The organism is Vibrio rubrogenes, from assembly GCF_059641415.1.
Genome location: NZ_JCARSY010000008.1, coordinates 1 through 115,343 on the forward strand (window position 1 = coordinate 1; position 115,343 = coordinate 115,343).

General features: G+C 45.0%; 86 protein-coding genes (1 of these 86 running past the window's edge). 42 read left to right on the forward strand and 44 right to left on the reverse strand.

All coding sequences use genetic code 11. The annotated features are described in order from the left end of the window. Positions 1-118: 118 nt before the first annotated feature. The 19 genes from AC55NX_RS07815 to dmeF all read right to left on the reverse strand — a co-directional run bounded on the left by AC55NX_RS07815 (position 119) and on the right by dmeF (position 23,983). A complete protein-coding gene (locus AC55NX_RS07815; RefSeq protein ID WP_496995209.1) occupies positions 119-829 on the reverse strand; it encodes a type VI secretion system ImpA family N-terminal domain-containing protein in 711 nt (236 codons plus the stop codon). A 62-nt stretch (positions 830-891) separates the two neighbouring features. Then, complete coding sequence (tssM, locus tag AC55NX_RS07820) at positions 892-4,440, reverse strand: type VI secretion system membrane subunit TssM (RefSeq protein WP_496995210.1); 3,549 nt, start codon at positions 4,438-4,440, stop codon at positions 892-894. A gap of 16 nt (positions 4,441-4,456) precedes the next feature. Further along, complete coding sequence (tssA, locus tag AC55NX_RS07825) at positions 4,457-5,860, reverse strand: type VI secretion system protein TssA (protein WP_496995211.1); 1,404 nt, start codon at positions 5,858-5,860, stop codon at positions 4,457-4,459. Between the two features lie 8 nt (positions 5,861-5,868). After that, positions 5,869-6,561 carry a type VI secretion system-associated protein VasI gene (gene vasI, locus AC55NX_RS07830; RefSeq protein ID WP_496995212.1) on the reverse strand — a complete coding sequence of 231 codons (693 nt, stop codon included), beginning with the start codon at positions 6,559-6,561 and terminating at the stop codon, positions 5,869-5,871. After that, entirely contained in the window at positions 6,558-8,093 is a 1,536-nt protein-coding gene (locus AC55NX_RS07835; RefSeq protein WP_496995213.1) for a sigma-54 interaction domain-containing protein, read from the reverse strand. The genes vasI and AC55NX_RS07835 overlap by 4 nt, the downstream gene beginning before the upstream one ends. A 2-nt stretch (positions 8,094-8,095) precedes the next feature. After that, positions 8,096-10,810, reverse strand: coding sequence for a type VI secretion system ATPase TssH (gene tssH, locus AC55NX_RS07840; RefSeq protein ID WP_496995214.1), 2,715 nt, complete (start codon positions 10,808-10,810; stop codon positions 8,096-8,098). A 22-nt stretch (positions 10,811-10,832) separates the two neighbouring features. Next, entirely contained in the window at positions 10,833-11,606 is a 774-nt protein-coding gene (gene icmH, locus AC55NX_RS07845) for a type IVB secretion system protein IcmH/DotU (protein WP_072963217.1), read from the reverse strand. Positions 11,607-11,608: 2 nt separating this feature from the next. After that, on the reverse strand, positions 11,609-12,943 hold the full coding sequence (gene tssK, locus AC55NX_RS07850; RefSeq protein WP_496995215.1) for a type VI secretion system baseplate subunit TssK: 1,335 nt from the start codon (positions 12,941-12,943) through the stop codon (positions 11,609-11,611). 5 nt (positions 12,944-12,948) lie between these two features. Next, a complete protein-coding gene (gene tssJ, locus AC55NX_RS07855; protein WP_443083482.1) occupies positions 12,949-13,449 on the reverse strand; it encodes a type VI secretion system lipoprotein TssJ in 501 nt (166 codons plus the stop codon). Further along, positions 13,446-14,996, reverse strand: a complete 1,551-nt coding sequence (gene tagH, locus AC55NX_RS07860) for a type VI secretion system-associated FHA domain protein TagH (protein ID WP_496995216.1) — start codon at positions 14,994-14,996, stop codon at positions 13,446-13,448. The genes tssJ and tagH overlap by 4 nt, the downstream gene beginning before the upstream one ends. Positions 14,997-14,998: 2 nt before the next feature. Continuing rightward, positions 14,999-16,015, reverse strand: coding sequence for a type VI secretion system baseplate subunit TssG (gene tssG, locus AC55NX_RS07865; protein ID WP_496995217.1), 1,017 nt, complete (start codon positions 16,013-16,015; stop codon positions 14,999-15,001). Continuing rightward, positions 15,979-17,751, reverse strand: coding sequence for a type VI secretion system baseplate subunit TssF (gene tssF / locus AC55NX_RS07870; RefSeq protein WP_496995218.1), 1,773 nt, complete (start codon positions 17,749-17,751; stop codon positions 15,979-15,981). Before tssF ends, tssG begins: the two co-directional genes overlap by 37 nt. Before the next feature lie 3 nt (positions 17,752-17,754). Then, positions 17,755-18,192, reverse strand: coding sequence for a type VI secretion system baseplate subunit TssE (gene tssE, locus AC55NX_RS07875; RefSeq protein ID WP_072963202.1), 438 nt, complete (start codon positions 18,190-18,192; stop codon positions 17,755-17,757). A 1-nt stretch (position 18,193) separates the two neighbouring features. After that, the gene (gene tssC, locus AC55NX_RS07880) at positions 18,194-19,669 is read right to left on the reverse strand and encodes a type VI secretion system contractile sheath large subunit (RefSeq protein WP_059122169.1); all 1,476 of its coding nucleotides are present in this window, start codon (positions 19,667-19,669) and stop codon (positions 18,194-18,196) included. A gap of 55 nt (positions 19,670-19,724) precedes the next feature. After that, a complete protein-coding gene (gene tssB, locus AC55NX_RS07885; protein WP_038184371.1) occupies positions 19,725-20,237 on the reverse strand; it encodes a type VI secretion system contractile sheath small subunit in 513 nt (170 codons plus the stop codon). Positions 20,238-20,486: 249 nt separating this feature from the next. After that, positions 20,487-21,596 carry an SEL1-like repeat protein gene (locus AC55NX_RS07890; protein WP_496995219.1) on the reverse strand — a complete coding sequence of 370 codons (1,110 nt, stop codon included), beginning with the start codon at positions 21,594-21,596 and terminating at the stop codon, positions 20,487-20,489. Further along, entirely contained in the window at positions 21,580-21,864 is a 285-nt protein-coding gene (locus AC55NX_RS07895) for a type VI secretion system PAAR protein (RefSeq protein ID WP_038184374.1), read from the reverse strand. Before AC55NX_RS07895 ends, AC55NX_RS07890 begins: the two co-directional genes overlap by 17 nt. Before the next feature lie 749 nt (positions 21,865-22,613). Further along, positions 22,614-23,030, reverse strand: a complete 417-nt coding sequence (locus tag AC55NX_RS07900) for a MarR family winged helix-turn-helix transcriptional regulator (RefSeq protein ID WP_496995220.1) — start codon at positions 23,028-23,030, stop codon at positions 22,614-22,616. A gap of 29 nt (positions 23,031-23,059) precedes the next feature. Beyond that, positions 23,060-23,983, reverse strand: coding sequence for a CDF family Co(II)/Ni(II) efflux transporter DmeF (gene dmeF, locus AC55NX_RS07905; protein ID WP_496995221.1), 924 nt, complete (start codon positions 23,981-23,983; stop codon positions 23,060-23,062). A 287-nt stretch (positions 23,984-24,270) separates the two neighbouring features. Between dmeF and AC55NX_RS07910 the strand changes: the two genes are divergently transcribed. From AC55NX_RS07910 to AC55NX_RS07920, 3 genes are all read left to right on the forward strand, one after another. After that, on the forward strand, positions 24,271-26,289 hold the full coding sequence (locus AC55NX_RS07910; RefSeq protein WP_496995222.1) for a methyl-accepting chemotaxis protein: 2,019 nt from the start codon (positions 24,271-24,273) through the stop codon (positions 26,287-26,289). A gap of 150 nt (positions 26,290-26,439) precedes the next feature. Further along, entirely contained in the window at positions 26,440-27,444 is a 1,005-nt protein-coding gene (locus tag AC55NX_RS07915; protein ID WP_496995223.1) for a LacI family DNA-binding transcriptional regulator, read from the forward strand. A gap of 358 nt (positions 27,445-27,802) precedes the next feature. Then, positions 27,803-28,129, forward strand: a complete 327-nt coding sequence (locus tag AC55NX_RS07920; RefSeq protein ID WP_139344093.1) for a hypothetical protein — start codon at positions 27,803-27,805, stop codon at positions 28,127-28,129. Positions 28,130-28,239: 110 nt separating this feature from the next. Here AC55NX_RS07920 and glpC read toward each other — a convergent pair whose 3' ends face one another. Genes glpC through glpA form a run of 3 tightly spaced genes read right to left on the reverse strand, consistent with a single transcriptional unit; the run spans position 28,240 to position 32,452 of the window. Then, positions 28,240-29,469: an anaerobic glycerol-3-phosphate dehydrogenase subunit GlpC gene (gene glpC, locus AC55NX_RS07925; RefSeq protein WP_496995224.1), complete on the reverse strand. Its 1,230-nt coding sequence runs from the start codon at positions 29,467-29,469 to the stop codon at positions 28,240-28,242. Continuing rightward, a complete protein-coding gene (glpB, locus tag AC55NX_RS07930) occupies positions 29,466-30,806 on the reverse strand; it encodes a glycerol-3-phosphate dehydrogenase subunit GlpB (protein WP_496995225.1) in 1,341 nt (446 codons plus the stop codon). Before glpB ends, glpC begins: the two co-directional genes overlap by 4 nt. Continuing rightward, positions 30,803-32,452, reverse strand: a complete 1,650-nt coding sequence (glpA, locus tag AC55NX_RS07935; RefSeq protein ID WP_496995226.1) for an anaerobic glycerol-3-phosphate dehydrogenase subunit A — start codon at positions 32,450-32,452, stop codon at positions 30,803-30,805. Before glpA ends, glpB begins: the two co-directional genes overlap by 4 nt. Positions 32,453-32,959: 507 nt before the next feature. Between glpA and AC55NX_RS07940 the strand changes: the two genes are divergently transcribed. Both AC55NX_RS07940 and glpK read left to right on the forward strand, forming a co-directional pair. Beyond that, positions 32,960-33,817, forward strand: coding sequence for an MIP/aquaporin family protein (locus tag AC55NX_RS07940; protein WP_059122155.1), 858 nt, complete (start codon positions 32,960-32,962; stop codon positions 33,815-33,817). Between the two features lie 93 nt (positions 33,818-33,910). Then, positions 33,911-35,425 (forward strand): glycerol kinase GlpK, encoded by a 1,515-nt coding sequence (gene glpK, locus AC55NX_RS07945; protein ID WP_496995227.1) that lies wholly within the window; start codon positions 33,911-33,913, stop codon positions 35,423-35,425. A gap of 152 nt (positions 35,426-35,577) precedes the next feature. Here glpK and AC55NX_RS07950 read toward each other — a convergent pair whose 3' ends face one another. From AC55NX_RS07950 to AC55NX_RS07980, 7 genes are all read right to left on the reverse strand, one after another. Beyond that, positions 35,578-37,137, reverse strand: coding sequence for a hypothetical protein (locus AC55NX_RS07950; protein ID WP_496995228.1), 1,560 nt, complete (start codon positions 37,135-37,137; stop codon positions 35,578-35,580). A 187-nt stretch (positions 37,138-37,324) separates the two neighbouring features. Further along, a complete protein-coding gene (fecE, locus tag AC55NX_RS07955; protein WP_496995229.1) occupies positions 37,325-38,092 on the reverse strand; it encodes a Fe(3+) dicitrate ABC transporter ATP-binding protein FecE in 768 nt (255 codons plus the stop codon). A 2-nt stretch (positions 38,093-38,094) separates the two neighbouring features. Then, positions 38,095-39,057, reverse strand: coding sequence for a Fe(3+) dicitrate ABC transporter permease subunit FecD (fecD, locus tag AC55NX_RS07960; protein WP_496995230.1), 963 nt, complete (start codon positions 39,055-39,057; stop codon positions 38,095-38,097). Then, positions 39,054-40,085: an iron chelate uptake ABC transporter family permease subunit gene (locus AC55NX_RS07965; protein ID WP_496995231.1), complete on the reverse strand. Its 1,032-nt coding sequence runs from the start codon at positions 40,083-40,085 to the stop codon at positions 39,054-39,056. Before AC55NX_RS07965 ends, fecD begins: the two co-directional genes overlap by 4 nt. Further along, positions 40,082-40,975, reverse strand: coding sequence for a Fe(3+) dicitrate ABC transporter substrate-binding protein (locus AC55NX_RS07970; protein ID WP_496995232.1), 894 nt, complete (start codon positions 40,973-40,975; stop codon positions 40,082-40,084). Before AC55NX_RS07970 ends, AC55NX_RS07965 begins: the two co-directional genes overlap by 4 nt. Before the next feature lie 202 nt (positions 40,976-41,177). Further along, a complete protein-coding gene (locus tag AC55NX_RS07975; RefSeq protein ID WP_496995233.1) occupies positions 41,178-43,364 on the reverse strand; it encodes a TonB-dependent siderophore receptor in 2,187 nt (728 codons plus the stop codon). 443 nt (positions 43,365-43,807) lie between these two features. After that, the gene (locus AC55NX_RS07980) at positions 43,808-44,689 is read right to left on the reverse strand and encodes a HEPN domain-containing protein (RefSeq protein ID WP_496995234.1); all 882 of its coding nucleotides are present in this window, start codon (positions 44,687-44,689) and stop codon (positions 43,808-43,810) included. 449 nt (positions 44,690-45,138) lie between these two features. Between AC55NX_RS07980 and AC55NX_RS07985 the strand changes: the two genes are divergently transcribed. The 8 genes from AC55NX_RS07985 (at position 45,139) to AC55NX_RS08020 (ending at position 52,599) form a co-directional block, all read left to right on the forward strand. Beyond that, positions 45,139-45,720: an NAD(P)H-dependent oxidoreductase gene (locus AC55NX_RS07985; RefSeq protein ID WP_496995235.1), complete on the forward strand. Its 582-nt coding sequence runs from the start codon at positions 45,139-45,141 to the stop codon at positions 45,718-45,720. Between the two features lie 646 nt (positions 45,721-46,366). Further along, positions 46,367-47,875 (forward strand): BglG family transcription antiterminator, encoded by a 1,509-nt coding sequence (locus AC55NX_RS07990; protein WP_496995236.1) that lies wholly within the window; start codon positions 46,367-46,369, stop codon positions 47,873-47,875. Between the two features lie 34 nt (positions 47,876-47,909). Next, positions 47,910-48,371 (forward strand): PTS sugar transporter subunit IIA, encoded by a 462-nt coding sequence (locus AC55NX_RS07995; RefSeq protein WP_496995237.1) that lies wholly within the window; start codon positions 47,910-47,912, stop codon positions 48,369-48,371. A 4-nt stretch (positions 48,372-48,375) separates the two neighbouring features. Then, positions 48,376-48,693, forward strand: coding sequence for a PTS fructose transporter subunit IIB (locus AC55NX_RS08000; RefSeq protein ID WP_059122137.1), 318 nt, complete (start codon positions 48,376-48,378; stop codon positions 48,691-48,693). A 22-nt stretch (positions 48,694-48,715) separates the two neighbouring features. Continuing rightward, positions 48,716-49,798, forward strand: a complete 1,083-nt coding sequence (locus AC55NX_RS08005; RefSeq protein ID WP_496995238.1) for a PTS fructose transporter subunit IIC — start codon at positions 48,716-48,718, stop codon at positions 49,796-49,798. Between the two features lie 29 nt (positions 49,799-49,827). After that, on the forward strand, positions 49,828-50,691 hold the full coding sequence (locus AC55NX_RS08010) for a class II fructose-bisphosphate aldolase (RefSeq protein WP_496995239.1): 864 nt from the start codon (positions 49,828-49,830) through the stop codon (positions 50,689-50,691). Positions 50,692-50,728: 37 nt separating this feature from the next. Then, on the forward strand, positions 50,729-51,583 hold the full coding sequence (locus tag AC55NX_RS08015; protein WP_496995240.1) for a ketose-bisphosphate aldolase: 855 nt from the start codon (positions 50,729-50,731) through the stop codon (positions 51,581-51,583). Between the two features lie 137 nt (positions 51,584-51,720). Continuing rightward, positions 51,721-52,599, forward strand: coding sequence for an ROK family protein (locus AC55NX_RS08020; protein ID WP_496995241.1), 879 nt, complete (start codon positions 51,721-51,723; stop codon positions 52,597-52,599). Positions 52,600-52,773: 174 nt separating this feature from the next. Here AC55NX_RS08020 and AC55NX_RS08025 read toward each other — a convergent pair whose 3' ends face one another. Then, complete coding sequence (locus tag AC55NX_RS08025) at positions 52,774-53,574, reverse strand: dioxygenase family protein (protein ID WP_496995242.1); 801 nt, start codon at positions 53,572-53,574, stop codon at positions 52,774-52,776. Positions 53,575-53,822: 248 nt separating this feature from the next. Next, positions 53,823-54,521 carry a GntR family transcriptional regulator gene (locus AC55NX_RS08030; protein WP_496995243.1) on the reverse strand — a complete coding sequence of 233 codons (699 nt, stop codon included), beginning with the start codon at positions 54,519-54,521 and terminating at the stop codon, positions 53,823-53,825. A 263-nt stretch (positions 54,522-54,784) separates the two neighbouring features. On the opposite strand from AC55NX_RS08030, the gene AC55NX_RS08035 reads away from it, so the two are divergent. The 3 genes from AC55NX_RS08035 to AC55NX_RS08045 all read left to right on the forward strand — a co-directional run bounded on the left by AC55NX_RS08035 (position 54,785) and on the right by AC55NX_RS08045 (position 59,725). Next, positions 54,785-56,182, forward strand: a complete 1,398-nt coding sequence (locus AC55NX_RS08035) for a sucrose-specific PTS transporter subunit IIBC (RefSeq protein ID WP_496995244.1) — start codon at positions 54,785-54,787, stop codon at positions 56,180-56,182. Positions 56,183-56,202: 20 nt separating this feature from the next. Next, positions 56,203-57,591, forward strand: coding sequence for a hypothetical protein (locus tag AC55NX_RS08040; protein ID WP_496995245.1), 1,389 nt, complete (start codon positions 56,203-56,205; stop codon positions 57,589-57,591). A 217-nt stretch (positions 57,592-57,808) separates the two neighbouring features. After that, complete coding sequence (locus AC55NX_RS08045) at positions 57,809-59,725, forward strand: methyl-accepting chemotaxis protein (RefSeq protein ID WP_496995246.1); 1,917 nt, start codon at positions 57,809-57,811, stop codon at positions 59,723-59,725. Between the two features lie 113 nt (positions 59,726-59,838). On the opposite strand, the gene AC55NX_RS08050 is transcribed toward AC55NX_RS08045, so the two are convergent. Then, a complete protein-coding gene (locus AC55NX_RS08050) occupies positions 59,839-61,434 on the reverse strand; it encodes a carboxylesterase/lipase family protein (RefSeq protein WP_496995247.1) in 1,596 nt (531 codons plus the stop codon). A gap of 443 nt (positions 61,435-61,877) precedes the next feature. Between AC55NX_RS08050 and AC55NX_RS08055 the strand changes: the two genes are divergently transcribed. The 3 genes from AC55NX_RS08055 to AC55NX_RS08065 are packed head-to-tail and all read left to right on the forward strand — an operon-like array spanning position 61,878 to position 64,464. Further along, entirely contained in the window at positions 61,878-62,339 is a 462-nt protein-coding gene (locus AC55NX_RS08055; RefSeq protein WP_496995248.1) for a MarR family transcriptional regulator, read from the forward strand. Positions 62,340-62,360: 21 nt separating this feature from the next. Continuing rightward, on the forward strand, positions 62,361-63,419 hold the full coding sequence (locus AC55NX_RS08060) for an HlyD family secretion protein (RefSeq protein WP_496995249.1): 1,059 nt from the start codon (positions 62,361-62,363) through the stop codon (positions 63,417-63,419). A 13-nt stretch (positions 63,420-63,432) separates the two neighbouring features. Continuing rightward, positions 63,433-64,464 carry a DUF2955 domain-containing protein gene (locus tag AC55NX_RS08065; protein WP_496995250.1) on the forward strand — a complete coding sequence of 344 codons (1,032 nt, stop codon included), beginning with the start codon at positions 63,433-63,435 and terminating at the stop codon, positions 64,462-64,464. A gap of 178 nt (positions 64,465-64,642) precedes the next feature. Here the strand turns inward: AC55NX_RS08065 and AC55NX_RS08070 are convergent, their stop codons facing one another. Next, on the reverse strand, positions 64,643-66,049 hold the full coding sequence (locus AC55NX_RS08070) for a glycoside hydrolase family 1 protein (protein ID WP_496995251.1): 1,407 nt from the start codon (positions 66,047-66,049) through the stop codon (positions 64,643-64,645). Between the two features lie 607 nt (positions 66,050-66,656). Here AC55NX_RS08070 and AC55NX_RS08075 point away from each other — a divergent pair. Continuing rightward, positions 66,657-68,306 (forward strand): methyl-accepting chemotaxis protein, encoded by a 1,650-nt coding sequence (locus AC55NX_RS08075; RefSeq protein ID WP_496995252.1) that lies wholly within the window; start codon positions 66,657-66,659, stop codon positions 68,304-68,306. Positions 68,307-68,405: 99 nt separating this feature from the next. Here the strand turns inward: AC55NX_RS08075 and AC55NX_RS08080 are convergent, their stop codons facing one another. Beyond that, a complete protein-coding gene (locus AC55NX_RS08080; protein ID WP_496995253.1) occupies positions 68,406-68,798 on the reverse strand; it encodes a hypothetical protein in 393 nt (130 codons plus the stop codon). A 277-nt stretch (positions 68,799-69,075) separates the two neighbouring features. On the opposite strand from AC55NX_RS08080, the gene AC55NX_RS08085 reads away from it, so the two are divergent. Next, positions 69,076-69,519, forward strand: a complete 444-nt coding sequence (locus AC55NX_RS08085; RefSeq protein WP_496995254.1) for a DoxX family protein — start codon at positions 69,076-69,078, stop codon at positions 69,517-69,519. A 10-nt stretch (positions 69,520-69,529) separates the two neighbouring features. On the opposite strand, the gene AC55NX_RS08090 is transcribed toward AC55NX_RS08085, so the two are convergent. Then, positions 69,530-70,420, reverse strand: coding sequence for a LysR family transcriptional regulator (locus AC55NX_RS08090; protein ID WP_496995255.1), 891 nt, complete (start codon positions 70,418-70,420; stop codon positions 69,530-69,532). 176 nt (positions 70,421-70,596) lie between these two features. On the opposite strand from AC55NX_RS08090, the gene AC55NX_RS08095 reads away from it, so the two are divergent. The 4 genes from AC55NX_RS08095 to AC55NX_RS08110 all read left to right on the forward strand — a co-directional run bounded on the left by AC55NX_RS08095 (position 70,597) and on the right by AC55NX_RS08110 (position 75,330). Then, positions 70,597-70,953 carry a MaoP family protein gene (locus AC55NX_RS08095; protein WP_496995256.1) on the forward strand — a complete coding sequence of 119 codons (357 nt, stop codon included), beginning with the start codon at positions 70,597-70,599 and terminating at the stop codon, positions 70,951-70,953. A 667-nt stretch (positions 70,954-71,620) separates the two neighbouring features. Further along, positions 71,621-73,510, forward strand: a complete 1,890-nt coding sequence (locus AC55NX_RS08100; RefSeq protein WP_496995257.1) for a PTS mannitol transporter subunit IICBA — start codon at positions 71,621-71,623, stop codon at positions 73,508-73,510. Positions 73,511-73,578: 68 nt separating this feature from the next. Then, on the forward strand, positions 73,579-74,724 hold the full coding sequence (locus AC55NX_RS08105) for a mannitol-1-phosphate 5-dehydrogenase (protein WP_496995258.1): 1,146 nt from the start codon (positions 73,579-73,581) through the stop codon (positions 74,722-74,724). A gap of 66 nt (positions 74,725-74,790) precedes the next feature. Continuing rightward, positions 74,791-75,330: an MltR family transcriptional regulator gene (locus tag AC55NX_RS08110; RefSeq protein ID WP_496995259.1), complete on the forward strand. Its 540-nt coding sequence runs from the start codon at positions 74,791-74,793 to the stop codon at positions 75,328-75,330. 721 nt (positions 75,331-76,051) lie between these two features. Here the strand turns inward: AC55NX_RS08110 and putP are convergent. The 4 genes from putP to AC55NX_RS08130 all read right to left on the reverse strand — a co-directional run bounded on the left by putP (position 76,052) and on the right by AC55NX_RS08130 (position 82,595). Next, positions 76,052-77,542, reverse strand: coding sequence for a sodium/proline symporter PutP (gene putP, locus AC55NX_RS08115; RefSeq protein ID WP_496995260.1), 1,491 nt, complete (start codon positions 77,540-77,542; stop codon positions 76,052-76,054). A gap of 90 nt (positions 77,543-77,632) precedes the next feature. After that, positions 77,633-78,331 (reverse strand): 1-pyrroline-5-carboxylate dehydrogenase, encoded by a 699-nt coding sequence (locus tag AC55NX_RS08120; RefSeq protein ID WP_496995261.1) that lies wholly within the window; start codon positions 78,329-78,331, stop codon positions 77,633-77,635. Beyond that, on the reverse strand, positions 78,321-81,476 hold the full coding sequence (gene putA / locus AC55NX_RS08125) for a bifunctional proline dehydrogenase/L-glutamate gamma-semialdehyde dehydrogenase PutA (RefSeq protein WP_496995262.1): 3,156 nt from the start codon (positions 81,474-81,476) through the stop codon (positions 78,321-78,323). The genes AC55NX_RS08120 and putA overlap by 11 nt, the downstream gene beginning before the upstream one ends. Before the next feature lie 303 nt (positions 81,477-81,779). Continuing rightward, complete coding sequence (locus AC55NX_RS08130) at positions 81,780-82,595, reverse strand: helix-turn-helix domain-containing protein (RefSeq protein ID WP_496995263.1); 816 nt, start codon at positions 82,593-82,595, stop codon at positions 81,780-81,782. 535 nt (positions 82,596-83,130) lie between these two features. Between AC55NX_RS08130 and AC55NX_RS08135 the strand changes: the two genes are divergently transcribed. Both AC55NX_RS08135 and AC55NX_RS08140 read left to right on the forward strand, forming a co-directional pair. Further along, positions 83,131-84,237: a PEGA domain-containing protein gene (locus AC55NX_RS08135; protein ID WP_496995264.1), complete on the forward strand. Its 1,107-nt coding sequence runs from the start codon at positions 83,131-83,133 to the stop codon at positions 84,235-84,237. Between the two features lie 157 nt (positions 84,238-84,394). Continuing rightward, positions 84,395-86,227, forward strand: coding sequence for an SUMF1/EgtB/PvdO family nonheme iron enzyme (locus tag AC55NX_RS08140; protein ID WP_496995265.1), 1,833 nt, complete (start codon positions 84,395-84,397; stop codon positions 86,225-86,227). Between the two features lie 107 nt (positions 86,228-86,334). Here the strand turns inward: AC55NX_RS08140 and pdxH are convergent, their stop codons facing one another. Continuing rightward, positions 86,335-86,985, reverse strand: a complete 651-nt coding sequence (gene pdxH, locus AC55NX_RS08145) for a pyridoxamine 5'-phosphate oxidase (protein ID WP_496995266.1) — start codon at positions 86,983-86,985, stop codon at positions 86,335-86,337. A 247-nt stretch (positions 86,986-87,232) separates the two neighbouring features. Between pdxH and AC55NX_RS08150 the strand changes: the two genes are divergently transcribed. From AC55NX_RS08150 to AC55NX_RS08165, 4 genes are read left to right on the forward strand one after another with little or no spacing between them, the layout of a single operon-like run. Next, positions 87,233-88,624: an HlyD family type I secretion periplasmic adaptor subunit gene (locus AC55NX_RS08150; RefSeq protein WP_496995267.1), complete on the forward strand. Its 1,392-nt coding sequence runs from the start codon at positions 87,233-87,235 to the stop codon at positions 88,622-88,624. Positions 88,625-88,675: 51 nt separating this feature from the next. Beyond that, positions 88,676-89,344, forward strand: a complete 669-nt coding sequence (locus AC55NX_RS08155) for a transglutaminase-like cysteine peptidase (RefSeq protein ID WP_496995268.1) — start codon at positions 88,676-88,678, stop codon at positions 89,342-89,344. 6 nt (positions 89,345-89,350) lie between these two features. Next, positions 89,351-91,264 (forward strand): bifunctional diguanylate cyclase/phosphodiesterase, encoded by a 1,914-nt coding sequence (locus AC55NX_RS08160; RefSeq protein WP_496995269.1) that lies wholly within the window; start codon positions 89,351-89,353, stop codon positions 91,262-91,264. 26 nt (positions 91,265-91,290) lie between these two features. After that, positions 91,291-93,402, forward strand: a complete 2,112-nt coding sequence (locus AC55NX_RS08165) for a type I secretion system permease/ATPase (protein ID WP_496995270.1) — start codon at positions 91,291-91,293, stop codon at positions 93,400-93,402. A 45-nt stretch (positions 93,403-93,447) separates the two neighbouring features. On the opposite strand, the gene AC55NX_RS08170 is transcribed toward AC55NX_RS08165, so the two are convergent. The 4 genes from AC55NX_RS08170 to AC55NX_RS08185 all read right to left on the reverse strand — a co-directional run bounded on the left by AC55NX_RS08170 (position 93,448) and on the right by AC55NX_RS08185 (position 99,651). Further along, entirely contained in the window at positions 93,448-95,127 is a 1,680-nt protein-coding gene (locus AC55NX_RS08170) for a flagellar assembly protein A (protein WP_496995271.1), read from the reverse strand. A gap of 152 nt (positions 95,128-95,279) precedes the next feature. Further along, the gene (locus tag AC55NX_RS08175) at positions 95,280-97,313 is read right to left on the reverse strand and encodes a GNAT family N-acetyltransferase (RefSeq protein ID WP_496995272.1); all 2,034 of its coding nucleotides are present in this window, start codon (positions 97,311-97,313) and stop codon (positions 95,280-95,282) included. A 142-nt stretch (positions 97,314-97,455) separates the two neighbouring features. After that, positions 97,456-98,427 (reverse strand): ParB/RepB/Spo0J family partition protein, encoded by a 972-nt coding sequence (locus tag AC55NX_RS08180; RefSeq protein ID WP_496995273.1) that lies wholly within the window; start codon positions 98,425-98,427, stop codon positions 97,456-97,458. 6 nt (positions 98,428-98,433) lie between these two features. Beyond that, positions 98,434-99,651, reverse strand: coding sequence for an AAA family ATPase (locus AC55NX_RS08185; RefSeq protein WP_496995274.1), 1,218 nt, complete (start codon positions 99,649-99,651; stop codon positions 98,434-98,436). Positions 99,652-101,139: 1,488 nt separating this feature from the next. Here AC55NX_RS08185 and AC55NX_RS08190 point away from each other — a divergent pair. From AC55NX_RS08190 to malQ, 11 genes are all read left to right on the forward strand, one after another. Further along, positions 101,140-103,116, forward strand: a complete 1,977-nt coding sequence (locus AC55NX_RS08190) for a replication initiator protein RctB domain-containing protein (protein ID WP_496995275.1) — start codon at positions 101,140-101,142, stop codon at positions 103,114-103,116. A 541-nt stretch (positions 103,117-103,657) separates the two neighbouring features. Beyond that, a complete protein-coding gene (locus AC55NX_RS08195) occupies positions 103,658-103,855 on the forward strand; it encodes a PA3496 family putative envelope integrity protein (protein WP_059122101.1) in 198 nt (65 codons plus the stop codon). A 141-nt stretch (positions 103,856-103,996) separates the two neighbouring features. Next, positions 103,997-104,206: a DUF3283 family protein gene (locus AC55NX_RS08200; protein ID WP_496995276.1), complete on the forward strand. Its 210-nt coding sequence runs from the start codon at positions 103,997-103,999 to the stop codon at positions 104,204-104,206. Positions 104,207-104,292: 86 nt separating this feature from the next. Next, positions 104,293-105,012 (forward strand): YebC/PmpR family DNA-binding transcriptional regulator, encoded by a 720-nt coding sequence (locus AC55NX_RS08205; protein WP_496995277.1) that lies wholly within the window; start codon positions 104,293-104,295, stop codon positions 105,010-105,012. Positions 105,013-105,602: 590 nt separating this feature from the next. Further along, the gene (cyoA, locus tag AC55NX_RS08210) at positions 105,603-106,532 is read left to right on the forward strand and encodes a ubiquinol oxidase subunit II (RefSeq protein WP_496995278.1); all 930 of its coding nucleotides are present in this window, start codon (positions 105,603-105,605) and stop codon (positions 106,530-106,532) included. Between the two features lie 7 nt (positions 106,533-106,539). Further along, complete coding sequence (gene cyoB, locus AC55NX_RS08215; RefSeq protein ID WP_496995279.1) at positions 106,540-108,564, forward strand: cytochrome o ubiquinol oxidase subunit I; 2,025 nt, start codon at positions 106,540-106,542, stop codon at positions 108,562-108,564. Beyond that, positions 108,554-109,159, forward strand: a complete 606-nt coding sequence (cyoC, locus tag AC55NX_RS08220; protein ID WP_496995280.1) for a cytochrome o ubiquinol oxidase subunit III — start codon at positions 108,554-108,556, stop codon at positions 109,157-109,159. The genes cyoB and cyoC overlap by 11 nt, the downstream gene beginning before the upstream one ends. Beyond that, entirely contained in the window at positions 109,156-109,470 is a 315-nt protein-coding gene (cyoD, locus tag AC55NX_RS08225) for a cytochrome o ubiquinol oxidase subunit IV (RefSeq protein WP_038184500.1), read from the forward strand. The genes cyoC and cyoD overlap by 4 nt, the downstream gene beginning before the upstream one ends. A 10-nt stretch (positions 109,471-109,480) precedes the next feature. Beyond that, positions 109,481-110,347, forward strand: a complete 867-nt coding sequence (cyoE, locus tag AC55NX_RS08230) for a heme o synthase (protein ID WP_496995281.1) — start codon at positions 109,481-109,483, stop codon at positions 110,345-110,347. A gap of 533 nt (positions 110,348-110,880) precedes the next feature. Continuing rightward, positions 110,881-113,334 (forward strand): glycogen/starch/alpha-glucan phosphorylase, encoded by a 2,454-nt coding sequence (locus tag AC55NX_RS08235; RefSeq protein WP_496995282.1) that lies wholly within the window; start codon positions 110,881-110,883, stop codon positions 113,332-113,334. 111 nt (positions 113,335-113,445) lie between these two features. Further along, positions 113,446-115,343 carry the 5' portion of a 4-alpha-glucanotransferase gene (gene malQ / locus AC55NX_RS08240; protein WP_496995327.1) on the forward strand. The gene runs 274 nt beyond the window's last position, so 1,898 of the gene's 2,172 nt are visible here — the first part of the coding sequence; it begins with the start codon at positions 113,446-113,448; its stop codon lies off the right edge, out of view.

The window sequence follows — 115,343 nt, forward strand, 5'->3', positions numbered from 1 at the left end:
GAGGCTACAACAATCAACAGCAATACAACAAATCTCCCACTATTTACACTGTAAAACGAAAAAAGCCCCTTTCATCAGGGGCTTTCAATCATTCTAACCTATACCGTTAAAAAGCCATTCAACTGCCAAGTGTCTGCAACAACCACCAGTACACACCACTGCCGACAATCGCACCGCCCAACACAAACATCAACATCAGCTTCCACCAGCGCGTGCCCGGTTGGGTGACCTTAACCACCGCCGCCGGACGGCCGCTTTCGGTGAACTCACGCCGTTTTAAGGCCACCTGATAACAGGTTTCCAGTCGATCAATCTGTTCAAAGATCAGATAACCAATCGACTCAAAATCAGCTTTCACACCCGGTCTTTCCGCTTGGAGTAAGTAGCTGATGCGATCACACAACTGTTCACAACGGTAAAGCTCACGCAGCATTTCATAACTGGCGCGGAGGTTTTGCAGTTCAATCAATGCTTGTGCATTGGCCCAATGGAATAAACGCTCGATATACTTATCGCTCTCTTTGATCTCCTCTTTCAGGCTCACCAGACAGCCATACATCAGCTCCAGCCCATTGGTATATCCCCGCAATCCATCCAGCTTGAGACAAGCAATGCTGTAATAGACACTCATCGCCAGATCAAGCCCGGTGACCTGCGCCAACTGTTCACTGTTCTGTTTGACCAGTTCCCAATCGGTGCCGCCCGCAAAGGGAGAACGCTCACGATAGATCTCTTTTTTAACCGCCTGATACAGGGCGTGATTGTGGAGTTCTTCTTGTTCTGCTGTCAGTATGAAAGGTGTGTTTTCAATCAATAGTCGTGGGGACATGGCGTTAAATTGCCCTAATCAATGCAGTGAGTGCCCGAAGGCACTCCGCAATTTGTTGAGTATTAATATAGATTACCTGAGAGTTTGAACGATTTAAACAAACGCTGGGTAAACGGATTTACATCGGCTTCAGAGTTAATGCGATACACCATGTCACCGCCATCAACCGTAAACTTATAGTCAACCGAGGTGGTACTTGCAGCCAGTACGTCACCCGCATCAAGTAAGCGGAAGAATGCCCATGGTCCCTGAATAATAATACTCCGTGGCGACAGATTCGACTTAGTCGGGATCAGCGTAATCTTAGAAATCGCAGAATCACGCAGCGTATTCGGCCAAATCAGTTCGACGTTTTCTCTTGAACCGTGGCTGTATGACAAGAACTGTCCGTCAACATTCAGTACACTGCGACGTTTGTTGCCCGTCAGGCGAATCGGCTCAATCGAGAAGCTCACATCCAGTACACCTTTACGGTTGAAGAATGCATCCTGAATTTGGCGTGCCCGTTCAATCTGCTCCAATACTTCAGATTTCACCACACTCTGACCGCTTTCTGCATCAGACAAGCCGACTTTCTCATCAATGAAGATCTTCAGCTGATTCTGATAGAAGCTGTCTAAGATACCGTTCGGTGCAAAGAACTCTTCAAAGTCGGTCAACGATGCGTCTTTGTTTGAGTTTGGATTGAACGGATAGCGATCCGCCAGTTTTTCACGGAAGACGCGATAAACGTCATCATGCCAGCGCACTTCCAGATACTTAACCGCTTCTTGCTTGATCACATACCAGCTTTCATCGGCCAGTTTGGTCAGGATGCGATCCAGTGGTGCCGGTAGTCCCGATGCGACCCGTCTGAGGGTATAAATCGGATCACCGTTCACCAGCTTCATTCTCGCTTTGGTCGCATTCAGCGCTGCCATTCCCATATCCGGTGAGGCCTGAATCCCTTTCAGATACAGCTTCAGCTCATCAATCGCGCCCATCACTTCGGTGATATAAGCAGGCTTGTCACCGACTGCGTCCAACATGCCGTTCAGATCGGCAAACGGGGTATCAATCATTGAAGCAACCCGGTATTTCGGTGACTTCAACAGCTCACTTTGCGCTGAAGAATCATCCGGAATGCCCGCAATCATTTTGGTGTTGGCTTCCAGCGTTCTCAACAGACGCTGGATCGGCTCGACACTACTGGTGATATTATCCAGTACGGTCACCGCATCGTTGATATCCTTGAAATATTTGATATCCACTTCTGCCAGTGCAGCACGCCAAGTCTTGGTATAGTCGGCCACATACAGTCCCCGGATTTTATCCCGCAGATCTTGTTTGTCCGCTTCACTGAACTCCGCAGAACGGTTTTGTCCCAGAACCCAGCCATCGATCAAGGCCAGTTTAGAAACCGATTCGACCTGTGGAATGAAGTAATCTTCAAAGCCACGTTTGGTCAGCATTTGCGGAATATATAGTCCGTCGCCGTTCATCACCCGCTCATCAAAGACGAGGTCAAATACCGGCCCCACCAGATTACGCAAGTTCAGTGACGGACCAAGCACGGTCGGTGCATTCAATTTCAGGTTACGATAGACACGCTGTTTGTTCGGCATCGCATTGAGCGCAGTCTGAACTTTAGCGATGGTCTGATCGTAGGCTCCCATAATCTTCTCAGCGTTCGGATCACCATTCTTCCGCGCCGTGGTTAGGTCAGTATGATCCATCGCATAATCCAAGTGTCCCATCAGCTCTTCCTGAACCGCACGGCGTGCCGGGAACTCTTTCTGCCAGTATTTACCGAAGTAATCCAGCACGATGTCTTTATAACGCCCTTCTTTGTCGGTCATCATGCGATAAACCCGCAGCGCATCCAGTTTTTCAACTTCGGTGTCGGCTTCATTCATTTTCACGATCACATCAGAGAGCAGGATCGGCAGAAAACGGGTTTCAAGCAGATTCAGGTAGGTCTTTTCAACCATCGGCCCGATGGTGTGACCTTGATACAGACCCATATCTGAAAAATATTTCGATTTATTACGGAAGAAACCAAACTCCAGTGTGGCCTGCCGAATTTTATTGAGCGAGTCGAGCATGTCGCGTTGCGATGCCTGATAGATATTTTTCGGCAACTCATTTTTAAACTCATTCACTTTGGTCAGTACCGCATCCGCATGGGCAACGTTGACGGCATAATAACGTTGCCACGCACCAAACAGTAATAATGATGCGATGGCGCAGGTAACGCCCGACAACATCATCAGACGCCGTTTGCGCTTGGCAACCCGGCGGTTGTCCGATGCCAGACCTGACTCGGCATAGATAATGTTGCTAAATAACTGCGACGTAAAATAGACCGTCGAATTTTTTGCGATTTGCGCACGATTGATCGCATGGTCTAAACCATAGCGACGCGAGGCCGCATCATCAAACGCATTGGTTGGCACACCTTGCTGATACACCGAGGTAAAGTAAGCCCCGCGAACCACAGCAGACAAGGAATATTGGTCATTGCCCAATGTTTCGCGGAAGAACTGCGTCAGAATATCTTTCAGCCCGGAAATTTGACGGCTGAAACTGTAAACACCATGGCGTTCTTCTGCTTCCATCGGCACGGAAACCGCTTTTGGCAGCATGTCATTAATGGTTGACATGAACTGTAGATAATCGTTTTCGAACTCTCCTAACCAAGCATCTTGGTCATCATTCGGATTGAGTTGAAAAGTAAATCCTAATGCTTCTTCTCGTTCTGCTTTGGAATAGTGTCTGAAAAAAGGTTCAAAGCCATAGAGCAGATCCAGTTTGGTCAGTGCAATATAGACCGGTAACTGAATTGACATGGTTTCCATCAACTCGCGCAGGCGGGCACGCAGAATACTGGCATAGGCTTTTCGTTCAGAGGCTTTAGCTGTCGCCAGATGCGACACGTCCAGCGCTAGTACAATCCCGTTCAACGGACGACGGCTACGGGTGCGCTCCAGCCATTCGACAAAGTGCTTCCACAAACGACGTTCCATTTCACCGTCATTGTCTTCATCACGATTACCTTGTGTCAGCAGCTCACCATCGGGGTCAATCACCACCGCTTTGTCACCGATCCACCAGTCAAATGAATATTGATTTTCGCTGCGCTGACCCGAAGCTCGCATCACTGAAGACAGGGTAAAGTTCTGTCCGGAGCGGTTAATCAGACTGGTTTTACCGGCATTTTCCAGACCGAGCACCAGATACCAAGGGGAAGAGTAGAGAAAATCGCGCTTATTCTTCAGACTCTTACGCATATTGGTAATCACCTGATTGAGCTCAACTTCTTGTCGCTCTTCCATCAGTTTAATCGGGTCTTGACGGAAAATTTCTTCTTTTTGTTGTTCAGCTTCGTAATTCTGTAGTTTCCGCCACTGCCAGAAACCCCATACAGCGGCCGCCAGCAAAAAGACGAGCAGACTGGCAAAAAGCCGCGCAGTAATACTCGCTAATGGTTTTGTGTCATAAATTGTGAGCCATGGACCAGCCCACCAAATGGCAATATTAATTAAAATAAAGCTAACTAACAGTAATGCCGGCACCAGTGCTACCATGCTTGGCATTAATTTTTTTAGCAGCCCGAAAATCTTTTTCAACATGGACGATATCCTTCGCTTACTCTGACGTTGAATATTTCTCTAATCGTTGCATGAGTGAGGGTTCCCACTCTGAAACACTTGCTGAACCCGCCTGACGATACAATGTCTGATATTGCTCTTCGGCCATGGCTGAAAAACCATGTTCATTGAGCAAATCAGCAGACATCATCCGCCAATAAAATTTATCCCGGGGTTCGACCGCCTTTTCAAGGCCGCCATTAATCATGGAAAGAGCGACAGCAATTCCGGCTTCTTTTGCCAAAGTAAATGCTTCCTTACGTTTTTCCTGCCAGCTTCCGATCACCGAAGCCTGCGTGGTCGCCTGCTCCTGCTCTCCCAGCCATACATTTACTTCTTCTGAAACAAACGGTTGCCCGCCTTTAAACTTCAGCTCTTTTAACTTGGGTAAACGCTCAAGAAAATAAGTCGTTTCTTCCCGGATAGCCCGACACCACTCTTTCTTATCCAAAGATTGGGCAATTTGATAGCTCATCATCTGCCCCTCAAACCAATAAGGCGCCATCGTCAGACTCTGTTCGATCTTGCGCCATAAGGACAAATCAGGGCTACGCATCAGATCTTGGTAGTCTTTGATGCGATCTTGCTGCATCGGCCGCAGCATGGTTTCTCCGTCCGGATTATGGTCAGGCTCAGAGAGAATGCCGGACCACACCGCATGACGACGCAAACGAATTGCCAGCCCGATGCCTTGCCCCTGTTCAGCAAGAAACTCAGACACTTTCAACAAGGTCTGTCTGGCTGCTTTATCACTGGAACTGTCAACTGATAAAGGACTGCTGGTTGTTGCGGTGTCCTGCTGCGGTTGTGACTTCGGCTTCTGTGCTTTCTGTTCAGCACGCTGGCGCTCTTCAGCCAAGCGCATTTTCGAACGAATGGTGTTTAAGAGTCCGGAAAAGTCCTCCGTTACCAATCCTTTGGTTTCCACCGCCTGATTGAGACTCTCCAACGCACTTTCCAGATCACTCATTAACTCGCCGGAAAAACGGTTGAAATCCTGTTTGTCGATGGCAATGCCAAAACGCTGGATGATCTGTCCAAAAAATTTACGCCGTGGTAATGCGCCTCGCGGACCCGGTGCCGGATAACTCTCTTCCCAGAACAGGGAGATAAAATCAGCCCAGATAAACAGAGACAAATTAAACCGCGCCGGTGTCACTTGATGATGCAAACACTGTAAGAGATAAACCAACAGTTTGATATCTTTTGATTTTTCTTTAAGTAGTTTTAAAACGCTGTGCTCAACTTCATCCCATTGCACACTGGCATGGGACAGCGAACCGACTTTCATCATCTGATCTTCGACAAAATCAAATAGTGAATCGTCGATCAACCGTTCACCGACAGGGTTCTCTCCCTCAATCGGTGTGGTAATGCACGGGCGATATTCAGATAATTCCATAATTTCAGCTACCAATCACAACGTGTTCTTAACGGCTTGAGTGCTTCGCTTAAACCCGAGGTATCGAAAGTCAGACCGTCAACCACCTTTGAATTAGAACGCAACACCGTGTTGTCTTGCCCGGCCATAATTTTCATCAGACTAATTGCTGGCATACCGCGTCCCGAGGAGAGTAACAGTCCTGCATCATCACTGCGCCAGTATTGTGTTTCCCGCTGGATCGTGACTTTAGCTCTTGCATCAGGGATTTCGCTCGGTAGTGCCAGTTCAACCCGGCTGATCCGGTGAATACAGCTCATCATTAACACCGGCTTTTGATCATCCGCGAACCGTGATGCTGGATTTGCTGCCAATAGGATCAACCAGGCATCATCCCCTTGTTCGGTCAGATGCATCATTTTGCCGTCACCAAGTTTCGCCAATGAATCCATCGCATGTAGCCACGACTCCGATGCCCCGACCGTCTGCTCTTTGACTGGCGTCAGATGCAGCGGCGTTTCAAACACCCGATCAAAACAACGTAATCTTTCCAGACGCTCCGAGACACTGCGACACTGATTTGCCTGTTCGACCAACTGCTCCGGTTTGGATAACGTCTCCGGTTTCGGCATTTGGGGATCGGTTGCCGCAATGGCTGCAACCGCGGGAAATAACATCAGTGTCGCCAAGCTCATGACTGAGCGAGAAATTCCTAATTTCATGGCGCTTTAATCTCCAGTTTCTGGCATTTGTAAGCCAGTGTCCGTTTGGGAATCCCCAAGCTTTCTGCTGCTTTGGCACGGTCACCGGAAAACAATCGCAGACGTTCTCTGATGATTTTTGATTCAAAATCCTGGATCGCCTGTTTGAGATCTTTAATCACAGTGCACGACTCCGGCTCTTCAACCTGAAACAGGTTGACCTCTTCACGAGGCAGAATCCGATGAATAAAACTACTCACCTGAACTTCATGGCCGTCTTGTGTTTGTGCACATCCAAACTCGATTAAATGCTTCAGCTCACGCACATTACCGTTGAAACTGTGCTGCTTCAGGCAATCAATCGCTTTATAGTTCAACCCGCGAATCTGAGTCCCGTGCGAGTCATTAAATAACTGAACAAAATGCTGACTCAATATCGCGATGTCATCGATTCGCTCAGTCAGACACGGCACCGTAATCGGATATTGAAACAGCCGGTAATAGAGATCTTGTCGAAACGCTTTCTGGCGAACTTGGCTCAATAGATTGACGTGCGTTGCAGAAACCAGCCGAAAATCGGAGGTCAGCTCTTCTTTACCGCCAACCGGACGAAATGTCCGCGTCTCAAGTACCCGTAACAGCTTGGCTTGCAGAACCAAAGGCATATCACCGATTTCATCGAGAAATAAGGTGCCGCCATTGGCCTGTGCGATCAGCCCTTGCTTATCGGCTTCAGCGCCGGAAAAAGCCCCTTTGCTATAGCCGAATAACTCACTCTCCAGTAAGTTTTCCGGAATCGCGGCGCAGTTAATGGCGATAAACGGCTGATTTGCCCGTTCAGACAGATCATGCACCGCCTGAGCCACCAGCTCTTTTCCTGTCCCGGTATCACCCTGAATCATGACCGATAACTGAGAGCCGGCTGCACTGACAATCTGCTCTCTGAGTTTGACCATCGGTGTACTTTGTCCGACCAGTGTCCGGGACAATGAGTCCGTCAGACGTTGCTGTTCACGGGCACGCTCAACATCGAATAGTGATTCGCGCAGATCACGCTGATGCTGCTCTTCACGTTCGATATCGGTCAACAAAGCCCACTGTTGGCTGAATACATCCACATAACGACGAAAATCGTCATCAGCAAATATCTGGTGAAGATGTTCCGTCTCACCAATCAGGAATAACAGTGTCTTGACAACATCCTGATTGAGGGGCAGCGGCACGATGCGGACAACATCAAACATACCGACCGATTCAGTCAACTGAACAAAGGCCCGATCAGACTGCCAGAAAACCAAACTCTCTAATGACAAGGCCATCGGTTTTGAGGACTGGAGAACATGGGCGAACGGACAATCAAAATCAGTCACCGACCAAACCATCTCCAGATCGGACCGATGGGGGACTAATGTCCGCCCATCGGCACTGGGTACAAGCAATAAGCAAGTATCAAGATTCAACTCACGTGAAACCGTGTCGATAAAAAGCGTCGCAAGTTGTTGCGGCTTTCTGATACCAACGAGATCGGTCGCGTAAGTTAACCAGCGGTTCATCGTTATTCAACCTCACCGATGAATTCACCATCAACCGCAGCCAGATAGACGCGATTAATCGGTTCACGCTGCGCAAGTTTGTTCAGCAATGCCAGCGAAACCGGTGGTAACAGTTGTCCTTCGATAATCGCTTCCAGCATCCGCGCGCCATTTTCAGAACGGGTCGCCCGCGTCAGGATTTCCTCAATCAGTGAGTCGGCAATCTCAACTTCTGCGGCATAACGCTCTTGGAACAGTTTTTCCAAGCGTGTCAGTTTCGCCTGAACGATTTCAGCCAAGACTTCTTTCTTCAGCGGTAAGTAAGGAATCACTTCCATCCGGGCCAGCAATGCTGGTTTAAAGAAGTCAGCCAGTTCAGGATACAACCGATCAGCAATGATTTTCGGTTCATCAGCATAATCAACGATGGTCTGATAACCGAGATTCGATGTCAGGAAGAACACCACGTTCTTACAATCGATCACCCGGCCTTCACCGTCAGCCAGCTCACCTTTATCAAACGCCTGATAGAAAATATTCAACACTTCAGGATGGGCTTTTTCAACTTCATCCAGCAGCACGACCGAATAAGGCATTTTGCGGATCGCTTCGGTCAAAACACCACCTTCACCGTAACCGACATAGCCCGGAGGTGAGCCGATCAGACGTGAAACGGTATGTTTCTCCTGATATTCAGACATGTTGATCGTGGTCAGAAATTGTTGTCCGCCATACAGTTGTTCTGCCAGCTGAATAACAGTTTCTGTTTTACCGACACCACTTGGCCCTACCAACAGGAACGCACCTTTCGGACGACCGGGGCGACGTAAGTCAGCACGGGCAGTCAGCAGATGACGGTGAACCCGTTCAATAGCCGTATCCTGACCTTTGATGGTTTCGCCTAAAATCGATGTCAGATGGGTAATTTTGTGCAATTCATCGGTGTTCATCTGATCGACAGGAACCCCGGTCCAGTCTGCAATGACTTCAGCGATCTGGTCAGCATCCACTTGTGGGTAAATCAGACGCTCACGATGAGGGATCGCTTCAAGTTCAGCATACTTCTCTTTCAGCTCGCTTTTCAGCGCTGCCATCAGTTCTTGTGGAGATTGCTCTTCGGCGACGTCCTGCCCTTCAACCAACTCATCTAAAACGTCAAATGACGCCGCTTCAACCGGTTGGGTTTCAAGCGCTTGAGCTGCAACCTCTTCTGCTTGCTGTAAAGACATTGCGATCAGCTGTGAACGGAGTTCAATAATTGACTCAACCAGCGCTTTCTGGCTTTCCCAGCTTTCAAGCAGTGTTAATTTTTCTGCCTCGTCCTGATCTTCCTGAGCACGCAGCTCATCGAGGCGTTTAACATCATTTTCACTGCCGAGGAACTGGGCTCTTTCCAACATATCGATTTCGAGCTGACGCTGGTAGCAATTGGTTTCCAATTGCGCGAGACGCTTCGGTGGCGTAGTCAGGTGAATCGCAATACGGGCACAAGCGGTATCTAACACATCAATCGCTTTATCCGGAAGCTGACGGCCTGAAATATAGCGAGCCGAGAGTTCTGCCGCTGCTTTCAACGCTTCATCGGTGATCAACACATGGTGTGCTTTCTCATACACACTATTGAGACCACGCAGGATATCAACGGCTTGGTTGATACTCGGCTCTTCCAGCTTAACCAGCTGGAAACGACGGGTCAGCGCCGGATCTTTTTCAAAATATTTTTTGTACTCTTTCCAGGTCGTCGCTGCGACCGTACTCAACTCACCACGCGCCAGTGCAGGTTTGAGCAAGTTCGCCGCATCAGCGCCGCCTTCCTGATTACCCGCACCGATCAAGGTATGCGCTTCGTCGATAAACAGAATAATTGGTGTCGGAGACGATTTGATCGCATCAATCACGCCTTTAAGACGTTTCTCGAATTCACCTTTTACCGATGCACCCGCCTGAAGCAGACCTAAATCGAGCGCCATGATATCAACATTTTTCAGTTGGTCAGGCACGTTGCCCGCTTCGATACGCAGTGCAAGGCCTTCAATCATGGCACTTTTACCCACCCCGGCATCACCGACTACAATCGGGTTGTTCTTGCGGCGACGACAGAGAATATCAATCATCAGATTGATTTCATTTTCACGGCATAAAACGGGATCAAGCTCGCCACGACGCGCTTGTTCACTAATATTCGAGCAATATTTTTGTAATGGTGTCGTTGCTTCCGTCAGCGGTGATTTTGCACCGCGTTTCTCAGCTGTTTTTTCGACAGCCGTTTCTGAAGAATCAGCCACAACCGCTGTGAAGTTTTTCTTCAGTGTTTCACGGTTGATGCTTTCTAATAGCGAAATCAAGCGCACGGGCAAGTAGCGGTCTACGCGAGTTAACGCAGCCAAAAAGATCGCACCGGAACGAAGTTCATTCTGGTCGAGCTCTGTGGTAGACAACAACCAAGCTTCCTGAAGCAATTCAACCAGTAAAGGAGAAAATGCCGGATAGGTGTCCAGTGCATGTTCACGGGTGTACGAGCTGGCAATCGCCTGTTTGACACTTTCAAAATCGATGTTGGCCTGCTTGAGGATGACTCGAATATCTGAAAGTGGATTTTCCAGCAGAACATCGAGATAGTGCTCTAATGTCACTTCAGGATGTTGGCGTTCGATACATAAAGAAGCTGCCTGCTCAAGCGCCAGCTTACTTTGTTGGTTTAACTTTGAAATAAGAGTGGGTAATTCAATTCGGATCACAGCGATCACCTAGCCTAAAAAATTAATTAAGAAGTTGACTTAACTGGTTCACAACGTCAGCAGATTTCTCGTGCAATAACCATGTGTAACCCAGAAAGATCCCGCTCCACAGCAGGAAGAATCCAAGAAAAACTGACCAAACCGGTAGTTGACGATTCAGACGGTACTTGGCATCGACGATATGTTGATTCGCTTGGTTGAGCGGTTGAATCTTTTTCTCTTCAAGCGCGGCCAGCATATCGTATAAATGACTGATCACTCTTTCGCGCTCGTTGTGACCATTTTCCATCACGCGATACTTGCCTTCGAAGCCAAGGATCAGACAGTGATAAATAAACTCCAGCAGCAGCTTATAGCGTTGTGGTTCACCTTCGAGACGCGCAAGAATGGTGTAGACCTTTTCGCCACCCCAGGTTTCATTATGAAAACGGGAAAGCATCGAATGTGATGCCCAGATACTGGACGATCCCCATTCAGTGCCCATCACGGCTTCATCGAGAAACGTACACAAGATGTATCGATAAGCCATCAATACGGCATTATCAAAACCTTTCTCGGTCAGTTCGATTTCAATCGCTTTGATCTCTTCAACCGTTTGATGATAGATCTGTTCGATATTCGGACAACTGGTCATGCTCCGGACCCGGAGTGACAGACCAAATAACGGGGTCGCTGCATCAATCAGGACATTGGGATTATCACCCCGTAACTGGAACCAATAGTCTTGGTCCCGGTTGATATTTTCCACATTATCAAACAGTAAATTGTCAATGTGTTCACCCGTATTCTGCACCACAATTAACTCCTTATCGCCCAGAATTGTAAGTCAAGGTCTTCAAATGCCGCTGCCACATGGAAAGCGAAGCCGCTGGCTTGTCTGATCATTGACCAAGCTGCACTGGATTTATCAAGCTGATAATAGGTATAACCCGCATGGTAAGGGAGCTGACGAGGCGCAACAGGCAGCGGCGTCAGTGGGATACCCGGTAGCTGGAGAGAAATCAACTCTCTGATCTTCTCGACGGAAGCGACTTTTGTCTGCTGAACAAACACACGACGCAACTCGTCCAGTGGCATTCTCGCTTTGACCGCAATAATAAAGTCGGCATCTTCCATGAGGTTGGTGTCATGGATTGGCGCCACCATAAGGCCGTATTTCCGTTTATCCAGCTGGATAGACACGGCACGCGGTTCAAGCACCACACTCAGACTTTGTCTCATATGACGAATCAACGTCATAAAACAGTCCGTCGGCATGTCATGGTTATAAACCGGAATAGTTGGCGGCAGACGACTTTCATCAGTAAACGTTGCCAGTTCACCACAAATCGAAGCCAGACATTCAAACAACCGTTCCGGATGAAGTGTCCGGAGCTTGGATAAATGCTCAATCAGCGGCTGCAAACGGTTCAGCGCCTGTAACAACATAAAGTCAGACACGTCAGCCACAGCGCCCTGACCGGGAGAACTGATCCGTTCAGCAATGCTTTTCGCCCGTTCATTCATCAACCCGGCGATTTCAGTCACCACCCGATGCAACGTCACGTTGACAGACGAATTGAGATGACACGGGATAAATTCAGGATCCAGTACCAGACTGCCATCCGGGCGTTTTTCCAGAATCCGGGCAATCGCAAATGATGCATAAGAACTGCGATCTTCTTTTTCCAGCATCAGATGCATGCGAACCGGAGAAACATCGATTGTGGTGGTGTCGCCTTTCATACTCTGAACATCGCGGACATCCATCCGGCGGCTTTCATAACGCCCGGTGCCCCGCTCTTCCGGCCAACTGACTTCGAGCAGCGATTCGGTCCGCAGTGGCAATGCCAGATAGACCAATTGCCCGGCCAATGAAGCGTCTTCGATTTCCAGCGGTTCAGGGAGCGAATCTTCCTGCGGCACGTTAAAGACTGTACCGTCGGGCATGACGCCCGATAAACGTTCAATTGCAATCCGGCCGAATGCCAGATATTCCGGATTTAATGCCAGCTCAGAGATGCCGTACAGATAGCCACTGACAGAATTCATCCGTGCATCAACATAGTATTCTGTATATCGTTGTTGTTGTTGGAAATGCTGAGGTTTGATAAACAATCCTTCGTTCCAGATAACACGGTTACGTGCAAACATCTCGATTATTCCACTTTTTCTAATTTAACATCGTAGTCTTTGAACAGCATCAGCAGGTGATACTCCCGGCCTTTATTCAGGACTTTGACCGCTTTCTTCCATTCACTCAGTTCCGGTTCGGCAAAATGCGCCATCACGCCGATATAATGCGTTTCCGGAGCAACTTTGAATGCATTGACAAACTTAAACTGGCCGGGCATTAGCATGTAGTCGTAATCTCTGACGAAATTACTGCGCAGTGCTTTTTTATAGTTGGCTTTGATCGTGTCATAGTCAGCTGACATGAACATAGAATCATCTTCCAATTCAAAGACCTGTACTTCAACCGGTGATGCTTCGCCCCAGATATTGGGGTTTACACCAGCATCCGTCACCATACTGAATGTCACTGTTGTCGGAGCTTCTGCCGGATTATATTCATCCGCCGGGGTGCTACTGCTACTACTGCTGCACGCAGTAAGCATTAGCAAAGCGAATAAAACACAAGCAAACTTTTTCACAATCAGAACTCCAGTTGCTTCTCACGGATTTTCTTGTCGTAAGCCTGTTCGAAAATTTCCCAAAACAGCTTTTCAAACCCTTTTTGACGGTTAGACGTCAGTTCTTGGTAGTAGCTGCTATACATATTCCAAGCCCACGCGTCCTCGGAATCACTGCGTTGCTCATTCGGACGCTTATAATTGTTAAAGCGACGGAGGAGAACCTGTGGTGAAAACGCCGCCAGTATCTGACTCAGTGCCTCTGTCGTCGCATACTGAACTGCTTCGTTGTGATCCTGAATGCTTTTCAAACTTTCAGTAATGGCGGCCGGTGCCGACAAATGAACCAGACTCTTTTGCGAGTCGTACATGGTTTTCATCGTCTCTTCATAAGACAAACCCAGTCGCAGCGGATTATCTTCAATTGGCTGAAGATTGCGGTTCATCATGTCGAAACGACCATGATTTACCTGCTTGTGCAGATCCAGTAATCCTTTGACACATGCCTGCAACGACAAGCCCAGTTCTTCGGAAAGGAAATGCATTTTTTCCATATCATGGCTATCGGTCAGATCCACACCCAGACCATCCAGCATCGGACCGGTCAGCAGATGTTTTCCATGATGATTTGTTTCAACAGACTGTTCTGATGTCGATGACATGCTTTTTGCGACTTCTTCTTCGAGTAGATCGAGTACGTTCTCATCCATCCCATAGCCCTCTGATTCGTTGTTCACTGATTGATAATCGACTGATCCATGACTCACAGATCGGTTGTGCACAGATTGATTGTCTGTCGCATTGGTGTGGTTACCGTGCGTATTGACAGGCGCTGCCTGCTGTACGTCTGATTTGGGCTTTCTGCCCAACTTTAATGCCCCGAACCTGAAGATTTTCTTCAGACTAATCGACGCGGTCATATCGTATTCACCGTTCTCTTGCTGCGTTTCCTGCAACGGGCGCTGGTAATATTCTTCAGCAGCAAGCAAAGGTTGTTCTTGGGTTTCATCTTCTGGCCGAACTTCATCGTCATCACCATCAATCAACACATAACTGTCATCTTTGTTCTGCGGAGAGAGTTCATCCAGTGCCATTAGTGGGTCAGTCACACTGTGATCGACTTCATCGCTACGGTTTAAAGTCGCGGCTTCACCGTCATCGTCCGCTAAAAGACTATGACGATCATCATCAAATAACTGCTCCAACACATTGCTGGAAGCTATATCATCGTCACCGGTGTTACCTAAATGGACACGGAGCGTGTACGGACCAACTTGAATTTCATCTTTGTTTTCCAATCGGGCTAACTTGTTGCGACCCAACGCCATCGATGAACCGTTCACATAGGTTTCACCGCAGTTATCACGCACGCAAAAAGCACCGTCAACAACCAGAATTTCACAATGATTCGGGTAAATCGCCCCATTCTTATCCGTCAGATGCCAAAAACTATCTGTTGCCGTTCCGATTGTTCCACCCGCAGGCGTCCAAGACGTCCGTGAGATCAAACCGGACTCCAACACCTGAACATTGGTGACAATTATGTTGAGGGAAGGCTGTTTACTCTGAACCATCACTATTGCCTCACCTGAATTAACACGTTTTTCTCATGCTCACCGGAGCCAAGAAACGAATACCACCCTAAGGCCACACTATCCTGAGAGTTCAATCGAAGTACGGGGACTTCTTTCTCATCCATCGAGAGCTCCAAGTCATAAGCCATCTGCTCTCGCAAGACAAATTCCACTAACTTACACAGAGGTTGAAATTCCTTACCGATCGGCAGAAAGTCTGCAAACCGCTGGCGTGACAACCCTTTAATACAAATCACAAATTTACCGTTGCAATCCATCACCGACTCACCGATGACAGTGTTCATTCCCAAGCTGCCATTTTGCTGACCAAGGCAGAATTGCTGAGACGGATCAATCATCACTCTGCGCTTTTCCCACTGCCGGATGCTGACATCTTCCAAATCAAAGCAGTGGGCAATAATCCCGGCAACAACTTGCGGGGAACGACTTCGTCCGGCCAGTACACCGGCGTAAGCCAGCATCTTGCACCAGTTGATCGGCGTATCGCCTCTTAAATCAGGATCAGCCAGTCCGACCAAAGCGAATAATTGTTGTGAAAACAGATCCTGCGCATCATCCTGAAAACGCACGTAATAACGATATTTACGCCAGATTCGATAGACCAAGTTGATCAGGCGGTTATTGAAAAAATCCAGAAAAGGACGTTTGAATCCGCCCGGGTCTTCTGTCACCAGCTGCTCAAGAATGAAGCCCGGCAACGGAGACTGCGATCCGGTCAAACCAAAAAAGTTGGTTTGTAAAATCAAATGCTCGTCATCGAACTGGGTCAAATCCGTCACGTCAGCAGGCGAAAACCCCAAACTGGGATTCGCACTAAATACCAGACGACAAACTCTTTCCCAATCTTCATCTTCCGGATTCGAGCGCTGAAGTTTTTGCAACAATTCCACCAGTTGGAAGAAATTGTACGACCTCACCTTATCCGGTATTGGTATGAGCGCTTGCTTTTCTTGAGCTGAATCTATATCAGCGGCTGCATCCCTGTCCGGGTTCCCCATGTGTATTTCTCGTTATTACTGACGTTGACCAATATCAGTTCATGAAATGAATTGATGTTGGCATACAAAGCAAAAAAGTGGCTCAGCACCCGACCGAACAGATAAAGATCACCTTCTGAGCCAAAACAGCTCTGATCAATATGAATCTCGGATTGCAGACCACGTACAGGAAGCCCTCTTAATAATTTATCTATGGGCTTCGATTCTATTTTGATAATGCCTTCCAGACGCTTTTTCGCCACGCGCTCGGCCTGACGGTCAACAAGGGCCCGAAAATCATAAGTTCTGAGTACACTGCTCAGTGCATCTTTCGAAAGCAGCGACAAGTAATTGAGGGATAAATTTGAAATTAACCCCCACAACAAGCTGCCATCCAAAACCGGACGCAACGGCTGAGTCGGTGCAATAATATTTTTGAACGTCACATAGTCGGGCGAGGTGTCCGTTGATTGACAGATATCCCCGACTCCCAGTTCAATCGGTAATAATCGGTTGGTACAGGTCAGTTGAATCGAGATCGCTTCATCAACATTGACCGATAATGTTTCATCCCCGCGGATAAACGAAATAAAAGTATCGAAGCCATCATTACGCTGACTATCTTTGACCCGTGAACGATAGTAGAGCACTTCACGCTGTCTGGCTCTTTCCACCTGATGCTGAAAGCTTTCAAATGGATGATAAACGCGTTTTTCACCGCGAATCCGTTGACTATCCTGCGTTTTATCCTGCCAGCCGAATACACCATCAATACTGAACACTTCATAGTGTGACGGATAACGACTCGACGGAATCACGCGGTATTCTGACTGCTTACCGGTCAAGTCAATCGGATCAGCATCATGCTCGAACAGGTTAATAATCGGCACGCAGTAGAGTTGGAAACTACTTTGATTAATCCGCACATCAGTCGGCAACGTTTTTGAAAAATGAATGCGAAGCGTCATTTTGCCGCGCACGGATTTCGGCAGCACTTTATCCAGTGCACCAATATCAAAGAAATGGAAAGCTTCCGGAAATGACAGATACTCTTGCAGAATCCGATACCCTTCATACACATTCTTCGGGTAAGGCAGCAGCGAGTCTTCGCCGGAAAAACCAACCGACTGAAGTGCATCCCGCGGGATACTGAATTCAGTCCCATTGACGTCGATCACCATCTTATCCAGATGATGATGAAGCCACAGGTACAGCATCTGCGCGCTATAAATTTCACCGCCCAGATAAAAGCGCAAACTGTCTACCAATGCTTCTCCGACCGACATTTCGCCTTTCATCGCCAGATTGATATCAACGGTACTCGATTCCCGGGTATGGTGGGAGGTAATATCCTCGATCACCAGAGGGTAAACCGCGACATCACGACATGTCCGGAAATGGCACACCGTGCCCAAAACTTTTTCTGAACTATCAAGTTGAATACCAGCGCGGACAATCTGCTTCTCACTGACTTTCGATTCCGGCTGAAACGCAACAATACTCATGCTAGGAACAGGCCGAAGGTAATTCGGCCATAGCATGTTAATAATCGAATGCGTCAGCTCAGGAAATTCATCTTCAACTTTTTCACGCAAGCGCGCTGTCAGGAATGCAAAACCTTCCAGTAGACGTTCGACATCCGGGTCGGTCACCTGACCGTGAAGAAAACGAGAAAGCTGGGGATGAATTTCAGTGAAACGCTTCCCCTGCTCTTTCAAAAATGAAAGTTCTTCTCGAAAGTACTTATCCTGTGCCATGTATCAATACACTCGATATTGACGATTTTGATCCAATAACAGATTCAGTTTTACTGTGTCATGAACAGCACTACTATTCACTTCGGCAGTGATCCGAAATCTCAATGATAATGGGTTCAAATCGTCTCTTTCTGACGTCACCACAATGTCTTTCAATCGTGGCTCATATTTTCTCAAACAGTCCTTAATCGCCATGCGGATTCTGACAGCCAGATCAAGTGTTTCCAGTGTTGCGTCGTTAAAATCAACGAGCCCCAGCTCGGGTGCGCTCTGCGCTTCTCCCAGCCGAGTATTCAGAACATTGGAAACGTTCCGCTTGATCGAATTAAGCACATCGTTTGCATCTGGGCCCTGAGTCAAAGATCGGGGTCTTTCGCCGGCTTCTAAGCGTTCAAAGAAGCCGACGCCAAATGCAACCTCTTCAGGCGCAATGTAAGACATATTACTGATCTAAACGGCCAACGAGTGACAGTTCGAAGTTCGCACCCATGTACTTGAAGTGTGGGCGAACTGCCAGCGATACCTGATACCAGCCTGGGTTACCATCCACATCAGACACTTCAATGCGTGCAGCACGAAGTGGACGACGGCTACGAACGTCTGCCGGCGGGTTTTCCTGATCAGCAACATACTGTTTGATCCAACCATTCAGTTCACGCTCAAGATCTTGTCTCTCTTTCCATGAACCAATCTGTTCGCGTTGCAATACTTTGATGTAGTGCGCGAGACGGTTGATGATCATCATGTAAGGGAGCTGAGTACCCAGCTTGTAGTTGGTTTCTGCTTCTTTACCTTCTTTCGTATTCGGGAAGATTTTTGGCTTCTGAATCGAGTTGGCAGAGAAGAACGCTGCATTGTCGCTGCCTTTACGCATCGTCAGTGCAATGAAACCTTCTTCGGCAAGTTCAAACTCTTTACGGTCAGTGATCAGCACTTCCGTTGGGATCTTCGCTTGCAAGGCACCCATGGTTTCAAAAACGTGGACTGGCAGATCTTCAACTGCACCACCGCTCTGAGGACCAATGATGTTCGGACACCATCTGTATTTTGCAAAGCTATCGGTCAAACGAGTTGCAAATGCAAAGGCGGTGTTACCCCACAGATAATGTTCATGAGATTCACGGACACTTTCCTGGTAGTTAAACGTTTTGATTGGGTTTTCGATTGGATCATAAGGCACACGCAACAAGAAACGTGGTGCAGTCAGACCCAGATAGCGTGCATCTTCAGACTCACGCAGCGAACGCCACTTGGTATATTTCGGACTTTCGAAGATCGATTTTACATCTTTGATATTAGGAAGTTCTTCAAAAGAGTCGATACCAAAGAATTCAGGACCTACACTCGAAATGAACGGTGCATGAGCCATTGCGCCCAGCGCACCCATATATTGCAGCAGTTTCATATCCGGTGTGGACGGTGTAAACGCATAGTTACCGATCATCGCACCTGTTGGTTCACCACCAAACTGACCATAACCCGAAGAGTAAACCTGCTTATACAGGCCTGATTGAGAGATTTCTGGTGCAAACTCAAAATCTTCCAACAGTTCTTCTTTGGTGACATGGATGATATCAACTTTGTTGTTTTCCCTGAAATCGGTACGGTCGATGAACAGCTTCAGTCCACGCCATGCAGATTCCATTTGCTGGAATTTTTCATGGTGAAGGATCTCATCCATTTGCGCACTGATTTTTTTATCCAGCTCAACCAGCATTTGGTCAACAAGCGATTTATTAACCGGTTCTGATTCTTGACTCGAACCAATCAGGTTTTCGATAAACGCGGCAACACCTTTTTTCGCGATATCATAACCTTCTTCATTCGGTGCAAGGCGTGTTTGAGCCATAATCTCATCTAACAGGCTGAGTTCACCAGCCTGGGGGCTTTCTAGTACCGTTTCTTCTGTAGCAGACATTAATCAAGTTCCTATGACAATAAGTTAAAAAACACCAAAAGTATTGCGTCTATCGTTACTCTTGAGGTTCTTTCTCTTCAGACCCGCCGACAATATCCAGTTCAGCAAGGAGCTTTTCACGAGACTCTTCAGATGCAATCAGCGCCTGTAAACGTTCTCTGAATGCTGGGATATTTCCTAAAGGACCTTTTAAAGCAACCAAGGCTTCGCGGAGTTCGATCAGCTTATTCAATTCCGGAACCTGAGCCGCAACTGAATCCGGAGCAAAATCTTGCAATGACTTAAAGCTCAGTTCGACTGGCAGCTCAGCATCAGGGTCATCACTTAATTTATTTTTCACAGTTGCGCTGATTGAGAGGTTACTCTCACGCATCACTGACTCGAAGTTGTTCTTGTCAACTGAAACAGATTGACGATCCTCAACTGGCGTTTCTTCCGTATGGCCTTTGAAATCACCAATCACTAATGTTTTGAGTGGTAATTCAATTTCGGCCTGTTGATCCCCTGTCGCAGGAACATATTTAATATTAATGCGCTCTTTCGGAGCGACACTACCTTCTTTAGACATATCAAGTCTCCAATACCTATGCCAATAGTCGTTGCTTGCGTATATTCATTTCACCAGCAAAATGGTATCTGAACAGAAATAATTCTGACTCAGACATGAGAACACGAATAACATTCGCATCAATTAAATAAATGAAAAAATTCACTTATTTAATAATGTTTTCAAATCGATAATATTACACTTGAATTCAACCAATTACTAAATTCCCTTATTTTTTTTAGGGGAATAAATAAAAACACTGCGCCTTATTTATAAATCCCAATAAGTGTCGTGATTATAAAAGGTTACCTTTTCTTTATAAGTGTCTGTAATATTTTGAGCACGCTCAATATCCGGAGGCGTCATCTCATTAGTAACGTCAACAAAAAATTGTTCCATTGATTTATGCAAGCTTGTCAGGCGATCACTGCCGGCATAATCCAGATAAAGCTCAGAATAAGCACGAGCTTTAATCAAGTCTTCATCCACAAACCGATAAGAGGATGCTTCGCCTGCATATATCTTCGCGACAACAGCCAGAGACGTCAGGTCACCGGCATCCAATGCCCGCAGACGCCATTCAAAAGCTTTCTTAAAATCACCGCGACCTTCATATAGTTCAACACATGCTTTCATCGCCGGGATAAAATTATGTTCTGCTGCATTACGGTAATTAGTATAGATCCCAGTCGAAAATCTTGTTTCTGTATACAACTGATTAATATCATTGAGTGATCTTCTGGAATTATCCATCCATGCCAGCGGATAACTGTAATGCATCGCCCGTTGTAAATAATACTCTGACTGGTCCGGATCCGTCTTTTCATAATAAAGCGACAGATAATAAGCTGCTTTTGCCGGTTGTGTTGCAGCGAGTCTGACCAAACCGTCATGATAGCGCTTCTGCCATGACTGTCGAATCGCGGTACGTAACCAAGTACCATGTTGGTACAGGTAGTTCATCGCGTGTAGATTGCCTAGATTTGCTGACTGCTCAACATACTTTCTGACAAGCCGCGGCGTACGAATGGTCGGGTTATATTCCGACAGCTCTATCGCATATAAATAAGCAGCATCCGCATCGCCTTTATCAGCAGCATATTTCAAATAACGTCGCGCTTCTTCATTTTTAAATTGCGCACGCAGCAAACGCCCTTTCTCATAAGCCTGAGTTGAGGTCAGAAAATTAATATCATAATCATATTTTTGCTGGTCAGCTTCCGGCATTTGAATCAACACAGGATTTAAGTCTTCACCGCTCGCCACGGCCGATTCGGCAGTGACAGCCGGTGCAACTTCGTCTGCCATGACAACATTGCTACAAGAACCGAACACAAAAGCACTGAGCAAAAATGTCTTATTTTTAGCCGATATTAACACTGCTACCACCTTGTAAAGCACCACCACAACTAATCGGGTCACCAGCGCGGGCTGCTGGCTTGCCATCAACCATTACCGTACCTGAACCTGCTGCAATAGAGCGTCCATGAGGTGGATGTTTCGGCTTATCATGTGGCGCAAGAGGATCACCTTGCCGAGCCGCAGGAATACCATCATATTTAACGGTTCCTGACCCTGCGGTGACAGGAGTAGGAGGAAAGCCATCATGATCAGAACCTGTATTACCAACGACGATTCCGTTTCCCATATTATGCCTCTGTTGTTAGCTGATAAAAGTATAAATTAATGCAAAATCAGTTTAATAATCATTCGATTTTGCCGGCAACTACTTAGAATCTATCTATTTTATTTATTCTTGCCGATTATTTTTTAATCACTCGGGCAATATCTTGCCTGACTCAAGCAATATATTGCCTAATTGGTGAAATAATTTTCTCTTATATTGACAAAATAATCTAGTGCAGGATATCTAAAAACATTTTTATTATTTAATAAATTTTCATTTACCGCAGAAGATCACAAAATGAACCAAGGCCACATGTCAAACAGATTACATTTATGATAGACACCAATAATTTGCATAAAATTTTCACAAAAAAAATTTCATTTTGTTAAGAACAATGTATAATGGTCTGTTTTTCTCAAAAAAATATAAGAATTTTATTAGATCAGGAAAACAAAATAAGTTATTCCACATATAACAAGATCATAGAAATATGATGTTGATTCCACTTTTACTACAAGTTGAATAAACCAAAAAATTATTTCACTCATATAAAAATATACAACATCCATATTTACATGTGTGATACTGAGGATTTTTAATCACCAATATATTTGAAATGCTCAAATTATATTCACTCAATCTATAAACTGGTCATATCAGTCCTATTGACATAGAAAAATAAATAGCACGACGGATGAAAAACGGGGAACGGGTGGATCAATCAGTCAAGCTTATCGATCCACGGAAAAATTAAGGATTAGAAGTCTCACTCAGAACTCTCGATTAACTTGTTTCAGAATCGATGTCAGCACATATCTGTCTTCCGAATCCAAATTTTTGGTCAGCTCTTCAGTCAGAGAGAGATGCAACTGATTATGCTGCCGAAAAATCTGCAGCCCGGATTCGGTCAGGTCAACGAGGATAGAACGGCGATCCGCTTCATGGAAATGCCGAGCAACAAGTCCAAGTTTGACCAGTTTATCGACCTGAACGGTTAAGGTTCCTGTCGTGATCCCGAGTCGATTTGCCAGATCTTTCATTTTCATTGCGCCGTGGCTGCCCAGCACTTCCAGCGTATGAATTTGTGCCAGCGAATAGCCTGTTCCTTTTACAACCGAGAGTTCCCAAGATGACATCTTGTCATAGAACTCCGTCAGAAGATTATTCAGCTCATTCAGCGATGACATTCTTACCTCACATGCAGTCAACATCAAAATCAAACATGATTTACTTCAATCGTCAGATGGTGAATTCTATCAAACTCTTCCAATTGACGTTTGAAAAAACTCGGACTTTTCATATCACGTACATTCAAACATATCGATGCAGCAAAATGATCGGCACTGACTCGCCAGATATGCATGTCCGTGACATCAGCATTGAGCGCTTCCAGCTTCTGCAACACTTTCGCTTCATAGTCATGATCAATATTTTCATCTAATAAAACGGGGGCGGTCTGTTTCATTAAGCGAATCGCCCAGCGGGTAATCACAACAGCACCAACAATTCCCATAACCGGATCCAACCAAACCCATCCTAAAAACTTTCCAATCAGCAATGCAGCAATCGCAAGTATTGAAGTCAATGCGTCCGCCAGAACATGCATATATGCCGCGTTAAGATTGTGATCATGGTGGTGGTAGTCGTGGTCGTGGTCGTGGTCGTGGTCGTGGTCGTGGTCGTGGTCGTGGTCGTGGTCGTGTAACAGAAAAACACTGACAACATTGACCAACAAGCCAATAAAAGCGACCACCATCGCTTCGGTAAAGTGGATTTGAACCGGGTCAATAAAACGATACAGTGATTCAAACAACATCACGATTGCGACTAATCCCAACCCAACAGCGCTGGAATAACCGCCCAACACACTCACTTTCCCGGTCCCATAGCTGTATTTGCGACTTGCTTTATGCTGACGGGCATAACGATAAGTGAACAGTGTGATACAAAAAGCAGCCGCATGTGTCCCCATATGCCATCCATCAGCCAGTAATGCCATCGAACCATAGATGCTTCCGGCCATAATCTCTATCAGCATCGTGACGGCGGTTAACAGTAAAACATAAAATGTTTTCCGCTCATTGTTGGGATTAAAACGAGAAAATACATTGATATAAGAACACTGTGGTGGTGTACGCATAACATACCTTGATAATCAAAATTTATTTAATTTATAATATTTGATTATCAAACTAATTACCAAATCTATTTAATTAAGTCCTCTTACCTCTCGAAATAAGTGATAATGTGCTTGTTTTCATATCACAATCTTATCCATACTGTTTATATTGTTTTTTATGCATCCTATTTATAATATTTCGGCTACTTACTCATGATAAAAACAAATCAAACTGAGCAGATATGTACCAATTAATTCAGACTTTTTAATTTAGACTTTTCCGGAATCCTAACAGGCGGAGTGGCTTTATGTTCAATCTATCTTGGCGAAATGCCTCAAAAAAACAATCCCTACATCACGAACCCCCAGTCAAGGTTAAGGCCATCACAAGCCATGAGATTGGTGTTAATCAATTAAAAGAAATGGGCTTTCATGCCAGTAAGACCACGCTTGTTCTCGCCTATGTGTCACCGCATCTTCCTTTCGAAGCGATTTCAAGAAAATTAAAAGAGGCAATGCCTTTTGCAAAACATGTGGTCTCGATCATGAGTGCGGGAGAGCTGGGAGGACGGGGTAACCAAGGGCTCTACCACGCAACGCCGGAAAGCTGGGATAACATTGTCATCCAAAGCTTCAGTGAACAGGCATTTCAAGCGATTTCTATCGCTCAGGTCCCACTGCACTGTGAAGATATCAAAAGTGGTCAAATCAAACTCAACCGTCAGGAGCGAATCGCACGTATTCAGAATGAAATCAAAAAAGTTAACCTTGATTTTCCCGTCAACTATCTCGATACCGTTGCCCTGACGTTTTTCGATGGTCTATCTTCTTCTGAAAATTTCTTTGTACAAGCCCTCTACCAGTCTGATTGTTTTCCCTGTTACCTCATTGGCAGTTCAGCCGGTGGCAAACTGGATTTCGGTCAGGCCGATGTTGCCCTGGACGGAAAAATTCTGACTAACAAAGTCTGTCTGGTATTCGTGAAACTAGCACCGGCAATTCGATATGGCATATTAAAAACACACAACTTTGAAGTAACTTCAACCCACTTTACGATTGCCGAAACAAACGCCGCCACACGCACCGTGAAAACATTCCTTGATGAAGGGAGTATGACACTCCAGTCACCACTATCGATGTTATGCCGACATTTTGGTTGCCCCCCATCCAAACTGGAATCGATGCTCGAGCAATATAGTTTCGGGGTCAAAATTGGTCATGAAACGTATATTCGCTCAATTGCCAATATTAACTATGAAGACGAAACCATCAATTTCTTCTGCGATTTTGCATTCGGTGACAAATTATATCTGATGAAGGCAAACGATTTTTCAGGCTCGATCCAGCGCGATTATGCAACATTTCAGCGCGGTAAACCGCGAGAACCGATTGCGATGCTTGCGAACGACTGTATTCTGCGTCGCTTACATAACGGCTCATCGCTCTCTGCCGTACATAATTTCGATCATATCCCTGCGGTTGCCGGGTTCAGTACATTCGGTGAATTTTTGGGACTGCATCAAAATGAGACCCTGACAGCGCTTTATCTGTATCAGGTTCATGATGGGGAATCGTTTCATGATGAATACACAGATAACTTCCCTATTTACTACAGTCACTTCAAAGCCTATTTCTTACAGAATGAATTGCATAGTTTGAAGAAAGTCGCCTCGCTGCAACAGACAACCATCCGCGACTTGTTCCGCTATAAGGAGTTATTGGGACGGATGCTCCAAAGCTTACAGAACGTTGCATCCTACGCCAGAGATACGTCAGACGTACTCCAAAAGGTTCAGACTCAGTTTGCCGGACTATCGAGTGAAGTCAAAAGACAAACCGAGCATAGTCAGGAACTCCAACAGTATGTAGAAACCTTAAAAACCAATTCAAACAAGATTCAGGATATTCTGGATGTCATCGATGGTATTGCAGAGAGAACCAATTTGCTGGCACTGAATGCTGCTATTGAGGCAGCCCGGGCCGGAGAACAGGGTCGAGGATTTGCCGTCGTTGCCGATGAAGTGAGAAACCTATCTAAAAATACCCAGGAAAGTCTTAGCTCTACCGGGGAGACGGTGAACAATCTTTATTCTTCAATCGACGCAATCAAAGATGTCATTGAAACAACCGTGGCACTGATGGAGCATGTCAATAACTCTTCACTCGGCCTGCATGAAGAAATGGGCAAGATGTTAACCCTATCCAGCGAAGCATCTTCCAGCATTGAAGAAAGTATCAATGATATCAATGAAGTTCAGTCTGAACTGGCACAAATTGATCAGAACGTTCTGACCATCACACGCTTGACCGAATCTCAGGCTCAGTAATTTCAGTGTATATAGCACCATTTCTCCTCTTACGGAGAAATGGTGTCTGTCTCATCAACCCGGAAAAATATCATTCCCCCACCCGAGAGAATTCGGTAAAATCGCGCTTTATGCATGAAAATGACCGATTGAGAAACATTGAGGGAATAGATGACGACAATCATTGATGTCTGTAAAGCGGCCGGTGTCTCAAAAGCGACCGTCTCCCGAGTGATCAACGGTAGCCCGCAAGTCAAAGAGAAAACCCGGATACGCGTTCTTGATGCGATGAAGTCATTGGGATATCAACCGAACGTTCTAGCCCAGGCATTGGCGACCAACACCTCAAACACCATCGGATTAATTCTGCCGCATTTTGATAGCTATTACTTCGGCTCAATCTTAAAACAAACCGCGCAAACGCTACAAAAATCCCAAAAAAAGCTGTTTGTCATGGAAAGTCATAACAGTGAAGCCGGAGAAATTGAAGCGATGAATACACTCGCGCTTCAGCGTTGTGATGCCATCATCATCTATAGTCGTTATCTCAGCGAAACCCAGTTGATCCATTATCAAGAGCAGACACAGAGACCCTTGGTTGTATTGAACCGCAGTCTATCGACACAGCAACTAGTCAGCTTCAGTTTTGATCAATACCAGCTCGGAGTACTTGCTGTAGAACATCTGCTGAAACTCGGCCATCGCAACATTGCCTGTCTGACCACACCGTTGAATCATCAAACCGGTCAGCTTCGATTACAGGCTTATCGCGATCAACTCACCCAAAATAATATTCCGGTGAATGAGGCCCTGATCGTCGAAGGGAAAAGTACCCATATCTGGGGATATACCGCCGTCATGCAGTTGTTGGATCAAGGGCAGGCATTCAGTGCTATCTTTTCTTGTAATGACGACATGGCACTCGGAGCAATCCGGGCGTTATATGAACGAGGGCTTTCTGTTCCTCAGGATATTTCAGTGATTGGTATCGATAATGAGCCGGCGGCATTTTATGCGATCCCAAGCCTGTCTACGGTCTCTCTTCCGATCGAGCAATTAACCATCGATGCGACGAATCTGGCGATTAACATGGCCAATAAGATAACCAGTACCCCGCAGCATTTTGAATATTTCGGCTCGCTGGAACTTCGCGAATCAACACACCCTCTCTCATAATCCGCCATTTGTGATCGGTAATTTGTAATCGGTAATTTGTAACCGGTAATTTGTAACCGATAGTATGCCGCCGTCTCGCCTGTCTGGCACATACGCACTAGCTGATTCCACAGGCCGGGCACCACAACGTGTGTTGATGGCGCTGACATGATCTTAACCTCAAATTAACCCATATATGATAAACAAATATAAGTCAATAGAATGATTCCTCTCATACATATTTTAAATGTGACTAAGTTCAAAAAATTAGAAAGCAACGAACAAATTTATGCTATCGAAGTCACAACAATTTCGGCTCATAATCTCTCTCGACATAACGAAATAATAAATACAACCAACAACGAATATGGGTGAGATTATGAAAAAACAACTATCACTAGCTGCCGTAACTGCAATTGCAACGCTACTTTCAGCCAATGTATTTGCATCTGAATCACAATACGACATGAGCATCTACACGCTACCAGATCAAGCGATTGTCAAAGTGACTGAAAACGGCCAACCTGTCAGTCAGGTTCCTGTTGAAGTTGATGGTGGCAGTCAGCATCAAACATTAATGACTTCAGAACACGGTACTGTCATTGTTGAAAACAATGAAAACCATGCTCGTAGCTTCAAAATTAGTGTCCATGAACCAAACGGTGAAAAACTCGTCACTCATCGCTTTATTTCAGTACAACACTAATCCAAATTGATTCTGTCCATAGGGCTTTCGGGCCCAACCTAAGTAACAGGGGAGCACTGCTCCCCTGTTTTATATTTAAAAGCGAGTGAATACCCGATTCGCTTCGTTGTTCACGACTGAATCGCCATCGCCAGCAAACTGATCGGATGGATCGCATTAAGCCGAGTGTTCTCCTCAATCTGCCATTTACAGGTTTCACAATCCGTGATCACCAGATCTGCACCGGATTGATCAATCGATTCAAACAAATGTGCACCGATCTTCATCGATACCGGATAGTTCTCGGCCTTAAAACCATATGTTCCGGCCAGGCCACAACATTCACTATCCAGCACCGTAACGGTAACCCCCGGGATCATTTTCAGTAACTCAATGGTAAATATCGCTTGTCCGCTGCGTTCCAAATGACAAGGCGTGTGATACACCACATTCAGATTCAATGGTTTCATCACCGGTTGCTGCCCGTTCATAAATGATCGCAGTAAAAAGCGCGTCACATATTCGATTTTGTCAGCAACCTGAGCATTATCGACCCCCAGCACATGTGGATATTCCTGCTGCAATGTAAACGAGCAGGTGGATGACGTGGCAAGAATCGGCGTTTGATAATCCCGCACAGCCGCGATCATCGATTGAACATTTGCCTCAGCATTCTGACGCGCTTTGTGATGAAATCCGTTCGCCATCAAAGGAACACCACAACATTTTTCACGCTCCAACAAGCGAACACCAATATTCATCGCATTCATGACTTTGATGAAGTCTTTCCCCAGTTGCGGATGGTTGTAATTCACATAACAGCCGTGAAAATAAGTCACCTGATGCTGATACAACGGCTGACGGGTGCAGTTTTGTCTGAACCAGCGTCTGAATGTCCCGTGTGAATACTTGGGTAATGATTTATGTTGATCAACACCGATGGTCCGATGCATGGCTTTTTTGACAATCGGTAAAGCGGTCGTCGCATTGATAATCGGTGCCAACGGTGATGCCAGTGTACCGAACAGATCGGTATGACTGAGTACATAATCACGGATTCGTTTCGGATTGAGCGGCTCCTGACCATATTTTCCCCGGGCCACGGCAATGATATCGCCAATTTTGACCCCGGAAGGACATGCGGTTTCACACCGTTTGCAATTGGTACAATATTTCAATGCTTCATCGTAATAAGCCGGATTTTTGATGCGTAAGCGCTCCCCATCAGGCCCGCACTGCTTGGGTCCCGGGTAGTCAGGATTTGCCTTCGAAACCGGACAGTAAGCGGTACATACCGTACACTTGATACACTGTTCAAACGAGGTACTCTGAGGGGCAAGCTGAGTAAAAGGACGATTCATGACAGAGCCTCCTGACAAGTCGCCGGGCAAACATGATGGCCCATACATTGTTTAATGGCATGATACGCAGTTGCAATGGCGACACCACCGCCACTGCCTTCAAACACCGGGTCATATCCGGCCAGCATGGCACCACAACAATAAAGGTTATCGATGTGCTGACCGCGATAACTCGGATGAAGATGGGCGTCAGTTGACACACCAAAGGTCATAAACGGATGTGGTTGATGCGCGACAAAATCAGGCCCGCCCCATTGCGTTCGCGGGGTAATTTGAGCAACATCCAAACCGAAAACGGGCTCTTGGATCGCCTGCCGTGATGCCTGAAGCCCCTGACTGAAATAACTACCGGTCGCCATGATATAGTGCCCGGCACGAACCGGAATATCGGTCAGATTACGGGTATACACTTCTGTCAGACGATGCCCTTCAAAATGTCCTCCGAGAACTTGATCTCCTTTGAGATGAATCCCTCCCGCCTGAATAAAAATCCGGTGTAACGCTGCTTCGAGACGGATGCCCATCAACGAAGGCGGCATGGTCGGGACTTCATGAAAATGGCGCTGCGTTGCCTGTTGTAATTGCGCCAGGGTTGTCATCCCATCACCATGGCCAACCACCGCAGGCAAAATCACCAAATCATCAGCGCAGGTCATCCGGGTCAGTTGCTCACAAAATGCCGACCAAACTGACGCCTGTTGCAGCATATGAGCAATATCCAGCGAACGCCGTTCACAAGGATGACGCTGATCGTGCGCAACACTGGGGAGATGAATCGTGGCAATCCGTATCGGCATCCCCGCAAAATCAGTAATGCGGGCTAAATTATCCTTGAGGATCTGAGGCTGAAAATCACGGTATCCTGCCAGCGCAACAATCACGATTTCACGAAAATGAGTGTTCGAGCGATGCTGATACACATATGGCTGAGATAACCAAGTCGCTTTCAGGGTGCCAAACGGTGTAATCCGCCAGTGGTTCGCATAATCCGGCTGATGAGAAAGCTGGATCTCCGCGGCCAGCATATCTTTAAACCACAGCAGGCTCTGCTCCACAACCGACCGGCCGACTTTCACATACGGATGTAAGTCCGTCTGTCCCGGTAATGCTGAGGAACCGAATTGGTGCTGTTGTAACTGAAGAATAGCGGCGAAAGGATCCTCAACCCACTCACCCGTTGGCAGACGCCCCAATACATCAATAGAACCTGAAGAAAAATGCAACGCACTCTGCCCCTGACTAATCAGCACGGTTTTCTTTCCCGCCTGTTGACTGCGGATTGCCGCACTATATCCGGCAATCCCACCGCCAATCACGGCAATATCATAATCCATCATTGGCGTTCCTCCTGCTGAATATCCGAATCCATCCGCGGTTGCTCTCCAACGCCAAGCAGCCCCTGATAAATCCAGTAACTAAACTCCGCTTCCCGCAGCGCATTGCCCCAGAAGATCGGCTTAATCCCTTTCCAGCGTTCTTCCAGAAAATCAGTCAACAAGGCGCCGGATTCACACCCATCCATATCGGCATATTCTGAAAATAGCGCTGCAGCCCGATAACTACACAACTCCCCCTGACATGGTCCCATTCCTAATCGGGTCCGACGCCTGAGATCTATGAGGTTTTTAACATCCAGCTGTTGAATCGCATACTCGATCTCACCGGTGGTGACCATCTCACACTCGCATATAACTGCCTGACTCTCAGGGCTATCCGTTAAAAATTTTTCGGCGCGTTCACCGTGACGATAAATGGCTGATTCATAAACGGGTTTGGCAAGGCTGGCTGTTTTTTTCGCCTTCTTCGGCATCCCGTTTGCTCCGGGCAGCGGTTTGAGATGTGTTTGACACGGGGCTGAATGACCCAGTTTTTGAGCGACCATATCCGTTGCCCATTCGGCCATGAGACGATAGGTCATCAGTTTACCCCCGGTAATCGTCGTCAACCCTTTCAGACCATCCCGCGCTTCATGATCCAGTAATACGATCCCCCGGCTGATATTACGTCCGCTGCCATCATCATCAACAGAGACTAATGGCCGCACACCGGCATATGCCCGTAATACCCGGGTATTAGCCATAATCGGGGCTAACTTTTCCCCTTCTTTCAGCAGCAAATCAACCTCTCGCTCCGTCACCTGTAAATTATCAATCTGGTCATAATCCACATGCTCAGAGGTTGTACCGATTAAAGAAATGGTATCACCGGGGACGAGAATATCGGCATCTGCCGGTTTGCGGCAGCGATTAATCACGAGGTTATTAATTCGGTAATCGAGGATCAGCAAAGACCCTTTGGCGGGAAACATGCGAATCTTCAGATCAGCATACTCACAAATATTCTGTCCCCAGATGCCCGCAGCATTGATCACTTGCTTGGCGTAGATTTCTAGGTGTTCACGGGTATCCGAACGCCAGGCCCGGACGCCAAGCACCGTATCTCCCTGACGAATCAAGCCTTGGACATGTGTCCGGTTCAAAACGCGCGCACCATGTTCTTTCGCATCCAGAACATTCGCACTACACAGGCGAAACGGGTCTAATGTACCATCAGGCACTTTGACGGCCCCAAGCAACTGTGGATTGACATGAGGTTCTAACGCCAGTGCCTCTCCGGGACTTAAACGCGTCGTCTCAATACCTGCAACGCCACACGCCTTGACGAACGTATCCTGATAAGCCAAATCATCTTCCGGTAAAGTGACAAATAAACCGTTGGTCGGTTCAACACAGTGTCTGGCTATCCGTCTGAGGATCTGATTTTCCTGAATGCATTCCTTTGCTGACTCGGGATCGGTCACTGCATAACGCGCCCCCGAATGTAATAAACCATGATTTCGCCCCGTCGTCCCGGAAGCAATGTCATCCCGTTCCAGTAAAATACAGTCGATGCCCCGCAACGCACAGTCACGCATGATCCCGGTGCCTGTTGCACCACCACCAATAATAACGACATCTGTTTCTAATCTTCGGGCAACCGCCATGAATATGAACCTTCTGATATCAATGCACTTACAAATAGTGTGTCATTTATTATCTTAAATGTTCGATATGTTGCTCACAAAAGCGCGAACGAACATTTTAATCATCATCTTGTAAAATTACAGATCGTCATATCACGAGGTTTATCACAATTATCACCTGCTCAGAAAACAGCAGTAGTCGGCTGATGAATGAACAAAGCACAACCCCACACATGCTCAATCATTTCAAGTAACTCATCAACTCAAAAACACAACATTTATCAAACATTTTTTTAAATAAATATTAAAATATGAGCCATTTCTCAGCTCAAAGCGATATTTGAACCGCATCATTGCCCCATTAAACAGAATGTCGTACTTTAAAATAATGCTCTAATTAACAAAAATAGAAATAAAAGAGACACAATTGTGCTCGAACACTCATTAATTATGTTTGTTTGTTTTCGCAAAAAGAATTCTATGCAGAATAAGCCCTGCATAATATGAGTAAAACAAGGACTCTTACCTATGGCTCGTACAAAACAACATACCCTATTAGGGGAATGCATCGCTGAATTTATCGGAACAGGGTTACTGATATTTTTCGGTGTTGGCTGTGTGGCAGCTCTGGTCCTCACCGGTGCTTCATATGGACAATGGGAAATCAGTATCATTTGGGGGTTCGGTGTGTCGATTGCGATCTATTGCACGGCAGGTGTCTCCGGAGCACATATTAATCCCGCAGTCACGATAGCTCTGGCAGCATTCCACGGTTTTAACAAAGCAAAAGTACTCCCTTACATCGCATCACAAATCCTCGGGGCATTTTGCTCTGCGGCATTGATTTACGCGTTGTATAGCAATCTATTCGTCAACTATGAAGTCACTCATGGCATACTGCGCAGCAGTCAGGAGGCACTCGCAACCGCCGGTATTTTTTCAACCTATCCGAATGCATCGTTATCCTTCTTTGGTGCCGTTGCCGTTGAGTTTACCATTACTGCAGTCCTGATGTTTGCGATTCTGGCGCTCGGCGATGAAAATAACGGGGCACACAGAAACGCAATGAACCCACTGTTGATCGGTGTTCTGATTGCCGTCATCGGCAGCTCATTAGGGCCATTGACCGGCTTTGCCATGAACCCAGCCCGGGACTTCGGCCCCAAACTTTTCGCTTATCTGGCAGGTTGGGACTTTGCCTTGACCGGTGGTAAGGATATCCCCTATTTTATTGTGCCGATCATCGGACCGATTGCCGGTGCGTGCTTCGGGGCCTGGGCCTATCCTAAGTTCATTGCAGCATACCTGCCGACAGTGGGTGTGGGTTGTACGATCCCGAATCAGTGTGATGTGACTGAAGAAGAGAATACCGAAGCGCATATTTAACTGCACTGAATCTCGTGACAAACAACAGCAACAAAAAGAAGTTAAGCAGCGACTTAATAAAACATGAAACAATAAAAGATGAAGGAATGAACCATGACTGAGCAAAAATATGTCGTTGCCCTTGATCAAGGGACCACAAGCTCAAGGGCCGTCGTACTCGACCATGACGCCAATATCGTCAGTGTATCTCAGCGTGAATTTACTCAAATTTATCCCGAAGCCGGCTGGGTCGAACATGACCCGATGGAAATCTATGCAACCCAGAGTTCAACATTAATCGAAGCGATTGGTAAGGCTGGGATTCGTAGTGACGAAGTGGCAGCCATCGGGATTACCAACCAACGTGAAACAACCATTGTCTGGAATAAAGAAACCGGTAAACCGGTCTACAATGCAATTGTCTGGCAATGTCGTCGTACCGCAGAGATCTGTGAAACCCTGAAAGCACGCGGACTAGAATCCTATATCCGGGAAAATACCGGGCTGTTATTAGACCCCTATTTTTCCGGGACAAAAATCAAATGGATTCTGGATAATGTTGAAGGTGCCCGTGAAGATGCTGAAGCCGGCAAATTGCTGTTTGGTACAGTGGATACTTGGCTGGTGTGGAAAATGACTCAAGGACGCGTCCATGTCACGGACTACACCAACGCATCCCGGACCATGCTGTTCAACATCAATACATTACAATGGGATGAGAAAATTCTCTCTGAATTTGCTATTCCACTCTCAATGATGCCGGAGGTCAAAAAATCCTCGGAAGTCTACGGTAAAACCAACATCGGTGGTAAAGGGGGAACCCGGATTCCAATCGCCGGGATTGCCGGAGACCAGCAAGCCGCACTGTACGGACAAATGTGTGTTCAGGCAGGACAAGCGAAGAACACCTATGGTACAGGTTGCTTCCTGTTAATGAATACCGGTCAGGAAAAAGTCATCTCCAGTAATGGCCTGCTGACCACACTGGCCTGTGGCCCGAATGGTGAACCCGCTTACGCACTTGAAGGTGCCGTGTTTATGGGTGGTGCTGCGATTCAATGGCTCAGAGATGAACTGAAACTCATCTCCGATGCCAGAGATTCCGAATACTTTGCCACCAAAGAAGACACGGCAAACGGTGTGTACGTGGTACCGGCATTCACCGGTCTAGGCGCTCCCTATTGGGATGCCTATGCGCGCGGTACGATTGTCGGCCTGACCCGGGGCGTCAATTCAAACCACATCATCCGAGCCACACTCGAAAGTATCGCCTATCAGACACGTGATGTGCTCGATGCCATGCAAGCAGACTCCGGTATTAAGCTGGCAGGGCTGAGAGTTGACGGCGGTGCGGTTGCCAATAACTTCCTGATGCAGTTCCAGGCCGATGTGCTTGATACTCAGGTACACCGTCCGAAAGTCACCGAAGTGACCGCCTTGGGAGCCGCCTATCTTGCCGGCCTTGCAGTCGGTTTCTGGGATAGTCTGGACGAACTGAAAAACAAAGCTGAGATTGATCGCACCTTCACCCCTCACCACGATGAAGAAAAGCGGCAACGTCGTTATAAAGGCTGGAAACGCGCCGTCAAGTGCGCCCAAAGCTGGGCAGAAATGCATAACGAAGAGTAGTAATCAGACGCACCGATTATGCAAAGCGCTAAGCCAATCTGGCTTAGCGCTTTTTATTGGCGTTCAGTAAAAAAGGGAGGTGATCAATCCTTTGTCCTGAGCCTGTTCCATTACGCTGGTTTGGCGGTAAAGTTGAGTGCTCAGTCGCTTTGTCAGTCTACCAACTTGTATAGTTTAACACCAAGATTACCCAGTGCTTTTGACACGAATTTTAACGAGTTTTCATCATGGATATGCTTGAACGGGTGGCTTTGAGTACCAGTCAATGTGTTGTAACTGAACTGTTCAACCGCTGTTGCCGCTGTTCGTAGTGCTGTGTCTTTGGCAATTGTCGACACTGGGTTACTACCGTTATTTGCTTTATTCAATGGGTTGAGCAGTAAGTCCTGTTGCGCCACTGTATGTAGTGGGTGCATTTTCAACACTCGGACGCCTTCAAGTAGCAGTTGCCTAGTATCATCGTGGATCATTACCGTGGCGTGGGCAAAGTCGGTTTCTGCTGTTAGCTCACCATTGCAGTAAGACAACACAACCTTTTCATCAGATCCGTAGCTGTCAATGTCCAAAGTTTTGGTCACTTTACCTGCTTGCGGATCTGTATTGGCCCCGGGATTCAATTGTGGATCATTGATTACGGTTTGATTGGGAAGTTCTTGTAATTGCGATTGGTCATTGTCTGTTAGACCATTGGTAAAGATGTACTTGTTCCATTTGACCATTTCACCGCCGACCAACAACCAACCGACATGGGCCCCCTGGCAAGAGCCGTAGACAGGTTTGCCTTGGTCCAGCGCCGCGACCAGCAGGGCAAAATCCACCAGGGTTTCTTTGAGTTCATTGAGGTTGATACGGACCCTCGTGGAATGAGAATGTCCGGTTTCGTCGACGATTAGACTGCGGCTGGCCAGTCCCACTTGCTCATCGTGATAAGGCTCCCAAGTCTGACGATCGATAAAAAACGGAGGTAAGTGGCCCATACCCGAAGGTGGGATAAATAGTGATTTATAGGCCGCCACGATGGTCATGGCATAGTCGTACATGCCCAGTTCATGAACCAGACCATATACATCGACTTGGTTCGTGTGCCCATAAACTTCTTGTGAAATTCCGTTTAGGTGGCCACACAAGTTAAGGTCATCTAATCCGGTGTTGAAATTATTCTGTACTAAAGTCGCCAATGCCGTCGCTGCTTGGGCAACGTCGGTAGGCACGCCCAACCGGTCCGCGTCCGCAATACCTGTTATCGGTATCATGATGACATTGGCGTTATGGGTAGAAAATACGCTAAAACCTTGTTTAGTACGGGTGGCCAAACCGCCGTTTTCCCCACCGGACAAACCGGTAAGATATCCGAAGCGGCTACCGTCACGTTGGGAAACCAATACATCACAAAGCAGCTCCCGGCTGATGGCGTTGCACAGTTGTTTCAGCTGTTGAGCAGTTTCGTAGCGCAATTGCAAAGCCAGCAATTTCGACTGTATGCTGTCGATTTGACGTTGTGAGCTTCTCAGGTCACACAGGTTTTGTTTACTGATCGCTTGTTGGCATAAGGTCAGCTTTTGCTTCAGCAGAGGTTTGAGCTGTCCGAGCAAATTGACAGCGCTGATTTCGGTGCGGTTAGGGCGACCATCTTTTCTTTTCCCCCCCATATGTTGCATTCTTACCTGATTGGCTAAATCTTCAATAATACGATCAATTACGGGTTTGCACATTTTATGTCCTCGCCAGAATCTTCAAGAACGGTTGGGCAAGATCTTATCTGTTGGGACCATGTAATACTGCTGTAGAGTCGGGAAAAAGCAGGGGGAATCGCGCATCCTTACGTCAACATGACGATTTTTTGGACGTGTCCCTCCCATTCGTGACTGTAGTGGACAAATAAAACGGGGCAGATCCCTCCTACTTCACCACACACATCGGCGTGCCGGCAATCGGATCCCGGTGAATTTCGGCATCCAGCGCAAAGACATCCGCCAGTAACCGGGTCGTTAATATCTCTGCCGGTGCTCCTTGCGCCACCACTTGCCCGGCTTTCATCACCACCAAATGATCACAATAGCGGCAGGCCTGATTAATATCGTGCAAAACCGTCACTAATGTTTTCCCTTCGTGATTCAAACGACGCATCAGTTTCATCAGTTCAACCTGATGGTTTAAATCGAGATAGGTGGTCGGCTCATCGAGAAAAACATAATCCGTATCCTGCGCCAGCGTCATCGCTAACCAGACCCGTTGACACTGCCCGCCGGAAAGTTCAGCAATTTTCCGCTCGGCAAATGCCGTTACACCGGTCAATTGCATTGCCTGTTCGACTTTGTGCTGATCGGTCTGGGTTAACTGTCCCCAGAAACCGGTATAAGGACTGCGGCCATAGCCAACCACATCCCGGACCAAAATCCCTTCCGGAACTTCCTGAGACTGAGGCAACAGCGACAACACTCTCGCCATCGTCTGTGATGAGTAATGACGGATATCTTTACCTTGCCATTGCACCGTTCCTGACTGCGGCGCGAGGATACGAACCAAGGCTTTCAACAGCGTCGATTTGCCACAGCCATTCGGCCCGAGCAAAGCGGTGATTTTGCCTTCTAAAATCTGCAAATTCACCTGCTGAACAATCGGTGTATCACCGTATCCGACATCAAGATTTTCGGTCTTCAGTCCCATATTTATCTCATTTTGACTAATAAATACAAAAAGTAAGGCGCACCGATTGCAGCGGTCAGAATCCCGGCCGGCAGTTCAATCGGTGGATCAATCACCCGGGAGGCGAAATCTGCAACCAGTAAGATCAATGCACCGACCAACATGCCTGTCGGCAACAAGATTTGATGCTTACCGCCGACCAGTTGGCGCGCCAAGTGCGGGGCAATCAGTCCCAAAAAGCTAATCGGCCCGCAAATCGCAACCGCTGCCGAAGTCCATCCCACCGCAATCGCCAACGCGATAAATCGCGTCAGGCTGACCGTCACACCGAGGCTGGTGGCCCGCTGTTCACCTAATACCAAAATATTGAGCGGATGGCTTAATCCCAGCACCACGGGCAGTAGTACGCACCACGGCAACAGTAATTGAATTTGTTCCCAACCCCGCCCCCATAAACTGCCGGTCAGCCAGAGTAAGGCATTGTTGATATCCAGAGGATGAATCAGCATGATGAAATCAATCGCACTGGCATAAAACGCCGCAAGTGCCACACCAGTTATCGCCAGTTTCACCGGTGCCAGATTGCCTCGCACCAACAACGCCAGAATAAACGCTGCAACGATCCCTCCGGCCAAAGCTGCCCATGGCAGCCACAAGACCGACACTGCCGGAAACAGCGTCATCATCACGACGGCCGCTAACCCTGCACCATGGCTGACGCCCAGAATGTCGGGAGACGCGAGCGGATTACGAATCACCCCCTGAATCAACACCCCGGCGGTGGCTAGCATCGCCCCGACCAAAATCGCCACAATCGCACGCGGAAAGCGGTATTCATAAACAGTAAAAGCAAAAGCACCCTGATTGTGTAATCCGTGCCATAACTGCGTCCAACTGAGATCAACGGCTCCGTATTTCAGACTCACCAAAAACCCGACTAAAATGAGTCCGCTCAGGAGTAACGACATCTTTAATCCACGATTCATCGCTCTTTCCTGACCAGATAGATAAAACAAGGCGCGCCCATCAATGCCAGCACCGCACCCGCCGGAGTTTCTGTCGGAAAGACCACCCAGCGACTAAAAATATCAGCGCTTAACGTCAGCGTAGCCCCGACCAAAGCCGTGCCCGGCATCAACCAGCGCAAATCATAGCCGAACAACTTCCGCGCCATATGCGGCACAATTAAACCGACAAACGCAATTGAACCCACGGCACTGACACACACGCCGACGATGATAAAAACCAATAGTCCGGTTAACCAACGAATCCATGTCAGACGGACACCGAGGCTTTGAACACGTTCATCCCCCAAGGCAAGTAAATTCAGCTTGGGTGCCAAAACCCACGCCATCAGCAAAGCGACCGATAGCGGCGGCCAGCTCAGCAACACATGCTGCCAGCTCACACTGGCAAAAGAGCCGGCAAGCCATGTCATCACACCGGTGGCTTGATCTTCCACCAAAATCACCATCGCTTTGGTCATGGCACCGCACAGCGCTGAGACTGCAATCCCGGCCAAAACCAGCTGTTTGCGCTCGGCCCCGACTCGCCACGCACCGCCAAGCACCACGACAATAGTCCACGCCAGCGCGCCTCCGATAATGGCGGCAATTGGCTGGCTGAGATAGGCTTGCTGTAAAAACAGGGTTGATGTCAGCGCAACCCCCAAAGCGGCCCCGGCATTGACCCCAAATAAACTGGGTGAGGCGAGCGGATTGCGGGTCAGCGTTTGCATCAGCAACCCGGCAACCGCCAATCCGGCTCCGACTAATATCGCTTCAATCACTCTGGGCAGACGGATTTCAACAATCACAGTTTCGGCAATCGTCGGGGAATGAGACGAGAAAAAAGCATCATAGGGGGTACTGAGTGACATCGGAATGGCAGAAAAAGCACATAGTCCCCACCATCCGAGTACCAAAATCAGGCCACTCAGACACAACAGCAGTGTGATACGAATCATATGGGTGTGAGCAGATCCGGGAAGTATGGCTCGATGAGTACGACTCATGACGATGACGGAACCAGCTGAAGCAAGTCTTTTGCCATATATTCAGCCGCCAGAATTCCCCGACATCGTGACCAGAGATTACCACTGACAGAAAGCACATGGTGAGCCCGTACAGCCCCTAACATCTGCCACAAGGGCTGCTTTTTCCACCGATTGATAATACTGTTCGGAGTATAGTCTCCGATAATTAAATAATCAGGATTCATCGCCAACAACTGTTCAAGCCCAATCTGGTGACTGGCCCGATCATCATATAAAGCCGGTGGCGACGTAAACCCTAATACCTGAGCCACGCCACCTGCGTAGGCATCATTGGCATGAGCATAAAAGCCATTTTCCCGCGCGACCCCAAACAGCAACGCTTTGCCTTGCAAAGCGTGCAGTTGCTGACGATACTTCGCCATCCGTTGTTGATGTAAATCTAATCGTTGCTGCATCGCCTGCGCTTTACCGACCACCTTACCGATGATCGCCGCGGCAGCGAGATTATCGGCATACGTCTCGCGGCGAGAGCGTAACATCAGCGTCGGGGCAATTTTCGCCAAATCATCATACACCGCAGCATGGCGATCCACATCGGCAATGATGAGATCCGGTTGCAGCGCAGCAATCATTTCAAGCGACGGCTGAGAACGCGTCCCTACCGAAACCCAGTCGGAAAATTGCGCACGAACAGCCGGTAACAGACGATCAGCATCTTTATCATCGGCAATTCCGACAGGGCTAACATGCACAGCCGCCAATGCGTCCGCAAAAGAGAACTCCAGTACCACAATTCGCTTCGGTATGTAATCGATTGAAAATGTGCCACGCTGATCCTGAACCGTCACCGCCAGAGCCGATGTAGCAAATCCACAAGAGAGTAAGAGTAGCAAAGCAATACGTCGCATAAAGCACTTCAGCATGTTCAAGACATCCAAAAAAATCAAAGCATTGAGCCATATAAATGAGAATTGTTCATATTACGAAAAACTCAGATATAACTCCAGCGGCAGGGAACGGTTTGTCTCAGTCATATCCGGCACTACCTTTACAAAAAGCCTATACAAAAACCGAGACAAAAAGGCCCGGAAGAGTCCGGGCCAAGACAGATCAGAATGAATAATCCGCTTGTAAGTAAACGCGACGCCGCTCACCGACAAACGAGCCGATCGCTTCTGTAAAGCCACTAACCGCATAAGATTTATCAAACAGATTCTTCATATTCAGCTGGAATTTCCAGTCATGCCACAGTGTCTGCCATGACATATCATACACCGTAAAAGACTTCACTTTTTGCGCATCTTGTGTGAGCTGTTCACTGACATAATCCGCCCCGAAGCCAATCGATGAATCAATCGCAGGGAAATGATAGCGCGTCCATAAACCCAGTTGGTTGTGTGGTGCGTTCGCAAAACGTTTCCCGACCGTCCGGTTAGAGAACTGCTCATCCCCCTGCTTGACCAGCGTATCGTTATACGCATAAGACAAGTTGGCGACCCAGTTTGCCGTTAAGTCAGCCAATACATCAACTTCGATGCCCTGACTACGAACTTTGCCGTACGCCACCTGTTTATCGCTGTCGTTCGGATCGGTCTGGAGTACGTTTTCTTTCGTAATGTGGTAAAGCGCCACATTCATATTAACCCGACTATCAAACAGGTAAGTTCTCACCCCTGTTTCATACATCAGGCTCTCTTCCGGATCGAACGGCCCGCCATTGTCGGAAGCCTGAGATGCCGCATCCTGAGGGACGAAACCGGTTGCAATCACCGCATAAGGGTGGAACTGCTCGTTAATTTTATACGTCGACCCAACCCGATAAGAGAACCCTGTTCCGGAGTACTGTTCCTTGGTATTGTTTTTCAAGTCAAGCACTTCATCGCGATAACCATCCAGCCGCACGCCCGATAGTACATTCCATGCATCGGTGATTTGCCATTGATCCTGAAGGTAAGTCCCGTAACGTTCCTCACGTGAGTCGGTATGCTTGGAGAGAGAGAGTTTATATGATGAGACATCGTCCGGCGTGTAATCCGGATTAGTCAAACTCCGGTCGGAAACACCATCTTTACGCTGCGCACGGTAATAGGTAAATTCACTGTCCAGTCGGTAATAATCCGCCCCGAACAGAATGGTATGTTGCTCTAGCTGAGCCACCAGATTTGCAGTCACTGAGCCCGCTTTATTAGTTCTCAGCTGATCCCGATACTCACGGGTTACCGTATCATTTTTGCCGTCGTTGTTAGTATCTTTCAAGGTTTTCGATTCATGATACTTTTGCGTATCTTCATTTTCGAAATAGCGGAATGTCACATCACCGGAGAGCCAGTCATTGAGATTATGATTGATACGCATCTGATAGACTTGTGCCTCCAGATCGTGATAATCACTGGCATCATTGGCATTCCATGACGCAGCGGCTAAAAAGTTACCGTCGTCATCAGTCGGAATGCCACGAATTCGGCCACCGCCAATATGCTGCGTGACATTGATATATTGCAGGCCAATCGTCGTATCTTCTCCGGTATCCCACTCATAACCTAAATCGATGATGCGGTTACGGGTATCGGTATTTTGACGATAAGGATTCTCATGATCCTGATAAATACCGAGACGATAACGCTGTGACTGATCGGTATTGGCAGAACCGGACAACTCAACCTGAGCACTGGTGAAATCCTGATTGCCACCGGTCACAGCCACATGGCGCTTGGTCGCATAAGTTGGCTTTTTGGTCGTATAGTTGATGGTGCCACCCGGCTCCCCACTACCCATCACGGCAGCTGCAGGGCCTTTCAACACTTCCACCCGCTCAATATTAAATAACTGTGGAATCGACAACCCTTCAAACGGATCGCCCCGCACACCATCATATAAAACATGATCCTGACGGAAACCACGGAACGTCACATAAGAGTAGTTGTATTGGCTGACACCGCTCATTGAACGGTACAAATCGGTAATCTGCCGCGCCGCCTGATCCTCGATCAACTGGCGGGGAAGCACTTGAATCGACTGCGGCGTATCATCAATCGCAGTCGGTGTCCGGGTTGCAAAAGCGGTTTCTTCTGCCCGGTAAAGTGACAGCGCCCGGCCATGGACGGTCATCGTTGCATCAGCTGGGGTTGTCTCGACTGGGGTTGTCTCGACTGGGGTTGTCTCGACTGGGGTTGTTTCAGTCTTGTCACTTGCCACTGCTGCGGCAGAAAAGCTTAGCGCGATCATCAATGCTAAGGGTGTTTTTTTACCCGGAGCAGCAGATGTCTGCGCTTGATTATTGTATTTAGCATGAATCATGAGATGGTTTGATCCGTCAATAAAATGAGAAGTACATCAAAGAGGCGAAAATCTAAATGAGTTTAATTCTTATTTCAAGCAATTGTTAAATTTATCGCTGAAATGGCGTTAAATTGCCGGGAAGTTAATGCATTTTGTTGTGTATTGTGGTGATGTGTGGTGGAACTGGTTTTATATTCTAAGCCTTTGGCTCCCATATATGACGCACAATATATTTTCCCGATTTCAGAAGCATGGGTGCTCTGTGCGTCAGTTCATCTTTCAAGAATGAAAGACGAACCAGAAAATTCTTTTTGTCTGGCAGAGTCGCACGCGGTCCAGAACCAGCTTTTACGGGCGTCCTGCCCGGAAAAGCTTCATCATTCTTCCTTGAATGATTTTCTTGATTGGGTGGCTGATTTGAATTGGGTGATACATTTATACAGCCAACTTGCTCGATGTTCTCAGGCAGAATCAAGCCGCGCTAAACAGACCCGTTCAACCACTGCTTTTAACTGCAATACTCTCCCCTCAAGGTAAGCCAGCTCCTCTGCGGTAATTTCATAATGCTCGGAATAACGGGCTTCGATATAGGCGCGTTGCAAACGGCGGAAGCTGCGACGGTGGAATTTATTGTCGAGCGGGAAAATCGTTTTAAACTCAGGCTCGATTTGCGCGCACAGTTTACTCAGCTTTTCGATATTGTGTGATTTGGGTAAGTAATTCGTACAGACAAGTAACGCGCAGGCGAAAAACTTTTCTGCGGATTGATGAAGTTCAAAAGCAGCTTGCTCAATACGTTTATCTTTCATGGCATAACCGAACATCGCGAAACTATCATGTGCACTTTTAACCCATCGCATAAAATACTTTTGCGCAATTTCCCGTTTTTCGGCTTCGGTTAAATCACCCGGCTCCATCAAAGGCTTCGGTGTCGCGGCAAACAGTTCAATTCCTTCTTCGCGGATATCCCGAAAAAAGTAGTGCCCCTGCTGCAATCGTTCATTCACTTCCTGTAAATCGTGAACAATCAAACCCAGCGGCGCGGATTTCACTTTGCGATCAATTTGCTCTTCAGCACGCTGCCAGACTACATAATCCTCCACCAAGGCAGCTTTATTGACGATCACCAGAATATCGTAATCGCTGATGTAACCATTGACCGAATCGCTGACCCAATTCCCTTTGGCGTGGCTACCGAACAGAATAATTTTCAGGATACGAAATTCACTTTTACTCCCCGTTTTTCCCTCAAGATAATCTTCCAGTGTATCGCGCAAAATAGTCGAGATCGTGGCAAGCTCTTGTTGTTTAAATTCAGGCAGGTGGTCGAGGGAGGTTTTCATAAAACGTGCTTCGCTTTGGTGGATGACATGGCTATAGCATAAAAGAAGCATTCAGCAAAAAACACTGTTTATCATAGTCTTAGCATTGCTCGGGGGTAAAATGCGACGCAGTTCTTTTTTATTTCTACACTCGATGAGTGTCTCAGGCTTTGGCTTCGAGGCATGACACACAATGCCTTTCTCTGGATTCAGCGCCCGTTATCAGGGCCGGATTGATTCACATCCTGCGCGTACGAAGCTTCTAACTTCTGCGACTCGCATAAAAATCTGCATCGCCTGAATGCGATCCATATTCTTTCTCCCTAGACAAGACAATGATTGCATTGTTCGAAAAATGTGAATAGTTTAAACGTTTTTATCATCTTTTTCATGATGATCGTGTGCTGTACCCTTCTCTGTATCGATTAAGAAAGAAACCACGCTATGATTCAGTTGGAGGTCGTCGTTTTATGAGTAACATTCTTATTATCAATGGAGCCAAGAGTTTTAACTTCGCTAAAGGAGAGTTAAACACGCTCTATGTCAATACAGCACAAGAGGTTTTAAGCAAGCTTGGGCATACAGTAACCGTTACGAATGCTGACAGTGAGTTCGATCCTCAAAACGAGATAGAGAAAATTCTTAACAGCGATGTATTGATCTATCAGATGCCAGGTTGGTGGATGGGTGAACCATGGACCGTTAAAAAATGGATCGATGAGGTATTTACTGCAGGTCATGGAACTCTGTACGAAAGTGATGGACGCACACGCGCAGATGCGTCTAAAAAATATGGTTCAGGTGGTCTTCTTCAAGGGAAAAAATACATGCTTTCTCTTACATGGAATGCACCTTTAGAAGCCTTTAATGATCCAGAACAATTCTTTGAGGGTCAGGGCGTAGACGGGGTCTACCTGCATTTTCATAAAGCCAATGAGTTTTTGGGGATGGAAGCACTGACGACCTTTATTACCACTGATGTGGTCAAAGAACCGAATGTAGAAAGTGAAATTAAGCGTTTTAACGATCATCTTACAACTCTCTTTTCTTAAGTTTTTATACTTTATAAAAGAAAGCCTTCATTAGGGCTTTCTTTATTTTCTTCGAAACCTTCTGTTTATCAGTCTTTATGGCATTTCCCTTTCCCATAGCTCCGCACCAAGGAGGGGGTAAACAGGCTGTCGGTAATATTGCCAACAGCAACATTAAACTCGCCTTTCAAATTAGCTGGTATAGCACTGTTAATGGATAAGGATTTAAATTTTCCTATATTGAATTTGCCACCAGACCGCTCAGCAAACTCTTTTTCGAGACGCAGTCCCCAACCACTAGTATCAAAGTTAGATTTTCCGAGTTTTTCATATTTTATTAAATATTCTCATAGTGTCATATCATGATATGCCCTTGAGGATGTTATTTGTTGTATTCAATTATCCAATCCCCATGCAACCTTATGGATAATCTATCCAATATTTCCCAGTAGTTGTCATAGAACACAAAAACTGAACCACAATTAGAATATGCTGTTTAATTGCATTTTTTATAATAAAAATCAAATAAGATCTAGATCAAATTTTTAACTTTAATCCTGTCCATTAAAAATGGACAGATTATGTTATTCATTATATGTGGTTTGTGTTGCTATGATAGAAATATTGTAGACAAGGATAAGTAAAAGACTACAGGCAGGAGGGTAATATGATTTTATCTAAAAGACAAAAAAATATTCTTGACCATTTAGTTCAAGAGGATAATTTCATTACTGCAAAAGAACTCTCTATAAAATTAAATGTATCTGAGAAAACAATATACCGTGAAATAAAAAGCATTAAAGAAAGCCAATCTAAATATATGGACATCATCATTAATCATATCGGTAAAGGGTTTAAAATAAATTACCAAGAATATATCAGCAAATTCTCCAACTCAAATAATAGTTCCTATAAAAAACATGCAATGTCTACAAGTGAACGGAGAGAGAAAATACTCATTTATTTATTGCTGAACTCTCCAGAAAAAACCTCAATTTCCAGATTATCAGAATTATATATGATCAGTTCGTCTTCTATCGCCCACGATCTTGATCATATAGATGAAATACTCAATGATACCAATGTTAAACTCATAAAAACAAGTCAGGGAACTTTTATTGATGGAGACGAGGCAAAAATAAGAGAATTACTAAAAAATTTCATCATTAATATAATCACCAACAATGATTATAGTTATGACCTTATTTTACTTCAAAATTATTTCTTATATGAAGAAATAATTTTCACTAAAAACATTTTAAAATATATCATATCAAAAAACATATCATTAGAAGAGCCTTATTATATAAACATACTAATTTATATAATTGTAACGATAAAAAGAATTAAAACAGGACAATATCTAGATAGATTAAATAATGTTAACAAAGAAAAAACAAAAAACCTATCTATCAAAAAAATCGCGATAGAATTAACCAAAAAAATCTCATCATATACCATGAGAAGGCTGAATGATTATGAAACGGAAAATCTATATTATCTTATTTATTCATCAAGATTTTCTGAAAACTGTAACAGAAATAAATTCGACAGTTCCCGTGAGGAAATGGAGTGTGTGAGTTTTACTGATTTTCTTATCGTTAACATGGTCGATGAATGTTCAGCTAAATTTTTTGATAACAATGAGCTACGTAGAAATCTTATGCCACATGTAAGGCTGTTGATCATGAGGTTAAAGCATCACATCAACATCCATAACCCGCTATTGAATGAAATTAGAAGTGAATGTGATCTTTTATTTAATTCTCTAACAAAAATCATTAAAAATTCAATCATATTTAGCAAATATAGAAACATTAGTTACGATGAAATCGGTTACCTCACCTTGTACTTTCAATATTACTATGAGCAACACTTACAATCTTTAAACATTGTCATTGTTTGCTCCACAGGCATAGGAACATCTCATCTTTTAAAAGGTCGAGTATTAAAATCTTTCCCCAAATGGAAAATTATCGACATTATTCCATTTTCGAAGATAAAAAACATTCAGGATATAGAAAATGTAGATTTAATCTTAACAACAATTAATATCGATAGTTTTGACTATAAAATTCCTTATGTTCACGTTAGTGCTTTTATTAATGAAAAAGATATCGATAATATATTAAAAATAACCAAAACACTAGAAGTGGATGAACACCCTATATTGTAAATAGAATTTTAATCAATTGAAATGGTAAGCTGAAATGAATATCAGAAATGTATTGAATGAAAAACTAATTAATTTAAACCTTCAGGCAAAAACGAAAAATGAAGTATTAAATGAACTTTGTCATATGCTTTACGACAATGGTTGTATTTCAGATGTTGATACCTTTTTAAAGGATGTTTATTTAAGAGAAAACGAAGGCGAAACAGGGTTGGGTTCCTACATCGCTATTCCTCATGGAAAATCAGATGCAGTGATGAAAACATCGATTGCTATTGGGAAAACACCCCATGATATCGCATGGGAATCTTTAGATGATCTTCCGGTTCGCTTCATTATTTTATTTGCCGTCAGAATGGTAGATAAATCTACAGTGCATATAAAATTATTAGCTCATGTATCTGAGCTTTTAGCAGATGATGATTTATTAGATCAACTATTAAACATCAAGTCAAAAAAAGAACTATTAAATTTATTTGAAAACATAGAAGAGGACTAAAACTATGAATATAGTCGCTATTACGGCTTGCACCTCTGGAATCGCCCACACGTATATCGCTAAAGAAAAACTGATAAAAGCTGCACAATCTTTAGGGCATAGTATTTACGTTGAAACTCAGGGAACCATCGGTGTAGAAAATGAATTAAGGAAAGAAAATATTGCCGAAGCGGATGTCGTTATTATTGCCGCCGATATAAAAATATCAGGAAAAGAGAGATTTGCGGGAAAACGTATCGTTGAAGTACCAACACAATTATTAATTAAATCTCCTAAGGCGTTAATAAATAAATTGCAGGAAGATATGATTCCTAAAGTATAACTTCATGATAGCGAGTTAAACGATGAAACTTGAACTGAAAAAACATGCATTAACAGCCATATCCTACATGTTACCTTTAGTTGTCACTGCCGGTTTATTAATTGCAATCGGTAATTTAACCGGAGGTAACGTTATTCATGACTATAAAGCTGCCTATAATATTCCTGATGCACTCGTCTCTCTGGGCGTGCTCGGTATGGGATTACTGGCCCCGGTAATCTCTGCGGCAATTGCCTATTCGATTGCCGATCGGCCGGGGATTGCGCCCGGATTGATGATGGGACTGATTGCCAATTCAATTGGTGCCGGATTCCTTGGCGGGATGTTAGGCGGCTATGTGGTTGGATTCTTTATCTTATTTTTAAAAGACAGAATCAAAGTCCCGAGCTGGGCTCAGGGCTTGATGCCGATGATGATCATCCCGTTGGTCTCCACCGTTTGTATTGGCATCCTGATGTATTTCGTCATTGGTGTTCCCATTGTCTGGGCAACCAATGTGATGACCACATTTCTGATGAGTATGCAGGGCGGAACCCGGTTCGTCTTTGGGATGATAATGGGTGGCATGGCGGCCTTTGATTTTGGCGGGCCAGTGAATAAAGTGGCTTCTCTGTTTGCTGACGGCCTATTACTTGAGGGGATTAAAGAACCGGAAGCGATCAAAATATTGGCGTCTATGGTGCCGCCTTTCGGAGTCACAATCTCTTTATTCATATCCAAAATCATCGGTAAAGAAATCTACTCTACCTCTGAAAAAAACAATATCAAAATTGCATTCCCAATGGGGATTTGCATGATCACCGAAGGCGTCATTCCCATTGCCGCTGTCGATCCAATCCGGGTCATCTTCTCATGTACCTTTGGTGCTGCGATTGGTGGTGGCATCTCGATGTATCTAGGAATCGGCTCTCCGGTACCATCCGGCGGCATGTTTATCGTCCCTGCTATGACCCACCCTATCTCATTTTGTATCGCCTTGCTGATCGGCTCGGTCATCACCGCATTACTGCTGGTGATCCTGAAGAAAAAACCGAGGGAAGATGCAGTGACAGAAGATGAGGATGAAGAAGAACTCGATCTCTCATCGATCAAAATTTCTCAATAAATAGAGGGTTAAATCACATGTATGTCTCTATGAAAAAGATGTTATCTCAGGCAAATCAGCAAAATTATGCGGTCATGGCAATAAACTGCTTCAACCTGGAAACTGTCAGGAGTGTAATATCAGCTGCGCAGGAACTCCGTGCTCCGATTATTATCGATATTGTTCAGGAACACCTATGTCATCACTGTGACAGTAAATTGATCACACCTCTGGTCATTGAACTGGCGAGTCGGGCCAATGTTGATGTCGCTTTAAATTTGGATCACGGAGAAGATATTGGCTTAATCAAAAAATGCATAGCTGACGGTTTTTCAAGTGTGATGGTCGATGCATCGAAATATTCATTTGATGAAAATATCCGTTACACCAAAGAAATTGTGGATTTTGCCAAAATATATGATGTCAGTGTCGAAGGCGAGCTGGGGAATATTGGCCTGACCATGTCTGGAGACTACACCAATGAAGCTATGTTTACTAATCCCGACCAAGCGAAAAAATTTATTGATCAGACAGGGATTGACGCTTTGGCAGTCTCATATGGGTCTTCACATGGACACTATCCACAAGGCGTGGTGCCGAAATTGGATTTCGATATTCTGGCAAGAATAAAACAAGCGACTCATTCGCCTTTGGTTTTACATGGCGGCTCTGGAGTAGGTGCTGAAAATATCAAACAATCCGTTACATTAGGCATTAATAAAATTAACGTGGGTAGTGATTTTATGAAAGCCAATGTGAATAGCATTCAAGACCAGCTCCATGAGAATCCAAATAAAAATTATTGGGAAGTTATTCGGCAAGCTGAAGAACAGAGCAAAGAAATAATCAAGCATTATATTTCTATTTCTGGATCCGAAGGCAAGTCCTTGCTGAGTAATTATTTATATCATTAAAGTTAAATTTATAAGGAATTTATCTATGTTAGTTTCAATGAATTATTTATTATCAGTTGCCAAGAAGAATAAATTCGCCATCGGTGCTTTTAATGTGGCAGACAGTAGCTTTGTACGTGCAGTGGTTGAAGAAGCAGAAGCTTGTCAGGCTCCGGCAATCATTTCTATCCATCCGACAGAATTATCATTTTTAACCGATGATTTTTTTGCATATGTGGTGAAGAGAACGTCAAATAGTCCGGTTCCTTTTGTCATTCACTTAGATCACGGTGGTTCGTTTGATGATGTCATGCGGGCGATCAGTTGTGGGTTTACTTCAGTGATGATCGATGGTTCGCTGCTCCCTTATGAAGATAATGTGGCGTTAACCCAAAAAGTGGTTGAAGCAGCGCATTCCATCGGGGTTTCTGTTGAAGCGGAGTTAGGCACCATCGGTTCTACAGGAACCTCAGTAGAAGGTGGTGTGAGCAAAGTCATATATACCGATCCGGCCGAGGCAGAAGACTTCGTAACCCGAACCGGTGTCGATACGCTAGCCGTAGCCATCGGAACCGCACATGGTATTTATCCGAAAAATATGGAACCCAAGCTAAAACTGGATATTTTGACAGATATTGCAAACCGAGTTGATATCCCTCTGGTATTACACGGCGGTTCAGCAAATCCCGATGAAGAGATTGCCAGTGCGATTGAAATCGGTATTCAGAAAGTGAATATTTCAAGTGATATGAAAGCGGCTTATTTTGATAAATGTAGAGAAATTCTTTCAGAACATAGTTGGTGGGATCCAAATGTTATTTATCCTGATTGTATTGATGCGGCCAAAGAAGTTATCCGAGCAAAAATGAAATTATTTAATTCGATAAATAAAGTCGAACTTTACATTCAATAGTTATTATTCTTAACGCAACTTATAAAGTTTATTTAAAGTTAATCACGGCTTAATATGCCAATCCATATGTTATATCACAAGTGATATTGCACAGGTGTATTATTGCCGTGTTTTATTGATAATTAAACGGGGCTTTTATGTTAGATACATTCATGTTAGGTGCAATAGAGGCTGGTGGAACGAAATTTATTGCGGCAGTTTCTGATCAGGATCTGAATCTGATTGATAAAATCAGCATCCCAACCACAGATCCGAGTGAGACACTGGGGAAAATAGCTGATTTTTTCTCGTCATATTCGATTGCTGCTATGGGGGTCGGATGTTTTGGTCCCCTCGATCTGAATTTGTCATCCTCGACTTACGGATATATTGAATCGACGCCTAAACTCGCATGGAAAGGTTTTAATATCCTCGGTGCACTACAAGCACAATATCGCATCCCGATCGCCCTGAATACTGATGTCAATATCGCGGCTTTGGGAGAGTTAAAATGCGGTGCTGCGGTTGGCGAACACAGCTGTATTTATATCACTGTCGGCACCGGAATCGGTGGCGGAGTCATTGTGGATCGGCAGATATTCAATGGGTATCATCATTCGGAGCTGGGACATATCGCCGTCAAACGTTTTCCGTCGGATACGTTCGCCGGAATATGTCCTTATCACACCGATTGTTTAGAAGGTCTGGCATCCGGACCGGCTCTGGCTGAACGAGCCTATCAGACACCGAATCAAATTGGCAAAGATGATCCTCTCTGGGAGGTTGAGGCCTATTACTTGGCGCAAGCTATTGTTACATATAGTCTGATTCTATCTCCGGCAAAAATCATACTGGGTGGCGGAGTCATGCAACAGGAACATGTATTGGAGATGGTCAAAGCTTCGGTTAATCAACAGTTAAATCATTATATTAAAATCCCCGACATTGATGATTATATCGTCAGACCTCAACTGAAAAACGAGGCGGCAATTATCGGTGGGTTTATCCTAGCAAGAGATGCGCTAACATTGGGATAAAACCCTCTTCACCTGATAAGATATCCACTCAATCGAGGCCCTTGTCGGGCCTGATTCATCAAGAGTAGCCAGTTTGATTATCATTCCGGCTGCTTGCTCTGCCATACATGAGCCACTATTTCCATTAAGATCGGTCACAGTGAATCCGGAATTAGCAGAAAATCACACTATATTCTACGCCGCAAACCCAAACCCGTATGCATCCAACGCCAGCAGCCCCATATCAACCGAACGATGCAACACTTGCCCGTTTTCGGATGTGTCACTGGTTCCCAGAATACAGGGAAGCGGTAAGAAATGATCCGGCGTCGGATGATTGAACAGCGCATGAGGTGCCGTTTGTAAATATTGATTAATTGCGTCAACATCCCGGAGCTCTACTTTCTCGGCGATCCAATCCGTGAACACTTGCATTTTATAAATGCTTTCCGGATCCTTGGATTCAGAGAATACCGCTCTCAGATTATGGCTGATACCACCGGAACCAATGAACAGAACACCTTCTCGTCGCAGAGAAGATAAAGCCTGCCCTAACTCATAGTGGGTCTGAGCACTCGCCTGACGATTAATAGAGATACTGACAATCGGAATATCCCGATGCGGAAACATATATTGCAGCGGAACCCATGCCCCATGATCCAGCCCCAAAGTATCATCCAGTTCGACGGAAAAACCACTATTGCGCAACAATTCACCGGCCTTTTGCGCTAAATCAGGTGCACCATGAGCCGGGTATTCAACCTCGTAAAGCGGTTGAGGAAAACCGTAAAAATCATGAATGGTTCCCAAGGTTTGCCCACTGGTAATCATGACCGGGCCATCCACATCAAAATGGGCAGAAAACATGACAATCGCCTTCGGCTTTGGGATGTTCTGACCCATTCGTTTAAAAAACTCTGTTGTTTCAGATTGTTCAACAATCATCATCGGTGAACCGTGGGAAACAAACAGTGTCGGCATTATCGTATGATTCATGATTGCCTCTCTTTACTCGCAACTTTTTAGATACTTGATCATACGACTCAACAGACTCGTGATAAAACCCTTATCTATTGAATAACTCCTTCGAAAACATGGAAGAATCATTCAGGTATGTGGACTAGAAAAAAGTAAGGAAGATGTACATATCAACCCCACCAGACGCCAAAAATTTTAAGTGTCTCATTTTAGCTTGGGAGAGTGACCCTTTTGAGATCACTCAGTTGACTGATTTCTTTTCTATATTAACGTTTTAAATAATGTTTATAGGTATAGGTTTCAGGATTTAAGCTTGTTCTCGTATACTCAAAAACTCGCCCATCTTTGAGTCTCCCGATTGAATGGATACGAATCAATGGTCTTTCCGGCGACACGTTCAATGTCTCACAGATATCCTTATCTGGCATGATCGCTTCAAAATCTTGAATTGCACCATCAATCTCAAACCCTAGCTCATTTTCCAGATAGCTGTATTTGGATCCTTCTAAGGAGAGCAGATTAATTTGAGGAAGTAGCGTAACCGGAATATAGGAGTCTTCGTATATCGAAGGCACCTCATTAATCAACTTGATTCGACGAATAAAGTAAATTTTTTCCGATGGCGAAACTTTTAAGAATTCTGCAATTTCTTTATCCGCTGACATTAACTGAAACTCGACAACTTTATACACCAAACTCTTATCTGAGTTCGCGAGCATTTCTTGGGTTGTAACCAAATTTGACATTGAATTTGCTAACGTTTTGCTAACAATACTCGACCCTGAGCCCTGTCTCTTCTCAACTAATCCTAGTTTCACCAATTCATCGATAGCTTTACGAATCGTACTCCGACTGACCGAGTAATGTTCTATCAGTGCTTTTTCCGTCGGTAACATATCACCGATGTTCAACTCATCCGAGTCAATCCGAGATTTCAGATCCAGCATCACTTTTTTATACAGCATTTTCTCTCCTTATCTCGGCTAAAACTAGCATACAGAATTCAAACAAATCAAGAACCTATTCAATTAACAGCATAACAAATGTGATCCACCAGATTATTTCACATTATTTGTTATCTATTTATATCTAATTGCGAATATTGATCATTATCTCATTTTTTATTTGTCCTATTTGTCATTTAAAAAATAGTGATATCTAATACAAATCGAATACAAATTAAAACAATCCATACATCCAATACAAAAACATGCAACAAGGTCACGCAATGAACATAGAAAAAATATCCCGTGAACTGATCCCATTGCTGGGAGGGAAAGACAATATCGCCAGTGCAGCACACTGCGCAACCAGACTCAGATTAGTTCTGGCTGACGAAAGCAAGTTGAATCAAGAGGCAATTGACAATGTCGATGGTGTAAAAGGGTGCTTCATCAACGCGGGGCAAATCCAGATCATCTTTGGGACGGGGTTAGTCAATAAAGTCTATGCTGAATTTGTCTCTCAAACCGGCATCAATGAAACATCAAAGGAAAATTTAACCAATATTGCAGCCCAAAAACTTAACCCTTTTCAGCGGATAGCCAGACTTTTATCGAATATTTTTGTCCCTATTATCCCTGCAATTGCTTCTGCCGGGTTGCTGATGGGATTACTCGGATTAGTCCGTTCCAATGGGTGGGTATCACCAGATAGTGCGCTGTTCATCATGCTTGATATGTGCAGTTCCGCTGCTTTTATCATTTTGCCCATTCTGATTGGTTTTACCGCCGCGAAAGAATTTGGAGGAAATCCATTTTTAGGTGCCGTACTTGGTGGCATTCTAACCCATCCAGCGTTAACGAATGCCTGGGGCGTCGCCTCCGGTTTTAATACCATGGATTTCTTTGGCATCGACGTCGCGATGATAGGTTATCAAGGTACGGTATTCCCGGTACTACTAGCTGCATGGTTCATGAGTTTTGTGGAAAAGAGATTACGTCAAGTCGTCCCAGATTCCCTCGATCTGATCGTGACGCCTTTCGTCACTATCATTCTGACAGGCTTCATTGCGCTGTTATTTATCGGTCCTGTTGGACGAGCTTTAGGTGATGGGATTACATTATCTCTGAATTTCATCTATCAACATATTGGGTGGCTTGCGGGATTGCTGTTTGGCGGGACGTACTCAATGATTGTCATTACAGGCATTCATCATAGCTTCCACGCCATTGAAGCAGGCCTGTTAACCAATCCCGAAGTCGGCGTTAACTTTCTGCTACCAATTTGGTCAATGGCTAACGTTGCTCAGGGCGGAGCGTGTCTCGCTGTTGCGTTTAAAGCAAAAGACGCAAAAGTTAAAGCAATTGCTGTCCCGGCGGGTATTTCGTGTTTGTTGGGCATTACTGAAGCCGCTATATTTGGGATCAACATCCGCTATGGCAAACCATTTCTGGCAGCACTTATCGGTGGTGCATTAGGTGGTGCTTTTGTTGTGTACACAAAAGTAGGGATGACCGCGGTGGGAATGACCGGTATTCCCGGCATGGTTATCGCTCAACCAGGCAGCCTGCTGAATTATATATTAGGTATGGTCATTGCGTTTGGTAGCGCTTTTGTCATTTCCTACTTCATTTCCGTTATTCATAGTAATGAACGTAAAACATTAACCGCAGATTCTCAGTGAGAATAAAAAGAGATTATTTTATGTATAAGATTTTTTATCAGCCTGACGGGCATTGGTTTGGTGACTGTATGCCTTATTGCAAAGATGGTGTTTTCTATTTGTACCATCAACGAGATACCCGAAATCCGGGCCCGATGGGTGAACCTTTTGGCTGGTCATTATGTACCACCAAGGATTTTCGCCATTATGAAGAACACGGCACCTCAATAGAACATGGTTCAAATGACGATCAGGATCAGTACATCTACGCTGGCAGCGTATATCAGACATCAGAGGATACTTACACTGCTTTTTATACTGGCGCGAATAAGATATTTAAGAAAAAGGGAATCCCCTCTCAGAAATTAATGCAGGCGACAAGCCAAGATTTAATTCACTGGGAAAAGAACGGGAATGCGGATCAAATTGTGCCTCAGGAAGGATACGACGTATTTGCCTGGAGAGATCCTTTTATTGTCTGGAATGACGAAAAAGAGGAATACTTGTTGGTTCTGGGGGCCAGAGCACCGGGGGACAACAGAAAACGTACGGGACGTTTGGTTTCCTTTACCAGTAAAGATATGACGGAATGGACATTTCAGGGGGACTTCTGGTATCCGGGCCTGTTCACTATGATTGAGATGCCAGAACTATTCAAAATTGGCGAGTGGTGGTATCTGATTGTTTCTGAATTCAGTGATCAGAATAAGATGATCTACCGTATGAGCCGGAGCTTAGACGGCCCTTGGCTAGCCCCGGCAGATGATGCATTTGATGGCCGGGCATATTATGCAGGCCGGACAGCAACCGATGGTGAAAGACGCGTGCTTTTTGGATGGGTGCCGACCAAAGAGAACAATGACGATTTAGGCAATTATGAATGGGGCGGTACGTTTGTTCCTCAGGAAGTCTATCAGCGAACCGATAATACTCTGGGGGTGAAACCTCTCAAATCTGTGCTGGATGCTTTTTGTATCAAAACGCCGTTGGCCGATGCGCAACTGCAAACCGTTGATTCACATCAGGTACAGGTTCTGGCAGAAGATACCTCAACTTGTTTTAGCATTGAAGCGACAGTGAACATCGCTCCGGGGACTCGCGGATTCTCTGTCTTCCTTTACGGAAACGAACTAGAAGAGGCTTATGAATACCGTTTTGCCCTCAATGAAAAGCGGCTGACTTTCGATAAAACACCGAACTGGCCGTGGTTCCAATATATGAATAAAGGGCTCGAAAGGCCAGTTGACTTACAAGAGAAGACTGAATATTTAATACAACTGGTTGTTGATGACGATATCGCAGTGCTATACATCAACGGCACGGCATTAAGTGTCAGAATGTATCAGAAACCCGGAACCAAACTGAGTGTCGGAGTCACTGATGGCGAGCTCTCACTGACCAATATCACCCTCTCTACATTGGCCCAGTAGATCACTCAATCTCGTATTAATAGCCACCCAAGATTTTGGATGGCTATTTTTATGCAATACGATTCATATTACACATTTCATATCAAACCATTCAAATTTAAATACTCTTTTATTGACACTTATAACAATAAAATTGTTTCGACTGTCAAAATAATACTAAACTTTTAATATTTCCTGACGACAATGTTATTAGGGTAATTATCTGAAAGGATTCAATATGAAAAAGTACGGACTTAAACAGATACTACTTATTTCCGTTATTTTGCTCGTTGGTGCCTCTGTATCAGTTTCCAATTACATTGCGTATATGAAACAAGCGGAAACAATATCTCAATTGATTATTGCTTCCGGAACAGATTACGCCACCAATAAAGCAGATTTGGTTGAGCAGTTTATCAGTGAAAAAATAGCTGGAATAAAGGGCATCGGTGACATGTATAAAGATACATCGCTTCCCGGCCAGTCCCCTCAGGATTATATAAACCAAGCAAAAATTTTTGCGACCACTCTCAATACCGGTAGTTCATTTATCGGTTTTGAAACAACCGGAGACGCATATTGGAATCAGGTCAGTGATGCCTGGCCCGATCATAAATTCAACGGGGATATCAGAACCATGAGCTATTATCAAGATGGTCGCAATGCCGTGAGTCCATCAATGACTGAACCCTATCCGGATGAGGCCAATCCTGACATCTACTGGGTCAGTATTGTTCAGAAAATTAAAGACGGAATGATCGGTGTTGATATGCAGCTTGACTTTCTGAGTCAGTTGGTTAAAAACGCAAACGACATTGAAGGTTCCGTTGCTTTAATTTTGAATCAAGATATGACCGTGTTGGCTTCGTCTTCTGATATCTTGAAACCCGGAGACAAAGGGACTGATTTTGACTGGTTCAAAGACGCTGTATCCAGAGCCGTCCAGCAAGATCAGACTGTGCAAGATTATGCTCTGAACGGGCAGGATAAAATTTTATTTACGCATCGGATTAAGGTTGCCAATAAAAACTGGTATTTTGTCATTGGTCTGAATAAAGCCGTTGCCTTTAAAGGGCTTACTTCGGCAAAACATACGGCCATTACTACAACGATCATTGCCACTCTCGTGAGTGTGATCATTGCCTTCTTTGTTATTCAAGTCTTATATCGTCCCATTATTTCTCTTAAAAATATGATTGCCGGTCTCTCTCGTGGTGATGGTGATCTGACCCAGCGCCTGAAAGTCCATTCCAGCGATGATCTGGGCCAGATCGCCGATGGTATTAATCAGTTCATTGGTAACTTGCAAGAGATGATGCGGGAAATCCAAAATGCATCGGGCCAGCTTCAAACCAGTATCGGCGACATGAAGCAACTTTCGGAACATAATTCTGCGATCCTCAAAAGCCATGTCATAGAAACGGAGCAAGTTGTTACCGCGATTGAAGAGATGAATGCAACAGCCGAATCGATGGCATCCGATGCCACCCATACGGCCAACCTGACACAACAGGCCAATGATACAAGCACTGAATCAAGGCACATCATGACGCAGTCTCAACATACCGTCTCTGCGTTAATGAATGATGTTGAGAACTCTTCAACTCATATTCAGAATATGAGTGATGAAACTCAGAGTATTCATTCCATTCTGACCGTGATCGGCAGCATTGCAGAACAAACCAATCTACTGGCACTGAATGCCGCAATAGAAGCAGCCCGTGCCGGCGAACAAGGACGGGGATTTGCCGTTGTTGCGGATGAAGTCAGAAATCTGGCCAGCAGAACCAAGAAAAGTACCGAAGAGATCGAAGAAGCTCTGTCTCGCCTGCTCAAGGGAACAGAAACTATTGTCGAATCGATGGATCATACCAGAGAGCGTTGTCAGGAGACCTCTGCAGGTTCTGACAATGTAGCGGTCAGCCTAGAAAAAATGACCGATTTCATCTATAAAATTAATGACTTAAGCTCACAAATCGCAACAGCGGCAGAAGAACAGAGCAGTGTCACCCATGAGATTAGCCGTAATATGTCCGCGCTGAATGATATCGTCAATGAATTAAACCTGAATGGAGAGAAATCGCTATCGGGCATGGAAGGCATCAACAGGGTCAACCATAACCTGATCGATATTGTCGGACGCTTTAAACTATAATGGTTGATTCAACGGTTTAAACAATAAAACACTCTCGTTTGTTGATCAAAAAGCGCACCCTCAGGTGCGCTTCTATTGTTGCTTGATTTATTGGTACATATAACAGCCGTCGCTCACAATGATGGCTGGATTGACTCAATCAGCGTCAGGCGGGTTTTCCAAGGGTCAAAGACCATACCGGATTGGTCAGCGCCGTCATTGGAGAACATCATCAGATTGTCGGCCCAACTCCGGTAACGAGACCAATGTGGTACACCTAAGCCATTCGGATTACCATAGCGAATAAAGTTAACCCAATATTGATGAACTCGCTCAGCCATTGCCTGATCAGCGGCAGTCACAGCATCATGATATTGAGCGTGTAAAGTATTGAATGCGTAAACAATATCACTGGCATGGTCAGCCCCTTCCGAGGTTGACTTCAAGGCGTCAGCCACATAACCAAAACGATAACCGTAGACCGGTTGCCCCTGCGACTCAGCAGCTTTCATCACAAAGCGGGCGGGCTCGACCATCCCCGTATCCCGGATAATATCCAGTACCAGCTTCGTTACCGACGTTTCTGGGATCACACCATAGGCATATTTTGCAATTTTAGACCCCACCGGACCAAAAATCGCTAATGCTTCGTCTACGGTTTCAGGCCATTTGGTAAACGGAGATGAGACCGGGATTTCTGAGGTTGTCGCCCCTAACAATAGCGGGACCGATAACCCACGCCCAGAGTTATATATATTCTGGGGATGTGCAGTGATCAATGTTTCATCAATCATCGGGCCGGTGTATGTTACACCGTTAAGATTCATCATGCTCAAACCATCGACAACATCTTCAGCCGGTAACGCCCGCAAAGCGTCCAATGCACTCTGTCCTTGCCCCTCGATATGAAACTTCTGTGCAAATAGTAATCCAGCGGTTTCAGCAGATGCTTCACCGGATGCATTTTCATGACTCAGATAACGGCCACTGAAATGGCGACGACCAGCTCCCGATTGAATAATTGCTCGCTCAAATAAGTTTTCAGCCATAGGTGACGTTAAAAGAGAGTGAATCGACAAACCACCGGCAGATTCACCGACAACCGTGACCTGATTCGGATCTCCGCCAAAATGAGCAATATTGTCTTTCACCCATTGCAATGCAGCAATCTGATCCATGAGTCCATAATTCCCCAGCGCAGGATCTTCGTGTGCTGCTGTCAAAGCCGGATGAGCAAAAAAGCCAAAACGTCCCAAGCGATAGTTGATACTCACCATCACAATTCCGTTTTTAGCAAAAGATGTCCCATCGTAATTTGCCGCAGAAGATCCACCGTTGACAAAACCGCCACCGTGAATCCATACCATCACAGGCCGTAATACCCGGCTTGGCTCTGCGGGTTGCCACACATTCAGAAACAGGCAATTTTCGGACAACTTGCCACTGAGAGGTGCAGAATCGCCCGGGAAAGGCTCTTGCATACAGTCACTCCCATAATCTTTCGCTGGTAAAACACCATCCCAAGCATTCACGGGTTGTGGCGCTCGCCAGCGTAAGTCGCCGACGGGGGGTTGTGCATAAGGGATACCTTTGTAGGAAATAACCGAGCCATCGAGCTCCCCCTGCATGAGACCAGCTTTGATTTCCACTATCGTATTCTCATGCGCAGACACATGACAGCTCAACCCCACAATTGCGAGTGCCAGCATATAAATGCGGTTCTTTTTCATTTGAAGTATTCTCCGTTTCATCGATTGGATATAAATTCATCCTCGGCTTCTGTACTCAATCATCAGACTAACCGAGTTCAGAGCGCATGCTTTTGATATCACACGTCCCTCATAAAACCGGGTATCCATAAAAAAACCTAGCTCCCGGAAGCAGTACTTCAGGAAAGCTAGGTTTTGCCTGCATTGTCCTCAGATAACCTCATTGATCGCAGGTTATTCAGCAGAACCACAGTAACAATCCGATTATGAAATTAATTTAGTGAGATACCAGCCCTAACTCAAATGTTCCCGCTCACCCTGTGAAGTTGATAACAGAACCCCTAATGAGTGCAGTTGCTTACCAACAGATTTAACATTAAATTTGTGATTTGAATCAAAATATTTACTTAGCTTGCTAACTACTATATGTTACTAAGCACGCTTAGTAATTGAGATAATCCATCATGGTCGATGATCTGAATATTCTGAAGAATTTATCGCTTGCCGAGCAACTTGCCCGGGCTGCTCGCCTGTGGAACAGCGTTGCAAATCAGGAACTTACACCGCTTGGCTTAACCCAAAGTCGTTGGGTTGCCCTTTGGAAACTCCAACGTCTCGGTGACAAGGTCAGCCAGAAAGCGCTGGCTGACGCACTTGAAATCGAACTTGGTTCACTAATGAGAACCTTGAAACTGCTTGAAGACCAAAACTTCATCGAGCGCCATTGTTGCCCATACGACAAACGAGCCCGAATAGTCCATTTAACTGACAGTGGCAAAGAACTTTTAAAGCAGATTGAAGAAAAAGTGCTGCATGTCAGACACTGTATGCTTATCAATATTGACGAGGCCGAGCTAAACCAACTGAGCAAGACATTAGAAAAAATTGCACATAATGCTCAGGAAAACCTGCACCAGCCAGAATAACAACGAAGGAAGTTTCACAAGATGACCCCCGATCAAAAATTTGCACGCTGGGTGAAATACGCCAGTGCGATTTTCATCGTTCTTTTTGCCTATTTTTTACTGGCCGATACCGTGATGCCACTGACACCACAGGCGATGGCAACCCGTGTCATTACCAGAGTTGCACCCCGAGTCAGCGGACAAATCAATCAGGTTTATGTCCATAACAACCAACAGGTTCAGCAAGGTGATATCTTGTTTGAGATTGATCCGGCTCCCTATCAGCTTGCGGTCGAGCAAGCCAAAATCGATTTGGAAAAAGCCATTCAGGACAATCAACAATTAGATGCATCGATTGCTGCCGCGCAAGCAGAGACCGAAGCGAATCAAATTGTATTCAACCAAAAAGTCCGCGAGGCCAAACGGTTGGATAAACTCTTCGCCCGCAATGGTGTTTCCCAGCAACAGCGTGATGATGCATTGAGTAATGCGACTGCGGCAAAAGCAAACCTGATGGCCGCACAAGCCCGGCTGAAAGAACTACAGGTTCGTCGCGGTACGACGACACATGAGAATGTCACGGTGAAGACGGCACAAAACCGTCTTCAGCAAGCAGCGCTCAATCTCTCTTATACCCAAATCAAAGCAGAACATGCTGGCATTATCACCAACCTGCAACTGATGGTCGGAACTTACGCCAATAAAGGCACACCGCTGATTGCTCTGGTCGATAACAAACTCGATATCATTGCGGATTTCAGAGAGAAAAGTCTGCGTAATTTTAGCCACAATAACCCGGCACTGATTACTTTCGATCGCGATCCGGGCCGCTTGTATACTGCCAGAGTGAGTACTATCGATGCAGGTGTCAGTAATGGTCAGTTTGATGCTAACGGTTCCCTTGCATCTCCGACAAGTTCTAATCGTTGGGTCAGAGATGCACAACGGATTCGACTCCATCTCGTTCTCAATCAGCCGCTGCCTAAGTGCCTGCCAGCCGGTGCCAGAGCAACGGTGCAACTGATCCCCCAACAACCCGTGTTTGCTTGGTTTGCGCGGATGCAAATTCATGCACTGAGCCTATTGCATTACATTTACTGATCCGGAGAACAAGATGCGCTTATGGACTCATCCTCTCAATGAAAACGATCTCCGGCAGTGCTTACGAATTGCCACTGGCGCGACCCTTGGTTTTACCTTTAGTAAATACTTTGGCTGGGACTTCGGGGTCTTTTTTACCGTCGTTCCGATGTTATTGCTGGGAATGATCCCGGTACTCAACGGGCATATTGCCCGACAAGTGATTGCATCTGCGGTGATCTGCACTCTGGAAGTCGGCCTACTCGGAGGCTTATTCGGCGCGCATCCGGGGATGATGACATCCATTGCGTTGCTACTGTTTCTCTCCAAATTTGCCTGTATGGCTCGCGGACCGTTATTCCTGTTTGGTGCAAACAGTGTGTTGAATCTGAGTATCATGCTGCATTTCGCCAGTTATTCAACCACCGATATTAATAACATGATCAGCTGTAACATGGTTGCGAATATCCTTGCGATTGGGATTGCCTATCTGATGCATTATCTCATCCCTGATGTGACGCCCAGACAATTGCCACCGCCGTCGGAACCCAAGCAATCTCATCGTTTCCGCCATGAGACTCTGTTAGGAACCGGGGTCGCGACCTGCTCGTTTCTCGTGTTTCAGGTCTTCAATCTCAGTGATTCGATGTCAGCACAGTCCACCAGCCTGTTACTACTGTTTCCGATGAACTGGAATGGTGCTTTAGGCTATGCCAGAAAAAGAGCGATGGGGACAATTTTAGGCGTAGTTTTTGGTCTGAGCTGCCAAATTCTTTTATACGATCGCTCTAACCAGTTGGTGCTCGTCATCCCACTACTGTGGATCGGAACCATGTTATTCGGCTATCTGCACATGAAAGAAGCGAGTGGATCAGGGGTTGGATTCGGAGGATTAACCACATTAGGGATTTTATTCGGTCAGTATCTGACACCAACCAGTGACTTAACATTCAATGCGTTATACCGCATTAGCAGTATTTTATTTGCTATTGTTGCTACATTGATCGCCACTTATCTGATCCATCGCATCTTGAACAATATTGAAGCGACCAAATACGGGCACTGACCCCGTTCAAGCGTTGCTCTGACTCAACATCGCGTATCCAAATACGCTCTGTTTTACACTGTAAAGTCACAAAAAAGGATTGAGGTCTGATGACACTCAATCCAATATTTTGTGACTTTCTGAGTTTCAATCCCCCGTCATACGATGCCACAAAGACAGACTCGAGGGGTTGATGTCCTTAAGCTTTCGGTGGCGTCAGCTTTTCTCCCTGAGACTGAATAATATCCTGATACCAATAGAAACTTTTCTTGCGTATCCGATCGAGCGTGCCCTGATTATCATCATTACGATCGACATAAATATAGCCATAACGTTTGGCAAGCTGCGCCGTACTGGCACTGACCAAATCTATCGACCCCCAGCTGGTGTAACCCATCAGCTCGACACCATCCTGAATCGCTTCACCAACTTGGAAGAGATGATCATTCAGGTAATCAATCCGATAATCGTCAACAATTTCACCCGCTTCATTGACGACATCTTTCGCACCAAAGCCGTTTTCAACCACAAACAACGGTAACTGATAACGGTCATACAAGAAGTTAAGCAGGTAGCGCAATCCAACCGGATCAATCTGCCAACCCCATTCAGACGCTTTTAAGTAAGGGTTTGCTACCATATTCAGCATATTCCCCTCAGTTTTCGCCTGTTCATTCGGATCAGCACTGGCACAGCCGCTCATGTAATAGCTAAACGAAACAAAATCGATGGTTTCTTTCAGTGTTTCCCGATCATCTTCAGTGATGTTGATTTCAACGCCCAGCTCTTTGAACTTACGCGTCATATAACTCGGATAGTACCCTCTTGCCTGAACATCACCGAACATCAGCCATTCCCTGTTTTGTGTCAGGGTATACATCACATCATCAGGGTTACAGGTGAACGGATACTGTATCGCGCCCAGAATCATATTGCCGATTTTGGCATCAGGAATCATTTCATGGCATGCTTTCACCGCTTTGGCACTGGCAACTAATTGATGATGGATCGCCTGATAACGGGTCTGCTCGTCACAGTCTCTCGGCAAACCGGAGCCCGTGAATGGTTCATGCAACGTGACATTGATCTCGTTGAATGTCAGCCAGAGCTTAACCGCATGACCATAACGTTCAAACACCACACGAGCATATTTTTCAAAAAAGCCAATCACATCCCGGCTTGCCCAGCCATGATATTTTTCTGCCAGATTCAGTGGCATCTCATAGTGAGATAACGTCACAAGCGGTTGGATACCATGCTTTGCTAACTCTGCAAAAATTTTGTCGTAATACGCCAAACCAGCTTCATTCGGCTCGGCATCATCGCCATTAGGAAAAATCCGGCTCCAGGCAATCGATAAGCGCAAACAAGTAAATCCCATTTCGGCAAAGAGCGCGATATCCTCGGGATAACGATGATAAAAATCAATCGCAAGATCTTTAATATTAAAATCCCCATCCTGACGAGGCACAATTTCGCCAAATGCACCATAAGGGCAAACATCTGAAGTGGATAGGCCTTTACCGTCGCTCAAATAAGAGCCTTCAATCTGGTTCGCAGCTGTTGCGCCCCCCCATAAAAATGAATCGGGAAATTTAAAACTCATCTTCTCTCTTCTCCTGTTTAATCCTGATGCTAACCATATTGTTGAGCAACTGATGTGGCTACTCCATTCATCGATTGATCTGCACTTCCCGCTTCTCTCGGTTCACCAAAGCAGCAGGCCAATCCCGCGGCCGGAACAATCCCAATGAAGACACCGATAATCGCAGTTCACACGGTCATATCGACCTGAAATGCTGATTTAAAATCCGGCACAACAAAATTAAGAACCAAAAAAAACCCGAAAGATTAATCTCACCACACGGTCAGCTGCATCTTTCAGGTTTTGCCCGCGAACACGCGGTAACAATCCTAGTTTTTTGTCATAAAAAACCCGACACTTTGGAAACACCACAATGGCATTTTCCGTATACATCAGGTATTCCTGCACAGAGGAAATAACAATTCAATCTATTCTATGCTTATACCGCCCCCTACTCAGACAAACAACAAATGCCCCTGCCGATTGTGATACAGATCAGAAATTTTATCCGGTCTGATATAAACCGATGAATAAAAACAAGCTTTCAGACTCACAGTGACTATGCTTAAAAATGTAGTAGAAGCAAGCGGTTAAAGACAATTATATCAACAAATAAAAGGGGATAACTATGGGGCACTTTTCTGGTTGGAAAATTAAGTATCAGATTTTCACGCCCATTGCGTTCTTACTGATAGCAATTTTAACAGTGGCTGTACTCGGATTAAAAGTGAACCATCAGATCGCCGAGAACACCAATATGCTGACAAAGTATATTTCCCCGGCCACAGCCACGGTGTTAAATGCTGATCGTGACCTCTACCAGTCAGCCGTTGCATTACGAGACTATATGTATATGTCATCACAGCGGAAGAATCCCAAAGAACAACTCGATGCATACCATGAAAATCAGCAGCAAGCCTATGACAGAATGCTGAAATCGAGAGAATTCGGAGAGCAAGCAGGGATCAAACTTATTCCTCAGGAACATCAAACTTACATTAGCACCTTTAACCAGTGGAAAAGCCTCTCAGAAAATATCATCCGTTTGGTGAATGATGAGCAATACCAACCGGCCTATACCTTACTCACCCAAGATCAGGAAAAGGTGTTCTCTACCCTACGCTCGTACTACGACAAATTCGGTGAAAAATTGGAGTCTCGTCGTCAGGAAGTCGCAGCGGAGGTTCATCGTTTAGAGGCGCAGCAAGAGTTATATACCACCGTTGCCTGCATCTTTTCTGTTCTGGTCGGGCTTTGGTTCTTATTTTATATCCCACGCTTGATTTCGACTCGGTTACAAGCGCTGACCGACAAGATGAAAGAGCTGAGTCAGTCCGGTGGTGATTTAACGCTCAGACTCCCGGACACTGGTAACAATGAGCTTTCACAGCTTGCGAGAGCAACCAATGAGTTCATCTATTATCTGCACAATATGTTGCTGACCATTGAAAACGAAGTCTCGGGAATTAATAACCATGCCAATCAGCTAAAAAGTCTGACATCCAAAACCGGAACAAGTGCTGCGCACCAAAACATGGCACTCGATGATATTGCTCACTCAATCTCTGAGCTGAATACGGCAATCTCAGAAGTAGCCCAACAATCTCAACGCTCATCCGATGAATCCAGTCATGCCAGAACTGATGTCACCGATTCTCATCAGGGGATTCAAAATGCAATTCACCAGATCACCGCTCTCGTTCAGGAGATGGAAGGCGCTGCCAGTGTGATCAGCAAGTTAGAGCAAGACAGCCAGAGTATTAACTCTGTCGTTGATGTGATTCGGGGTATTGCAGAACAAACGAATTTACTAGCGCTCAATGCCGCCATAGAAGCGGCTCGGGCGGGTGACTCCGGGAGAGGTTTTGCTGTCGTTGCCGATGAAGTCCGTGCTTTGGCACAGAAAACCCAAGAGTCCACACAAAGCATTCAAACTACGCTATCAGAACTGAATGCCGGTGTAAAAAAAGCCGTCGATACGATTAAATCCGGGACAGAAAAAGCCGTTGAAACATCAAGCTATACCGATTCTGCGGGATCAGCCATGAATCTGATTATCGACAGAGTCAATAGTATTACCGACTATTCCGTTCAAATTGCAGCCGCAACCGAAGAACAAAGCGTGGTCGTCAATCAGGTCAATGATAATATGGAGCAAATGCGTGAAAATTCAAAAGAAGTGACGGTCAGTGCATCTGAAGCGAATAATGCGATCAATGAAGTCATATTATCTATTCAGAAACTCTCTCAGCAGGTTGCATCATTTAAACTTTCATAAATGAAAATCCAATGCGGCTGTTCTGTACGCTTATGAGATGAAAGTAAACTGGGGTAAACGGACCTATGTCAACCGACATGCAATACGCAACGATGCGTGTTATTCCGTCGGTGTTTCAGGCGTAGTCCGAACCCAGAGATTACTCAAATGATATTTTGCACAGGCACTACATGTCAGCACCTCACCATCACCATGGATGCGCATAACAATATCTTCTCTTTTCTCTTTAGAGCTTTGTCTGACCTGAATATAAATAAAGTTGCCATCAACCTGAAAAGGAACCACCATCGATTTCCCTTCACTTTGAATTGAAGCTTTTGCTTCGTGAAAATCGATCAGATCCGTATTGTGTTGATTTTCATAAGTCCCCTGAAACGCATAAGTTTCTTTATTCACCCAATGCTCTAATTCTTCCTGAAAACATCCATACAGTGACAAAGAAGACAATAGAACCACCAGATACGACTTCACAGCATATTTGAATTGATACATATCTAGTCCTCCTTCCCTATCAGAGTACGCTATTTCCGAACAAAAAACGCACCAACCACCTCACAAATCATCCATGATTTCGATGGCCGTAGGTTATTGACAGTATAGCCGTTGATTCACTTGATTTGCATGTCATGACTGTTGTTTCACTCTATCGTTCGATTTTTTTAAACAAGTTTGTTCAAAATAACACATTTAACATCAATGAAATTCATCTTTTAATAGTACTAACAAACTTCAGAACAAATTCAACTTTTTTGATATAGGAAATAATGATATGCATTTTTTACGTAAATTACTGAGTTCAAATGCTCAATATGCGCCACTAATTCTTCGTGTTCCGGTCGGCATCATTCTCATGGCCCACGGTTCTCAAAAACTCTTTGGCTGGTTTGGTGGATATGGTCTGGAAGGGACAGGCAAATGGATGGCCTCCATCGGTATTGAACCCGGTATGCTCATGGCATTCCTTGCCGGTAGCGGCGAGTTCTTCGGTGGCATGTTCCTGCTTCTGGGACTACTTACCAGACCGGCTGCATGTGTCACAGCTTTTACGATGGTTGTCGCAATTTTTTCCGTACACATCAACAATGGTCTATTCCTGTCCAACAATGGTTATGAGTATGCGCTTGCACTCTTGGCAGTCTGTACTTCACTCATTTTCTCCGGATCCGGAAAACTGAGTCTGGATCAAGCCATCCTGCGTGCTATCAAATCATAATCCATTGATTCTAATCCCTGCCGATATCGCCCGCTTGCTGCAATGAGAAAGCCGTTAGCGGGTTGATATCTTTCACCAGCATCTCAACCTGCCCGATCGCATCAACCGATGAGCTGTTTTTGCGATAACTGAGATAAACGGGCCTTTTCCATTCAGATCCCCCATCAATACAGTGTAACTGACCTGTCCGTAGGAAAGGCTCAACAAGCGATGCAGGTAAGTAAGCACTTCCTTTTTTTTCCAGAATGAAATCGAGTGCGATTCTGGCCGTTGACGTCCGTAAAAACGGAGTCGTCACTCTTGGATGCCGTTCCGCATGTTCAGCAGCAAATCGAGCACCCCAGTCCACATAGACATAGTGATGTTTGAAAGCATCATCGACCGACTGCGGCTGAGTTGAAACAAATAAAAGCGTCAGATCTGTCACTTTCCGGCAATGCAGTTCTTCGGCCTTAATCGGATCAAATACAAATGCCATGTCCAGAGTGCGCTCAAGCAGTCCACGACTCAGCTGCTCCCGTCCCATAACTTCCGCAATAAATCCGTAGCCAGTAAACGTATCCGTTACTTTACTCAGACAATGTTGTAAATAAGCATCCCAAATATTTGGCGTTCCGCCAATCGTTAGCTGGAGTGCTTTACCACTTTCCAGTGACAGTTCAAACTTCGCCTGTTGTAAGGTCGCGACCATGACTTCTGCATAACTAATCAGACGCTCTCCGGCTGAGGTCAACTTGATATTGTTGCGATCCCGGGTAAACAACTGAGTATCAAAATAACTTTCAAGCTGCTTGATACGTGCACTGACTGCTGCCTGCGTTAAATATAAATTTTCTGCTGCCCGGCCAAAATGGCGCACCCGGGCCAATTCCAGAAAAGTACGAAAGACTTTGACGTCCATAGCAACCCTTTATTCTTACTGAAACTGCATCTTAAAGTGATTTAGGATATATGCATATACATAATGAAATCCAATGATGACGATAAAAAATTTTTGTTTTTCTTTTCCTTAGATTACGCCTAACTTTCGCCGTAATTCAATACAAAAGTGTAACGCTGCATTGATGCGAGGTTGATATGTCTGAGACTGAATTCCGTTACGGAAAGAAGCGTTTTTACGACAATAAGAAATTCCCACGGGGATTTGCTAAATCAGGTGATTTTACGCTGGCTGAAGAAGAACTGCTCATTCAGTTTGGCGAAACCATGTCCCAGTTGGAATCAGGTGTCCTTGAGCCTGTAAATGCCGATGAAAGACACTTTCTTCTCGTGCTCGAACAGCCAGAAAAAGCCAAAACAAAACTTGAGCGGGTCTGGTTGAAGTATGTCCGCCTTGCGCGTGGCAGAAAACGCTTCCACACTCTGAATGGTCGCAACAAACCGGATGCGCTCGACGAATTTGTTGATGATTCAGATATCGAAACAGAAAGCTGAGAACCAAGCACAACTTGTCATACATAGAGTAGAGTGCTGCCTCTGCTCTTTGTGACTCTGTCTCTCCTAACCCTCGACTTTTGTGAGGCGCTCTTCTTCCCTTAATCGCTTTTTCCTTCCCGTTTCGTCATAAAATCGCTGTGCGATTTATCCAAAGAGATCACACTTCGTCGTTCATCTTCCACAAGCCATCGATACGCGATCATTGACCCACGATACAGACGACTCTGACTCGTGACGGAAATGTACATTTCTTACAAAACATACTCCCAATTTTTAATCAATTTATTTTACATATTGAAATAAATATCAATATAAGATTTAAGTCACATTTATATTTTGGTCGCGGATAAAAACTATCAAAATAGTGACGTATATCACTATAAATATAAAAAACAAATTATCAAAAAAGAGATGTCAACCATAAAAAATTGATTGACTTTTAATTTCTAAATGTTTTGTAACAAACTTACAGCGCTAAAAGTAGATTTAAATCACTAAAAAGACACTTGCAGACCCATGAATTATTGAATCTGATCACAAAAAACCCGTTCTCAGTTCAATTGAAAAATTGTGTGCTAGATTGATTTTGAACGATTCAATTCAACGGCTTTGGCGAGCCGTTAACACAACAACATCAAATGAGTACATCGAACGGGGAATCCATATGATATCACCAGATGCAAAGGTCAAGATACAAAATTTTGGCCGGTTCTTGTCCAACATGGTTATGCCGAACATTGGGGCATTTATCGCATGGGGATTTATTACAGCACTGTTCATTCCAACAGGATGGACACCTAATGAAACATTGGCTGCACTTGTCGGTCCGATGATTACCTACTTATTACCACTGCTAATTGGTTATACCGGGGGTAAGCTGGTCGGTGGTGAACGAGGTGCAGTCGTCGGTGCTATCACCACAATGGGCGTTATCGTCGGTGCAGATATCCCAATGTTTATGGGCGCAATGATTGCAGGTCCGATCGGTGGATGGGCAATTAAAACGTTTGACAAAAAAGTCGATGGGAAAGTCAGAAGTGGCTTCGAAATGCTGGTCAACAACTTCTCGGCCGGTATTATTGGTATGATTTTCGCGATCATCGCTTTCTTCCTGATTGGTCCATTCGTCAAGGTCCTCTCCATGGCGCTTGCGACAGGTGTAGACGTCTTGGTGAAAGCTCATCTACTCCCTTTAACTTCACTTTTTGTCGAACCCGCGAAGATTCTATTTCTGAACAATGCCATCAACCACGGTATTTTCTCACCACTGGGTATTCAACAAGCCAGTGAAACCGGTAAATCCATTTTCTTCCTGATAGAAGCAAATCCGGGGCCCGGGCTGGGTATTCTTCTGGCCTATATCGTGTTTGGTAAAGGGACAGCCAAACAAACCGCCGGAGGTGCGACCATCATTCACTTTTTGGGCGGGATCCACGAGATTTACTTCCCATATATTCTGATGAATCCTCGTTTGATTCTTGCAGCTATTGCCGGTGGCATGACGGGTGTATTTGTATTAACGGTATTTGGTGCCGGTTTGGTATCACCAGCCTCACCCGGTTCAATTTTTGCCGTATTGCTCATGACGCCGAAGAGCTCGATTATCGGTGTGCTTTGTTCAATCACTGCTGCTGCTGCCGTCTCATTTACGGTTGCGTCACTGTTGATGAAAACCCAAAGAAATCAAGAAACCGATGATGATGGTTCTTTGGAGAAAGCGACCACTCAAATGCAAGACATGAAAGCTGAATCTAAAGGTTCGTCAACTGCGCAATCATTCACAGGGGATGTCAAAAAGATCATTGTCGCGTGTGATGCAGGCATGGGGTCAAGCGCAATGGGCGCAAGTATGCTGCGTAAAAAAGTACAAGCAGCGGGATTGGACATTCAGGTCACTAATCTGGCAATTAATAATCTTCCCCGAGATGTTGATATCGTTATTACTCATAAAGATTTAACCGACCGGGCCCGGAAACACGCTCCATCGGCACGCCACATTTCTTTAACCAATTTTCTGGATAATGAAATGTATAACAATCTCGTCAATGAGATAAAAAAGTCTGATGCTGGTCAATCAGCTACGCCCCAGAACGCTGACGCTGAGACTCAACCGGCATTCCAAATTGAAGCCCGTAACATTCACTTAAACCTCAAAGCAAGTAACAAAGAAGAAGCCATCCGTTATGCGGGAGAACAACTCGTCGCACTCGGATATGCAGATCCCAGCTATATCGATGCCATGTTTGAAAGAGAAAAAATGGTGTCAACGTATCTGGGTGAGTCAATCGCAGTACCGCACGGCACGATTGAAGCGAAAAATCACGTTCTGAAAACAGGGATTGTCATCTGCCAATACCCCGATGGTGTTCAGTTTACCGATGACGAAGATGGCATCGCCAAGCTGGTTATCGGTATCGCTGCACAGAACGATGAGCATATGGGGGTCATTTCCACGATCACCAATGCGCTCGATGACCCGGATGCGATCGCGACGCTCACTTCAACAGATGACGTTAACGTCATTTTAGAAGTGTTGGGTAATACCACGGCATAAGGCTCACAAGTAGAGGTCCTCCACCTCTACTTTTTCTTTCTTTGTTTTTTATTGGTAGGTAAAAGTCTATGAAAAAGGCAATTCATTTTGGTGCCGGTAACATCGGCCGGGGATTTATTGGCAAACTTCTGGCAGATGCGGGAATCCACGTTATTTTTGCAGACGTCAATCAGGCAATCGTCGATAAACTGCGTCAAGACGGGCAGTATCAAGTCAAAATTGTCGGCTCTGAGTGCCAGTGGCAAACGGTCAAGAATGTCACTGCCGTGGATTCAGCCAGTGATAAGATTGATGAACACATTACTCAGGTTGACTTAATTACCACCGCTGTCGGACCAAACGTTTTGGATATCATCGCGAAAACCATCGCGACAGGCATCCAAAAACGAATTGATAGCGGCAACACAACACCCCTGAATATTATTGCTTGTGAGAACATGATTCGGGGATCCTCACATCTTAAAGCACAAGTTTATTTACATCTGGCAGCAGACTATCATGCCAAAGCTGATGCGTTGATTGGCTTTGTTGATTCAGCCGTTGATCGTATCGTCCCTCCGGCAGAAGCATCCGATAATATTCTGGATGTAACCGTCGAAAGTTTCAGTGAATGGATCGTTGATGAATCGCAATTTGTTGGCGATATTCCGGATATTCCGGGTATGGAAAAGACAGATAACCTAATGGCTTATATTGAGCGAAAGTTGTTTACACTCAATACTGGCCACTGTATTACAGCCTATCTCGGCTGTCTCAAAGGTTTTCAGACAGTCAAAGAAGCGATTGAAGATGAGACGATCTATGCCGATGTCAAACAAGCGATGACAGAAAGTGGAGAAGTTTTAATCCATCGTTACCAATTTGACCGAAAAGCTCATGCGGCTTATATCGAGAAAATTCTGTCCCGATTTGCCAATCCGTACTTAATCGACGATGTTGAACGGGTTGGTCGTCAACCAATTCGTAAGCTCGGAGAAAATGACCGTTTAATCAAGCCATTACGTGGTACAATGGAGTATAGTATTGCAAATACAGCGCTGTTGAAAGGTATTGCGGCTGCATTAAAATACACAAATGCTTCAGATCCTCAGGCCGTCGAATTACAGGCATATCTGAGTCAGCATGGTGTTCTGGCAACATTAGCTCACTATGCCAATCTGGATAAACACGGGACAGAAGCTAAGCAAGTCGAAGCTATCTATAATACCCTCTAAAAATAATAAGTGAGGCTGGGGGCCTGCTCCTGTCCCCTCCTCCTTTTTAACTATGATGCTTTCTTTATGGTAGAAAAAATTAACGAAGCAGACATTATTGAGCAGTTGAATGTAGCCTCATCGGTCAGAGGTTTTTTCATCGCAGCTGTCAACATCTTTGAAAATTCTATCGATTCACTGGTGCAACGTATTTTCCGCAGTGATTATCTCGCTGTTAAAGCAGTGATTAATCCACTGCTGGAGTCTTCAGGCCCGCTGGGCGATTTAAGTGTCCGGATCAAGCTGCTGTTTGGATTAGGGGTGATACCGGATGATGTTTATCATGATATCGAGACAATCATCCGTCTCAGAAACCAGTTAAACAAAGATGGGGCTGAATATCATTTTACGGATCCAAAGATATTGGATGCGATTCACAAAATTAACGCTTTCAAAAAAATGGGAATCTTTCAGTTAACACCAGCCCTAATTGATGATGAAGACACAGATGCAAAACTTTATCAATTACAGTTGAACCGCCAACAACAAGTGATTAAATCAAGCCTATCGCTCGCGATTGTTGAACTATGCAATATGCTCAATGTTGAAAGCCCTTTTACTACGTAGCACGCCAAGCGGGAATATGTCGTGCTACGACATGATTGATATGTCCCATCACCTAAAACAAAAAGGCTCTTCAAATCATAATATGGGGGGTCTTACTATAGTTTATCAAAGCATAAAGTTTATCAAAGCATGAAGCTCATCAACACAAAAGTGTGCCAAAACAAACCGTGAACCTGTAAGTCATGACTCGAATTTACACTGTAAAGATTCCGAGAGATATCTTGGCCTGAGCGATTCACACTAGACTAAGAAATTCGAGGCTCATTGTGGGGATTGTTTGGGAGGGCGAGAACAGGTCTGACATTCTGGTGGTTACATATCCGGCAAAAATGTTGTCTTTCCATTTTATAATAATGATTACCACGCATCAGTGAGGAAATGAATAGCTGAATCTCCTGCCATCGCGTACAACGTTCAGTCTGACAACGCCGCATAATTGATTTATGTGGAGTGACTTTACGACACACGGGACAATATGCTTCAGACATGACAAACCTCATCAAGTAAACTACTTATAGCTAATAATAAGAGTATTTATCTATATAGAAACATATTCTCAAAGTTCAACATCAATTTTGTGACATGAGTCGCTAAAAATCTATTGATTATTCCAAAAGTTTCCCAGTGTTCATATCCATAGCGATTATCAATCACTAAGATTATCATACTATACCGAAAAAGAACCCCTCCAAATGAGGGGTTCCTGATATTATTTTTGTCTTTAATCCAGTTCTTTGAGCTGTTTCAAGAATGTACGATGTTGTGCTTGAACAGCTGACTCCGGCTCACGACTCAGTAGTGAGACAACGACAATTGCAACGGTAGAGAAGATCATACCCGGTACAATTTCATAGACATCAAAAATGCCACCGGTGAACTGTTTCCAGACCACAATCGTCACACCACCCACAATGATCCCCGCTAAGGCACCATTACGGTTCATACGAGACCAGAATAGACTGATCACCAGTGCAGGTCCGAATGCAGCCCCAAATCCGGCCCATGCATAAGAAACCAATCCAAGAACGGAGCTATCTGGTGTCATCGCCAGCACCAAGGCCAGTATCGAAATCGCCATGACAGAGAGACGACCAACCTGGACAATCTGTTCAGATGTCGCATCTTTCTTAATGACCTGTTTATAGAAGTCTTCTGCTAGTGCGGATGAACAGACTAACAACTGAGAATCGGCCGTACTCATGATGGCTGCGAGGATTGCAGCTAACAGAATCCCGGCAATGACCGGATGGAAAGCAGCATTGACCAATAACATGAAGATCTTCTCGCCATCTTCTAAGGTAAGCGTTGGGTGGTTTGTGGTATAAACCAAACCAACAAGCCCGACCATCACTGCACCAAACATCGCTAGTGCAGACCAGCCAATTGCAATCCGGCGTGCCGTGCGCAAGTCTTTATTTGAACGAGTCGCCTGAAAACGCGCCAGAATGTGCGGCTGACCAAAATATCCGAGACCCCATGCTGCCAGAGAAATAATCGCAATCGCACCTAATGGTTGCCCATCGAGCCCACGCCAAATGGTCAGTAACTCTGGGTTAATCTTGGTTAAATTGTCGCCCAACACTGAAAAACCATCTTGCATCATGGCCATCGGTACAATCAGCAAGGCAGCTGCCATTAACAGGCCCTGAACTAAGTCGGTCCATGCGACGGCAAGGAATCCACCAAATAGTGTATATGACACCACACAAATCGTACCGATAATCACCGCAGTGGTATAATCGAGACCAAAGACTGTTTCAAACAGTTTCCCGCCAGCCACTAAGCCTGAGCTGGTGTAAAAGAGGAAAAATAACAAAACGAAAAATGCAGAAATTGTTTGAATCAACTTCGACTGATCATTAAAACGGCGAGATAGAAACTCAGGAATTGTAATGGCGTCGGTGGTAATACTGTATGTGCGGAGACGTTTTGCTGCGATAAACCAGTTGAGCCAGTTTCCGAGTAACAATCCTCCGGCTAACCATAAGGATTCTAATCCAGCGGCATAAGCGTAGCCTGGCAGCCCCAACAGCAACCAACCACTCATATCGGATGCACCGGCTGACAATGCCGCAGGCCAAGGCCCCAGAGAACGTCCACCGAGAAAGTAGTCGGTTGAGTTTTTCGTTCGTAAGTATGCATAAACCCCTATCGCTAACATCATAATGAGGTACACGATAAAGGTTGTTGTAATAGCAAAGCTATTTTCCATAATTCATTCCTCTTTATATATTGATCGCCTTCCCTGTTCATCTCCGAACGTCTATCAGCCCAAGGACGACAGACGCCGGAAAAGCAGGTTTTAGTGGTTCGAGCTTCCCATTTCCAATAAAGAAGCATTTCCCCCTATCGCTGTTATATTTATAGTGCGTGTCCGTTCCGTAATGAAACGCAACACGAGTGCTGCATCATGCGCCATCGGGAGTTGATCCAAATCCGTTTCGATAACCGGACTAATAATGACTCCCGGGCGCTTGGACAGTTCTTGATTGACCTGCCTTGCATCTTGCGGCTCACAAATCATCCCGACCTGACGCACATCGCACGTCATGATCTGATGAAATGCATCAACCGCAACGATTTGTACCAGATGAACAGGAAAACTACTGTTTTCCAGTGCTGATGCCAAACGTGCATTCAGCGTCGTATCATCTGAACAAAGTAAAATGCTGTTTCCAGCAATTAAAGCTGCCGCTAACTGAGCAACCACAGCCAGTGAAGCATTAGCGTCACTTCGCTTGTGAAGGATCACCACAACACCTCGGCCAGAACTATAGAGTTCGTTGGTTTCCCCTGTCGGACCGACTAAAAGCTGTGTCTCAGCAATCCGGGTTCTCGCACTATTGAGGTGATAAGTGATGACCTGAGCTAAATCAGCAGCATCGAGTTCCAAAGACTGGGCAAGACGAAGTAAATGCTCACTTTTAGAACTAAAATCCGTTAAATTCCATTGCTGCCATGCCAAAGCAGCATCAGAAAAATATGTTGTTTTACTCACCATGCTCCGCTCCTTGTTTTATCGCTGTTTCACTATAAAAAGGGCGGGTAAACCGATAGAGATAGTGAGGCCCGCCAGCTTTCGGCCCTGTCCCTGACAATCCTTGCCCCCCAAACGGCTGAACGCCCACAACGGCACCAACCTGATCGCGGTTGATATAACAGTTTCCGACCCGGGTATGCGCTTCAATCCACCGGTACGTGGTTTCATTCCGGCTATGAATCCCTAAAGTCAGACCAAAACCAGTCTGATTTATCTGTTCAACAATGAGTGGTAAATCTTTTGCCCGATAACGAACAATATGTAATACCGGACCAAAATGTTCTTCTTTCAGACATTCAATCCCGCTAATTTCAAATGCTGTCGGTGGGACAAACACGCCATGGGCACATTCATCATTCAATGCCAGTTCAGCAATGAGCGCTTGAGTCTGTTTCATATTCGCAATATGCGCCAATAATCGGCTCTGGGCTGCTTTATCGATCACCGGCCCCACATCAGTACGGTGAAGTTTGGGATCACCGACGGAAAGCTCCTGCATTGCTCCCCGAATCAATGTCATCACCCGATCAGCAACATCCTCTTGGATGAATAACACACGTAGCGCTGAACAACGTTGCCCGGCTGAAGCGAATGCTGAGCGCAAAACATCTCTCACCACCTGTTCAGGCAATGCCGTACTATCAACAATCATGGCATTTTGCCCGCCGGTTTCAGCGATTAAAGGAACCGGATCACAAGGTCTTGCTGCTAATGTTTGGTTGATTCGTTGTGCTGTTCCGGTTGAACCGGTAAAAGCAACACCGGCAATTGAGGGATGAGAGGTAAGTAAGTGACCGCTTTCTTTACCATGACACGGCAACAAATGGATCACATCGACAGGAATACCGGTTTCCAATAGCAATTGAATCGCACGAAATGCGATGAGAGACGTCTGCTCTGCCGGTTTGGCGATTACAGTATTCCCCGCAGCCAAAGCCGCAGCCACTTGTCCGACAAAGATTGCTAATGGAAAATTCCATGGACTGATACACACGAAAACACCGCGTCCCAAATACTGCGTATGTCGCTCAGCACCGTTGAAATCGATATGCGATGTCGGCGTGAGTTGCATCACCTGAGTGGCATAATACCGACAGAAATCGACCGCCTCCCTGACTTCATCAATACTGTCATGGATCGTTTTACCGGCTTCTTGATGGCACAATGCAACAAACTCAGGCAGATGTGATTCCAACAGATCAGCAAAATGCGTCAAATAAGCAGCACGGGTCACAAGTTCAGTGTCGCGCCATTGGGGGTATGCCCCCTGCGCAATCTCAATGGCTCGCTCAATCTGCTGCGCATTTGCCATGATCACACTTCCGACATCGATACGATGATCATAAGGGGCCGTAACCGGTGTTGGCGCAACATTGTCCTTGATCATGCTTTCGTATAGGTCTTCACCTTGAATAATCGGTGCTGCGTGCCATTGCTGGTTTAGGTGTTCAGCGACTTGATGCTCAAAAGGCACAGCTTCACTTTCAATATCAATGTTGACGCCGTAAGAATTACGACGGTCAGGGTAGATATCCAGCGGCAACGGAATGGCAGCATTATGCAGTGTCTCAAACGCCTGTAGTGCATCCACAGGATGACGATTCAGTAAATCAATCGGACAGCGTGCATCCACCAGACGGTGAACAAAAGAACTATTGGCTCCGTTTTCTAACAAACGCCGAACCAGATAAGGCAGTAAGTCCTTATGATTCCCGACAGGCGCATAAATTCTGATTGCCGGTTTATAAATTGCCATCACCTGATGAAACAGCGCATCCCCCATACCATGCAGACGCTGGAATTCATAATCACGGTGCGTTGCCATCACAGCAACGGCCGTCACCGTCTGAGCGTTATGACTGGCAAACTGAGGAAACAAAGCACCCCGGACATGCTCCGATAATAAAAAGCGAGCACAAGCCAGATAAGAAACATCTGATGCTTCTTTGCGGGTAAAGACCGGATAACCTGCGTAACCTTTTTGCTGTGACCACTTGATTTCACTGTCCCAATAGGCGCCTTTAACCAACCGGACCGGAATTAAATCACCTTGATCTTTTGCCAGACCAGTCAGCCAAGTGAGTGCTGGTAACGCTCGTTTTGAATAAGCCTGAACCACAATACCAAGTTTGCCCCACCCGCGAGTGACATCATGGCGATATAATTTCTCAAACAGTTTCAGGGACAGTTCCAACCGATCCGCTTCTTCCGCATCGATCGAAATACCGATATCAAACTCGCGCGCGCGTTGAACAAGCACGACCAGCGTATCCAACAGCTCGGTCATCACCCGTTCCTGATTCGCGACTTCATAGCGGGGGTGCAGTGCAGACAGCTTGATCGACACAGAATGCGACGACTGAAGCGTTCCCGCTTCTGATGCTTTACCAACCGACTCAATCGCAGCAAGATAATCCTGACAATATTTATTCGCGTCTGCACTGGTCAGCGCAGCCTCACCAAGCATATCGAAGGAATATGTATATCCTTTGTCTCGCATTGACTGGCCATTTTTCTGCGCTTCATCGATCGACTGACCCAAAACAAACTGGCGTCCCATCACTTTCATCGCTTGATGCATGACTTGACGAATAACCGGCTCAGAGAATCGATTGACCAACCGATTTAATGCCTGCATCGGGCTCGTACTCTGAATGTCTGACAACTCAAGCACTTTGCCGGTAATCATCAATCCCCATGTTGAAGCATTGACGAAAACGGAGTCAGAATTCTTCAGATGAGAACGCCAGTCAGCCACACTCAGTCGGTCTTTAATAAAGGCATCCGCGGTCTCAGCATCAGGGATGCGCATCAGCGCCTCCGCAAGGCACATCAGTAAAATGCCTTCCTGAGTATCCAGACTATATTCCAGAAGCAATGCATCGATCATTTGCACCGACTTCTTATCGGCTCTGATTGACTTGATCAACTGAGTCGTCTTTTCCGTGATTTCTTGTTTTTCTTGATCAGTCGGTGTTGCCAGTGGTAACAACTCCTGTAGCCATTGTGACTCATCAGCCATATATAGTGGCGAGATAAGTGCCCAAAGTTTGTCCAGTGGCTGCTCAACAAACTCCGACTTCAACACATCATTTGCAGTAAACATGCGTTTTCCCTCAACGTCATCCCGAATGGGCCTTTTACAATAGCTAGCAGTGTATTCTGGGCATCTGAGGATTACTTGTCAAAAACTCCGTTTTTTTTGTGAAAAGCTCCGATATTTAACAAATTAAAAACACAATCACATCAATTAAACTAACGTATCGACATATTTTTTTAGCGAATAACGAAAGAAATAAACACATTAGACGAGAAAAAACGGCAGAAACAGATCTGTTCACCTGAATAATTGCATGAAAAATAAATGAGAAAGGAGACATAGTGAGGCGCTTGATTTGCGAGCAATATATTATTTTTGGTAGCGTTTTTTGTAAGCAGACGGGGAAAGGCCAACGAGCCGAATAAAAGCATGAGAGAAAGAACTCTGACCAGAGAAACCGGTGATATCTGCAATTTGCCCCAAAGTATATCCGCCTTGTTCAATGAAGCGCTTTGCCATTTGAACCCGTTTATTCAGCACATATTGATACGGTGTGACACCCGTTGTTGCTTTAAAGTGTGAGTGGAACTGGCTTTCTCCGAGAAAAACACTGCCGGCAAGTTGAGCAACCGAAATCGGTCGTCCGATATTGCGTTCGATGTAGTGATCAATAATGTCCATATCGAAGCGAGATTCTTTGACATGCGGTACATAGCCGGTGATATGGCGAGGTAAGATTGAGACCAGCGTATCATGACAAGCTTGACTCAATAGATAATCCTCCGGAGCCGTCGACATCTCCTGCCCCAGAATGCAAATCAAATTTTTAAACGGTTCGTCGAGACAGAAATAGCAACCTGAATTCGACAGATCGTTGAATCGTTGCATCATTAATGGTGTTTCTGTCGCAGGAAACGGCAAGTTGAGGACCATGATATCGGCGCTTTCTACAATGCCACCGAAAGCGTGGTTGGCTCCCGCATGGACAATACACCCCTGCCCCGGGCCAACTCGGTTACCATATCCACTGATTTCAAACTCGGTCATCCCATTGAGACACACGACGATTTGTGTATAAAAATGAGCATGACAATCCATCCCCGAAGGTAGCGTCACCACTTCCGCCGGTTTCGGCGTCGGAGTTTGACTGGACCCAGGTAGGGAAGCTTTTTTTTGCACAGACATCCCACATCCTCCTCAAAATCCGGTGCAACAATTGCGATGCGCAATATAGTATCAACAATATGAATAGTAGATTTTTACCTCGGAACAGCTATTTTTTCAAACACAACAACACAGATAAGCATGTGGATGATTATCAGAAGTAATGGATTCAAATCTGTAACTAATTCCGTGAAAATAATTGCCGTTCATGTATATTAGGCATGTCGGTAAATCTCGAAAGAGTATGACGCTGAACGTTTGAGCAAAATCCGGAACAATGATCAAGTGCACATAAATTACGGAGAGTGTTTGTTCAAACGCGAAACGAGAGCAGAGATTGAGGTGAAATACTTGCATATTTTCTCATTCGGCTCAAAATGGAAGTAGCATGTTTAAAATATACAAAATCAGAGACCTAAGTTACATTTTGTGTTATTTATGCTTCCAATAGAGTAAGAATTATGAGACAGCTACTTCAGTATTTCTCTAGTTGTCGAGTCATTGTCTTCTCCACAGAGTTACTGTGGCTAAACGTTAAAAATTGTTGCAGGGACCTATGATAGTACGTCACATCCCAGCGCTCGTATTGGCGCTCAGCCCTCTTTTGGGACCAGCATTTGTATATGCTGACGAAGCAAATGTCGCACAGACTGATCCTGTTGCGACGATTGATGCAAAAATAGATACAAAACAAGATGAAATAAAATCCATTTCATCCAAGTACGACACGGAGATCGCAAAACTCCAACAGTTGAAAAATGATCAAGATCGTTTGAAACGTGAAGGCGATAAGCTGGAAACGAAAAGAAATCGTGCCAAATCAGATCTGGACAAACAATATAGCCAACTTCTCGAAGATCCGGACATCGATTTAGCAACTTTTCAGAAAAAATACCAGGAAGTCTGGAATGAGTTAAAGCAAAATCAAGCGGCTCGGCTGGACAACGAACAGACGATTACTGAAAGTGAAATGCGTGTCTCCCAACTCAAACAGAAGCAGGCTCGCCTGAAAAGCGAGCTCGATAATCTGACAGAGTCTCGGGTCGAAGCCCGGGTCAAGCGCATTAATGCAGAGCTGATGGATAGCAACACCATTGAAGCCAACTATAAAACAACGTGTTCTACCACGATGACGTTGGGTGAATGTGCGAATCAAGGTGTTTATCTAACCAAACAGAAAGCGGTCTCAGCCTTTCAGGATAAATTACTCGATAATCTGACAGAATCTGTCATCGCCAAGCAAAATCTGAAAAATGTCGACCTGAATATATCAATTCAGGATAGCCAGATTTTGTCGAGCGGTTTTCAGGGTAACAACGATTATTACACCAAAATCCAGGCTCAACTTCAGGCTCGGCCAGAAGCAACTGCCGGATGTAAATTGTTGGGTGTATCAACACGATACTGTCTGCAAGGACAGAAAAACTATACGCCGAAAAAGGAAAAGCAGTGGGCAAACATCACCGTCCGCTCTGACCAATATCAGGATTCTGTGACTATTGACGGTGTAAGTTATGGCAGTACCCCGGTTGAGATTGTTCTACCACATGGTCGCCATCAGTTTACAGTCTCCAAAGACGGATATGAGACATATAATCAGGTCATTACGGTCAATAGTAATGACACGGTATGGGTCAAACTTCGTCCGAATAAGCAAAGCTAAATGCCAATTTGTGAATTATTTTTGGGGTACGATTCACAAAGATATGGTTACGACGCCATTTTGTCTGTAAGTTATTGATATATGACTTATGGCCGAATGGCGTTTTCGTTTACAATCGATCAGACGACTTGACGATCCAACATTGAAGTACAAAAGCATGCGACAAGGAATAACTGCTCTATTATCAACCCTCCTGCTTGGTTTCGTATCATTCAGCGCTTTTGCTGAAGATGCTGTATTGCCAGAAAAAGCCGCACCTTTAGTCAACCAAATTGACGATGCACTTTTCAGTAAAAATACTGAGCTGGAAAAAGCCCAGAAAGTTTTGCAAGAAAAACAACAGACTGTCGCAAACCAACAAACCGAGCTCAACAGACTTCGTCAACAAGATAAGGAACTTTCAGCCAAGCTGAACCAAACTAAAAAAGATTTGGAAAACGCCTATCAGAAGATGATCTCGGATCCCAAACTGGATATCACCCCTTATCAGTCCACTTACCAGAATGCATGGTCAAAATACAAGCAAAATCAGAAGAGTTTGTTTGAATCGGATAATCAACTGGAAGAGCAGGAAGGACTACTCAAAGATCAGGAAACAACGGTTTCTCTACTCAAGAAGAACATTGCCGACCTCCAGCGAAATAAATTGAAAGCCAGAGCGAAACGTTTAAGAGAAGAGTTATTAAAAGAAGGCATGGAAAAAGTCAGCTTTACCAACCGTTGCCATCCATCAATGACTATTGCCGCATGTGAACAGCAAACCATAAAACTGGCTCTGCAAAAAGCTGTCAAACAATTCCAGACCTCTCTACTAAACGGTGTTAGCGAATCTTCAATTGCAGTTAAACATGCCTCAAAGGCTTCTCTGAATATTCATGTCCTTCAGCATCAGACAGTTCAATCCGGTTTTTCTGATGCCAGCCGTTATCAGACGATTGTTGAAGCCCGGTTGGGAGCGAGGCCAGACAATGCCGCACCTTGCCAACTTTTAGATATCGATGCTCAGTACTGTATCATTGACGATCAACAGCCAATCCCGCAGGAAGTCGCTTGGTTTAATCTGACACTTCGTTCCAATATATATGATGATCAAGTGATCATTGATGATGTTCGCTATGGCCATACACCACTAACATTGACGCTACCGGAAGGCGTTCATCAGGTTCGGGTCGAAAAAACCGGTTATATTCCTTATCAAACAGAGGTTAATCTGAAATCAGACAGTCAACTTCGGGCGGTTTTGAAAGAAGAACATAATCAGTTGAAAACTGGCTATGCCTTTGCGGACGCATTATCACCTAGCCTGTCAGGGCCGGAGTTGGTCACGATCACTCAAGGGAAATTCTTTATCGGTGAACATGCATCAACGCAAGTGTTCCTTGATCATGCTTTCGCGATTTCATCGACCCCCATCACCGTTGGACTGTTCAAAGCATTTGTCACTCAGACAAATTACCGTTCAGATGCAGAATTAACGAAAATGTGTGTGGCGATGATCAATAACCAAATGACGCCACAGTCAGGTCATTACTGGCGTAATCCCGGATTTAAACAATCCTCGCAATCTCCTGTTGTTTGCGTCAGCCAAAATGATGCCAAAGCATTTACAAACTGGCTTTCAAAACAAACCGGGTTTAAATACCGCCTCCCCACAGAAGATGAGTGGGAAATTGCTGCTCGGGCTGGTACTCAAACTGATTACTGGTGGGGCGATGATTTTGCAACAGGCTTAGCCAATACCGGGTGGAGCGGCTCTTTCTGGGCAAACAAAAGTACATCTCCGGTCAAGTCATTCCCTGCCAACCCTCTGGGGCTGTATGATGTTGTCGGCAACGTCTGGGAATGGACCAGCGCACCTCAAGGTCTCCTCAAAGGCGGTGCTTGGAGTTTCTCTCCGCTCAATGCTGTAGCCTATAGCCAACTCTTTTCTGAGCCATCAACAGCTGCCAACTATATTGGCTTTCGGGTCGTAAGAGAAATTAAAGAATAAGTCACCAATCATCCAATCAAAAAGGGAAGCCATGGCTTCCCTTTTCTGTATCCCGTTATCACCGATTGTTGATGAGAACGATAGCGAGATGTTTCATCAAGCGTAAGTTAAGGAGCCAATCGATTAATCTCCCACAGTCCGTCGCCTTGATGAGCTTCATTTTGAACATAGAGGAATCGATCATGCAAACGGTGCTCCCCACCCTGCCAAAATTCGAAACTTTCAGGAATCACTCGATACCCTCCCCAAAAGCTGGGCACAGGAATCTCTCCTTTTGCAAACTTTTGTTTTAACTCCAGAAACTTCCCTTCCAGTATACCTCGGGCAGATATACGCTGACTCTGATGGCTTGCGATCGCAGCCAGCTGACTGTCTTTCGGACGAGAGGAAAAATATTTGAAATTTTCCATCGCTGAAAGTTTCTGAGCCCGTCCGGTGATATGTACCTGACGCTCTAACATATGCCACGGAAAATGGAGACTTACGCGATTATTGTGTTCAATATGCTGCGCTTTACGACTGCCCAGATTGGTGTAGAAAATAAACCCACGTTCTCCAGAATCCTTCAGCAACACAATTCGCTGAAAAGGTTGGCCATCGGGAGCTACTGTCGCAACAGTCATCGCTGTCGGATCAGAAATATTGGCATCAATCGCCTGTTGTAGCCAATGCTCGAATTGATGAAAAGGATTTGGCATCAAATCTTTTCTTCTCAAGCCACCTTGAATATATTCCCGACGAATATCTGAGAGTTTCATGAGCGCTCCTGCGTTTTTTTCGTGATTGTGCGCCTTTCATATCGATAAGACAAGTATCACATCAATCCCCCGCTAAAACGGCGACAAATTTCAGAAAAACCAAGCAATCTCGCGAAGGTATGGTACAGTTTCTAACGAAAATAGAGGAATTCAGCGATTTTCAGCATCTATCTGGTGCCAATTCTTAACATTTCATCAGACTAGTAATAAAATCAATAGAGTAATCCGAACCGAATAGGATGTCTTGATGCGTAAAGACAGCTACAGCGAGCTTTCATCAGAAGAACTGGAATATGTTGACGATAAAACTGCGGCACTCCTGCTGAATACCCCAAATAGTGCTCGGATTATGTTATGGGTTATGGCTGTTTTTTTTGTTATCGCAGTCATCTGGGCATCTTTTGCCGAAATTGACAAAGTGACCGTCGGCAGTGGAAAAGTCATCCCCTCTTCCCAAATCCAGGTCATCCAAAACCTAGAAGGCGGGCTGGTCAAAAAAATTCTGGTCAAAGAAGGTCAACACGTCGAAAAAGGCCAACAGCTGATACTCCTTGATGACACCCGTTTTTTGTCCGATTACCGCGAACGGGAGCAAGAAGTTGCCAACTTGACAGCCAGCGTTGTCCAACTGTCCGCATCGATTGACAGTGTGCAAATTAATGAGATATTTGACGAAACCAACTGGCAGAAAAGTGTTGTCGTCACCTACAATCGTTTAAAGTTTCCTCAAACACTGGCTGAAAAAAAAGCCGAATTAGTGGAAAGACAAAAAGCACAGTACATTCAGTCGCTGGATAACTTGAGAAACCAACTTTCAGTAGTCGATCAGCAAATCAAACAAAAAAATCAGGACCTGATTGAATTACAAGCCAGAGTCAAAAATTTAAAGCAGAGCTATGAGTACGTTCAAAAAGAACTTCAGATGACTGAACCGCTGGCAAAAGAAGGGGTTGTGCCAGAGATTGAGATCCTAAAATTACAACGGCAAGTGAATGATATCCGCCGAGATATGACATCTGGTCAATTAAAAATTCCACTGGCAAAAGCAGCCCTCAAAGAAGCGATGTATAGCCGTATTGATACTGCGCAAACCTTCCGTTCCGAACAGCAAGACAAGTTAAATCAGGCTCAGGACAAGTTATCGGCACTCACCGAATCAGCCGTCGGTCTGGAAGACAGAGTTAATCGGACTGTGGTCGTCTCTCCGGTAGCCGGCACGGTCAAAACACTCAATGTCAATACAGTGGGTGGCGTCATTCAACCGGGGATGGATATTGTTGAAATTGTTCCATCGGAAGATACATTACTCGTTGAAGCCAAAATAGCTCCCCAAGACATAGCTTTCCTCCGTCCGAATTTACATGCTATCGTCAAATTTAGTGCCTATAACTTTAGTAAGTACGGTGGATTGGAAGGCACGCTTGAACATATCAGCGCCGATACCTCTCAGGATGAAGAGGGCAACAGTTTCTATATTGTTCGGGTCAGGACGTTTTCCACTACATTACATCATGATGGAGACCTCCCCATTATCCCGGGAATGACCGCATCAGTAGATATCATCACCGGAAAACGAACGGTGATGGAGTATCTTTTACAGCCGATACTCGGTGCACAGAAAAATGCACTGAAAGAATAATGGAGCCCGACATCTGCTAATGAACAATCCGATCAGAAAAATAGAGGCATTATGAAACGCTGGCTGACAGTCATCTTTATGCTATTACTACTGATGGTATCGTCATTACAGGCCCTTGATACCACGGAACAGAAGTGGATCAATGCCGTGACAAATGTTTACGGTGAGCGGGCTGGTAAACGAGTAGCAGCTTGGCGGAATGCTTTAGCTGAATATAAACCGCTTTCAACACAAGAAAAACTGGAAAAAGTGAATGCCTTTTTCAATCAACTCCACTTCGTCAGCGATCTCAACTTATGGGGCAAGCAAGATTACTGGGCAACCCCGCTGGAATTTCTGGGAGCCAATGCCGGTGATTGCGAAGATTTTACAATTGCCAAATATTTCTCTCTCAGAGAAATCGGCATACCAGATCGCAAGCTAAGATTAGTCTATGTCAAAGCGATTAAACTAAACCAGTTTCACATGGTACTGGCTTATTACAATACACCAGATGCAGAGCCTCTTATCCTCGATAATCTGATACCGCAAATCAAGCCGGCAAGGAGCAGAACAGATCTATTGCCGATCTACAGCTTCAATGGTCGGAATCTATGGCTGATGAAATCGAAAAATGGTCAACTGGCGGGCGACTCATCTCGCCTGAGTCTGTGGAACGACTTAAGGCATCGGGAACGGGAACTCATTTTGAATAAACCGATAGTTAGTTACGATGGGTAGGGAAATATGACTCTTTACAAGCAAATCGTTATGGGAATGATTGCGCTGTTTATTTTGCTGATTAGTTCTGTATTTATTATTGAATTTAATACAACACGCAGCAACCTTGAACAACAGCAACGCTCAGAAGTCAGCAACACCATCAATACTGTAGGGCTGGCACTGGCGCCATATTTGGAAGATAAAGACACGGTTGCAGCCGAGTCGGTTATCAATGCGCTATTTGATGGCAGCACTTATTCGCTGGTCAAATTAACCTTTTTTGATGATCGACCAGCCATTGTACGAACATATCCAATTACACCAAACGGTGTACCTGCGTGGTTCACTCACCTTGATCTGTTCAAACCAATCAATGAAAGTCGCGTGGTAACCAGTGGCTGGATGCAGCTAGCCGAAGTAGAAATTGTCAGCCATCCGGGTGAAGCATACCGACAGCTATGGGACGCCCTCATTCGCCTGAGCATTGTTTTCGGCTGTGTTTTCCTATTCGGACTAATCGCAATTGCGCTGATTATCAAACACTCTCTACGGCCACTTCACGCAATTGTGATAAAAATGGAGCAGGTCGCGCGCAGCCAGTTTGGTAAGCCGTTACCGCCTCCGATGACGAAAGATCTCGTCCATGTCGTTGATGGGATCAACCGAATGTCCTCTCAGGTTGAAAAATCCTTTATGGCTCAGGCAAGAGAAGCACAACAACTTCGAGATCGGGCTTATCTTGATACAGTCTCAAAACTGGGCAATCGTTCTTACTATATGAATCAGTTGGAAAGCTGGTTAAGTGAAGGCGGATACGGTGCCGTTGCGATGCTTCAGGCTGCTTTCATCGAAGAGAGCTATGATGTTCAAGGTTATGAGAGCGGAGATGCTCAAGTAAAAACACTGGCAGAACATTTCAAACTGTCAGTTAACGCTCCGGGGACGATTATTGCGCGCTTATCGAGTAGTGAATTCGCTTTTCTTTTCCCGCATGCTGAGGACGATGAGATTCAGTCAATTGCCGAAGATATTATGAACTGCGTCTCCGATATGACACCAGATCCTACGGGGTTTGTATCACCGGAAGCTTATCTGGGGATCGTGCTGAATAAATCGAAAACTACAACCTCCAATATTCTGTCGCTGCTGGATAATGCGTTAGCATCTGCCAAAGCAAATCGGACAAAACCATACAGCTATATCAACAGTAACGAAAATCGATTAGTCATGGGTAAACAGCAGTGGAAAGCACTGGTTGATAAAGCCATGAAAGATGATTTGGTTCATTTTCGGTTTCAGTCTGCATGTGACAAGGATGGTAAGGAATTACATAAAGAGGTGTTCTCCTCAATCGAAAAAGATGGTCAGCGATATAGTGCCACGCAATATCTGTTTGCACTGGAACAGCTTAACGTCAGCCACATTTTCGATGAGTATGTGATTCAGCAGATGTTCGACAAATTAGCTCAGGACGAAAGCGGCAACGAGATTCTGGCGATTAACATATCTAACAACAGTATTTCGGATCCGAGTTTCATTCGCTGGGTATCTCAGTTACTCACGCAAAATCCGTCGGTCGCACAACGATTTCATTTTGAAATTCCGGAAGCCTGTTTTATCGAAATCCCCAGCTATACAGCACTATTCTGCCATGCCATTCGGGATGCCGGTGCGGACTTTGGGGTTGATAACTATGGCCGTCATTTCCAGACACTGGATTATCTCAACGAATTCAGACCGCATTATGTGAAACTGGACTATTTATTCACGCATAATCTGAAAGATGAGAAGCAGACATATACACTGGCGTCAATTTCAAGAGCCGCACATAACCTGGACATTACAACTGTGGCGTCAAGGATAGAAACACAAGAGCAGCTAGACTTTCTGGCTGAACACTTTATTGATGTATTCCAAGGCTTTATTGTTGATAAGTGATGGAAGAATAGAAAAGGTCAGCTTGAATGCAAGATACATTACTCAATTCGCTGATTTATATCAGTCGGTATTATGGCTTAGCCAATTCTCCGGAAGCACTGATTAATGGATTACCATTATCAGATGGGAGACTAACCCCATTTTTGTTCCCCCGGGCAGCAGAAAGGGCGGGATTGGTTGCCAAGGAAAACCGCGCCAAATTGACCGAGATTCCTCAGCTGATATTTCCTGTCGTGCTCTTACTCAAAGGTGGCGAGTCATGTGTATTACTCAATATTAGTGAAGAGCAACAAGAAGCTGAAGTCATCACTGAAGCATCCGGTATGGTGCCGATTTCCTATTCTCTTCAGGAGCTGGGAGAACGCTATATCGGCCGCTATTTTATGGTTAAAAAGCAGTTCAGCTATGATGAAAGGTCTCCGGAAGTCTTAAAAACAAATCAAGGGCACTGGTTCTGGAGTACCATCTGGCAATCAAAAAATATTTATCGGGATGTGCTGATTGCGTCGCTGCTGATCAATGCATTTGCCATTGCCGCACCGATGTTTTCCCGGTTAGTGTATGACAAAGTTGTGCCGAACCTTGCATTTGAAACACTCTGGGTGCTTTCCAGCGGAATCATCTGTATTTTTCTGTTTGATATCACTTTAAAAATGCTCAGAAGCTATTTCATTGATGTCGCGGGGAAAAAATCAGATATTCTGATCTCTTCAAAACTCTACAGTAAGGTTCTGGGCATCCGCATGGAAAATCGCCCCCCTTCTGTCGGAGCATTTACCAGACACCTACAAGAGTTCGAGTCTATCCGAGAGTTTTTCACGTCTGCCACAATTTCATCACTGATTGATTTACCTTTTGCGTTCTTATTCTTATTTCTTATTTGGTTAATGTCAGGACCGCTGGTCATCGTTCCGATTATCGGTGTGATAATATTGGCATGTTACTCTTATCTGATTCAGGCCAGACTCAAAGTCGCAATCGAAGAAGGTTCCAGACTTGCTTCTCAGAAATATGCTAACTTGATTGAAAGTCTTTCCGGTTTAGAAACCGTCAAATTATTCGGTGCACAAAGCCAGTTCCAATATCGCTGGGAAGAAGCGGTTGCACACATGGCGAATTGGAATATTAAAAGCAGAAAAATAACCAATGGTGTTCAAAACGCCGCGGGCTTTGTCCAGCAAGTCAGTAACATCGGGATGATTATTGTCGGTGTTTATTTGATTTCTGAAGGTGACTTAACCATGGGGGGCATGATTGCAGCCACAATGCTCAGCAGCAGAGCAATCGCACCGATGATTCAGCTCTCTTTACTCTCGACCCGGTATACTCAGGCAAGATCAGCTTTCACATTGATCGAAGACATTATGTCGATGCCAGAGGAACAAGAGGAAGGCAAACGCTATATTCACCGACCAATCTTTAAAGGCAAAATAGAGTTAGACAACGTGACGTTTCACTATCCGGGCTCCGCTTCAGCATCGATTCGGGATGTCAGTATCACCATCAATCCCGGAGAAAAAGTCGCGATTATCGGCAGAGTGGGGTCAGGAAAGACCACATTAGAGCGCTTAATCATGGGATTATATAAGCCCACAGAAGGGCATATCCGTATTGATGACACCAATATTTCCCAACTACACCACATTGATATTCGTCGAAATATTGGCTGCGTTCCGCAAGATAGCTTGCTATTTTTCGGGACGATTCGAGAAAACATTACACTCGGAAGACCATTGGTTGATGACCGGGATGTTCTCGATGCAGCAAATCGTGCCGGCGTGACGATGTTTACTCAACAGGACGCTGCCGGAATGGAACGTCAGGTCGGGGAAGGCGGACAATTACTTTCCGGTGGTCAAAAGCAGGCGGTTGCAATTGCTCGCGCGTTATTAGGTCGTCCTCCCGTACTCTTAATGGATGAACCAACTAGTGCCATGGATAACCGTTCAGAAATGCATGTGAAGCATCAATTTAAGCAGTTAGCGCCAAACGAAACACTGATACTCATCACGCATAAAACATCAATGCTGGATATTGTCGATCGTATTATCGTGATGGAAAAAGGGTATGTGATTGCTGATGGTGCCAAAGAAGAAGTGCTAAACAATCTGCGTCAGGGAAACGTCCGGGCTGTTTAACGTCCCCATCAGCAGAAAAGAAAATGATGTTGCTGCAATATGAATTCAAATTTCAGAAACAACATCATTTTCATCTAACAAAGAGCGGCATTTGATTTCATACTGGGTAAAGTTAAAGATACTCGGGCCATGAGATCGCTTGATCACTATACGTTCATCACCGAATTGAATAATCACATGACTGAACACTTTACTTTTGACTTCAATAGTATTTTCTCTCAACATGTCTTCAAATTCATCTTCCAGCACTGCGAGCATCTCTTTTTCTTTAACCATCTGCTCGCTCGTTTCCTGTTTTAGACGATCAATCTCTTCACGCTCTTTTTCTGAACGTTCTTCTTTGGGTTTCTTATTGAATTCTAATTCCCGACGGACGATCTCCATCGTTTTGGCCTGCGTCTGTTTGTACTGTTCTTTATACTGCTCCAAACGCTCTCTGTAACTCGCATAGCAGCCAAACGCTTCAACACGCGTTGCCGTATCGCCTTCAACCCCCAGGTTAACACAGATGAGTTTACCGCCAACTTTCGCCATACCGCCACTTAACGTGCCTTGTTTCTCTTTTTCATCGATGACATACAGATCCTGCCCACAACGAATATTATTACTAATACTATGTACGGTCAGATGAATATCATCATGAGCCTGAAGTTCAGAATATTGCGCATAATTGGCTTTAATCGACGCACCAGATTTCACCGTACAAGTCCGTTTTTCGTTATCGGCTGTCGTATGACCAATGATTCCTTTCCCGACTTGAATATCGCCCTGAGCCTGAACATCTGCCGATTCAATAAATCCACCGACAGTGATAGAACCCGTCGCACGTACAATCATTCCGGATTCAATATTACCGGCGACAATCAAGGCGCCTTTAAATTTCACATGACCGGTGCCCACATTGATATTTTGCATACATAATGCATTATCAACATCGATACTTCGTTCCTTGATCAACGGCATTCCGGAGATAGTTGCAACTAAAATATTGGGGTCTTTTGCAGAAAGAGTGGTTCCTTTACCTTCTTTCATTGGCGAGTCATTTCCCGGTTTTGCGGGAATAATCGTCCCTTGAACCGTATAGCCGGGCGTCCCTTTTGTGGCGGGAATTCGACGCATCACTTCATCTCCTTCCCCAACCGTGATGGTCTCTCCCAAATTTCTCATATCGAGTTTTGACGAGTTTTCTCTCTGCTGTGGCGCCAATACACGTTTGTTCACATCATCCACTAAAGGAATAAATTTCGTATCGACACCGTTAACAGGATTCTTTCCTTGAGCGATGGGTTGAACGAACACCTCTCCGGGAGAGAGAGTTCTGCTCACGATTAAAACTTTTTTCAGGGCAGCCTTATTGATACCTTTGGTAACTCTTGACTGAGCAAGAGCATGAACTAAATCACTGCCGAGTAACCCCCGACCACCATACGCGCCCGTAACCACCATACGCGCAAGCATATCTTGTTCAGCTAACTCAACCGTCACTTGCGCGTGAAGCCGCTTTGCAATGACACAATCCTTATAAGCCTCTCCTTTGCCTTCGTTGGCATCATTGATAAAACGTTCCAATACATCCTGATCCAAATAGAACTCAGAGGCACCCAAATTTGTTAAAGCTTCCATGATTCCGCTTTTCGATAACTTCTTACTCAGCGTTTCTATCGGTTTCAGATTCGCGATGACTGATTTTTTATCTTCTGTAATAGATAAGATTCTTTTCCACATCTATTCGCCCTTATCGTACATATCGCAATCCATTCTATTTGCTTACATTTTACTCATCTCATGACGCAACTAAATAAGCGTCATTAAAAATTCAGTACTGGGTCACCAACTTAGCAGATTTACAGTGTAAATAGGCAAATTCGATTTACTGATTACGACTCAAATTTACACTGTAAACTCGCGATGATAGATGAAAGATTGTCTCGGATTTTACGTTCAATTTGTTTTCTGCCAGTCACAGAAGAATGAGAAACAATCGTTGACCACGCATGATTCTGTAAAATTTTTTCAATCAATAAGTCGTCAATCATGTCAATATGCTCATATGGAAGAGTCGAAATATAGAGAGATATCCATACAGCGGCACTCTCATAATTAGCCCCCCCCTGAGCATAATTTTGAATCAATGTGACTGGTACATCTATTATCGGTAAATTGACACTCATCTTTAGTAGTTGCCGAACAACGTCGGGTTCTAGCCGAGTGAGCTCTGTTTTCAAAGCATGTGGGAAGTAGTATGAAAACTGTTTTCTCGCAGCCTCAAACCACGAATACGAATTACGGTAAACCATCACAATGGAATAACAACCACTCGCCTGATCCCTACGCGAACCAATTTTCACTGGATGAAAACCATTTTTCCCCCAAAACTGAAGTAGCGCAGAAGTTGCACCAAAGCTGGTGGCGATATAGTCAGTCAGACATTGACGAGTCAATTCGGAAAGTAGAGCGGAGCCATATCCTCGCCCTTGCCAAGCAGGATGGATCGCAATACGCATCACTCGACAACAAGACAAACCAGCCGCATCAGATAATCCGAGTTGATTCACCAAAGATGTGAGCACAAGATGCCCTTTAGGGCGATGCTGACCGTATTGAATTCTTGTAACTGCGGCTGGTGATAACGGCCCTTCCTGTATCGCAAGAATACATCCCACCAGATGATGTGCTCTCTGCGCAATAAAGACCGTAATATTCGAATCAAAAAGAATACCCATTAAATCGTTCGGTGTCGTCTGATAATGGGCATTGGTTAGCAAAGAAAAGATATTTGCGAATAACTCAGGATCGTTCAGCAACACTTCACGCGTTAGATGACGATACTGAACCGGGCCATCTTGTACATCCTCTACGGTGGGCAACTCGGCATCAAGTAAAAATGTCTGATATTGCCAGCGCTCAAGTGGGTCACCTTCAGCCCAGCGAATCGGAGTTGATAATGTTTGATGTGTTAAACCGGGTCTATTGTGCTTTAACCACGGTAAAAATTTGAGCGTAAATCCTCTGCCGCATCCTTCGTAGCCATGAATGGTGGTCGAAAAAACTAAACGATGATAGTGATTGGTTAAAGCGGTGAGCATCGATATCGGTATCGCAGAGGCTTCATCAATCAACAGCAGATCACAGCCCGGACGTGTATGAACCAGTTCATCCGGTGCGATGAATTGGAGCTTGGCTTGCTGATAAATGAAGGTCTTCCCCTGTATTTGCCCTTTTGGAAGCATTCGCTGAAGATGACTGAAAATCGGGTCAACTGCTGTAAAGGCTGGGGCCGTAACAATGATCTGAATTGATGAACGCTGCTTCATTAAAACGGATGCAGCGATACCTAGGGCACTGCTTTTCCCCCGACCACGATCTGCAGTCAATACCAAGGGACGTTTACGATGCCCTTTGACGACATGAATAATTGACTCAATCGCTTTTTTCTGTTGTTCAAACTGATCAACTCGCAGCAATGGTATCGGAGGAAAATCAACTTTGACAGACGGCTGTAATTCATCCACTAATATCAGTTGATCCAGTGCCCGCTGTAACCATTGCTGGGCTGGATTTAAATTTTCAGCCACCATAGGGGCATCGACAAACACCAACAGCCCACCGCCTTGCAGCGCTCCCAGCGCAGCATTAAAACTGTCAGCATCAAACCCAACCGATAAATCAACCAGTAACAGCCGACATTCCTGCCCCAGCAAACGACGACCAGACTTAATATCAAACCATTCATATCCTTCTCTGGGATGACCGCCGAGCTGAATATGCCGACCGACAAAATAGCCTTTCACTTGCAATAGTCGAGCTTCAGTCCATTCGGGCGTGCCTCTCAGTACAATACCGGCACGGTAGAACGATTGTTCCAGATAGGACTGTAATGGGGAAATAACCTCAGAAAAAGCAGACATCATTGCAAAACCGTCAAAACAGGAATATAGGTATCACATCATACAAATCATCTGAGGAAAGGGAAATGTTTCTCATAGAGAAGCGAGGATAAAAAAAGCCCGGTGAACTCACCGAGCTTGCTTATTTTAAGAATCAATCGAGACGTTAATTCATTTTACTCTGAATAAATTCAAACAATTCATCCATAAGCTGATCATCAACCCGCTTCAGATTCAGTACTAACTGACTGCCTTTACGAGTGTAACTAGCACGTCCTTTGACCAATTCAATTTTATGAGAAGCCGCTTTCTGCTTCGGTGCAAGTGAAGCCATCCACTGTTCCAGTGTTTCCGTCACTTCTTTTGTCAATCGAGCTACACCTTGAGCATCACTTTTTTGCCAGACAAATTCACCATCGGCACGACATTTATCTAAGAGTTGCTCCTGCTGCTCCTCATCCAGAACACTATATTGCTTATGAAGTTTTACGATTGTCGGGCGGCCAAGCTCAACAACATTGGGATAAGCCTGAAGTAACTCAAGAGGTAAAGCCGCAGCCTTCAGTGCGCCACTGACGAGAGCTTCACTGCATTGGAACATTTTCGCTAAGGCTTTTTGATCTTCAGCCTCACCACTATCCAGCTTCGCCTGCATCTCTTTCCCTTTTTCGTAAAGAGATAATGGTTTGTGCGCATTCGCTACGTCAGACAAGAATTTGGCATGCTCTTCATTGATTCCGTCAGCAACATAAACGAGAAAGTCCTGATTCGCCAGAATACAAGCCATCCGACGTCGACTACCATCGAGCACTTCAATCATACCGTCTGCTGAACGTCGTCCAACAGCCGGGTATTGTTGCCCTCGGTCTTGCAACGTACTCAGAATATCAGACAATGCATGTTCATTCAGAAACGACTGTTCACGGGCATTCCGTTCAAAAACGGTCGTCTGGGCCGCAATACTCACTGCTGGTATACGCTGTAATTCAAAGGTGACTAAGTCTTTGCCAGCCACAGCCAATTCAATGACATGTGCTTTTTCTTTTGCAGCATTTTGCGCCTCTTGTGGGGTCGTTGCCCGCCGCTTATCTGCTTTACCAAACAGTTTTGCGTTTAATTCTGATGTTTTCATTGCCATATTCTCTTACCCCTGATTCAACGACGGCCAATGTGTATGTAGAACCCTCTCAAGCTCTAATGCACTTTTTTGTACAGCATCTTGCGCTGTCGCCAGTGTTTTCTTCCCACCTTCAAAATCACCGGAAGTTAGATCAAACACCGTACTATAAGTATCAGCGCAGGTTTCAAATGCCCGACTACGTGGTATCGTTGCCATCATAACCTGCTCTCCGAGCAGATAATTCATCTCCGTCAAAACAGAAACTTGCTTTTTATTATCATCCTCGAACATCGTCGGTACCAAACGAACAAATTCAAGTCCCTTCCAATCTTCCGGAAACATCTCATAGACCGTTGGTAGATGCTGGAAGAAATTAACGGTTGATGCCCAATCCAGACGTTTCGCTGCGCATGGTATCAAAAGCGCATTAGAAGCATACATCGCATTCCAGACCAAAGGATCAACGTGTGGCCCCGTATCGATGACAATAATATCAAAATCATCAGCAATTTTATCAATCAACTTTTCTTTTAATAGACGCACAATATCCAATGACTGGTTTTGTGATAAATATTGCCATGCTTCAGCATTAAACATCGCATCTTCAGGAAAAGCAGAAATGGTTTTCAAGTTCGGGTACTGGGTGGACATCAACACATTCTTATTCAAGAAAGAGCGGTCTACAACCGTGCCATCCGGCACATTGTCTAACATGATATCCACCGCAGAGAAAATACTTTCATTCTCTTCTGTACTTATCTGAGGATTCAGGAATAGACGTAGAGAGCCTTGAGGATCTAAATCGATTAAGCAAATACGGTATCTTTTATCCAGATTTAAAGCCAGGCAGGCCGACAGATGAACCGCGGTCATCGATTTTCCCGTACCACCTTTTTGATTCTGAACATTAATAATCCAAGGCTTATTATCATTGTTCTTTTTGCGTTGATGGAAAGTCGATACGCCGGCCGCATCCATCAGCATATGTGCTTCAGCAAGAGAGATAGAATAATGATTGGCATTATTTTTGGTAAACTGATGTCCCTCAGCTTCCATCTTTGCAATAGCTTCATCCAGCTTGCGTCGTGTGAGACCGGAACGCGTTTCCATCAATGCCTTAGACATTGGGGGAAAGTGCTCGTCTTTACGTTCCTCAAGGACGATTTCAATCCGATCAGCCTGAACTTGTTTGGTTTGTTCAGCGAGTTGGTAGAGATTATCTATGGTTTGTTCTCTCTTCATTGCCAATATCCATAATGAGTGACATGTTGCTATTGTACAGCAAATTTATTTATTGACAATAAAAAGGTGTACAATCAATTTTAGATGAATATCACAGTTAAGTGTCTACTAAGATACGATTTAATGAAAAAATGAAAATTCACATCAAAAAATTGTTTTAGTTCTAGCCTTAAAAACAACATTTCATAAAAGTGTTACAGCGTCACATTTTACAATGTAAATTTCATTTCACTTATCAAACCATACTGCTTCCTTCATTATTAAATAAAATACGTCATAATGATGCGGTTTCATCGATACCAAGATAAAGGGAGTTATAAACATTGATAACCAGAATCACGATACCGGAACGATTGAAAGAAGCCCGATACTTACGGTGATTGTGATTTCAACTGCATACGATACTTCCAAAATCGTCATCATCAGCGTTAATCGCGACCATTTTATACGCTTTTCTTTAGCTAAGACGCTGAAAAACGGAACATCATGAAAACCAGCGTTCCTTGAAAATAAGTCTTTACCGGTCAACAATAGACCTTATTCTGTCAAAAAAAACCTCAGAAATGCCAGAATAAAGAAAAATATCAGTCGTAAATCGTCATTTAATCAAATGAATCTATACCGTGGATAGCGAATCGACAAGCAACCGACCGGAAAGATGATCATGGCATGTCACCTTGATCATTTTTCCAAGTGTTACAGAAAAAATAGAAGCATGATCAAGGGATATGAGCAATGTAAATTCAGGCAACGCATTCATGATCTTATGATCAAATACTCGGAACAATGATCAAGAAGAATCTTTCTCGGAAGCATGAGTTTTCTTGATTGAACTACGGATGGTGTCAATTCAACTGGGGGATGCGTCGTCCTTATCTGGATTAAACGCTAAATTGAAATGACATCGTTGCAGAAGAGTAGGGCATCATCACCCCTTGATCATGCTTACGCGACCACCGAACGTGATATATATCGAGTTATCTCCCAAAAAATGTGTTTTTCGATTATCCAAAAGTCAGCAAAATTGTCGGGAGAGGGAAGTGAGAAACAAGATACCTTGATCATGCTTACGGGGCTGCCCAGAATTGCAGCAAAATATCATTTGATTGATAATAAACAGCAGACCAAGCATGTGGATAAGTTGTGTGTCCATCTTGATCATGCTTCAAAGAAACTATTGATCATGATTCCGAAACACAAATGATCATGCTTCAGCCGCGTAATGATCATGCTTTCAATATCTAATTGATCATCGTTCCTGAGTCACCATGATCATGCTTTCAGCCGCTTAATAAAAATATTGTTTTATTACAGTTAATTACGGGCCTTTTTTTACTCAGATCATAAGATCATATAAACATTTAAGATCATTAATAATCATAAAGATCAGTTTTTAAGAGCAATAATTTTTTTCTTTATTTATAGAATATTTTTCTTTATGCTCGGAAAAATATCAATATTACATCAAATGTGATATGGACAGGAAAAATGAGCACCCGCGAAAAAATATTAATCAAAGCTCCCAGAAATCATAAAGATGGACATCTCTTTCAAGTATCAGAAGCATCGATCAATTGGATAGAACAGTATCAACACTTTAAAGGTGTGACCAGAAGCATCATTGAACTACTGAATTTAGTCTCTTTAAAAGGCATGAGTAGTAAAGATGGTCTGGTCTCAACAACAGAGCTGATCGAAGCCGCTGATGGGCAGTTGACCAGAGCGGCAATCCAGCAACGATTGCGTGCAGCAGTCAGTATTGGTCTCTTCGAACAAATTCCTGTCCGGTTCGAAGAAGGCCTTGCCGGCAAAACGATGCTACATAAGTTTATTAATCCAAGCCAACTGATCTCAGCGTTAGGAGCCACCAGCCTGATCACCGAATCAGTGAAACAGTCAGAGAAGCAAAAACGCTCCAAAGCACTGGCCCAAACTCAAGTCAATCAGCGCTTGTTAAATGAGTATGGATTAAATACCCCTCCGGCGATCAAGGATGAAGCAGATCAGTTTGTAGTTTCACCAACCAATTGGGCCGGGATTATTGATCAAGCATTGGCTCCGCCAAGAACACGGAAAAATTACCAGAAATCAATGGTTTCAATTTCTGGGACTCGGGCTGTGATCGAAACAAGATCATCCAAAAATATTATGACTGTCGATGATCTGATGACACTGTTTGCCCTGTTTACATTAACCGTTCAATACCATGATCATCAACGTGAAGAATATCATCTGAACGCGAAACAAATTCCGAATAAGACACCGCTTTATATCACGGATATTTTGTCACTTCGGGGCAAAAAGGATAGCGGGCCGGCGAGAGACTCTATCCGGGACAGTATTGATCGCATTGAATTTACTGACTTTCAGCTCCATGAACTAACCGGACGTTGGCTCAGTGAAAATATGCCGGAAGGATTTAAAAGTGATCGTTTTCGCTTTCTGGCCCGAACGATCACAGCTTCAGAAGAAGCACCGGTTGAAGGCGCTGACGGAGAAATTAAGATCAAACCCAATCTCTATATCCTAGTTTGGGAACCTTCATTTTATGAAGAGCTGCTAACGCGGGATTACTTTTTCCTGTTTCCACCGGAGATTCTGAAACAGCATACGCTGGTATTCCAACTCTATTCTTATTTTCGGAGTAGAATGTCACGCCGACACCACGAAACCATGCTGTTATCCGAGCTGAATCAGAAGTTGGCCCGCAATATTGAATGGCGGCGTTTTTCGATGGATCTGATCCGTGAGTTGCGGCGTTTATCCGAAGGAAAAGGGGATGACGATTTATTTGTCGTCAATCTGTGGGGGTATCACCTGTCTGTCCGATCGATTCATACCAAAGGCAAACTGTCAGATTATGAAGTCGATATCAAATGTGACGTAGAAGAAGTCTTGCGTTTCTCCAGAGCGAGAACAACGAATGCCGGAAAACGCAACATGGCTCCGACCTTACCGAATCCACTTCGTCATGAAATGGTCTCTAAGCAGAAACTGGAGGAGCTTGCTTCAATTATCGATGGTGAATTTGAACCCATCCAGCGCAAAGCACCGTCTCCCAGAGGGAATTTGGGCCGCCGGGTCAAGCTACGCAAACATCTGGTTGAGATCAATGCCGATGAAATTACGATTACCTTGTCAAAATATACCTCACAGGAGGCTCTGGAACGCAGTATAAGCGCTTTATCTGCGATGACCGGACACTCTCCATCATTAATCCGAGAAGAGTGTCAGGAGCTGATTGATAAGCTCGATTGGCTAAGAGTCGGTGATACGGTGCTCCCGTATGAAACACTGAGTAAGGCCATTGAGCTGTACAATTCCCGTAGTCGCAATAAACATTTGTCAATTGAACGGTTAATTTCAGGATTGGCGGTTCGGCGTAAAGTGTGTAAACAGATTAGTGAAGGGCATTTGGACGAGTCGGTATTTTTAGTGCTTGATGAAGTGGCAATTGGTATCTAGGGCATTCAATGGCCGGTGCATAGCAAAATGGAACGAAGGTTACAAACTCTGTTTGTCTTTGCATAGCTTTGACATCTTCCTGACAGAGGTGGATGTTGAGACCGTTATTCTTTATCTCGAAAGACAACCTAATCCTACCGATGTCATTGGTTAGGTTCACGTTGTTATATTCATACTTAGCATTTTCGCGAGCACCCCATGCTCGCTTTTTTTTGCCTGTCAGAAAATAAGCGCATCTGAGTATCAAGTCACCTGAACATGATCAGTTCTTTCATGGAATCACCCTTGATCATTGTTCCGTATACCATGTGAATTATAAAAATTATCGGGAAGAGTCAGGGGATGAGTTGAGTAAAAAATCGATAGCAATCTTTTAAAAATACTGCGCTGTTCAAATTGACGCAAAATTTTATTCTTACATCTATCAATATTTTTACAGAACTATAGCCACTATCACACTCTTAGATAATTTTGCTTAACAAGATTTTTCAGCTTCGCTATAGAATACGTGTCCCTAACATGGTTTGTCCGGAGGTGATTTATGTCTATCAATTCAATCGACCATGATGAAATGACGAATATCGCAAACAAATGGGACTTCACGGACGAAGTTGAATTGCAAAAACCCACGAAAAACCTTAAATCAGCTGAAGCCCGACGCCGGATTGAAGTGATGAGAGAGATTCGTGAAAGTGGTTTAACAATTGAAGAAGCAAGGGAACTTGGCTTACTTCATTAAGTTTGATATCGGATAAGAAGGGGCAGCTTGGCTGCCCCTTTTTTTGAATGAGGGTAAGCTGGTATGAACATCAGTTAGCGCTTAATTTTCTCGATTCCTGTGGTATATTGCACAACTTGTTTACAGATGACGGGTGATTTCATGTCTTTTAATCTTGCAGAATTGAGTGCTGAAGAGAAGAATCGGATCGAGTTGGATAAGCAGGCTGCCTTTTTAGTCTGGAAACTGAAACAGGGAAAAGCCGGGCCTGAAATCTTCACTCAGCATCGGGAAACGTTGCGAACAACCGATGAACAGACATGCTTTCAACAATCAGTGGATAAATATAAAAGGGTCATGGGCGTGATGTAAGCCGCTCCCTGAACCGGCAGAAATTGAAATGGTTCTGTGTTTTTTCTACAATCCGTCGCGTTCAATTAATGAGAGAGAATATCCCGATGGGAAGAAGTTTTGAAGTGCGTAAAGCTTCCATGGCGAAGACTCAAGGCGCAAAGATTAAAGTTTATTCCAAATACGGCAAAGAGATTTATGTGTGTGCAAAAAATGGAGGGGCCGATCCGGATACCAACCTTTCTTTGCGGCATTTGATCACTAAAGCGAAAAAAGATCAGGTTCCCGGACATGTGATCGACAAAGCGCTGGATAAAGCCTCGGGAGGTTCTGGTGAAGATTACCAGCCTGCTCGTTATGAAGGGTTTGGCCCCGGTGGTGTAAGTGTGATTGTTGACTGTCTAACGGATAACGGTAACCGGACTTATCAGGATGTTCGCCAGTGCTTTGTAAAGACGGGTGCGAAGATCGGCAGCCCGGGAACGGTTGCTCATATGTTTGATCACCAAGCGGTATTCCAGTTTAAAGGTGATGATGAAGAGACCGTGTTAGAAGCGTTAGTCATGGCGGATGTGGATGTGACCGATATTGAGCTGGAAGACGGTGTGATGACGGTATTTGCTCCCCACACAGAATTCTTCAAAGCAAAGACGGCGTTAACGGATTCTTTCCCTGATGTCACTTTGGATGTGGAAGAAATTACCTTCGTGCCGCAAAACCGGACTGAAATTTCCGGAGAAGATGCTGAGAAATTCCAGAAGTTCTTAGATCTGTTGGATGATAGCGATGATGTACAACAGGTTTATCATAATGCGGAGATTGAGTAGGCACTCATTCTCGCTTTCATGACAAAACAGATTGCAAAACGCCCCTTGGTATGACTCGGGGCGTTTTTTTATGCCTTGGGGATTATCGATAGTCATCACAAATCATGATTTTTTCACACACTCATATTCATGGGTTTATAAAAGAAATTGCAGCACATTCCGTGATAGAGTTCATAAATTATAACGAAAAAAAAAACATGCATGAGGAATGAGTGGCAGACGGAGAAATTTGTTCTAAAAAATATATAGATAACAAGGGATTATATCTTTGATTTCGCAGGTGTGGCAGATCTGCTTTTTCTGAACGTCAGATTTGCGTAACTTAAGATTGCACTTTAATATAGTGCCCCTCGACGTATTGTTACTATGATGTGTCGGATGTAGCAAAGTGTTCTTTCTTGTAACAAATATATTTGCCTTCTCGATAAGCTGGATGTGAATTATCACGATTTCGTAGAGTTGAATGGATTTGTCGCAGGTAAGGATAATTTTGTTACAGATTCAAATACTCTTATTAAAAACAACCGCAGAGTCTTGATAAGGTAGTGTCGGTTATCAGGTTCTCTGCCAAAAAGAGAAAGTACAAGTAAATGGAAGCCTCACGATATAAAAGCATCATATCGAGACTCGGACTGTTACTCACAGTGCTGATGCTCTCAGGGTGTAAGTTTGCGCTACTTGATCCCAAAGGAGAGGTGGGTGTTCAGGTAAAAGAGTTGATCATTACAGCTCTGCTCCTGATGTTGATCGTTGTTATCCCTGTGATACTGATGACGATCTACTTCTCGTATAAATATCGATCAAGTAATTCGAACGCAGAATACACACCAGAATGGTCCCATTCAACAAAGATTGAGTTTGTTGTCTGGACGATCCCTATCATCATTATTGTTATTTTGGCGACAATCACATGGCGTTCAACACATCATCTTGAACCTTCTAATCCTTTAGTAAGTGATGCGAAGCCAATGACGATTGAAGTCGTATCGCTTGACTGGAAATGGTTGTTTATTTATCCGGAACAAAAAATTGCAACGGTCAATTATGTTGCATTTCCAAAAGATGTTCCGGTGAAGTTCAAACTAACGTCAGATAACATCATGAACTCTTTCTTTATCCCTCGATTGGGTAGCCAACTCTATGCAATGCCCGGAATGGTGACTCGTTTGCATCTGATTGCCAATCATGCCGGGGATTATAAAGGTATTGCTGCGAGCTTCAGTGGTGACGGATTCTCTCATATGAAATTTACCGCGACTGCGACACCGGATATGGCCAGCTTCGAACAGTGGGTTGAGAAAGTGAAGTCTTCTGAAAAGCAGATTCATGATTTCTCCGACTACCGTGCTTTAGCGAAACCAAGCATCGATGTTCCCGTCACTTATTATTCTCATATTCCGGACGGCCTGTTCAATTCAGTGGTAACCCAGTTCCCGGGTAGTATGAATATGCACATGGAAGATGGACAGGATATGGATAAAACAATGGGTCATCATTCGATGGCTGAGCATGAAGGGTAATGAGATTATGTTTGGAAGATTAACGCTGGACTCCATTCCATACCATGAGCCCATTATCATGATTACCCTCTCCGTCATCGCGGTGGTCGGTTTGGCTGTCGTGATTTGGGTAACACGTCTTGGTAAATGGCAGTATCTATGGAATGAATGGTTTACTTCGGTAGACCACAAAAAATTAGGTTTCATGTACATTGTTGTCGCATTTGTCATGCTCATACGTGGCTTTGCCGATGCGGTGATGATGCGAAGTCAGCAAGCACTCTCTGCTGCTGGTGAAGCCGGTTATCTGCCGCCACATCACTATGACCAGATCTTTACCGCTCACGGTGTCATCATGATTTTCTTTGTGGCGATGCCTCTGGTGATCGGTCTGATGAACATTGTTGTGCCGCTGCAGATTGGTGCGCGTGATGTTGCTTTCCCATATCTGAATAACCTGAGTTTCTGGTTGTTTGTCGTGGGTGTGATTCTGACGAACTTGTCTCTGGGCTTGGGAGAATTTGCCCGTACTGGTTGGTTGGCTTATCCACCATTATCAGGGATTGCTGCGAGTCCGGGGGTCGGCGTTGACTACTGGATCTGGGCATTGCAGATATCGGGAGTCGGGACGACACTCACCGGGGTGAACTTCTTTGTTACCATCATGCGGATGCGTACACCGGGAATGCCACTGATGAAGATGCCGGTTTTCACTTGGGCTTCACTGTGTGCAAATATCCTGATCATTATCTCATTCCCGATTTTAACTGTTTCTATTGCACTCTTGACGTTAGACCGTTATCTGGGTTTCCACTTCTTCACCAATGATATGGGTGGGAACATGATGATGTATATCAACCTGATTTGGGCATGGGGTCACCCAGAGGTATATATCCTTATTCTGCCGATTTTCGGGGTGTTCTCTGAAGTGACCGCAACCTTCTCACGTAAGAAGCTGTTCGGCTATACGTCTTTGGTGTGGGCAACCATTGCCATCACGATTCTGGCCTTTATTGTTTGGCTGCATCACTTCTTTACAATGGGAGCCGGTGCGAATGTAAACGCCTTCTTTGGTATCGCAACCATGATCATATCTATCCCGACAGGGGTGAAGATCTTTAACTGGTTATTTACGATGTACAAAGGACGCATTCAGTTTACATCACCGATGCTGTGGACTATTGGATTCCTGATTACCTTCAGTATCGGTGGGATGACCGGTGTTCTGATGGCGGTTCCCGGAGCTGACTTTGTCCTGCACAACAGTGTATTCCTCATTGCGCATTTCCATAACGTCATCATCGGTGGTGTGGTATTCGGCTGCTTTGCTGCAATTACTTACTGGTTCCCGAAAGCGACTGGTTTCATGATGAATGAAGCATGGGGACGCCGTGCCTTCTGGTGTTGGTTGATTGGCTTCCTATTGGCCTTCCTGCCGTTGTATGCACTTGGCTTTATGGGCATGACACGTCGTTTGAGTCAGGATATCAATCATGATTACTTCCCACTGCTTGCGACTGCAGCAGTCGGTACTGCGATTGTTGCCCTCGGGGTGCTTTGTCAGGTGACTCAAATCGTTGTCAGTATCAGAGATCGCGAACAAAACCGTGATGTCACTGGCGACCCTTGGGATGGCCGGACGTTGGAATGGTCTACTTCTTCTCCGCCACCGTTTTATAACTTTGCGGTGATTCCGGAAGGGGATCAAATCGATGCTTTCTGGTATCAGAAACAGCGTGGAGAACATTCACTTGATAAAGAAGTTGAATACGAACCGATTCATATGCCGAAAAACACACCGACAGGTATGTATGTCTCTGCATGGTCTATGGTCTTTGGTTTCGCGATGATCTGGTATATCTGGTGGCTGGCTGCTATCGGCTTTATCGGTATTGTTGTAACAAGTATCTGGCATAGCTTTAACGATGATGTTGATTACTATGTCCAGGTGGATGAAATCAAAGCGATTGAAGATGAACACCGCGATCAAGTTGCGAAAGCAAAAGCCGGATCTCAATCGAAAGATGATATGGAGGTGAACTATGCAGGCTAATTCTGTCGCCGATCACGCGCATGAGCACCACCATGATACCGGTGGTAACAAGCTGTTCGGATTCTGGATTTACTTGATGAGCGACTGTATTTTGTTTGCAACATTGTTTGCGACTTATGCAGTACTTGCCAATGCAACCGCTGGTGGTCCCAGCGGTAAAGAAATCTTTGAGTTACCATTTGTTTTTGTCGAAACCATGTTGCTGCTGCTGAGTAGTATCACTTTTGGTTTTGGCATGATTGCGATGAAGCGCAAACAGATCGGTGCCTTGAAATTGTGGCTGGTGATTACCTTCCTGTTCGGAGCAGGCTTTATCGGTATGGAAATCTATGAATTCCATCATCTGATTGTGGAAGGTTACGGGCCTGATCGCAGTGCATTCCTGTCTGCATTCTTTACGCTGGTTGGAACGCATGGTTTGCACGTGACCTTTGGTTTGATTTGGTTGTTTGTTTGTTTCTGGCAATTGAATACCAAGGGCCTGACCGACATGATCGAAACTCGATTCGGCTGTCTGAGCTTGTTCTGGCACTTCCTTGATATCGTCTGGATTTGTGTATTTACATTCGTTTATTTAGTTGGGGTGACATCATGAGTAACCAACACGCTGACTCAGGAGTGAAGGGATATGTGATTGGCTTTGTTGCCTCTCTGATCTTAACGATTATTCCTTTTTACTATGCTGCGACACAAAGCCTATCGACCGGAACGACATTTGCCGTTCTGTTCGGTTGCGCCATTGTTCAGGTGATTGTTCATTTTGTCTACTTCCTGCATATGGAAACTAAGACGAGTGAAGGTCGCTGGAATTTCATTTCATTGGTGTTTTCCGCGATCGTCGTCCTGATTCTGATCGCTGGTTCTATCTGGATTATGTGGAACCTGAACATCAATATGATGATGTAGGCGCAGCGTGATGATTAAAGGGTATCTGTCGATCACCAAACCAGGCATTATCGTTGGTAACCTGATTTCTACGGCTGCGGGATTTTTTCTCGCAGCCAAAGCGGAATCAGCGACCTCAATGTTACTGCTTTGTACGCTGACCGGGGTGGCTTTGATCATCGCGTCAGGGTGTGTCATTAATAATATTTTTGACCGTGATATCGATAGCAGAATGGCGCGTACCAGTCAGAGATTGTTGGTGCGTGGTGAGATTAATGTTGATCATGCATTTATCTACGCCATCGTCTTGTTACTCGTCGGTACAGCGCTGCTGTACCAACAGACAAACCCGCTGACTGCTGTTGTGGTGTTGTTGGGTTATGTCTTCTATGTATTTTTTTATACGATGTGGTACAAGCGGACGTCTGTCTACGGCACATTGGTCGGGAGTATTTCTGGCGCAGTACCACCACTGGCTGGTTATCTGGCTGTCACCAACTATATCAGTCTGGAAGGTGTTTTACTGTTCAGCTTATTCTGTCTATGGCAAATGCCGCATTCTTATGCGATTGCGATGTTCAGAATGCAGGACTACCGTCAGGCGGGAATTCCGGCACTACCGGTAGTTGCCGGAATCGATAAGGCCCGTAAACATATGATGGCTTATGTGATTGCTTTCAATGCCGTCGCGTTGGGGTTGTACCTTGTCGGAAATACTGGTTATGAATACTTAGTGGTTGCTTCGGCTGTCTGCTTCATGTGGACCCGGGTGACATTCCGTCGCATGACTGCGGATAACGTTGAAGCATGGTCAAAAACAGTGTTCAAGCACTCGTTAATTGTAGTGATGAGTTTTAGTGCTGTTCTTGGTATTGAGCTGATTCCACTGAGTTTCTAATTCGTACATACATCTTCATATGAGAATCATAAAGGCATCTATTCGATGCCTTTATTTTTATCTCTTTCAATGACAAGCCGTTAATATTTCTGCGATATACTTTTCCGAATGGCTTTCAATTGATTGTAAGTACTCACTTATAATCAGATATTATAGTGTCGGGGAATACCCAGTGTCAGTTTGGTTGGGACGATAAATGATAAGAAAGCATCATATCACTGGCACTTCGGTTAGATATTATGTTATCAATATGTGATTGTTATCACTTTTTGTAGACTTTATCGACTGAAAAAGACGCAAGGAGTTCAATTTAACGACTAAGGTTACTATCTAAAGGTATTGTGAGTCATATCCAACACAGAAGTTGATATGTATCACACCTCAACTTGGTAAGACTGCTGTATACCATATGATTTTCATGACTGAGCGGAAGTGACTGCGACAGTAGTTCCTTCTCAATCGAACCTTTCTCCATACCTGCATAGGCGGAGACAGATTTCAGTCAGCTCGTTACCTGTTTGGGAGGGGTTACGATGAAAGCAGTATTGCAGAAGTCGTTTGATAAGACGCTATTTCTGGATAATGTAAAGCGTCATCTGACATCAACTTATGCGACAACCGTCGAAAATGCGACCAAGCGCTCTTGGTATTTGGCCATGTCTCGCGCGTTGGCAGAACTCACCACATTTGATCTACTGGAAACTGAGCAGGATGAGCGAATTCTGAATGCAAAAAGTGTCAATTATCTTTCTCTGGAATTTCTGATTGGTCGTCTGACCGGTAATAACTTACTCAATATGGGCGTTTATGAGGCCATTGGTGACGCCGTGGCTGAATTAGGACTTGATTTGAGTGACTTGCTTGAAGAAGAGCGGGATCCCTCATTAGGCAATGGTGGCTTAGGGCGTCTGGCTGCTTGTTTTATGGATTCTCTGGCGGCACAGGAATTTCCGACAGTCGGCTATGGGCTGCACTATGAATATGGGCTGTTCAAACAGTCGTTTGAAGCGTGCCACCAGAAAGAAGCTCCGGATGCGTGGTGTGGGATCGAAGGATATCCGTGGGAAGTTGCACGGCCAGAACTGGCACAGGAAATCGGTTTTTACGGTTATGTCACCACCGAAACGGTTGATGGGCTGGAAAAACGAAAATGGGTTCCTGGCATGACGGTAATGGGAATGCCGTGGGATATTCCGGTGGTCGGTTATAAAAGTGAAACCGTGTATCCGCTGCGCTTGTGGGAGTGTCGGGCAATTGCGCCATTTTCTTTAGAAAGTTTCAACAACGGCAACTACTTTGAGGCACAGCATGCCTTGATTGATGCCGGCAACATTACCAAAGTGCTCTATCCGAATGATAACCATGAAAAAGGTAAGACTCTGCGTTTGATGCAGCAATATTTTCACAGTGCGGCTTCCATTCGGGATATTCTTCGTCGTCATGAAGCGGCAGGACATCAACTGGCAGAGTTGCCTCAGTATGAAACGATTCAGCTGAATGATACTCATCCAGCCATTGCTATCCCTGAATTGATGCGGATTTTCATCGATGAACAAAATATGACCTGGGAAGATGCATGGGGTATCTGTAGTCAGACATTTGCCTATACCAATCATACGTTGTTGCCTGAAGCGTTGGAAACATGGGACGAAGCGTTGATCCTGCGTTTGTTGCCGCGTCATATGGAAATCATCTACGAAATTAACCACCGTTTCTTACAGGAAGTACGGAAAAAATGGCCCGGTGACGGCGATAAACAGCAAAAGCTTTCGATTATTCAGGAAGGATTTCACCGGATGGTGAGAATGGCAAACCTTTGTGTTGTCGGATCCTATGCGGTCAATGGTGTTGCCGCGCTACACTCTGCACTGGTGAAACAAGACCTGTTTCCCGAATTCCATGAACTGTATCCGCATCGACTGATGAATGTCACTAATGGCATCACTCCCCGGCGCTGGCTACAGTATTGTAATCCGGGATTATCCCATCTGATTACTGAAAAAATAGGGGATAACTGGCCCGTTGCACTGGATGAATTGGCGCAGCTATCTCAATGGGCCGATGACGCTGAGTTTCAGCAGGCATTTATGGCAGTTAAAAAAGACAACAAAGCGCGTCTGGCCAAGTGGGTCAAAACCAATATGGATATTGAGCTGAATACAGATGCTATTTTTGATGTGCAGATTAAGCGACTGCATGAATATAAGCGTCAACATTTGAATATGCTGCATATTCTTTCGCTGTACCACCGTCTGCTTAACCACCCAGATTTTGACATGGTTCCCCGAGTTTTCATTTTTGCCGCAAAAGCCGCGCCGGGTTATTACCTTGCCAAAGAAATTATCTATGCGATTAATAAGATCGCGGAGAAGATCAACAGTGATGAACGGGTAAACGACAGATTGAAAGTAGTGTTCATTCCAGATTATCGGGTCAGTATGGCTGAGATCATTATTCCGGCAGCGGATGTCTCCGAACAGATATCAACCGCAGGCAAAGAAGCATCCGGGACCGGAAATATGAAAATGGCACTCAATGGGGCGTTGACTATCGGGACGATGGATGGGGCAAACGTTGAGATCCGCGAAGAAGTCGGTGATGAGAATATCTATATCTTTGGGTTAGAAGTCGAGGATATCCATCGTCTCAAAGCAAGTGGTTACAACCCATTTGATTACTACAATGCGGATCCGTTACTGAAAGCCTCGCTTGATTTACTGATCGGTGAAGAATTTACTCCCGGAGAGCCGAGAAAGCTCAGAGCCACCTATGAAAGCCTTTTAGATGGCGGAGATCCTTACTTAGTGCTTGCTGATTTCGCATCTTATATCGAGGCGCATGGTCAGATTGATGCGCAGTATCGAGATGCGGCTGGGTGGGCGAAAAAAGCTATTTTGAATACCGCCCTGGTTGGAAAATTCAGTTCTGATCGAAGTATTCGTGATTATGTCGATCATATATGGAAGCTTAAGTCTATCCCCCGCTAAGGCGCTAAGGGATGGCGTGGTATACCGATGGCTGTCGGTAACGGCTGACCATCGGACGCGAACGATGACTTCGAACGTCATCACTTCCATATCAGGAGAACAGCCATGGAAATTGAACAGGACCGCTTATTTGCGGTCGCCCGTCAGGCGGGGATTGCTGATCGTTATACCAGTAATTTAGGGAAAGAAGCGGTTGTGAGTCGTAAAACGATTGAATATTTACTCAATGCGTTAGGTTACGACACTCAGTCACAGGAAGCATTACTTCATTCAGCTGAAAGAATTCATAAACAGCCGATTCTGGAACCAGTGTTGTTTGGTCAGGCTGATCAGGTGATCGAAGTGTCGTTGCATTTGGGCAGTAGTGCGCGAGAAAGCGAGTTTCAGTGGATGCTGGAAACCGAGCAAGGAGAGTGTTACGAAGGTTATCTCCAGTCACAGATTGTCAGAGATGAGCGTGATGAGGGCGGGCCGTTGGTGTTTTCTTTATCGACGGTTCTTCCCATCGGTTACCACACCTTATCTGTGTTACGCAAAGGGCGTCAGAGCCCCTATCAGACCAAACTCATTGTGGCGCCGTCTGCCTGCTATAAGCAACCGGCACTCCAACAAGGAGAGAAGTTGTGGGGCCCGAGTGTGCAATTATATACCCTGCGTTCACAGCGAAACTGGGGGATCGGTGATTTTGGCGACTTAAAACAACTGGTTATCAAAATGGCTGAACTGGGCGCAAATTTTGTCGGTTTGAACCCCATTCATGCTTTGTTCCCTGCCTATCCTGAAAGTGCCAGTCCTTACAGCCCTTCTTCTCGCCGTTGGATGAATATTTTATATATTGATGTGAGTGTGATTCCTGAATTGAGCGACTGTTCGCCGGCGCAACAACAGATATCGAGCCCCGATTTTTACCAGCGCCTGAGCGCGGTAAGAGCTAGTGAGTGGGTTCAGTATACCGACGTTGCTGCGCTGAAAATCGAAATTCTGGCGCTGCTCTATAAGACATTCAAACATCAGCATTTAGACTCATTGACGGAACGCGGACAGGCATTTCATGCTTTTGTTAAGCAAGGCGGTGAGTCTTTACTATCGCAAGCAGCCTTTGATGCCATTCATGCTGACTTGTGTGAGCAAGATGCCAATATCTGGGGATGGCAGGTTTTCCCCGAACACTATCAAAATTTTCACAACGCTGCGGTGCAAGATTATCTGCGTGACAATCAGGATCGCATCAACTTGTATCTCTACATGCAATGGATAGCCGATGAACAAATTCAGGAAGTCCAACGTGTCGCCAAAGCACAGGGAATGGTGATCGGATTGTATCGCGATCTCGCGGTCGGTGTTGCTGAGTCCGGTGCTGAAGTGTGGGCGGATCAGGGAGACTTATTACTCGATGTCAGTATCGGTGCTCCGCCTGATGAACTGGGACCACTCGGGCAGAACTGGGGATTGCCCCCTCTGAATCCACTGACGCTGAGACATCAGGCCTATGAACCCTTTATTCAGCTTCTGCGCGCCAATATGAAATATTGTGGTGCTTTGCGGATTGACCACATTCTCGGGCTGTTGCGACTCTGGTGGATTCCCCGGGGAGAAAACGCGACTCAAGGGGCTTATCTTTATTATCGCGTTCATGAATTGCTGGCCATTTTAGCGCTAGAATCTCATCGCCATCAATGTAGTATCATTGGCGAAGATTTAGGGACCGTCCCGAAAGAGATTGTTGCTCTGTTAGCGGATGCCGGCATTTATTCCTATAAGATTTTCTTTTTTCAAACGGCTGAAGACGGGGGATATTTTTCTCCGGCACATTATACCGCTCAGTCGATGTCCGCATTATGTACCCATGATATGCCCACGCTACGAGGGTTTTGGCATTGTCTCGATCTGCAAATGGGGCATAACATCGGGCTTTACCCGGATGAGGCACAATTTAAATTCAGAATGGATGTCCGCTTACATCAGAAACAGGCGATTTTGGATTCGATCGCTTGGCATGGTTTGTTGCC

Excerpts from the sequence above, each read along its gene's own strand:
- AC55NX_RS07815 (WP_496995209.1), bottom strand. The coding sequence starts at position 829 with ATGTCCCCACGACTATTGATTGAAAACACACCTTTCATACTGACAGCA.
- tssM (WP_496995210.1), bottom strand. The coding sequence starts at position 4,440 with ATGTTGAAAAAGATTTTCGGGCTGCTAAAAAAATTAATGCCAAGCATG.
- tssA (WP_496995211.1), bottom strand. The coding sequence starts at position 5,860 with ATGGAATTATCTGAATATCGCCCGTGCATTACCACACCGATTGAGGGA.
- vasI (WP_496995212.1), bottom strand. The coding sequence starts at position 6,561 with ATGAAATTAGGAATTTCTCGCTCAGTCATGAGCTTGGCGACACTGATG.
- AC55NX_RS07835 (WP_496995213.1), bottom strand. The coding sequence starts at position 8,093 with ATGAACCGCTGGTTAACTTACGCGACCGATCTCGTTGGTATCAGAAAG.
- tssK (WP_496995215.1), bottom strand. The coding sequence starts at position 12,943 with ATGTTTGCACGTAACCGTGTTATCTGGAACGAAGGATTGTTTATCAAA.
- tagH (WP_496995216.1), bottom strand. The coding sequence starts at position 14,996 with ATGGTTCAGAGTAAACAGCCTTCCCTCAACATAATTGTCACCAATGTT.
- tssG (WP_496995217.1), bottom strand. The coding sequence starts at position 16,015 with ATGGGGAACCCGGACAGGGATGCAGCCGCTGATATAGATTCAGCTCAA.
- tssF (WP_496995218.1), bottom strand. The coding sequence starts at position 17,751 with ATGGCACAGGATAAGTACTTTCGAGAAGAACTTTCATTTTTGAAAGAG.
- tssE (WP_072963202.1), bottom strand. The coding sequence starts at position 18,192 with ATGTCTTACATTGCGCCTGAAGAGGTTGCATTTGGCGTCGGCTTCTTT.
- tssC (WP_059122169.1), bottom strand. The coding sequence starts at position 19,669 with ATGTCTGCTACAGAAGAAACGGTACTAGAAAGCCCCCAGGCTGGTGAA.
- tssB (WP_038184371.1), bottom strand. The coding sequence starts at position 20,237 with ATGTCTAAAGAAGGTAGTGTCGCTCCGAAAGAGCGCATTAATATTAAA.
- AC55NX_RS07895 (WP_038184374.1), bottom strand. The coding sequence starts at position 21,864 with ATGGGAAACGGAATCGTCGTTGGTAATACAGGTTCTGATCATGATGGC.
- AC55NX_RS07900 (WP_496995220.1), bottom strand. The coding sequence starts at position 23,030 with ATGTCATCGCTGAATGAGCTGAATAATCTTCTGACGGAGTTCTATGAC.
- dmeF (WP_496995221.1), bottom strand. The coding sequence starts at position 23,983 with ATGCGTACACCACCACAGTGTTCTTATATCAATGTATTTTCTCGTTTT.
- AC55NX_RS07910 (WP_496995222.1), top strand. The coding sequence starts at position 24,271 with ATGTTCAATCTATCTTGGCGAAATGCCTCAAAAAAACAATCCCTACAT.
- AC55NX_RS07915 (WP_496995223.1), top strand. The coding sequence starts at position 26,440 with ATGACGACAATCATTGATGTCTGTAAAGCGGCCGGTGTCTCAAAAGCG.
- AC55NX_RS07920 (WP_139344093.1), top strand. The coding sequence starts at position 27,803 with ATGAAAAAACAACTATCACTAGCTGCCGTAACTGCAATTGCAACGCTA.
- glpC (WP_496995224.1), bottom strand. The coding sequence starts at position 29,469 with ATGAATCGTCCTTTTACTCAGCTTGCCCCTCAGAGTACCTCGTTTGAA.
- glpB (WP_496995225.1), bottom strand. The coding sequence starts at position 30,806 with ATGATGGATTATGATATTGCCGTGATTGGCGGTGGGATTGCCGGATAT.
- glpA (WP_496995226.1), bottom strand. The coding sequence starts at position 32,452 with ATGGCGGTTGCCCGAAGATTAGAAACAGATGTCGTTATTATTGGTGGT.
- AC55NX_RS07940 (WP_059122155.1), top strand. The coding sequence starts at position 32,960 with ATGGCTCGTACAAAACAACATACCCTATTAGGGGAATGCATCGCTGAA.
- glpK (WP_496995227.1), top strand. The coding sequence starts at position 33,911 with ATGACTGAGCAAAAATATGTCGTTGCCCTTGATCAAGGGACCACAAGC.
- AC55NX_RS07950 (WP_496995228.1), bottom strand. The coding sequence starts at position 37,137 with ATGTGCAAACCCGTAATTGATCGTATTATTGAAGATTTAGCCAATCAG.
- fecE (WP_496995229.1), bottom strand. The coding sequence starts at position 38,092 with ATGGGACTGAAGACCGAAAATCTTGATGTCGGATACGGTGATACACCG.
- fecD (WP_496995230.1), bottom strand. The coding sequence starts at position 39,057 with ATGAATCGTGGATTAAAGATGTCGTTACTCCTGAGCGGACTCATTTTA.
- AC55NX_RS07965 (WP_496995231.1), bottom strand. The coding sequence starts at position 40,085 with ATGAGTCGTACTCATCGAGCCATACTTCCCGGATCTGCTCACACCCAT.
- AC55NX_RS07970 (WP_496995232.1), bottom strand. The coding sequence starts at position 40,975 with ATGCGACGTATTGCTTTGCTACTCTTACTCTCTTGTGGATTTGCTACA.
- AC55NX_RS07975 (WP_496995233.1), bottom strand. The coding sequence starts at position 43,364 with ATGATTCATGCTAAATACAATAATCAAGCGCAGACATCTGCTGCTCCG.
- AC55NX_RS07980 (WP_496995234.1), bottom strand. The coding sequence starts at position 44,689 with ATGAAAACCTCCCTCGACCACCTGCCTGAATTTAAACAACAAGAGCTT.
- AC55NX_RS07985 (WP_496995235.1), top strand. The coding sequence starts at position 45,139 with ATGAGTAACATTCTTATTATCAATGGAGCCAAGAGTTTTAACTTCGCT.
- AC55NX_RS07990 (WP_496995236.1), top strand. The coding sequence starts at position 46,367 with ATGATTTTATCTAAAAGACAAAAAAATATTCTTGACCATTTAGTTCAA.
- AC55NX_RS07995 (WP_496995237.1), top strand. The coding sequence starts at position 47,910 with ATGAATATCAGAAATGTATTGAATGAAAAACTAATTAATTTAAACCTT.
- AC55NX_RS08000 (WP_059122137.1), top strand. The coding sequence starts at position 48,376 with ATGAATATAGTCGCTATTACGGCTTGCACCTCTGGAATCGCCCACACG.
- AC55NX_RS08005 (WP_496995238.1), top strand. The coding sequence starts at position 48,716 with ATGAAACTTGAACTGAAAAAACATGCATTAACAGCCATATCCTACATG.
- AC55NX_RS08010 (WP_496995239.1), top strand. The coding sequence starts at position 49,828 with ATGAAAAAGATGTTATCTCAGGCAAATCAGCAAAATTATGCGGTCATG.
- AC55NX_RS08015 (WP_496995240.1), top strand. The coding sequence starts at position 50,729 with ATGAATTATTTATTATCAGTTGCCAAGAAGAATAAATTCGCCATCGGT.
- AC55NX_RS08020 (WP_496995241.1), top strand. The coding sequence starts at position 51,721 with ATGTTAGATACATTCATGTTAGGTGCAATAGAGGCTGGTGGAACGAAA.
- AC55NX_RS08025 (WP_496995242.1), bottom strand. The coding sequence starts at position 53,574 with ATGAATCATACGATAATGCCGACACTGTTTGTTTCCCACGGTTCACCG.
- AC55NX_RS08030 (WP_496995243.1), bottom strand. The coding sequence starts at position 54,521 with ATGCTGTATAAAAAAGTGATGCTGGATCTGAAATCTCGGATTGACTCG.
- AC55NX_RS08035 (WP_496995244.1), top strand. The coding sequence starts at position 54,785 with ATGAACATAGAAAAAATATCCCGTGAACTGATCCCATTGCTGGGAGGG.
- AC55NX_RS08040 (WP_496995245.1), top strand. The coding sequence starts at position 56,203 with ATGTATAAGATTTTTTATCAGCCTGACGGGCATTGGTTTGGTGACTGT.
- AC55NX_RS08045 (WP_496995246.1), top strand. The coding sequence starts at position 57,809 with ATGAAAAAGTACGGACTTAAACAGATACTACTTATTTCCGTTATTTTG.
- AC55NX_RS08050 (WP_496995247.1), bottom strand. The coding sequence starts at position 61,434 with ATGAAAAAGAACCGCATTTATATGCTGGCACTCGCAATTGTGGGGTTG.
- AC55NX_RS08055 (WP_496995248.1), top strand. The coding sequence starts at position 61,878 with ATGGTCGATGATCTGAATATTCTGAAGAATTTATCGCTTGCCGAGCAA.
- AC55NX_RS08060 (WP_496995249.1), top strand. The coding sequence starts at position 62,361 with ATGACCCCCGATCAAAAATTTGCACGCTGGGTGAAATACGCCAGTGCG.
- AC55NX_RS08065 (WP_496995250.1), top strand. The coding sequence starts at position 63,433 with ATGCGCTTATGGACTCATCCTCTCAATGAAAACGATCTCCGGCAGTGC.
- AC55NX_RS08070 (WP_496995251.1), bottom strand. The coding sequence starts at position 66,049 with ATGAGTTTTAAATTTCCCGATTCATTTTTATGGGGGGGCGCAACAGCT.
- AC55NX_RS08075 (WP_496995252.1), top strand. The coding sequence starts at position 66,657 with ATGGGGCACTTTTCTGGTTGGAAAATTAAGTATCAGATTTTCACGCCC.
- AC55NX_RS08080 (WP_496995253.1), bottom strand. The coding sequence starts at position 68,798 with ATGTATCAATTCAAATATGCTGTGAAGTCGTATCTGGTGGTTCTATTG.
- AC55NX_RS08085 (WP_496995254.1), top strand. The coding sequence starts at position 69,076 with ATGCATTTTTTACGTAAATTACTGAGTTCAAATGCTCAATATGCGCCA.
- AC55NX_RS08090 (WP_496995255.1), bottom strand. The coding sequence starts at position 70,420 with ATGGACGTCAAAGTCTTTCGTACTTTTCTGGAATTGGCCCGGGTGCGC.
- AC55NX_RS08095 (WP_496995256.1), top strand. The coding sequence starts at position 70,597 with ATGTCTGAGACTGAATTCCGTTACGGAAAGAAGCGTTTTTACGACAAT.
- AC55NX_RS08100 (WP_496995257.1), top strand. The coding sequence starts at position 71,621 with ATGATATCACCAGATGCAAAGGTCAAGATACAAAATTTTGGCCGGTTC.
- AC55NX_RS08105 (WP_496995258.1), top strand. The coding sequence starts at position 73,579 with ATGAAAAAGGCAATTCATTTTGGTGCCGGTAACATCGGCCGGGGATTT.
- AC55NX_RS08110 (WP_496995259.1), top strand. The coding sequence starts at position 74,791 with ATGGTAGAAAAAATTAACGAAGCAGACATTATTGAGCAGTTGAATGTA.
- putP (WP_496995260.1), bottom strand. The coding sequence starts at position 77,542 with ATGGAAAATAGCTTTGCTATTACAACAACCTTTATCGTGTACCTCATT.
- AC55NX_RS08120 (WP_496995261.1), bottom strand. The coding sequence starts at position 78,331 with ATGGTGAGTAAAACAACATATTTTTCTGATGCTGCTTTGGCATGGCAG.
- putA (WP_496995262.1), bottom strand. The coding sequence starts at position 81,476 with ATGTTTACTGCAAATGATGTGTTGAAGTCGGAGTTTGTTGAGCAGCCA.
- AC55NX_RS08130 (WP_496995263.1), bottom strand. The coding sequence starts at position 82,595 with ATGTCTGTGCAAAAAAAAGCTTCCCTACCTGGGTCCAGTCAAACTCCG.
- AC55NX_RS08135 (WP_496995264.1), top strand. The coding sequence starts at position 83,131 with ATGATAGTACGTCACATCCCAGCGCTCGTATTGGCGCTCAGCCCTCTT.
- AC55NX_RS08140 (WP_496995265.1), top strand. The coding sequence starts at position 84,395 with ATGCGACAAGGAATAACTGCTCTATTATCAACCCTCCTGCTTGGTTTC.
- pdxH (WP_496995266.1), bottom strand. The coding sequence starts at position 86,985 with ATGAAACTCTCAGATATTCGTCGGGAATATATTCAAGGTGGCTTGAGA.
- AC55NX_RS08150 (WP_496995267.1), top strand. The coding sequence starts at position 87,233 with ATGCGTAAAGACAGCTACAGCGAGCTTTCATCAGAAGAACTGGAATAT.
- AC55NX_RS08155 (WP_496995268.1), top strand. The coding sequence starts at position 88,676 with ATGAAACGCTGGCTGACAGTCATCTTTATGCTATTACTACTGATGGTA.
- AC55NX_RS08160 (WP_496995269.1), top strand. The coding sequence starts at position 89,351 with ATGACTCTTTACAAGCAAATCGTTATGGGAATGATTGCGCTGTTTATT.
- AC55NX_RS08165 (WP_496995270.1), top strand. The coding sequence starts at position 91,291 with ATGCAAGATACATTACTCAATTCGCTGATTTATATCAGTCGGTATTAT.
- AC55NX_RS08170 (WP_496995271.1), bottom strand. The coding sequence starts at position 95,127 with ATGTGGAAAAGAATCTTATCTATTACAGAAGATAAAAAATCAGTCATC.
- AC55NX_RS08175 (WP_496995272.1), bottom strand. The coding sequence starts at position 97,313 with ATGATGTCTGCTTTTTCTGAGGTTATTTCCCCATTACAGTCCTATCTG.
- AC55NX_RS08180 (WP_496995273.1), bottom strand. The coding sequence starts at position 98,427 with ATGGCAATGAAAACATCAGAATTAAACGCAAAACTGTTTGGTAAAGCA.
- AC55NX_RS08185 (WP_496995274.1), bottom strand. The coding sequence starts at position 99,651 with ATGAAGAGAGAACAAACCATAGATAATCTCTACCAACTCGCTGAACAA.
- AC55NX_RS08190 (WP_496995275.1), top strand. The coding sequence starts at position 101,140 with ATGAGCACCCGCGAAAAAATATTAATCAAAGCTCCCAGAAATCATAAA.
- AC55NX_RS08195 (WP_059122101.1), top strand. The coding sequence starts at position 103,658 with ATGTCTATCAATTCAATCGACCATGATGAAATGACGAATATCGCAAAC.
- AC55NX_RS08200 (WP_496995276.1), top strand. The coding sequence starts at position 103,997 with ATGTCTTTTAATCTTGCAGAATTGAGTGCTGAAGAGAAGAATCGGATC.
- AC55NX_RS08205 (WP_496995277.1), top strand. The coding sequence starts at position 104,293 with ATGGGAAGAAGTTTTGAAGTGCGTAAAGCTTCCATGGCGAAGACTCAA.
- cyoA (WP_496995278.1), top strand. The coding sequence starts at position 105,603 with ATGGAAGCCTCACGATATAAAAGCATCATATCGAGACTCGGACTGTTA.
- cyoB (WP_496995279.1), top strand. The coding sequence starts at position 106,540 with ATGTTTGGAAGATTAACGCTGGACTCCATTCCATACCATGAGCCCATT.
- cyoC (WP_496995280.1), top strand. The coding sequence starts at position 108,554 with ATGCAGGCTAATTCTGTCGCCGATCACGCGCATGAGCACCACCATGAT.
- cyoD (WP_038184500.1), top strand. The coding sequence starts at position 109,156 with ATGAGTAACCAACACGCTGACTCAGGAGTGAAGGGATATGTGATTGGC.
- cyoE (WP_496995281.1), top strand. The coding sequence starts at position 109,481 with ATGATTAAAGGGTATCTGTCGATCACCAAACCAGGCATTATCGTTGGT.
- AC55NX_RS08235 (WP_496995282.1), top strand. The coding sequence starts at position 110,881 with ATGAAAGCAGTATTGCAGAAGTCGTTTGATAAGACGCTATTTCTGGAT.